This is a genomic window from Nocardiopsis sp. B62 (genome assembly GCF_018070675.1).
GTDB classification, from domain to species: domain Bacteria; phylum Actinomycetota; class Actinomycetes; order Streptosporangiales; family Streptosporangiaceae; genus Nocardiopsis; species Nocardiopsis prasina.
Genome location: NZ_JAGPXK010000007.1, coordinates 1 through 115,343 on the forward strand (window position 1 = coordinate 1; position 115,343 = coordinate 115,343).

Below are 115,343 nucleotides of genomic sequence, written 5' to 3' on the forward strand. Positions count from 1 at the left end.
CCTCCGGCGTTCACGGGATTCGTCAGGGGTGTCTCGGCGGCTGAGGTGCCCCCTGGGGCCCCTGCGGCTGCTCGGGTGGGGGCGAGTGGGGGTGCGCGGGAGTGCGCGGGTCCTGGGGAGGCTGGGAGCCCTGGGGCGTGTCGGGCAGCAGCTCACGCGCGAGGATGGTGCCGCCAGCCGTCGCCGCGGGGAACACCGCCACGGCGACGAAGGGGATCGCCAGCAGGAAGTACGTGGGGACCGCGAAGCCCAGCACGCGCCAGCGCCGGGTGCCCATGAAGTGGCGGCGGTCGCGGACCAGGAGCAGGCCACGGCGGTCGAAGGCGCTCGCGGTGAGCTCCACGCCCAGCAGCCACCCGCCCATCACGGCGGTCAGCACCGGTCCGACCATCCAGCCCACCAGCGGGATGAGTCCCAGCAGGAACGCGCCCACGGTCACCAGGAGGGAGACCAGCACGATCCCCACGGACTGGCGGATCGAGCGGACCAGCCCGGCGGCCAGGGACTCCTCCGGGGCCTCCGGCGCCCCGCCCAACTCCTGTTCGACCAGCTCGGCGATCTTGTCGTAGATCGGCGCGCCCAAGCCCAGGGTGACCGTCGTGAACGCCACCACCATGACCAGGACCGCCCCGGCCAGCAGACCCACGGACAGGGCGCCGCGCAGCAGTCCCTGCCAGACGGTGTCCCACTCCCGGGCGAAGGGCGTCGCCCACGCCACCAGGTCCGTCAGGTTCACCGCCAACGTGACCAGCGCCGCCAGGAACAGCAGCGACGTGATCAGGGCGGGCAGCGCGCCCAACAGGAACAGGCGTGGTCTGCGCAGCACGATCGCCAGACCGCGCAGCAGAACGCCGAAACCACCGAAGACCTCACGTACGGGATTCACGGGCGAACACTAGCGCTCCCAGACCGACCGGTACCACCCAGGCCGTTCGAGCAGCTCCTCGTGGGTTCCCGACTGGAGCACCCGGCCGTCGCGGACCACGTAGACGCGGTCCACCCGGTCCAGGCCGGTGAGGTCGTGGGTGATGAGCAGGGTGGAGAACCCCTCGGCGGCGTCGAGCAGGTCGGCCACCACCGCGTCGCGGGTGTCCGGGTCCAGATGAGCGGTCGGCTCGTCCAACACGAGCACGCGCGGTGCGGCGAGCACGGCCCGCGCCAGCGCCAGCCGCTGCCGCATCCCGCCGCTCAGCCCCATACCGTGCGAACCCACCTGGGTGTCCAGCCCCTTGGGCATCGCCTCGACCTCACCGGCCAGGCGGGCCCCGCGCAGCGCCGCCCACAGCTCGTCGTCCCCGGCCTCCGGCCTGGCCAGACGCAGGTTCTCCCGGAGCGTGGAGGCGAACACGTGCGGGTCCTGCGGGACCCCGGACACCACCCTGCGGACCTCGTCGGCCGGGTAGTCGGTGATGTCCACGCCGCCGATCTCCACGCGGCCGCCGTTCGGGTCCATGAAGCGCAACAGCACCGAGGCGAGCGTGCTCTTGCCCGCGCCGCTCGGACCCACCACCGCCACGGTCGCCCCGGCGGGGATCTCCAGGTCCACCCCGTCCAGCGCCCACGGTTCCTCCGGGCCGTACCGCACGCGCAGGTCACGCACCCGCACGGTGGCGTCGGCCGCCGGGTCGATCTCCAGCCCCTCCCGTGCAGGAGGCGCGACCCCGGGCGGAGTGTCGAGGACACCGAACAGACGCTCGCCACTGGCCCGGATCGAGCCCAGCCGTGCCGCGACGGCGGGCAGCGGGGCCACGATCTCGAAGGCGGCCAGCGTGGTGAGCACCAGCACCGCCAACGCCGTCGGGCCGATCATCCCGTCGTCCACGGCCAGCACGCCCAGGAACAGGGCGCCCCACACGGTCAGCCCGGTGATCAGGGCGTTGGCCCCGGCGCTCAGGCCGAGGGTCGCGGCGTCGCGCCGGGCCACCCGCGTGAGCTCGGCGTCGGCCTCGTTCACCCTGGCCACCTGACGCTCCATCGCCCCGTAGGCGATCAGGTCCGGGGCGCCCTGGAGGGTGTCCACCAGGGTCGTGGAGAGGCCGCCGCGCGCCCGGGCCTCCCGCAGACCCGGCGCCCGGCCCAGCGCGGCGGCGGCCAGCGGAACCGCGAGCCCGGCGAGCAGCAGCCCCGCCGCCAACAGCAGGCCCCCGGGGACGTACACCATGGTCAGGACCAGCACCGTGGCACCACCGGTGACCACCGACACCAAGGGCGGCGTGAGCCCGCGCACCAGCAGGTCGAGGGTGGCCTCGGTGTCGTTGACCAGGCGCGACACGAGGTCGCCGGAGCGGAAGCGCCCGAACGGCTCGGTCCGGGCCAGCCGCTCGTACACCCGGACCCGCACCTCGGCCAGGGTCCGGAACGCCGCGTCGTGGGTGACCAGGCGCTCCAGGTAGCGGGTCACGCCCTTGCTCACACCCAGCGCCCGGGTGGCGACCACGGCCACGCTCAGCGCGGTGATGGAGGGGTGGTTGGCCGCGGTGGCCAGCATCCAGGCGGCCACGCCCAGCAGGGCCACGCCCGAACCGGTGGCGGCGGCGCCGAGCAGCACGCCCAGTGCGAACCGCGCGCTCCGGGGCCGGGCCAGCCCGATCATCCGGCGCAGGGGGTCCCGGCGCCGTTCCCGCTCTCCGACCTCCGACGGGTGGGTGGCGGCGGCCGTCTCGGCGCTCATCGGTGGGCCTCCCGGGTCAGCAGCGGAAGCGCGGTGGTCCTGAGGTTCGCGCCGAGCGCGGACTCGGCCCACCCGGTGTCGTGGGCGACGATCACGGCGGTACGCCCCTCCAACAGGCGGGCCACCGCGGTGCGCACGGCCCCGGCGTTCTCGGGGTCCAGGTGCGCGGTGGGCTCGTCCAGCAGCACCAGCGGCGCGTCCCGGCACATAGCCCGGGCCAGGGCGATCCGCTGCCGCTGCCCGGCGGACAGGCGCGCGCCCCGCTCGCCCAGCCGGGTCCCGTACCCCTCAGGGAGGGCGGACACGAACGCGTCGGCCTCGGCCATCCGCGCCGCCTCCCGTACCCGGTCCATGTCGGCGTCGGGCGCGCCCAGCCGGATGTTGTCGGCGACGGACACGTCGAACAGATAGGGGTGCTGGGGCACCCAGGCGACGCCCAGACGCCAGTCGTCGGCGGGCACCTCGTCCATCGGGGTCCACTGCCCGCCGGGAGCCCGCACGCTGATCCGTCCCTGCGTGGGTTCGCCGAGCCGCAGCAGGAGGGACAGCAGGGTGGTCTTGCCCGAGCCGCTGGGCCCGGTGAGCAGCAGGTGCTCGCCGGAGCGGACGGTCAGGTCCAGTCCGGACAGGGCGGGCACCTCGCGGCCGGGGTAGAGCAGCCCCACCCCCTCGAAGCGGATGTCACCCGAGGCGGCGGGTGCGGGGACCCCGGTCGGTGCCGTGGCCCGCCGCTCCTCGCCGTGCCCGTCCCGACCACTCGTCCCGCGCTCGCGGTCGAGTTCGGTGAAGACCTGGTCGGCGGCGGCCACGCCCTCCATGCTCGCGTGGAACCGGGCTCCCACCTCGCGCAGCGGCAGGTAGGCCTCGGGCGCGAGGATCAGGACCAGGAGGGCGGTCTGGTAGTCCATGTGCCCGCCCAGCAGGCGCAGCCCCACCTCCACCGCGACCAGCGCGACCGCGAGGGTGGCCAGCAGCTCCAGGGCGAAGGCGGACAGGAACGCGATCCGCAGCGTCCCCATGGTCGCGGCCCGGTGGTCGTCGCCGACCCTCCGGATGATGGCGGCCTGGGCCTTGGCGCGGCGGAAGACCGCCAGGGTCGGCAGCCCCTCCACCACATCGAGGAAGTGCCCGCCCAACCGGCTCAGCAGCCGCCACTGGCGCTCGGTGCGCTGTTGGGTGTGCATACCGATCAGCGCCATGAAGATCGGGATGAGCGGCAGGGTCACCAGGATGACGATCCCGGAGATCCAGTCCGCCCAGAACACGACCGCCAGCACCGCGAACGGCACGATGCAGGCCAGGACGAGTTGGGGCAGGTACCGGGAGAAGTACTCGTCGAGGGCGTCCAGGCCCCGTGTGGCGAGGGTGACGAGTTCCCCTGCCCGGGGCGAGCCGTTCTCCCGGTCACCGCCCTCGGCCAGCCACACCCTGCCCGAACCGGTCACGTGGGAGACCAGTTGGCGCCGCAGCTGCGACTTCGTACGGGCGGCGCTGTGCAGGGCGGACGCCTCGGCGAGGTAGGAGAGCAGGGCGCGGACGATCGCGACCACGGCCACGGCGGCGATCATCCAGCCCAGCGCGTCCATGCCCTCACCGGCCCACACCCCGGTGATGACCCGGGCCAACAGCCAGGCCTGGGCGAGGATGAGGCCGGTGATCAGCACGCCGCTGACCACGGTGACGGCCAGATGCGTCCGGACCGCGCCCGCGGTGCGCACCAGACGTGGGTCGAGCGGTTTCATGTGCGTGGAACCTCGTGGCGTCGGGGCCCGGCCGGAGCGGTGAGGCCGATGGGGCGGATGAGTCGGGGACGCGGGAACACTGTGTGCTCCGGACCAGTATCCGGGGAGGTCGCCGATCGCGCCGTACCCCGCCCTCCGGGGCGATGCGGAGGACGGAGGGTACGGCGCGGGGGAACGCGGCCGGTCAGGCGGCCCGTTCCGGCTCGTTCCCGGTCGGTGTGGTGGTGGGGCCGCCGATCTGCTCGCCGGTGACCCGCTTGCGGAAGACCCAGTAGCTCCAGGACTGGTAGCCGATCACCAGCGGCAGGAACACCAGGGCCACCCACGACATCACGGTGAGCGTGTAGTCGGCTGACGAGGCGTTCTCGACGGTGAGGCTGAAGGCCGCGTCGGTGGTGGACGGGAGCACGTCCGGGAACAGCGACCCGAACAGCGCGGTCACGGCGGTCAGGATGGTCACCGCGGTGGCCAGGAACGACCAGCCCTCACGGCGGTACCAGGCCGCCACCACTCCGGCCACCAGGGCCAGGGCGGCGATCAGCACGAGCGGCAGCGTCCACGGCTTGCCGTAGGCGAACTGGGTCCACAGCAGGAACGCGGCTCCCGCGGGCACGGCCACGCAGGCGGTGACCAGGGTGGCGCGGCGGGCGCGGACCCGGACCGGCCCGTCGGTCTTGAGGGTCAGGAACACGGCGCCGTGCAGGGTGAACAGCGAGAGCGTCGTCAGCCCGCCGAGCAGGGCGTACGGGTTGAGTAGGTCCAGCAGGGACGCGGTGACGATGTGGTCGGAGTCCATCGCCACGCCCCGGACGATGTTGGCGAAGGCCACGCCCCACAGGAAGGCGGGGACGGAGCTGCCGAAGAAGATGGCCCGGTCCCACCAGTCCTGCCAGCGAGGGTCGTCGCGCTTGCCCCGGTACTCGAAGGCCACGCCGCGCAGGATGAGCGCGATGAGGATCAGGAACAGCGGCACGTAGAACCCGCTGAACAGGGACGCGTACCAGGCGGGGAAGGCGGCGAACATGGCGCCGCCCGCCGTGAGCAGCCACACCTCGTTGGCGTCCCAGACCGGGCCGATCGAGTTGATGGCGACCCGGCGGTCCACGGAGTTGCGCCTGCCCATGAAGGGCAGCAGGGTGCCCACCCCGAAGTCGAATCCCTCCAGGACGAAGTACCCGATCCACAGGACGGCGATGGCGACGAACCAGATGACGGCCAGTTCCATGGTCGTTGGCTCCTAGTAGCTGAAGTGGGGGATCTGGGACTCGTCCTCGTCGTTCTCCAGATCCGGGACGAGGTGTGCGGGGCCCTTCTTGACGTACTTCCACAGCAGGCCGACCTCGATGACGAACAGCAGCCCGTACACGGCGGTGAAGATCCCGAGGCTCATGGCCACCGTCCCGAGGCTGACTCCGGGGGAGACGCTGTTCGCGGTGAGGAGTTCACCGTGGACGGTCCACGGCTGGCGGCCCATCTCGGTGAGCACCCACCCGAAGATGTTGGCGAACAGGGCGGCGGGCAGGGCCGCGATCGCGGCGTAGTAGAACCACCTGGTCCTCGGCAGCCGCTTCCGTCCCCGGGTGAGCCACAGCCCCAGGGCGGCCACGGCCACGCCGAAGATCCCGAAGCCCATCATCAGCCGGAAGGCCCAGTACACGACGAACACGTTGGGGATGTAGTCCCCCGGGCCGTAGTACTCCTCGTACGCCTCCTGGAGGTTGTTCATCCCGTGCACCTCGCCGTCGAAGTGCCCGGTGGCCAGGAAGCTCAGGATGTTGGGGACACCGACGTCGATCGGGTTGTACCGCGCCTCGGTGTCGCCGACCGCGAACGTGGAGAAGGGCGCGCCCTCCTCGGTCTCCCACAGGGCCTCGGCGGCGGCGAGCTTCATGGGCTCGTACTCGGCGGCGAGCTTGGCCTGGTGGTCGCCGGAGACGAACGTGAGCGCCCCGGCCATGAGGGTGAAGACCAGGCCGACCTTCAGGGTGGAGCGGAAGAGCGCGAGGTCGCGCTTGGGCGGGGTGACGCCGACCTCTCCGGTGTCGTCGTGCCTGGTGTGGCGCCACAGCTTGAAGGCGCTGACGGCCACCACGAAGAGCCCGGCGGTGACGAAGGCGGCAGAGACGGTGTGCAGGTACGTGGACCAGGCCTGGTCGTTGCTGAGCACGGCCCAGATGTCGTTCAGCTCGGCGCGGCCGTTCTCCGGGTTGACCTCGTAGCCGACGGGGCGGCGCATCCAGGCGTTGGCGGCCAGGATGAAGTACGCGGAGAGGTTGGTGCCGACGGCGACCACCCAGATGCAGGCCAGGTGGATGCCGCGCGGGAGCCGGTGCCAGCCGAAGATCCACAGTCCGATGAAGGTGGACTCCAGGAAGAAGGCCAGCAGGGCCTCCATCGCCAGGGGCGCCCCGAAGACGTCCCCGACGAAGCGCGAGTACTCGCTCCAGTTCATTCCGAACTGGAACTCCTGCACGATCCCGGTGACCACGCCCATGGCGAAGTTGATCAGGAACAGCTTCCCGAAGAACTGGGTGGCCTGGAGGTACTCGTGTCTTCCGGTGCGGTACCAGAAGGTCTGGAGCACGGCCACGATGAACGAGAGCCCGATCGTCAGGGGGACGAAGAGGAAGTGGTAGATCGTGGTGACGCCGAACTGCCACCTCGCAAGGTCTAGAGCTTCCATGCCCGCCTCTCAGTTACCGACCGCCGGTAGTACTACGAACTGTAGTGCTACTGCCTGTCGTACGTGGGTGGACCCCCCTGAGAGACAGGACACGTTGGGTCGGCGAGTGGTGCCCTCCGGCAGCAGCCCCCGGGCAACACGACGGCGCGCCCCCGAACCGGGGGCGCGCCGTCGTGCTTCGTGTCTTCGTGGCCCTGGTGCCGAACCAGGCCGGGGCCGTCGTGTGGAGGAGGGAACCAGGTCGTGTTTTTTGGATCATTCCGCGCTCGCGACCACCAGGCTGCCTCTCGCTGCGCCGATGAAGCTCGGACAGCCAACCCCGGGCGGGCCCCCGCTGTGTGAGGCTGCGGAGCTTGCGTAGCAGCGCACAGTAGGGGCAGCTTCGCTCCACGGCTTGCGAGAGATTGCCTGGACGGCCGCTCGCATCGATGGCGGCTCCGCCGCCACCGGCGAAAGCATCCAAAAACCACGCCCTAGCCGCGCAGCTCCAGCAGGCGCTCCATGTTGTCCACCTCGGACTGCTGGGCGTCGACCATCCCCTGGGCGAAGGTGGTGACCAGCTCCTCGTTGCCGAGCTCCACCTCGGCCTCGGCCATCTCGATCCCGCCGAGGTGGTGGGCGATCATCAGCTCCAGGAAGAGGACCTCGGCCTCCTCGCCCTCGGCGTCGGCGAGCCGCACCAGCTGTTCCTCCGTGGCCCACCCGGGCATGGTCTCGGGGACCTCGCCCTCACCGCCGCCGTGGTCGTGGTCGGCCATCCAGGTCATCGGCGGCTCCGAGGCGCGGGCGTGGAGCCCCCAGGAACTCAGCCAGCCCTGCATGATCCCGATCTGCGCCTGCTGGGTCCGTGCCATGTCCGTGGCGATCGTGTGCAGCTCGACGTCGTCGGTGCGTTCCATGACGACCAGCGACATGTCCACGGCCTGGGCGTGGTGCGTGCTCATGTCACGGAGGAAGCCGGCGTCGGCGCTGGTGTCCAGCGGGTACGACGGACGGCCCATGAGGAACCCCCCGACCAGCGCGAGGGCGACCAACGTCACTGCCATCCAGAGCGGGACGGAGCGTCCGGGTGAGCTCGGGGGCGCGGAGCCGCCGCCCTCCTCCGAGTGGTCGTCGTGCTCGGCCGACCCGTCCTCGTACGACTCCTCGTCGGAACGGTCGGCGTCGCTCGCCGCCGCCCCGGTCACATGCCCCATCGGAACCACCCTGGTCAAATCGCACCACTCTGATGACAAAGTAGAGGATAGGAAAGTCCCATTCGACCACATCCAGCCCAGGAGACCCAGTGGCCAAGAAGACGAAGGCGGAGGAGCGTCGAGCTCGCGCCGCCGCCCTGCGGGAAGAGCAGCGTAAGAAGGAACGCCGCGCCAAGATCCTCAAGATCGCCGGGATCAGCGTAGCCTCCGCGGCGGTCCTGGGTCTGCTGGGAACCGCGGTCTTCATGGAGTTCCGCTCCCGCAACATCGCCGGTGTGCAGGAGTACGCCGTCGACGAGTACAACCACGTCCCGGACGGCCAGCGCGTGGACTACGAGCAGTCCCCGCCGGTCGGGGGCCAGCACTGGAACAGATGGCAGAACTGTGGTGTGTACACCGAACCGCTGATGCCGGAGTTCGCGGTCCACTCCCTGGAGCACGGCGCGGTCTGGATCACCTACGAAGCGGACATCGCCGAAGAGGAGATCGAGGCGCTCCAGGGCTTCTACAACCCCGGCGACTACCTCGTCATCAGCCCCTACGAGGGTGACATGCCCGCGCCGATCGTCGCCTCCAGCTGGGGCCGCCAGATCACCGCCGAGAGCGCGGACGACGAGGACCTCGCCCGCTACGTCCAGTTCTACGAGCGCGGCCAGGACGTCCCCGAGCCCGGCGCCGCGTGCTCCGGCTCCATCTCGTTCACCGCGGCCGAGATCGAGGCCGAGATCGCCGAGGACGGCGCGGACGCCGAGTCCCTGGAGGGCGCGGACAGCGACGAGTCCGGCTCGGACGCGGAGAACGAGGACACCGACACCGAGGGCACCGACGAGCCCAGCGCGGCCCCCGACGAGGGCGGGGAGTAGCGCCGAGAGCGCCCCACCCACCCCCCCGACACCTCCCCAAGACGCGAAAGTGGGGCCGAAGGCGATCCTCCCGCCTCCGGCCCCACACGTGTCTCGGGGGAACGGGCGCCGCTCGGGCGCGGTCACTGCCGGCTGTCGGCCCGCTCTTCCAGGTGCTCGGCGATCAGGTCACTCAGCTCGCTCAGAGCCGGGGCGGGCGGGCCGTAGGAGGGCGGCACGGAGAGTTCGACGTAGGCCTCGCGCTCGACCGCCGTGTACACGGTGGGAGCGTCCTCGGGCTGGGGGAGCCACGCGACACCGTTGACCTCCTCCAGGATCGAGTCCAGTTCCAGGGAGGAGGGCTGGGGAACGCCGCACCGAAGGCCGATGGGCGGGTCGCCCCAGGCCGCCATGATCTCCGACTCGGGCTGGACCGTCGCGCGGTCGGCGCCGAGAAGGGTGTCCGGGAGGTCCGAGACCAGCGCCGCGCAGGCCTCGGCGGTCTGACCGTCCGTCTCGGGGGGTTGCATCTGCACGGTCTGGCCGCAACCGGCCGTCACCAGGACGACGGCAAGGGCCGCTCCGAAGTAGCGCTTGGGCACGGGCAACCTCGCTCCGTCGACTCAGTCGACCTCAGATGTTGACGATGGGACAGGTAAGGGTACGGGCGATGCCGTCCAGACGCTGAATCCGGGCGACCACGAGGGAACCGAGGGCGTCCATGTCCTCCGCCCGCGCCTGCACGATCACATCGTAGGGACCGGTGACGTCGTTGGCCTGGTCGACCCCCGCGATCCCGCGCACACGCTCCGCGACCTCGGCGGCCTGGCCGACCTCGGTTTGGACCAGGATGTATGCCTGCACCATGTTGACTACTCCTTCATGCCGGGCCGGGTGGGGTGCCGAGCGACGCGGCCCCGGCCGGAGGGGCACAGCCGATGACGAACGGATGACGAAAGTGGGGGCCTGACCACGGGGTCTAGACCACTGCGCCGGAGCGTCACCGTACCCTGATCTGTGTGTTGAGCACCATTGGGGGTCTTGGCGAGTTCGCTCTGATCGAGCGCGTGACGGGCCAATTCCCCAGGACGGACGACGTAATCCTCGGACCCGGCGACGACGCCGCGGTCGTGGCCGCGCCTGACGGGCGCACGGTCGCGACCACGGACCTCCTCGTCGAGGGCCGCCACTTCCGGAGGGACTGGTCCACCGCCCGCGACGTCGGGCACCGCGCCGTGGCGCAGAACTACGCCGACGTCGTGGCCATGGGCGCGCGCCCCACCGGGCTGCTCATCGGCTTCGCCGCACCGGCCGAGCTCCCGCTGGCCTGGGCCGAGGAGTTCACCGCCGGGGTGCGCGACGAGTGCGCCCGGGCCGGGGGAGCGGTGGTCGGCGGGGACACGGTGGGCTCGCCGACCCTGACGATCGCCATCACCGCTCTCGGGGACCTGGAGGGCCGGGCCCCGGTCCGCCGCGACGGCGCCCGGCCGGGTGACGTGGTCGCCTACACCGGCCACCTCGGCCTGTCCGCCGCCGGTCTGGCGCTCCTGGAAGGGGGCGTCGACGGACCGGCGGAGTGCCTGGCCGAGCACCGCAGGCCGAGCCCGCCCTACGCCGCGGGCCCGGAGGCGGCCCGGCTCGGCGCGACCGCGATGCTCGACGTGAGCGACGGACTCGTCCAGGACCTCGGGCACGTGTGCCGTGGCAGCGGGGTGGGAATCCTTCTGGACTCGGAGGCGTTCCGGCCCGAATCCGCACTCCTCGAAGCCGTCCGTGTACTCGGGGCTCCCACGGGGAAGGCTGTGGACGCCGCCCGTCGCCTGATGGTGGCCGGCGGTGAGGACCACGCTCTCGCCGCGGTCTTCCCACCCGAGGTCGTGCTCCCGGAGCACTGGCACCGCGTGGGCACCGTGGGAGAGGCACCGCAGGAGGGCGGCCGGGCCGCCGTCACGGTGGACGGGAACGTGGTCGAACGCGGTGGGTGGGATCATTTCCGGCGGGACTGAGCCCGTTTGGATTTGTCCTGTTTGGTGATCGCGCTAGGCTTTGCCATCGCGGTCAGCGTTGGCCTACGGACAGTGGTATGACCTCGCGGGGCCCGAACCCGCGGCGATCCACCCGAGGTGAGACCCCTGGTCGGCACGGCCGACGGCCCAGGGTGAGCAAGGCCAGCGGAACAACGTCGGAGGGCGGCACATGGGGCGGCATGGCTAGGCGGCACGGCCACCGTCGTGGAGCCCACCGCAGCGAACCGGAGAACGCCGGAGCGCTGCGGCGGTTCGGAGGACTCCTCGAGAGCACGGTGCCCAAACGGGTCGAGCCGCCGAGGCTGCTCAACGTCCTCGTGGTCTCCGGGGTGATACTCGGACTGCTCCTGTTCGGCTACAGCACCACGCAGATCTACCTCCAGTTCGGCGGCCCTCCCGGCGCGACGGAGGCACCCGGACCCCAGGACGGCACCGAACCCACCCACGACGCCTCCCCGCGTCCGGACCGCGGCGGCGCCTCGTCAGGGGAGGGGAACACCGGGCCGCAGACCCAGGCGGGGTCGGAGCCCACGGCCGTCTCGTACCAGGTGCTGGAGGCGACGGCGGTCGGCTTCACCAGCAGGGTGACCGTCACGAACACCTCGCGGACCCGGCTCGACGCCTGGGAACTGGCCCTGGCCTTCGAGACCGCCGACGTCACCGAGGTGCACGACGCGGACTGGGAACCGTTGGACGACGGCATCCTCGCCCGCCAGTCCGGGACCGACGGTCACCTGGATCCGGGTGAGTCGGTGACCCTGACCTTCGACGCGATCGGTGTCTCCCAGAGCCCCGTCCGGTGCTCCCTCAACGGCCACGTGTGCGACCTGTAGAGCCGTGACCCTGGTCGTCCGGTCGTCACACGAGTCACTTCAGCACCGGCTCCGGACAGCACGAAGGCCCCCCGACCGAAGTCGGAGGGCCCTTCGAGAACCACGGGTGGCAGGGGACCCTAGCGGGTCACCTTGCCGGCCTTGATGCACGAGGTGCACGCGTTCACACGCTTGGGCGTGCCGCCCACGCGGGTGCGAACGGTCTGGATGTTGGGGTTCCAGCGGCGGCGGGTGCGACGGTGCGAGTGGGAAACACTGTTACCGAACCCTGGTCCCTTGCCGCAGACGTCGCAGACGGAAGCCACGGTAACTCCATTCAAGTGCTCGGGATCGCGCACGTCGCCGCACGCGAGAGGTCATCCGGCCAGAGGAGGCCGGGTGGGCAGGCTGGCGAGGACGCCAACCGGGGAAGAGTACACGAAGGACATGCCCGAAGGTGAAATCAGACCACTGGCGGGCGTCCGTACGCGCTACGGCGGGGAACGGCGCGACCGAGGCCTCACACACCCACCGGAGCATCGAGATCAGCCACGCGGGCATGGCGAAAACGCGATGAACTCTGACGAGTATACCCCGGTTGGAGGGGGCGGCTGCACCAGTGCCGCCGGTGCCACCAGTGCCGCTGCGTCGCCGACGCGACCGACACGGGCGGTCAGCGTACCGGCCGCCCCCGGTCGTCGCACCGGAGGTCTACGGTGACACTGACGGGCGACCCCACGAGGCAGGACGGGAACCACAGTGAGCACCTGGGACGAGCCGCTGCGCAAAGGACCCCTCGGCGGCAGGACGGCGAAGGCACTCGCCGACAAACTCGACCTCCACACCCTCGGCGACCTGCTGCGCTACTACCCGCGCCGCTACGACCGCCGGGGCGAACTCACCGACCTCGCGCTCCTGCGGGAGGGGGAGGACGTCACCGTGCAGGCCAAGGTCCTGGACGCCCGGCGGCGCACCATCCCCGCCCGCCAGGGCCGCCGCCGCATGGACATGATGGAGGCCACCGTCACGGACGGCACCGGGCGCCTCCACCTGACCTTCTTCAACCGCGGCTCCCACCACCAGAACACCCTCGTCCCCGGGCGGCTGGCCATGTTCTCCGGCCGGGTGTCCACCTTCAAGGGCCGCCGCCAGCTCGACCACCCCGAGTACGTGCTCCTGGACGACGAAGGCCTCGAGGGCGAGGCCGCCCGGGCCTACGCCAACGAGCTGATCCCCGTCTACCCGGCGGTCAAGGGGCTGGACTCCGCCACCATCGCCCGGTCCGTCGGGGTCGCGCTGGACTACGCCACCGACATCCCCGACCCCCTCCCGCCCGAACTGCGGTCCCGCAAGGGGCTCCTGGGTGTCCACAAGGCGCTGGAGCGGATCCACCGGCCCACCGAGTGGTCCGAGGTCGGGGCCGCCAGGCGCCGCCTGAAGTGGGACGAGGCCTTCGTGCTCCAGCTGGCCCTGGCCCAGCGCCGCCAACAGGCCGAGGAACTGCCCGCCAAACCGCGCCCCGGAGTGGACGGCGGCCTCCTCGACGCCTTCGACGCCCAGCTCCCGTTCACGCTCACCGACGGCCAGAAGGAGGTCGGTGAACGCCTGGCCGAGCGGCTCGACGCCACCCACCCGATGCACTGCCTCCTCCAGGGCGACGTCGGAGCGGGCAAGACCCTGGTGGCCCTGCGCGCGATGCTGCGGGTGGTGGACTCCGGCGGCCAGGCCGTCATGCTCGCCCCCACCGAGGTCCTGGCCCAGCAGCACCACCGCTCCATCGGCGCCATGCTCGGGGCGCTCGGCAGGGCCGGGCAGATCGACGGCGCCGACACCGCCACCCGCGTCGCCCTGCTCACCGGTTCCATGAACACCGCCGCGCGGCGCGAGGCCCTGCTGGAGGCCGCCTCGGGTCAGGCGGGAATCGTCGTGGGCACCCACGCCCTCCTCCAGGAGCACGTCTCCTTCGCCGACCTCGGTCTGGTGGTCGTGGACGAGCAGCACCGGTTCGGGGTGGAGCAGCGCGACGCCCTGCGGGAGAAGGCCAGGGACGGCCGCCCGCACGTGCTGGTGATGACCGCCACACCGATCCCGAGGACCGTCGCGATGACGGTCTACGGCGACCTCGACGTGGTGGCCCTCACCCAGCTGCCCCAGGGGCGCGCGCCGATCTCCACCCACGTCGTCCCCGCCCACGAGAAGCCGCACTTCCTCACCCGAGCCTGGGAACGCGTCCGCGAGGAGGTCGGCCAGGGCCGCCAGGCCTTCGTGGTCTGCCCCCGGATCGGGGACGGCACGGACGGCTCCGGTGACGAGGTCGAGCCCCCGCCCGAGGACGCGCCCCCGGGCGCCCGGCCACCGCTCGCGGTGCTGGACGTGCTCGCCCGCCTCAAGGAGGGTCCGCTGGCGGACGTACGGGTGGAGGCCCTGCACGGACGGATGGCCCCGGACGACAAGGACGCGGTGATGCGCCGCCTGACCTCGGGCCAGACCGACGTGGTCGTGTCCACCACCGTCATCGAGGTCGGTGTGGACGTGCCCAACGCCACCGTCATGGCGATCATGGACGCCGACCGGTTCGGGATCTCGCAGCTGCACCAGCTGCGCGGCCGGGTCGGTCGCGGACAGTTGCCCGGGCTCTGCCTGCTGGTCACCGAGGCGGAGGAGGGCAGCCCCGCCCGCGAACGGCTGGCCGCCGTCGCCGCCACCACGGACGGGTTCGAGCTGTCCCGCGCCGACCTGGAGATGCGCCGTGAGGGCGACGTGCTCGGCGACGCCCAGTCCGGGGCGCGTTCGAGCCTTCGCATGCTCACGCTGGTCAAGGACGAGGAGCTGATCGGCGAGGCCCGCGAGGAGGCCACCCGCCTGGTGGCCGAGGATCCGGGCCTGACCGCCCACGAACCGCTGGCCGACGCCCTGGCGGCGTTGCTCCCCGAGGAACGCGCGGAGTACCTGGACAAGACCTGAGCGCTTCCGAGGCACGAGGCGGCCCCTGGCCGGTCGTACCCGGGGGGACACAGGGGGAGGGGCGCCGCCTCCGGGAAGCGGCCTTCCTCCTCAGCGGACACGCAGCCGCAGCGCGCGGGTTCCCGTTGTGTGTGCACGCTCAGACTCGGGCTCCCGTGGGCGTGTGCACCCTCCAGCGGGCGTGCACCTCAGCACGAGTGCGCCCGCGGCGCGCTTCCGTGGTGCGCGTACCTGCTCAGTGCGGCGTGCAGCCGGAGTGAGCGGATTCCCGTAGTGCGTGTGCACGCTCAGACTCCGGCTTCCGTGGTGCGTGTGTGCCCGTAGCGCGCGGGCTCCCGCAGTGCGCGGGCCCACGACGGCGTGTGTTCTGGTGGCGCGAGCGCTCCAGTGGTGCGTGTGCACCCTCGGCACGCGGGCTCCCGCAGTAGGCGTGCAGGCTCAGTGGGCTTGAACCCCCGGTGCGCGTGCACCGTAGCGCGCGGGTCCCCGTGGTTGCGCGTGCACCGCAGTGCGAGGGCTTCCGTGGTGCGCGTACTCCCGCAGTGCGCGGGGTCCCGTAGTGCGTGTGCATTCTCAGCGCGTGTGCCATGAGGGCCCCAACGCGCGTACACGCTCAGTGGGCGTGAAACCTCAGCACGCCAGTTCCCGTTGTGTGTGCTCCCGCAGTGCGCGGGTCCCAGGGCGCGTGTGCACCCTCGGCACGCGGGCTCCCGCAATGCGCGGGCCCACGACGCGTGTGTTCCGGTGGCGCGAGCGCTCCAGTGGTGCGTGTGCACACAGCGCGCGTGTGTACCCGCTTGTCCACAGGCGGCGGGGTTCCCACTGGCGGAGTGCGCCCGCCCGGTGTTGACTCGATATCGGGGGAGCCTCCGGCTCCGCCAGCCTCAGCGTGCCCGGGGGCGCACTACCGTGGGGGCCATGACCCGCATCATCGCCGGGGCGGCGGGCGGACGACGCATCTCCGCCCCCGACGGCCGCACCACCCGACCCACCAGCGACCGGGCCCGCGAGGCCCTGTTCGCCTCCGTCCAGTCCGACCTCGGCTCCCTCGACGGGCTCCGGGTGATGGACCTCTACGCGGGGTCCGGGGCGATCGGCCTGGAGGCCCTGTCCCGGGGGGCCGCGCACGCGCTCCTCGTTGAGGCCGACCGCAAGGCGGCCCGCGTGGTGAAGGAGAACATCACCACACTGCGGCTTCCCGGCGCTGAGCTGGCCGCGGACCGGGTCGAGCGGGTTCTGGCGCGCGGCAACCAGGCCGCTCCCTACGACCTCGTCGTGGCTGACCCGCCGTACGCGGTCACTGACGAGGAGGTCGCCTCGGTGCTGTCCGCCCTGGTCGAGCACGGTTGGCTGGCCCCCTCCGCGATGCTCGTGGTGGAGCGCTCCAAGCGCGGCGCCGAACCCGAGTGGCCGCGTGGGATCGAGCGGGACCGCAGCCGCAAGTACGGCGAGGCGATCCTCTGGTACGCCCGCACCACCGAGTAGATATCGGGCATACGCCACGTTTTCTGGCGCCGCACCAGGGAAGGTTCAGACGACCCGGTGGGGTGACTTCCGTGATGCTCGGGCCGGGTGTGAAAGCGGACACTGAGGACCGCTAAGTGGGAGTTGCCCGAAATGGGGCGGGGGTGAGCCCCTACGATCGCTGTACCCGTGAGTAGTACCTGAGAGGGGCGATCCACCGTGCGCCGAGCCGTCTGTCCGGGCTCCTTCGACCCGGTCACCCACGGACACATCGACATCATCGGGCGAGCCGCCAAGCAGTACGACGAGGTCATCGCCGCCGTACTCAACAACGTCAACAAGCGGGGGCTCTTCACCGTCCCCGAGAAGCTCGACATGCTCACCGAGGGCACCGCCGAGTTCGACAACGTCCGGGTCAGCGAGTTCGACGGACTCCTCGTCGACTTCTGTCGCGAGAACGGCATCGAGACCATCGTGCGCAGCCTGCGCTCGGTCAGCGACTTCGACTACGAACTCCAGATCGCGCAGATGAACTACCGGCTCTCCGGCGTCGAGACCGTCTTCATGACGGCCAACCCGCAGTATTCGTACCTGTCGTCCAGTCTGGTCCGCGAGATCGCCATGCACCGCGGCGACGTCTCCAGCCTGGTCACGCCGTACGTCCAGGGGCGCCTCAAGGAGAAGTACGCCGAACGCGCCCAGGGATAACCCCCTCCGCGAGCCCGATCCCGCCCTCTCCGCAGGTGCCTTCGGGGGGCTGATTTGGGTGGTCGGCGACATGGTAGGTAGAATCTGGGTTTGACCATGGGCGTCGCCGGTCCTCGGCGTGCGCTCAGGCCGGTCAGCACCACCGCGACAGCACGACATGCACCACGTCGGCGGCCGCGTGCCCGGCACCCGGAACTCTCCTGAAAGCGCGATCACTCTGTCTCGTCTAGATGCCCGTGACCCGTACGTGGTCGACACCCGCCAGCTGGGTCGCCAGCCGGGGTCGATGCGTACCGTCAACCGAATCGTGACCGTCCCCGAGGCGCTCGAGACGGCGATGGCCAGCGTGCCCAAGGGCCAGGAGATCGAGCTGGACCTGCGCCTTGAGGCGGTGATGGAGGGTGTCCTCGTCACCGGGACCGTCAACGGTCGCCTCACCGCGGAGTGCTCCCGCTGCCTCGACCCCCTCTCCGAGGAGTTGGAGGCCGGGTTCCAGGAGATGTACCGCTACCCCGCCGACGACGACGTGAGCGTCCGAAGCGACGAGGACGCGGACGACGATGATGAGGACTACTATCTAGAGGGCGATCTGCTCGACCTCGAACCGGTGATCCGAGACGCCGTCGTGCTCGCGCTCCCGCTCTCACCGCTGTGCGGCCCGGACTGCCCCGGCCTGTGCGCCGAGTGCGGTGTCAAGCTCGCCGACGCCGGGCCGGACCACGGTCACGGCGACGGTGTCGACCCGCGTTGGGAGGCGCTCCGCGACATCGCGGAGAAGCCCGACCAGCAGTGAGTCCAGTGACCCGGTCGAGTGCGGTACCCAATGGGAACCGCCGACGACTGGGGCACACCCTCCCCGCCACAGCGCGCGGGGTGACCAGATAAGCGACCTCCCGCGACCGCGGGGGTGACCCAGGAGGATTGAAGTGGCCGTCCCGAAGCGGAAGATGTCGCGGAGCAACACCCGGACCCGCCGTTCCCAGTGGAAGGCGTCGCGCCCGGTGCTGGTCAACTGCCCGCGCTGCCGTGACCCGAAGCAGCCCCACATCGCGTGCCCGTCCTGCGGCACCTACAACAACCGCCAGGTCATCAACCCGGCCTAACCCGGACGTGCCAGGCTTCGGGCCGTGCGCCCGATCCCGTACTCCCGGACATCATCGGGGCGGAACCCTCTGAGGGCTCCGCCCCGAAGTGCTGTCCGGAAAGGGCCGTCCCGGGGGTCAGTGTCCCCAGGGCTTTGTAGAGTGATCTCGACGGACCGTGGGAAGACCATGATCCGTGGTGTCCGACACCGATCCCGGTCCCACAGGGGCTCCCGAGATCGTGGTGGCCGCCGGGGGAGTTCGCGCTCCCGCGACGATCACCTCGTTTTCGAGCGTCCCGGACGGGTCGGGGGACACCCCCACCTCCGCGCGCCGTCCTCGGCGCGCCCAACAGGGAAGCGAACTCGCGTGGCTAGCCAACTCTCCGTCTCCGAGGCCAGGTCGTTCCACCGTGCGATCGGGGTCGAGGTGGACCCCAAGATCCTGCTCCGGGCCCTGACCCACCGCTCCTACGCGTACGAGAAGGGCGGCCTGCCCACCAACGAGCGCCTGGAGTTCCTCGGTGACTCCGTGCTCGGCCTGGTGGTCACCGACACCCTCTTCCGAAAGCACCCGGACCTCCCGGAGGGCCAGCTCGCCAAGCTGCGCGCCGCCGTCGTCAACATGAGGGCGCTGGCCGACGTCGCGCGCGGGCTGGGCATCGGCGAGTACATCCGGCTGGGCCGTGGCGAGGAGGGCACCGGGGGGCGCGACAAGTCGTCGATCCTCGCAGACACCCTGGAGGCCATCATCGGCGCGGTCTACCTGGACCGCGGCCTGGACACCGCCTCGGAGTTCGTGCACCGCCTCTTCGACCCGCTGATCGCCACCGCCTCCGGGCTGGGCGCCGGACTGGACTGGAAGACCTCCCTCCAGGAGCTCACCGCCGCCGAGATGCTCGGCGTGCCCGAGTACCACGTGGACGAGAGCGGCCCCGACCACCAGAAGACGTTCCGCGCCACCGTGCGGGTCGCCGGGGAGAGCTACGGCCTGGGTGAGGGCCGCAGCAAGAAGGAGGCCGAGCAGCAGGCCGCGGAGTCCGCGTGGAAGGCCATCCGGGCCCGCGCGGACCGCGCCGCCGAGCAGGCCAGGGGCGGATCCAGCGGCAACGGGCAGGGCTGAGCGGTGCCCGAACTCCCCGAGGTCGAGGTGGTCCGGCGCGGCCTGGCCGAACACGCGGTGGGGCGCCGGATCGGCGCCGTCGAGGTGCTGCACACGCGCTCGGTCCGCCGCCACGTGACCGGCCCCGCCGACTTCGCGGCTCGGCTCGGAGGGCAGACCCCCACGGCTGTGCGCCGCCGTGGCAAGTACATGTGGCTCGTGCTGGACAGCGGCGACATGCTCCTGGCCCACCTGGGCATGAGCGGGCAGATGCTGGTGCAGCCGCAGGGCAAGCCGGACGAGAAGCATCTGCGGGTGCGGATTCCTCTGGACGACGGCAACGAGCTGCGCTTCGTCGACCAGCGCACCTTCGGTCACCTGCTGCTGGACCGCGAGGGTGAGCGCGCGCAGGTGCCGTCCTCGGTGGACCACATCGCCCTGGACCCGCTGGACGCCGAGTTCGTGCCGGAGGCGTTCGTCAGGGCGCTGCGGGCCAAGCGGACCGAGGTGAAGCGGGCGCTGCTGGACCAGTCGCTGATCAGCGGTGTGGGAAACATCTACGCCGACGAGGCACTGTGGCGGGCCCGGCTGCACTGGTCCCGTTCCACGCGGGGGCTGTCCAACGCCCAGGCGCTGGAGCTGCTCGGCCACGTCACCGAGGTGATGACCGAGGCCCTGGACGTCGGCGGGACCACGTTCGACGGCCTGTACGTGAACGTCAACGGTGAGAGCGGCTACTTCGAGCGGGGGCTCAACGCCTACGGGCGGCAGGACCGTCCGTGCGGCCGCTGCGGCACGCTGATCGTGCGCGAGGCGTTCATGAACCGCTCCTCGTTCAGCTGTCCGAGCTGCCAGCGGGTACCTCGCGCCCGTGTCTGAGTCCGACGGACACCGGTTTCAGTAGCCCGAAATGAAGTATTTCGTTCAAATTTCGGTGCTTTTGTGGTCTCGAGTGGCGTGTCGGTGAGCAAAGTGTCGCCGTGAGGTAAGGGAGAGTTCGGGGCCGTGGGGAAAGAGGGAGAGCCGGTCCGCCTGACCGCGTGGGTGCGCGGTCGGGTCCAGGGAGTGGGTTTTCGCTGGTGGACGCGGGCTCGCGGGTTGGAGCTCGGATTGAGCGGCGCCGCCACGAACCTGGACGACGGCCGGGTGGAGGTCGTCGCGGAGGGGTCACGGGAGTGCTGCGAGAGGCTTCTGGGGCACCTGAGAAGCGGCGAAACCCCGGGAAGAGTGGACTCCGTGGTGGAACGCTGGGCTTCGCCCGGGGGTTCCTTCGACGGTTTCGTCGAGCGTTGAGTATGCTGGAACGGTAACGCGGTTCGAGCATCGACCGTGGGGCGGCGCGACCGGGTCTCAGAGGACGGGCGCCGCGACTCACGGGGACCACCGCGCAAGCCCTTGGAGGCCGTGCGTGCCGGCGTCACCGCCGGGGGTGGATCACGTTCTGACCGTGCGGTGCCACATGCCCAGGTGGTTTCGGCCTGGTGTGTGGTCGTTACGGACTGTTGTAATCCAATCTTGACCAGCGGCGCGCGGAGTGAGACTCTGGAAGGCACACCGCGCAACTTCCGCCCGTGGCGTCGGACCTGGGCAAACCGGGTCGACAGGTACACACGGGGACACGTATGCGCGCATCCAACTGGTCACTCAGTGTGGAGGACCCACATCATGGCGAAGGCTCTGTTTGGCCACGTCGGCGGCTCCGACCCTCGGATGGTCTCGGAGATGCGACGGCTTCAGAAGCGGGTACGCGACCTCGAGGACGAGATCAGCCGTCTTCAGGCGAAGAACGACCAGCTCAGCATGGCCGTCACCGACGTCGCCTCCAGCGCGACCGACCGCGAGCCCGCGCTCGCCTGACACCGTGACGTCGTGAGGGCCGTCCGCGACGGCTCGGAGACGACACGCGGAGGATGATCCACTGACGGGGACGCCGAAGCCACTTACTGGCGTCCCTGGCCGGATCACCCCGGACAGTCGAAGACTCGACACCCGGTCGACCCGTACCGGATGCGCTCCGGCGCCGAACGGGAACCCCGAAACCGCACTCACTTTCCCTTCCCTTGCGGTTTCCTTTACCGTTGTACCCGGCGGGACATCACGCAACCCTCCGTGTTCACGGGACATCCCCCCTTTCCGACACCCCGTGGGCTCCAGCACCCGCCCGGGGTCACGGTGTCGCAGCTCATCGCCCCCGGGTGCCCCCAACACCGCACTTCAGGCCCGGCTTCATGGCACCCTTGGTGTCGGCCCCGTGGCGACCGCCCGTGGCGAGAACGGTGACCGTCGTGGGAGGCGCGGGTGTACCTGAAGAATCTGACGCTGCGCGGCTTCAAGTCGTTCGCGTCGGCCACCACCCTGCGCTTCGAGCCCGGCATCACCTGTGTGGTGGGGCCCAACGGGTCCGGCAAGTCCAACGTCGTCGACGCCCTGTCCTGGGTGATGGGCGAGCAGGGTGCCAAGTCCCTGCGCGGCGGCAAGATGGAGGACGTCATCTTCGCGGGCACCTCCACCCGCCAGGCGCTGGGCCGCGCCGAGGTCAGCCTCACCATCGACAACAACGACGGCGCCCTGCCGATCGACTACACCGAGGTCACCATCAAGCGGACCATGTTCCGCAACGGTGGTTCGGAGTACGCGATCAACGGCGACACCTGCCGTCTTCTCGACATCCAGGACCTGCTCAGCGACTCCGGTATCGGCCGTGAGATGCACGTCATCGTCGGCCAGGGGCAGCTGGACACCGTCCTGCACGCCGGGCCCGAGGAACGCCGCGCCCTCATCGAGGAGGCGGCGGGCATCCTCAAGCACCGCAAGCGCAAAGAGAAGGCGATCCGCAAGCTCAACGCGATGCAGGGCAACCTGGACCGCGTCACCGACCTCACCGCCGAGCTCCGCCGTCAGCTCAAGCCCCTGGGCCGCCAGGCCGAACTCGCGCGCAGGGCCGCCGTCATCCAGGCCGACCTCCGTGACGCCCGCCTGCGCCTGCTCGCGGACGACATCGTCACCCTCACTGACCAGCTGGCCAAGGAGGAGGCGGACGAGAAGGAGGTCCTCACGCGTCGCGGGGCCGCCGAGACCGCCCTCAACCAGGCCCAGGAGCGCGAGGCCGAGCTGGAGGAGCGGGCCACCGCCGCCGCCCCCGCCCTGGCCCGGGCCTCCGAGACCTATCACGCGCTGTCCCGCCTCACCGAACGCCTCGACGCCGTCCGCGGGCTGGCCACCGAACGTCACCAGAACCTGGTCGCCGTCCAGGGCGAGGTGATCCAGCGCCGCGACCCCGAGGAACTGGAGATGGAGGCCGAGGAGGCCGCCGCCCAGGAGGAGGAGCTCCAGACCCGTCTGGAGGAGGCCCGCGAGGTCCTGGAGACCAGCGTCACGGAGAGATCCGCCGCCGAGGACGCCCTGCACCGTGAGGAACGGCGCCTGGAGGCCGCCTCCCGTGCCGCGGCCGAACGCCGCGAGGGCATCGTCCGGCTGGCCGCCCGGGTGGAGGGGCTGCGCGGACGGCTGGCCTCCAACGAGGCCGAGATCACCCGTCTGGAGGAGGCCGCCCAGCAGGCCGCCGAGCGAGCCGCCACCGCCCAGTCCGAGTACGAGATGGCCGCCGAGGAGTCCGCCGGGCTCGACGAGGGTGACGCCGAACTCGACGAGACTCAGGAGCGCTTCGCCCGCCAGCTGTCCGCAGTGGACGCCGAGCTCAACCAGCTGCGCGACACCGAACGCTCCGCCGAGGGCGAGCGCGCCGCACTGGCCGCACGCAAGGAGGCCCTCGAACTGGGCCTGGCGCACAAGGACGGCGCCGGAACCCTCCTGGACGCGGAGCTGCCCGGCATGCTCGGCAGCCTCGCCGCTCTCGTCCAGGTCGAACCGGGCCACGAGACAGCCGTCGCCGCCGCCTTCGGAGTGGCCGCGGGCGGGGTCGCCGTCAGCGACGAGGCCAGCGCCGCCGCGGCCCTGGAACTGCTCAAGTCCGAGGACGCCGGCCGGGCCGGGATCGTTGTGGCCCGCGCCGTCCCCTCCGCCGACCGCGCCAGCTGGCCGCCCCTGCCCGGGGGCGTCCGCTACGCCGCCGACGCCGTCACCGCACCGGAGCACCTGTCCGACGCGGTCGCCGCGCTCCTGGACCGGGTGGCGCTGGCCGCCGACACCCAGGGAGCCCGCGACCTGGTCTCCGCCCTTCCACAGGTACGCGCGGTCACCCCCGACGGCGACGTGTTCGCGGCCGCCATGGTGCACGGCGGGACCGCCGCCGCGCCCAGCCTCCTGGAGGTCCAGGCCGCGGTGGACGAGGCCGCCGAGAGCCTGGAGGCCGCCACCGAGGCGGCCAAGCGCGTCGCCGTGGAGCTGGACGAGAAGAAGCGCGAGCGCGCCGGGATCGCGGAGGCCGCCGAGGAGGTCACCGCCCGGCGCCGCCAGGGCGACCGCAGGCGCAACGAGTCCGCCCAGCGGCTAGGCAAGCTGGGCGGGCAGGCCCGTTCCGCCGAGGCCGAGTCCGAGCGCTACGCTGCAGCCGCCGCCAAGGCCGCAGCCTCACGCGGTGAGGACGCCCAGAAGCTGGAGCGCCTGGAGGAGGAGCTGGCGGAGGCCGAGGAGATCTCCGCCGCCGTCGAGGAGGAGGCGCCCGACGCCGACCACCGCGACGAGCTCTCCGCGCTGGCCTCCCGCGCCCGCGCCACCGAGATGGAGCGGCGGCTGGCCGTGCGCACCGCCGAGGAACGGGCGCGTTCCATCGCGGGCCGCGCCGACGCGCTGCTGGCCCAGGCCGCCGAGGAGCGCCGTGCCGTGGAGCGCGAGGCCGAGCGGCGCCGCAACCGAGCCGCGCAGGCCACCGTCGCCCAGGCCGTGCTGGAGAGCGCCCGGCTGAGCCTGGAACGGATCGCCGTCTCCCTGGCCACCGCCGAGACCGAACGCGTGGCCGCCGAGGCCGAGCGCGAGGCCCGTGACGGCGAGCTGAAGACGGTGCGCGCCCGCGTCCGTGAGCTCTCCGTCGAGCTGGAGAAGCTGACCAGCTCCGCGCACAGCGGCGAGGTGGCCCGCGCGGAGCGCCGGATGCGTCTGGAGCAGCTGGAGACCAAGGCGCTGGAGGAGCTGGGCGTGGACGTGCCCACCCTCATCGCGGAGTACGGTCCCCGGGTGCCGGTCCCCCCGGCGACCGACGCCGACGAGCACGCGGTACCGCTGCCCTTCGTCCGCGAGGTACAGGCCAAGCGACTCAAGGTGGCCGAGCGCCAGCTCAACCAGCTCGGGAAGGTCAACCCGCTGGCGCTGGAGGAGTTCGCGGCCCTGGAGGAGCGGCACGCGTTCCTCAACGCCCAGCTGGAGGACCTCAAGAAGACCCGGCGGGACCTCATGGACATCGTCGCCGAGGTGGACGCCCGGGTGCAGGAGGTGTTCTCGTCCGCCTACCTGGACGTGGAGCGGGAGTTCGCGGCGATCTTCGGCCGCCTGTTCCCCGGCGGCGAGGGCCGTCTGGTGCTGACCACCCCGGAGGACATGCTCACCACGGGTATCGAGGTGGAGGCCCGCCCGCCCGGCAAGAAGGTCAAGCGGCTGTCCCTGCTGTCCGGTGGCGAGCGCTCCCTGACCGCCGTGGCCTTCCTTGCCGCCATCTTCAAGGCCCGCCCGTCGCCCTTCTACGTGATGGACGAGGTCGAGGCGGCCCTGGACGACACCAACCTCCAGCGTCTGCTGGTGATCTTCGAGGAGCTGCGGGAGTCCTCGCAGCTGATCGTGATCACCCACCAGAAGCGCACCATGGAGGCAGCCGACGCACTGTACGGCGTCACCATGCAGGGTGACGGGATCTCCCAGGTGATCAGCCAGAAGCTCGACCGCCCCGCCTAGCGGCCGGACGCACTCCGACGGTGTCCCGGGGTACGCTCACGGTCGGCCGGCCTCCCCGCGTTGGCGGGCGGCCGATCCCCTGCCCCCATCCCCTGTGAAGGTCTTTCCTTGGACACCGCCGCTTCCGTTTTTCTGTTCGTCTTCGTCGCGCTGATCCTCGTTGCCATGGTCTACGCGGGCTATCGGAGCCGGGTCACGGCCACGGCCCGGGAGCGGGAGAGCACGGTGGTCCCGGAGGCGATCGCCGCCGAGAGCGGGAAGGAGGAGACCGGAGAACAGGGGAGCGAGGGCGGGGAAGGGGTGCCCCACAAGGACGATCCCCTGTTGCGGCTGGTCGTGTGGGTGGGTTACGGCCTGGCCGTCGCACTGCTGGTGACCGATCCCGCCCTCCTCCTCATGATCGCGGGGGGAGACGAGGCCAGGTCTCCGGGGTGCATGCCGGTGATCGGTGCCTCCCTCTGGCAGGAGCGCCCCTCTCTCACCGAAGGGACCTGCTCCCAGCTGGCCATCTCCCGACTGGGGTGGGCCCTGGTGCTGTCGGTGGCGGCGACGGTCAGCCTGTTCAGGCTCTCCCGGGACGCCGACCGCGGGAACTGATGGTGGCGTAGGTCACTGTTCCCCCGCTGCCCCGATGCGGGCTCCGGGCCGGGCGGAGCCCTAGCCTGGCGGTTGGAGTGCAAGCACCAACCCCAACGATCAGGTCGAAACGGACGCCGTGTTCTTCATCCCCCTCGTGCTGTGGGCCCGACAGCGCATGCGCCACTTCCCCGGCGCGGTCCGCGCCAGCGTGGCCCTCGGGGGCTCCGGCGTGTTCACCATGATGCTGCTCCTGGGCACCTCCTACGGTGTGCAGTCGCCACCGGGCGAGGACGGACGGGTGCGCTGCTCCCCGGTCGTGTGGGTGGGGCCCGCCCTGTGGGACGACCACCGCGACTGGGGCGAGGACCTCGAGCAGATGATCCGTCAGGAGTGGGTGGACTCCTCCTGCTCGGAGCAGCAGAAGCGCCGCGCCGCCCTGTCGTTGGCGCTGGCCCTGCCCTCCACGCTGTGCTTCGCCTACGCGGTCGTGAAGCTTCCCCGCGTCAAGGACGGGGACTCCTAACCGGGCCTACAGACTTCTGGTTGGGGTTGGGGGGTTGGGGTTGGGGCGGTTTGGGCTCCGGCTGGGGCTGGGCGCCGTGGGCTGCTCCACGGGTTGTGGTTGCTGTTGGCTGTGTGTTCTGGGGTTGTGGTTGCTGTTCGCTGTGCGCTCTACGGTTGGGGTTGCTGTTCCGGGAGGGTTCTACGGCCAACCCGTTTTTCCCATTAGCTAAAGGCGGTCGGGTGCCGCTTACTGCGTACCCCTTGGGGTTGCTCGCTCTGGTCAGGGCGGGGTTGGTGGATGGTGCTGTGCCCGCACCGCACTTGGCGGTCGTGCTGTTGAGTGGCACGTCTGGTAGTTCAGGGCCAAGTACGGCGACGGGCCACCCCCCAGGACAACCGACGTGTTCTAGAGATGCGTGTCCCCAGCACTGGCGAAAACCCCCGCCGTCTGAGCGCCGACCACCGCACTCCCGCCAACCCGCACCACCGAGCGAAGCGCGTACCTGCACCTCTGTACCCCGCTGTGTCTGAGGGGGTTTGCGCCGTACGGGTTCAACCAGCGGGGACGAGGCTTCAAACAAACCCTCGGGGGCTGAGGCGGCTGCACACCTGCACGCGCACACCCCCTGTGGCCTGAGGGGGTTGGTGCCGTGCGGGCTACTACAGCGCACGGTTGCGCTTCAAACCCCGCACGGGCCGGGGCAGCGCACAAGTACACGTTCACACCCCCTGTGGCCCGCGCGGGCTACTACCGCCCCCGCCCCGGGTGGTTGAACGTGCGCGGTGCGCAGATCCCCCAGCGCCAAGGGGTTTGCTTGAACCTCATCACGCGCTGTAGTGACCCGCACGGCGCAACGCACCTCGGACACAGCGGGGTACAAACGTGCAGGTACGCACTGCGCTGAGTGGTGCGGGTTGGCCGTAGGGCGGCAAACCGTGCTTAGACGGCGGGGGTTTTTACCAGTCCGGGGGACACGCATCTCTGGAACACACCAGTAGTCCTGGGGGGTGGCCCGTCGCCGTACTTGGCCCTGAACTACCAGTCCTGTCACTCAACAGCACGACCGCCAAGTGCGGTGCGGGCACAGCACCATCCACCCACCCCGCCCTGATTGGAAAGTTCGGCCCCAAGGGGTACGCAGTAACCGGCACCCGACCGCCTTTAGCTAATGGGAAAAACGGGTTGGCCGTAGAACCCTCCCGCTACAGCACCACAACCCCAGAACCCACAGCGAACAGCAACCACAACCCCAGAACCCTCCCGCTACAGCAACCCCAACCCCAGAACCCACAGCGAACGGCAACCACAATCCGTAGAGCGGTCTGGACGCGGCCCTCGCCGCTCGTGGAGTACTTCTCGGAGCTTGGGATGCTGCTTTCGGTGACGGCGGGACCAGCGCCTACTTCCGAGAGGTTGCTGAGTCAGAGCACACCGCGACAGAGATCCGCTAGGGCTGGTCGAGGCCGTCGATGAACCGGGACGCCTCGTCCTCGGTCATCCCGGTCTCCTGGGCGACCATCCGGACGGCGTCGGTGGCGCGGTCCTGCGACAGCAGGGCCCTGACCCGGTCGGCCAGGCTCTGGCCCGGGGCGGGGAACGGCGCCCAGCGGCCCTCCTCGATGGCGTCGGCGAGGTCCTTGGCCTGGACCAGCCCCAACCCGGTGAGTTCCCGGATCCGCTTGACGGCGGGGACCTTGTGGTCGGCGCGGATGAGGTCGAGGACCTCCTCGTACCCGGCCTGGTCGAGCTCCGCGCGTACGGGCTCCGGCTCGGGCTTGCGGAAGCGGTCGAAGAATCCTGCCATGGGTCGGTGGGTCCTTTCGGAGCGGGAGGAACGGGGTGATCCGTTCGGGGCCCGCAGTGTACGCCCGCCCCATACCCGCACACACACGCGGGCGGGGCCGCCTCCCAAGGGGAGACGGCCCCGCCACGTTCACCGGGCCGGGTCAGCCCCGGTCGATGGTGATGACCGGGGAGGTCCAGTCCTCCCAGTGGTCGGGGTTGGTCGGGTCGCCCAGCGCCTTGAGGGCTCGGGCCTTCAGGCGGTAGTCACCGTCGCGGACGTCGGTCACCCGGTTGCGCGAGTCCACCACGGTGCCGTCCCACACGTAGCTGAAGAAGGCGGTGCTGCTGGCGCTGCGGTTGACGTGGTCGACACTGACGGCGACGTTGCGGTCCGGGTGGACCGGGCGGCCGGTGCGCTCGTCGACGACCGTCATCTCCAGCAGGGTGACGTGGTGGTCGAAGTGCGCGATCACGTACGGCACGTCCGGAAGGCCGTCCACCCAGTCCATCGTGTAGGTGGCGCCCTCGGGCTGGTTCTGGAAGGTGCCGCCGTTGGTGTCGGCGCACTCCAGGCCGGAGAAGACCTCGCACTGGGTGATGCGGGTCAGCCACGGCAGCTCGTGCACGTTGCCGTTGGCGTCGGTGATCGGGGTCATCGCCTCGATCTCCTGGTAGTCGCCGTTGTAGGCCGCGTAGGGGACGCGGACCGTGCCGGTCGTGTCCTCGCCGCCGATCTCGGTGACCTCCACGTAGCCGCCGTAGACCATCTGCGCGTACCCGCGGGCGGGCGGCGTGACGGTCACCTCGACCTCGGCGGACTCGCCGGGGCCGAGGGTCACCTTGTCCTCGCTGAAGGAGGCCTGGGCGTAGGCGTCGTTGAAGGACGGCGCGAAGGTGTTGCCGTGCGTGCCCAGCGCGGGAGCGTGGGCGATCTCGTAGGTGGCCTGCTCGTCCCCGCCGTTGGTGATGGTGACGGTCTCGGTCACGGGTCCCTCGGTGGCGCCCAGGGGCAGTTTCGCGGGGGACAGGCCCGTGGTGGTCAGGATCGAACCGGGGACGTCGAGCATGCCCGCGCCCTGGCGGTGGACGTTGTCCAGGACACCCAGGTCCGGGTTGCCCCACCAGGCGGTGGGGTCCGCGGTGTTCTGGAGGACGTCGCGCACGTCGTGCGCGGCCAGGTCCGGACGGGCCTCCAGCAGCAGGGCGACGCCGCCCGCGACGTGCGGGGAGGACATCGAGGTGCCGCTGATGGTCGCGTAGCCGCCCTTGGCCATCGGGTACGTGGAGTTGATCAGACCGCCGGGGGCGCCCAGGTCCGGCTTGATGTCCAGGTCGGCCGACATGCCGTAGGAGCTGAAGCTGCTGATCAGGCCGCCGGTCGGGTTGGGGATCGTGGTCTCCTCGCCGGTCCAGGACAGGGTGACGGGGTCGTCGCCCTCCAGGAGTTCGCGCAGGTGCGCCCCGGCCTCGTCGGAGACGCCGACGGCGAACGCGCCCTGGTCGACGATGCCGCCGCCCGCGAACATGCCGGGCAGGTTGTTGTGGATCACGACGCCGGTGGCACCGGCGGCCAGCGCGGCGTCGTACTTCTCACCGAAGGTGCACTCGCCGCGCACCATGAGCGCGGTACGCCCCTCGGGGTCGCCCTCGAGTTGGTCGCCCGCCGCCAGACAGCCCCGCCCGACGTACACGAGTTCGTCCGTCTCGCCGGAGGTGGGCGGCAGCACGGCGTCGTCCATCTCCATGTAGGCGATGGTCTCGCCGCTCTGGGTGACCTCTGCGGCGCTGGCGCGGATGTGCGTGTTGTCGTAGGCGGCGACGCCGATGACGTCGGCCCCCAGGCCCGGGGCACCGGCGGAGTACAGGCCGGAGGCGCCCTCGTTGCCGATGGAGGCCACGACCACCATGCCCTCGTCGACCAGGTTGTCCGAGGCGACGGCGGTCGGGTACTGCGGCCACGAGTGGGCCGAGCCCACGCTCATGTTGAGCACGTCCATGTCGTCGGCCAGCGCCTGTTCCATGGCCGCGATCATGATGTCGGAGGTGGTGGAGCCGGTGCAGCCGAACACCTTGTAGGCGCCGAAGACGACGTCGGGCGCGACGCCGGTGACCTGGCCCTGGGCGCCGATGATGCCCGCGACGTGGGTGCCGTGGCCGTTGCAGTCCTGCGGGTCGTCGTCGGGGACGGGGTCGTTCTTCGCCGGGACACTCGCGTTGAAGTCGTCGCCGACGAAGTCGTGTCCGGCGACCACGCGCTCGGACGGGAAGCCGCCCGGGCCGCCGAGGTCGGGGTGGGTGTAGTCGACGCCGGTGTCCATGACGGCCACGCGCAGGCCCTCACCGGACAGTCCGAGTTCGCTCTGGACGATGTCCGCGCCGGTCATGCCGAGGGCGGTGTCCATCTCCGGTGAGCTGTCGTCGAAGTCCGGGATCTCGTGGCGGACGACCGGGTGGATGGCGGCGACGCCGGGGATCTCCCGGGCCGTGCTCACCTGGGCGTCGTCCATCTCCACGGAGAGGCCGTTCCACAGTTCGCCGAAGGACAGCCGCTCGGTGTACTGGAGGCCGAATTCCTCGGCCTCGGAGCGGAACTCGGCCTGTTCGTCCTCGACGATCGCCGAGGCCGTTCCCTCGGCGGTGGGCGGGCTCTCCAGTTCGATGAACCACAGGTCCTGGACCTGGTGGGTCAGTTCGCCGTTCTCCGCGGTGGGTGCCGGGTGGAGTGGGGCGAGTTCCGAGCCCTCGTCGGCGTTGGCCGGTGTGACCGCGACGAGTCCCGCGATCAGTGTCAGCCCGGCGATCGGTGCCAGGCGTGACAGGTTGCGTGCCACCTTGTCAACACATCCCTTCTCGTGCGCGCCTCAGGACACCGGGGGAACGGCACACCCCGGGTGCGGAGGAACGCGCACGGGGGGATACGCCGCAGGTCGTCCGTGATCGGATAATCGGCGCGCATGGCAACGAGATCATTGCCGTGTGCGATAGAGGTGTCAATGTGCTGTGAGGATCAATATGGCCACGCAATGGATTCAAGTGGGACAGGTTCCCCTTGCGTCACAAGAGATTATAAAGTGGACATAAAGCGCTTGTGGTGTGAAAGGCGGAGGAAATTCGGTTCGTGAAACCCGGTGCCGCCTTTCCCCGGTTCCCGCCGAACTCGTGTCGTCCCCCGAAAACCACAGGTGAGAGTGGTGCGTCCGCGCCCGTGTGGGTCGTCGAGGGGCCACCGGGCCACGGGGGTACCGCCGAGTAGAGTGGTGGAGTTGTGCCGCCCTCCGGCGGTGCGACGGGTGTCGAACGAGCGAAGTCCGGTACCGCGGCCACCACGGTCCGCGCAATCCGGCGCTGCCCCGCAACTGTGATGCCCTGCGCGCGTGCGCGGGGACGAGCCAGGTCGCCTCCTCGGCACCGACGAACCCCGTCCTCGTGGGAAGGACCGGCCGTCCCCGACCGGGCCGTGCTCTTCCCCTGCTCACCGAAGGAGCACCGCACCGTGCGGATCGCCCGCCAACTCCCCATCGCACTCCTGGGCGCCACTCTCGCCCTCACCGCCTGCGGCACCACCGACCCCGAGTCCGAGTCCGAGCCGACACAGGAGACGGGGACCGCCTCCGCCGAGTGCGGGGCCCCCGAGCCCGCGGCCGACCGCGCGCCCGTCGGTGACGGCACCTTCCCCGTCACCGTGACCGACGTGGTCGGAGAGGTCACCGTCGACGCCGCGCCCGAGCGCATCGTCTCGCTCTCGCCGAGCAACACCGAGATGCTCTTCGCCATCGGTGCCGGTGACCAGGTCGAAGCGGTCGACGACTACTCCAACCACCCGGACGAGGCTCCCACCACGGACCTCAGCGGCTTCACCCCCAACGTCGAGGCGATCAGCGAGTACGACCCCGACCTGGTGATCCTCGCGGACAGCGCCGTCGACACCGCCGACCAGCTCGACGCCGTCGACATCCCCGTCCTGGTCCTGCCCGGCGCCGCCGACCTGGAGGACGTCTACGCCCAGGTCCGCCTGCTCGGCGAGGTCACCGGCCAGACCGAGGAGGCCGACACCGAGGCCGACCGGATCGAGGGCGAGTTCAACGAGATCGTCGAGTCCACCTGCGCCGAGATCGGCGACACCCAGCTCACCTTCTACCAGGAGCTCGACGACACCCTGTTCTCCGCCACCTCCGGCACCTTCGTCGGCCAGATCCACGACGCCTTCGGTCTCGTGAACATCGCCGACCAGGCCGACGACGGCGAGAGCGGCGGCTACCCGCAGCTGTCCTCCGAGTTCGTGGTCGAGGAGAACCCCGACCTCATCTTCCTCTCCTACGGTGACGAGTCCGACGTCGAGGCCGTCGCCGAACGCCCGGCCTTCGCCACCGTCTCGGCGGTCGAGACCGACTCGGTCCACCTCCTCGACACCGACATCGCCTCCCGCTGGGGACCGCGCGTGGTCGACTTCGCCCAGTCCGTGAGCGACGCGGTCGTCGAGACCGCCAACCAGTAGGCCCGGTACCGCCCACCGGGGCCGCGGGTCACCGGTGCGGACAGACGGGGGCGAGAGCGATGGGAGCGGCACGTGAAGGGCTTCGGGGTTCCCCTGGGCTGGATGCTGGGCGGTGCGGTCGCGCTGTTCGCGGCCGGGGTCCTCGGCGTCGCGGCGGGGGCCGCCTCGATCTCCGCCGGTGACATCCTCCGCCACCTGCTCAGCCTCCTGCCGTTCGGGGTGGAGACACCGCTCACCGAACGGCAGGAGGCGCTCCTCATGGAACTGCGCCTGCCCCGCGTGGTGATGGGCGCCATCGTCGGCGCCCTGCTGGCCACCGCGGGCGGCGCCTACCAGGGTGTCTTCCGCAACCCGCTGGCCGACCCCTTCCTCCTCGGCGCCGCGGCCGGGGCCGGGCTGGGCGCCACCTTGGTCATGGTCTTCGGCCACGAGGTGCTCGCCGACCCGCGCGCCCTGGTCCCGGTGGCCGCCTTCGTCGGCGCGCTGGCCGGAGTGGCCGCCGCCTACATGCTCGGCGCCACCGCCGGGGGAGGAGGCACCGCGGCCCTGGTCCTGGCCGGGGTGGCGGTCTCCTCGTTCCTCTCCGCCGCCCAGACCCTCGTCCAGCAGATGGGCGTGGACCAGCTCCAACGCATCTACGCGTGGCTGCTGGGCGGACTCGGCAGGGGCGGCTGGGACGACGTCCGCCTCATCGCCCCGTACGCGATCGTCGGCCTGCTCGTCCTGCTGCTCTCCGGCTACCTGCTGGACATGCTCGCCCTGGGCGACGACAAGGCGGTCAGCCTCGGCCTCAACCCCGCGGCCGTGCGGATGGTCGTGATCGCCGCCGCCTCCCTGGCCACCGCCGCCGCCGTCTCCGTGAGCGGGCTGATCGGGTTCGTCGGCATCGTGGTCCCGCACATCGTGCGCCGCCTCGTGGGCTCCAACTACCGGGCGATCCTGCCCGTCACCGTGCTGATGGGCGGCGCCTTCCTCGTCCTGGTGGACATCGTGGCGCGCACCATCGTCGCCCCCGCCGAACTCCCCATCGGGGTGGTCACCGCCTTCCTCGGCGCCCCGTTCTTCGTCATCATCCTGCGCACCACCCGCCACCGGGGCACCTGAGGCCGTGCACCCCCCGCCAGCATCGTTCCCGGCACGCCACCGGGGCGTGACGCGAACGCGTCGGACACTCTGGGAGACTGGTGAGCGCTATGGACATCACCTTGCTCGTAAGCATCATCGTCGTCGTCGCCCTCCTGGCGGTTGGTGGGTTCTTCCTGGTCAGGGCCGGACGCTCGGTCAAGCCGGGTAAGGAAGAAGCCAAGCCCGAGGTCACCGGGGAATCCGGGGCCACCGTCCTCGAAGAGGACCGTGAGAAGGACGGGGGAGCGGCCCAGACGCCCCCCGCCCACGCGCCTCCCGCCGAGGAGGCGGCCGCCCCGGCCCCGGCCGAACCCACCGCCCCCGAGATCGAGACCCCGCCCCCGTCCGCCGGGCGGATGGTCCGCCTGCGCGCCCGCCTGGCCCGCTCGCAGGGCTCCTTCGGCCAGGGTCTGCTCAGCCTCCTGTCCGCCAAGAACCTGGACGAGGACACCTGGGAGGAGATCGAGGACACCCTCATCACCGCCGACATCGGTGTCACCGCCGCCAGCCAGATCGTGGAGAACCTGCGCACGCGGGTCAGGGTGCTCGGCACCCGGGAGACCGACGAGGTCCGCGCCCTGCTGCGCGAGGAACTCCTCAAGCAGATCGGCACCGACACCGACCGCGTCGTGCGCACCGAACCCCACGGCGACCGACCGGCGGTCATCATGATCGTGGGCGTCAACGGCACCGGAAAGACCACCACCACCGGCAAGCTCGCCCGCGTCCTGGTCGGTGACGGCCGCAGCGTGGTGCTCGGCGCCGCCGACACCTTCCGCGCCGCCGCCAGCGAACAGCTCCAGACCTGGGGCAGCCGGGTCGGTGCCCCGGTTGTGCGCAAGGACGAGGGCGCCGACCCCGCCAGCGTGGCCTTCGACGCCGTCGCCCGCGGCATCGACGACGGCGTCGACACCGTGATCATCGACACCGCCGGACGCCTGCACACCAAGACCGGCCTGATGGACGAGCTGGGCAAGGTCAAGCGCGTGGTGGAGAAGAAGTCCCAGGTCGACGAGGTCCTGCTCGTCCTGGACGCCACCACCGGCCAGAACGGACTGCGCCAGGCGCGCGTGTTCGCCGAGGTCGTCAACGTCACCGGCATCGCCCTGACCAAGCTCGACGGCACCGCGAAGGGCGGCATCATCGTCCAGGTCCAGCGGGAGCTGGGCGTACCCGTCAAGCTCGTCGGACTCGGCGAGGGTCCCGACGACCTCGCTCCCTTCGACCCCGAGGTCTTCGTGGACGCCATCCTCGGCTGACCCGGGGGCACCACGAGCACCAGACGGCCGGACACCCGTGACACGGGGGTCCGGCCGTTCGTCGTTCGTCCTCCGAGCACGGCTTGTTCATGACGGCTTAACACTCCGAGCCGCCCTTTTACGCCTGCGCAACACGTCGGGTCCGGCCGGGAAACACCCGGGCCGGAAGGTGGTCGCCGTGGCCAGCGCATCGGGCCCGAAGACGCGCTCGCTGACCGCCGCATCTCACGACCATCCCCCGTCCGTGCAACGGAGGCGACGAAATGATTGACTCAGGCAACACCGCGTGGCTGCTGATGAGCGCCGCGCTGGTGATGCTCATGACCCCGGGCCTGGCCTTCTTCTACGGAGGCATGTCGCGGGCCAAGAGCGTCCTCAACATGATGCTGATGAGCTTCGGCAGCATCGCCATCATCAGCGTCCTGTGGGTCCTGGTGGGCCACTCACTGACCTACGCGCCCGGCCACGGCGCCCTGGAGATGTTCATCGGAGGCTTCGACTACGTCGGCCTCAGCAGCATCATGACCGAGGTCGAGCCGATGGACGGCACCGACGGCGGCTACCCGCTGCTCGTCGACGCGGGCTTCCAGCTGATGTTCGCGGTCATCACCGTGGCCCTGATCAGCGGCGCCATCGCCGACCGCGCCAAGTTCGGCGCCTGGCTCCTGTTCGCCCCGATCTGGGCGCTCCTCGTGTACTTCCCGGTGGCCCACTGGGTCTGGGGCGGCGGCTGGATCGCCAGCATGCACGAGTTCACCGGCCTGCCCGAGGTCATCGACTTCGCGGGCGGCACCGCGGTGCACATCAACGCCGGGGCCGCGGCCCTGGCCCTGGTCCTCGTCCTCGGCCGCCGCAAGGGCTTCGGCTCCGAGTCGATGCGCCCGCACAACCTGCCGTTCGTCCTGCTCGGCGCGGCCCTGCTGTGGTTCGGCTGGTTCGGCTTCAACGGCGGCTCCGCCTACGCGGCCAACGAGCAGGCCGCCCTGGCCCTGGTCAACACCCAGGTCGCCACCGCCGCCGCGACCGCCGCCTGGATGCTGGTCGAGCGCCTCCGCTACGGCAAGGTCAGCGCCCTGGGCTTCGCCTCCGGCGCCATCGCCGGGCTCGTCGCCATCACGCCCTCGGCCGCCAACGTCACCCCGGTCGGCGCGATCATCGTCGGCGCCCTGTCCGGCGCGATCTGCGCCTACGCCATCAGCTGGAAGTTCCGCTTCAAGTACGACGACGCCCTGGACGTCGTGGGCATCCACATGGTCGGCGGCATCGTCGGCTGCCTCGCCCTCGGTTTCATCGCCTCCGCCGCCGTGCCCGGCGGCGGCGACGCGGGCCTGTTCTTCGGCGGCGGCCTCGGCCTCCTCGCCGCCCAGGCGATCTCGGTGATCGGCGTCATGGTCTACACCTTCATCGTCACGTGGGTCATCGCCAAGGTCATCGACCTGCTCATCGGCTTCCGTATCGCCGAGGAGGTCGAGACCAACGGCCTGGACCACGAGCTCCACGCGGAGTCGGCCTACGCCTTCGACGAGCTCGACGAGATGGAGGAAACGACGGCCTCCTCGCCGACGCCTCCGGGCGAGGAGGCTGCCTCACCGCGGGTCGGGTCCTAGCTCTCAACGTCGAGGCGACCGGTCCCCGACCACCGAAACGGTGGGGCGGACAGAGGGGTCGACGGGGGATTTCTCCCCGTCGGCCCCGTTCGCGTTGTGGCTGTTCCGGCCGCCCACCAGCCGCGGATTCCACTGATTTGTGCGTGTTCATGGAGTGGTGTTGGCAGTGGCGCGTGCTCGCGTTCGATACCCTTTCTGGGCGGTGCGGCGGCCAACCCGGTCTCGGGGGACGGCGAAGGGCGCCGGGATGGGCCGACCCACGGGGGCCCACCGGACGCGACCGGCTGGGCCCGCGCCCGCGTCACCACGTCGCGGAGAGGCAGGGCGGTGAAGACGCCCGGGACCCTCCCACGACCTTTTTCTTCACGCGCATTCGGATCAGCACCCCACAGGTCGGGGTCAGGAGGCAAGATGGCGCCGGTTACGCACAACAGGGGTCGCGGACGCGGACGGCTCGCCCTCGCCGCGGTGGGCACGATCACCGCGCTGGGACTGGCCGGATGCGGCTTCGGCGGCGACGACGACGAGCCAGCTCCCACCGAGGAGACTGCCGAGCCGGTCGACGCCGCACCCCTGCTGGAGCAGGCCCTGGCGGACCTGGCCGACTACCCTGCGCTCACCGCGGACGGGCAGGTCGCCCACACCGTGGGCGGGGACATCCAGGAGACCACCGTGACTGTCGCCGACGGCGGCGCGACCAGCGGCACCGTCCGCGCCAACGGGGTCGAGGCGGAGATGATCGCCGCCGACAGCAAGATCTTCCTGCGCGCCGGTGAGGAGTTCTGGCTCGACAAGAACGTCTTCGGGCCCGACAGCGACCAGTTCGACGGCGCCTGGGTGCGCTCCTCCACCGCGCAGGCGGGCATCAACCCGCAGAACACGCTGGCCCCGCCCGCGCTCGCGGCGATCCTGGAGGAGATCGGTCTGGAGGGCGACGAGGCCGTCGAGGAGACCCTCGACGACACCCGCGCCTACAAGGTCGACCTCAACGGCGAGCGCAACCAGCTGTGGATCGACGCCGAGACCAACCAGGTGCTGCGCGTCGAGGTCGAGGAGCTCGTCCCCGAGGGCGGCGAGAACGGGCCGCAGGTCCGCCTGGACATCGCCCAGGCCGACGAGGCCGCCGCCGAGGAGCTCTACGACAACCTGACCACCGTCACCGAGGACGAGCTCACCGGCTCCCGTGACGCGCGCATCGAGGTGAGCTGGGACGGCCAGCCCGAGATGGAGTGCGTCGACGGTCCGCACTGCACCTGGTCCGGCACCGTCCGCGACGCCGGCGCCTCGGGCAGCGGCACGGTCCTGGTCCGCATGGACGTCACCTTCACCCAGGACCAGATCGGCGACGAGGAGTGCTCCGACAGCGGCTCCCTGGAGGCGGGTGGCTCGCTCGCCCTCTCCTGTGACGCCAACTACAACATCGTCACCTCCGAGCCCAAGACCTACGAGGACATCCAGGGCGAGGCCCGCCTGTCCACCCGTGGGCTGGGCGGCGGACAGCAGGAGGAGATGCTCGCCGCCCTGGCCGAGCAGCGCGAGGCCACCCTGGCGGGCGACACCGAGGAGTCCGAGGGCGCCGAGGAGAGCGAGGGCGCCGAGGCGCAGGAGACCGAGGGCGAGTAGCCCCGGACGACACAGACCCGGACCCCACGGACCCGGACCGCACTTGCGTGCGGGTCCGGGTGCCCGCGAGGCGGGAACCGGGCGGGGCGCTCCCCCCGCCCCTTCCGTGCCGGGGGTCGTCCCGGCCGGACCTGGGCTTCGTGCCCGGTGACGGCGGGGCGGTAGGCTAGGAAGTCAAACCCGACGACGAAGGACTGGCCAAACTCGTGTTCGAGACGCTTTCCGACCGGCTGACATCGGTCTTCTCCTCGCTGCGCGGCAAGGGGCGGCTGTCCGAGGAGGACATCAACGCGACCGCGCGCGAGATCCGTCTCGCGCTGCTCGAGGCGGACGTGGCGCTGCCCGTGGTCCGCGAGTTCATCTCGCGGATCAAGGAACGCGCCCGCGGTGAGGAGGTCTCCAAGGCCCTCAACCCCGCCCAGCAGGTCATCAGGATCGTCAACGAGGAACTGGTCGAGATCCTCGGTGGCGAGACCCGGCAGATCCGCTTCGGCAAGACGCCGCCCACCGTGATCATGCTCGCCGGTCTCCAGGGCGCCGGTAAGACCACCCTCGCGGGCAAGCTCGCCAAGTGGCTCGCCGCCGACCGCAACACCCCGCTGCTGGTCGCCGCCGACCTCCAGCGCCCCAACGCCGTCACCCAGCTCCAGGTGGTCGGTGAGCGCGCGGGCACCCCCGTGTTCGCTCCCGAGCCCGGCAACGGCGTGGGGAACCCCGTCGACGTGGCCCGCGAGTCCATCGAGCACGCGCGGCGCAACAACCACAACGTCGTCATCATCGACACCGCGGGCCGCCTCGGTGTGGACACCGAGATGATGCAGCAGGCCGCGGACATCCGCGACGCGGTCAACCCCGACGAGATCCTCTTCGTCGTCGACGCCATGATCGGTCAGGACGCGGTCAACACCGCCCAGGCCTTCCTGGACGGCGTCGGCTACGACGCGGTCGCGCTCACCAAGCTCGACGGTGACGCCCGCGGCGGTGCGGCCCTGTCCATCCGGCACCTCACCGGCCGCCCGATCATGTTCGCCTCCACCGGCGAGAAGCTCGAGGACTTCGACCTCTTCCACCCGGACCGGATGGCCTCGCGCATCCTGGACATGGGTGACGTCCTCACCCTCATCGAACAGGCCCAGCGCACGTTCGACGAGGCCGAGGTCGAGAAGATGGCCTCGACCATGGCCTCGGACGACGACTTCACGCTGGACGACTTCCTCCAGCAGATGGCGATGGTCCGCAAGCTCGGCCCGATCGGCAACCTGCTCGGCATGATGCCCGGCATGGGGCAGATGCGCGAGCAGATCGACGGCATCGACGACAAGGACCTGGACCGCATCCAGGCGATCATCCAGTCGATGACCCCCGGTGAGCGCGCCAACCCGAAGATGATCAACGGCTCCCGTCGTCTGCGCATCGCCAACGGCTCCGGCACGCAGGTCAGCGACGTCAACGGCCTGGTCACCCGCTTCTTCGAGGCGCAGAAGATGATGCGCAAGATGAAGAGCGGCGGCGGCGTCCCGGGGATGCCCGGCATGCCCGGGATGGGCGGCGCCAACAAGAAGAAGGCCAAGGCCCAGTCCAAGAAGGCGAAGAAGGGCAAGCAGCGCAGCGGCAACCCCATGAAGGCCCGCCAGCAGGAGGCCGACCGCGCGGCCGAGCGCAAGCGGCGCCAGGAGGAGGGCGGCCAGGAGATGCCGCAGCTGCCTCCGGGCCTCGGCGGAGGCGGCGGCGACCAGCCCACCCTCCCGCCCGGTTTCGGCGGCCCGAACATGCCGGACCTGTCCAACTTCAAGCTGCCGAAGAAGTAGCAGGCAGGGCACGGCGACAGTGACACCCACCACGGCCCGCCCGGGACATCCCGGGCGGGCCGCGGTCGTTCTCGAACCGGGCCGCGCGCACGGTGGTGTCCTGTCCAAGGAACACGTCCGCGTCTGGCACAATGAGTAGTCGACTAACGGTGGCCGGGTCAGCCCTCTAACTAACCCGCCGCCCACGTCCTGCCTCGACGGGTTCCACAACCCCACGTGGGTCGCCCATCAGGCGCTAACACCGTTATACGGGAGAAGACCACTCCAGTGGCTGTCAAACTGAAGCTCAAGCGTATGGGCAAGATCCGTACGCCCCAGTACCGTGTCATCGTCGCCGACGCCCGCAACAAGCGTGACGGCAAGGCGATCGAGGAGATCGGCAAGTACCACCCCAAGGAGCACCCGAGCCTCATCGAGGTCGACTCCGAGCGGGCCCAGTACTGGCTGTCCGTCGGCGCCCAGCCGACCGACGCGGTGAAGGTCCTCCTGCGCAAGACCGGTGACTGGCAGAAGTTCAAGGGCCTGGCCGCTCCGGCGCCGCTCCAGGTCGCCGAGGCCAAGGACCCCGAGGCCAAGGACGCCGCCTTCCAGGCCGCGCTGAAGGAGCTCGTCCTTCCCGGTCAGGAGAAGAAGACCAAGAAGGCCGAGAAGAAGACGGACAAGGCGGCCGACAAGCCCGCCGAGGCCGCCGAGGCTGAGAAGAAGTCCGAGGGCGAGGCCTAATCGTGCTGGAAGAGGCGCTTGAGCACCTCGTGAAGGGGATCGTCACGAACTCCGACGACGTCCAGGTGAGAGCCAAGCGGCTCCGCAAGGGCAAGGTTCTGGAGGTCCGGGTCCACCCGGACGACCTCGGCAAGGTCATCGGCCGCAACGGCCGGACCGCCAAGGCACTGCGGACCGTCGTCGGCTCCCTCGCTGGCGGCCGGTACGTCCGCGTGGACCTGTTGGACCTGAACGAAGTGCGCTGACGCGCCTCTGGGGGCGCCGACCGCTGACGGTCGGCGCCCCGCACTCGTGCCCGGGGACCGTGTGAACGGCCCCGGGCACGCTTTTCCCCGGGGCGGCTCCCCGCCCGGGGACACCGAGGGGGACCCGGGCGCCGGGACACCTCGTGTGACGTCCGGGGATCGAGGATCGACCAAAGGAAAGCACTGCTCATGCGACTCGTGGTGGGCCGGATCGGCCGCGCGCACGGTATCCGCGGCGACGTCGCCGTCGACGTGCGCACCGACGACCCCGACGCCCGGTTCACCGTCGGCGCCGTCCTCCAGACGGATCCGGTCTCGACCGGTCCGCTCAAGGTGGCCTCGACGCGCCGCCACAGCGGCAGGCTACTCATCCGCTTCGAGGGCATGGCCGACCGCGACGCCGCCGAGACGCTGCGCGGCACCCTCCTCACCGTGGACTCCGAGGACATCGCCCCCCTGGACGACCCCGACGAGTTCCACGACCACGAACTGATCGGCCTGACCGCCGTCACGACCGAGGGCGAGACCGTGGGTGAGGTCGAGGACGTCCTCCACCACGCGCAGGACGTGCTGGTCATCGCCGCCGAGACCGGCGGTCACGAGATCCTGGTGCCGTTCGTCGCCGCCCTGGTCCCCGAGGTCGACGTCGCTGGCGGTCGGATCGTGCTCGACCCGCCGCCCGGCCTGCTCGACCTCCAGAACACCGACTGAACGAGTACGCAGTGCGCATCGACATCATCAGCATCTTCCCCGACTACTTCGCTCCCCTCGACCTCTCGCTGATCGGCAAGGCACGCGAGGCGGGCCTGCTCGACGTGCGCGTCCACGACCTGCGCGACTGGACCCACGACCGGCACAACACCGTCGACGACACCCCCTACGGCGGCGGTCCCGGCATGGTCATGAAGCCCGAGCCGTGGGGCGAGGCCCTCGACGAGGTCGTGGCGGGTCGGCCGACGCGGCTGGTCCTGCCGACCCCGAGCGGACGACCCTTCACCCAGGCCGACGCCGAGCGGCTCGCGGGGGAGGAGAACCTGGTGTTCGGCTGCGGCCGGTACGAGGGCATCGACTCCAGGGTCGCTGCGGACGCCGCCGAGCGGATGCCCGTCGAGGAGATCAGCATCGGTGACTACGTCCTCAACGGGGGTGAGTCGGCCACCCTGGTGATGGTGGAGGCCATCACCCGGCTGCTGCCCGGCGTGCTCGGCAACCGGGAGTCGCACGTCCAGGACTCCTTCGCCTCCGGTGGCATGGAGCACCTGGTGGAGGGGCCGGTGTACACCAAGCCCGGCACGTGGCGGGGCCAGGAGGTGCCACCGGTGCTGCTCTCCGGGAACCACGGTGCGGTGGACCGCTGGCGCCGTGACCAGGCGCTGCGCAAGACCGCCCGCAACCGGCCCGACCTGGTGGCGGCCACCCCGGCCGAGGCCCTTGACAAGCGGGACCGTGAGGTCCTCGCCGAGGAACGGACCGCACCGACCTCGTAGAGTGTGGTGAACGGCCGGTTCGGGACGGCCGGGATCATGTGGCAAACTGGGTGAGTTCCCCTCTGGTGACCCCAAGGCATCCGCATGCCGGCGGTACGACGTCGGCCTCTGTGTCGGTCACCGGGTGGTTCCACAGTTCAGACCCAACAGGGCCTCGCCCGCGCACCCCCTCCCCGGAGCAGCCGGGGGGCAGGACGCGGCGCGCTATTGATGAGGATTCGCGAGATGCACACCGCCATTCAGGAGCTTGAGAAGGCTCAGCTTCGCACCGACATTCCGGACTTCCGTCCCGGTGACACCCTCAACGTCCACGTCCGCGTGACCGAGGGCACCCGTACCCGTGTCCAGGTCTTCAAGGGCGTCGTCATCCGCCGTCAGGGCGCGGGCAACCGCGAGACCTTCACCATCCGCAAGGTGAGCTACGGCGTGGGCGTGGAGCGTACGTTCCCCATCCACACGCCGGCCGTCGAGAAGTACGAGGTCGTCGCCCGCGGTCGCGTGCGTCGCGCCAAGCTGTACTACCTGCGCGACCTGCGCGGCAAGGCCGCCCGCATCCGCGAGCGCCGCGAGCCCGTCAACAAGTAGGCTCTGGCTGATCCGGCCGGAACCATGCCGCCCCGCCGGGCGGCAGGATAGGCTTTCGGCCGATGAGCAAAGACGAGAGGGACCTCGGCTCGGACGCGGTCCCGGACGAGGATTCCGCCCGGCCCGGCCCGGAGGAGCACAGCTCCGCCACTGGCTCCCAGACGCATGAGCGCCTGGGAGCCAGTGGTGTATCCGACGCCGCTGGTCAGGGGCCGGAGGAGAGAGCTGACGCCGACATGAGCCAGTCCCAGAGCAGTGCGAAGAAGGGGTCGTTCTGGAAGGAACTCCCCATCCTGATCGTGATCGCCCTCGTGCTGGCGTTCGTGATCAGGACCTGGGTGATGCAGGCGTTCTACATCCCCTCTTCGTCCATGGAGAACACCCTGCTCGTGGGTGACCGGGTCCTGGTGAACAAGGTCGTGTACCAGATCCGCGACATCGAGCGCGGAGAGGTGATCGTGTTCAACGGCGACGGGTCGTGGGACGATCCGACCGTCGTGCAGCCGCCGGAGTCGACCAACCCGGTCAGTCGCGGCTTCACCTGGGTGCAGCAGCAGCTCGGTGCGGCGCCCACGGGCAAGGAGTACATCAAGCGGGTCATCGGTCTGCCCGGTGACACCGTGGAGTGCTGCGACGAGCAGAACCGGATCCTGGTCAACGGCGTTCCCCTGGAGGAGGACGACTACCTGTATCCGGGCAGCGTGGGGAGCCACACCGAGTTCGGTCCCATCGAGGTGCAGGAGGGGTACCTGTGGCTGATGGGCGACCACCGGGCCATCTCCTACGACTCCCGCATGAACCAGAACAACCCCGGGGGCGGGGCCGTACCGATCGACCACGTCGTCGGACGGGCCTTCGTCATCATCTGGCCGTTCAGCCAGGCCGGCGGGCTCGGCGTCCCGCAGACCTTCGACGAGCTGAGCGGGTCCGAGGACTGAGCCGGTGGCCGAACCGGGCCGAACGATTTCCGGGCATCGTCGCAGGTCATGGCCTTACTTTCGGGTTAAGTGACCGATCCGTCGAAGGAATTCCGCTCGACGGGGCACAAAAGCCCGTTGCGTGACGCATGATGGAACTCGGATCGTATCGGCGTTCCCCGAACGCGTGGAGCCGTCTCCGGTGGGTACCAGCCGGGTGGCGGAGGTGTTGCCACGCCAGGGGGACCGGCACATCATGACCGGAGAGTGCTGACGAAAGCGAGCGCGCACATGAGTTCTGAGGACCTGGAGAAGTACGAGGCCGAGATGGAGCTTCAGCTCTATCGCGAGTACCGCGACGTCGTCGGCCTGTTCGGCTACGTGGTGGAGACCGAACGGCGTTTCTACCTCACCAACCACGTGGACCTCCAGCCCCGCTCGACGGAGAACGGGGAGATGTACTTCGAGGTCGTGATGGAGGACGCCTGGGTCTGGGACATGTACCGCCCGGCCCGGTTCGTGCGCAACGTGCGCGTGGTGACGTTCAAGGACGTGAACGTCGAGGAGATCACCAAGTCCGACCTGGAGATGCCCCCGGCGGACGGCGGCGGACCCGCGGAGTAGCGGTCCGGCGGCGCCCCCTCCCTCCTTCTTCGTGGAGCGGGTTATCCACAGGAGAAACTGACCCCTGGCGCGCCCGGCCCCGATCACCGACCGTGGTTACGGGAGGTGGTCGCCGGTGGATCGGTGGGCCGAGTACCGAAGGAAACTGGGACGCCGCGGTGAGGAGCTCGCCGCGGCCTACCTCGAACGGGCCGGGATGCGGGTGCTCGCCCGCAACTGGCGGGCCCCGGGCGGCGCCGGGGAGATCGACATCGTGGCCCGGGACGGGCCCTTCCTGGTGGTCGCCGAGGTCAAGACCCGTGGTTCGCTGCGGCACGGCCATCCGGTGGAGGCCATCACCGAGAGCAAACGGCGCCGACTGCGGGTCCTGGGCCGGTCCTGGGCCCTTCTGCACCGCTGCCCGCCCCGGCCGCTGCGGATCGACGGGGTCTGCCTGCTGGTCGCGGGCGGACGCGTGTTCGTCTCCCACGAACGGGGGATGGGCTGATGTCGCTCGCCCTCACACACTGCGTGACGCTGCTGGGCGTCCAGGGCCACATCGTCGAGGTGGAGGTGCACCTGGGCGGCGGAGAGCCCGGGGTCACCCTGGTGGGGTTGCCGGACGCCGCCCTGCGGGAGGCCCGGGACCGGATCCGCGCCGCGGTGGCCAACAGCTCCGAGGCCTGGCCCAGCGGACAGATCACCATCAGTCTGTCCCCCGCCAGCCTGCCCAAGTCCGGCAGCCTCTTCGACCTCGCCATCGCCGGTGCGGTGCTGGCCGCCGCCGGTGAGGTGCCGCCGGACCGCCTGGCCGGGACCGTGCTCATCGCCGAACTGGGCCTGGACGGTCGTGCGCGTCCGGTGCGCGGGGTGCTGCCCGCCATGGTGTCCGCCGCCGAACAGGGCTTCACCCGGTTCGTGGTGGCCGCGGGCAACCTGGCGGAGGCCCGTCTGGTACCGGACGTGACGGTCGTGCCCGTGACCGACCTCGCCGAACTGTGCGGCTGGCTGCGCGGGGAGGAGGAACCGGAACCGCCCACGGAGGCGCCCGCGCCGGCCGTCGTCCCGGACCAGGGGAGCCCCGACCTCGCCGACGTGCTGGGGCAACCGGTGGCCCGGCGGGCCGTGGAGATCGCCGCCGCCGGAGGGCACAACCTGATGATGTTGGGCCCACCCGGGACGGGTAAGAGCCTCCTCGCGGAACGTCTGCCCACGGTGCTGCCCACGCTCTCCTCCACCGAGGCCCTGGAGGCCACGGCGATCCACTCGGTGGCCGGGCTGCTACCGCCCGGCGCGCCACTGGTCACCGTGCCCCCCTTCGCCGCGCCGCACCACACCTCCAGCCGCGCCTCGATCATCGGGGGAGGTCACGGCAACCCCCAGCCCGGCTGGGTGTCCAAGGCGCACCACGGCATCCTGTTCGTGGACGAGGCCCCGCAGTTCGGCCGGGGTGTCCTGGACTCGCTCCGCGAACCCCTGGAACGCGGTGAGGTGGTGATCGCCCGCTCCGCATCCACGGTGGCCTTCCCCGCCCGTTTCCAGTTGGTGCTGGCAGCCAACCCGTGTCCCTGCGCCAAGCCCGGCAGCCTCTGCACGTGTCCGTCCGGTGAGCGGCGGCGGTACTTCTCCCGGCTGTCCGGCCCGCTGCTGGACCGGATCGACCTCAAGGTGGAACTCCAACCGGTTTCGCGGGCCGAACTCCTGGCGGACCGGGCCTTCGCCGAGTCCTCCGCGACCGTGGCCGCCCGGGTGGCGCAGGCCCGTTCCCGGGCCAGGGAGCGGCTGGCGGACACCCCCTGGAGCACCAACGCGGCCATCCCCGGAGCCAGGCTGCGGCGGGACTTCCCGGTGGAGCCAGCGGCCCTGCGGGTCCTCGGACGGGCGATGGACGCCGGACAGATCAGTGCCCGAGGGGTCGACCGCGCCCTGAGGGTGGCCTGGACCCTGGCCGACCTCGCGGGCCGCGAGCGCCCCACCGAGGAGGAGACCTCCTACGCCTACGCCCTCTGGGCGGGAAGGGCGTGGTGACGGTGACCGACGAGGCACGCGCACGCGTCGGTCTGACGGCGGTGGCGCCACCCAGCCACCGCTGGCTGGGGCCGCTGGTGAACGAGCACGGGGCCGCCACAGTCTGGGCGGCCCTGCTCTCGGGGGAGCCGCCCCCGGGGCGCCCACCGCCGTCGGAGCAGGCGGTGCGGAGTTGGCGGGGCTGGTCGGAGCGGGCGCGGCGGGTGGACCCGGACCGGCTGCTGGACGCCTCGGCGGAGGCCGGGGTCCGGTTCGTCGCCCCGGGAGACCCCGAGTGGCCGGGGCGGCTCGACGAGCTGCCCGTCTGCTACGGGCTCTGGGTGCGGGGCATGGGCGACCTGCGCAACCTCTGCCTGCGGTCGGTGTCGGTCGTGGGCGCGCGCTCCGCGACCTCCTACGGGCTGCACGTGGCCGCCGAGCTCTCCTGTGAACTGGCCGACCGCTCCTTCTCGGTGGTCTCCGGAGGCGCCTACGGAGTGGACGGCGCCGCGCACCGGGCGGCGCTCACCACGGGGAGCACCGTGGTGGTCCTGGCCTGTGGTCTGGACACGGACTACCCGCGCGGTCACGCGGGGCTGTTCGCGGACGTGGCTCGCACGGGGGTGCTGGTCAGCGAGTGGCCGGTGGGCCGGACCCCGCGAACCCCGGACTTCCTCGTGCGCAACCGGCTGATCGCCGCGCTCACCCCCGGCACGGTGGTGGTGGAGGCAGGGGCCCGGAGCGGGGCGCTGAACACCGCCTCCCACGCGACCGACCTCCACCGGGTGCTGATGGCCGTCCCCACGCCTGTTTCCGGTGCATCCGCTCTGGGTCCGGCTGGAGTCGTGCCCTTCGTCCTGAACGTCGTGTAGCAGCCTCATAACGGCGGGGAGGTTGGGGATAATCGGTTCCACACGAGCGACGCCCCCAGACGCCATGGACGGATGACTGTGACTGAACCTCCCCGCCCCGGACGCCCTCTGCACCCAGTCCCGCACAGCAACAGTCCGCTGGGACGCTTCGCGCTTGAACTGCGCCAGCTGCGGGAGGATGCGGGGCCCCTTAGCTTCCGTGAGATGTCCCAACGGACGCGGGAACTGGGCACGCCGGTGGCAGCCACCTCGCTGCGCAATGCCCTCTCGGGAGAGCGAGTCCCCAGCCTCGAAGTTGTCATGGCTTTTGTTCGTGTGTGCCTGTCGCTGGGCCCCAACGATGAGCACGAAGCTCTTGAGACTTGGAAGGAACGCTGGGAACGCGTAACTGCTGAGGGCGTCAGCAACCAGTCTGTGGTTGTCACCGGGGGCGGCAACGTCCACGTCAATAACTTCTTCCGAGATGGGGAGACTGCTGCCGGAGGGGACAGAGAGCCTCAGACGCCTGAGACTCTGGCCTCGAAGCGGGAGAACATCTACCTCAGTGTCCTCCAGCAGAAGGCCCGGCACTCCGAGGTGAACCAGTGGCTCAGTGTCGTGTTCATTGTGGTCGGTGTCGGCATCGTCGTGGCTGGACCTGTCGTGGCGCTGGTGAGAGCCGATGCCATGCCTCTGCTTGTGAGCTTGTTCGGTGTCCCGTTCGCAGCGCTTGGAGCATGGCTGAGGTGGCATGTACGCCGGACCGACGCCGCTCTTGACTCCCGAATCGATCGCATTGAGCAGAAGATCGAGGAGGACGACACCTTCGACAAGGTGCTCAAGGTCGCCAACACTATTGACGATCCTCAGCAGCGCGACGAGGCCCGCAGGGACGCCGTGAGGTGGCTAACGACCCTGAAGCCGGTCGACCCTTCGGTCTCTACTCAGGCTTTGCCGGAGGGCGAGGCCGACCCCAAGGGCGCAATCGATCAGGGTGACTCGAAGTCCTGACGCCCTTCGCTAAGCGTGGGTCTGAGTTTGGCTCACCCGTGCCGCTACCGGGCTACCCTGAGTTCACCGGTACAGCTCCAGCGGCAGCAGGGGACCCCCCATGGCGGTAACGACAGGCGCACCCGATGAAGAACCCGAAGAGGGAAGTTCGACTGAGTCGACCGGGTTCACCATCAACAGGACGGGTCTTGAAAACTTTCAAAGGCATCTAGAGTCCTTGGTGGGCAGGGCCCAGGTTCACAACGTTGTTCACGGCGATTTTGTCGTTGGGACGGGTGTCCAGTCGCGGAAGGTCTTGCAGGAGCAGGCCGACAACAGCTTGGCCAGGCAGCGGCAGAAGTTCTACCTCGACTTCCTGAAGCAGTCACTCAAGCAGGCCGAGGTCACCTTCTGGCTCAGCATCGCGTTTATGGCCGCTGGCGCGATTGTCATCTTGGTGGGGGCTGTGCTCGCCCTGGTGTACGCCCAAAGCGCGGACCTGAGTTACGTGCCCCTGGTCACCGCCCTCACTGGTGCCTTGATCACCGTTGGAGGCGGGGCGCTCGCACTTCACGCGCGCCGGGCCAAGGCGCACGTGACAGAGCAGGCCGAACGCATTGGAGACAAGGCCGACAAGGACGACGGCCTGCGGACCACCCTCAGGCTGATCAACCAGGTCAGTGACAAGGACCTGCGCGACCGTATCCGCACGGCGGTGGCGTTGCAGGCCCTGGGCGTAACAGCCGATCCCGAGACGATCGCCAGCAGCCTCCTAGCCGACCCCAAGGGCGAGATCGAGTCGGGCGACTCCAAGCCCTGACGGCCCGGAGCGCGCGCAGGGTCGAAAGCCCCGCGTTCGCCGGTTGGCCTGTTGCGCCGCACCGCCCGCGCGTACGCTGATGGAAGTCAATGCTTCTTAGGCGGTGTCCATGAGTGAAGATCTGCCCCCCGAGCTGACCACGGGCGAACGAATCCGAATCCTGCGCGAGCGCCGGGGCCTGACCCGCAAGGTGCTGGCCGGACTGGTGGGCCGGTCGGAGGACTGGCTAAAGAAGATCGAAAACGGAGACCGAGAGCTTCGGTCGATCACCCACTTCGTGCGGCTGGCCCATGCCCTGCACGTCTCCAACGTGGCCACCCTGACCGGCGACGCCCTGTCCATCCCGACCAACCCCGTCGGCAAACTGTCCCACGGCTCGGTGCCCACCATCCGGGCCGCCATGCACTCGGTGTCGTTCGGCGGAACCCCCACCATCGGGGCCGTGTCCCCCGACGCCCTGCGCGGCCGGGTCGACGGAGCGTGGAAGTTGTGGCACTCCAGCGCCCACCAGCGCACCGAGGTCGGGGCCCTGCTCCCGGACCTTCTGCGCGACGCCCACGCCTGCGTGCGCACCAGCCGGGGCAACGACCGCCGAGCGGCGCACGCGGCGACGGCCGACCTGTACCGCCTGGTCCAGCGGATGCTTGCCCACATCAGCGAACCCGAACTGTACTGGCTGGCCGTCGACCGGGGCCGGGCCCATTCAGAGGAGGCCGACAACCCCGTGTCGCTGGCGCTGGCCGCCTGGTCCATGGCGATCGGGCAGCGCGCGGCCGGGTACCCCGAGGAGGCCGTCCACACCGACGAGGCCGGGATGGACCTGCTGCGCGACCAGATGGACGAGGGCGAGGCCGAGACGCTGGCGGTGTACGGCGCGCTCAACCTGCAAGCGGCCACCTCGTGCGGCCTGGACGGGCGAGGCGGGGACGCTGGCCGGTACCTGGACGAGGCCGGGCGCGTGGCCGACCGCCTGCCCGCCGGGTACACGCACCTAATGTCCGCGTTCGATGCGTCCAACGTGCGCATCCACAGCGTCAGTGTCGGGGTCGGGCTGATGACTCCGGGCGAGGCGCTGCGCAGCGCCGAGAGCATCGCACCGGAGACCATCCCGTCGCTGGAGCGGCGCAGCCGCCTGTTCCTGGACATCGCGGCCGGGTACCGCCAGCGGAACGAGGAGGCAGCGGCCGTCCACTACCTGTCTGCGGCGCACCGGACCAGCCCCGAGGCGGTGCGGTACGTGCCCATGGCACGGTCGGTCGCGCGCGACCTGGCCCTGTCGGCAACCGGCCCGTTGAAGGCGGACGCCGTCGCACTCGCCGACGAGATCGGTGTCCGGGCCGCATAGTCCCGACGCCGTTGATTCGAGGGGCGTCTAGAGCCCATAAGGCGAATATCGCCGCAGGTCAAAGGAGGGGCACAGTGAGAGCGGAAAGGGTGAAGCGAACCCCGGCAGGGATCGCTCAGGTGCTGCCCATGCGGATGCGTGAGGCGTTTCAGAGCCAGGTTGAGGAGGCGGCGGGCGAAGAGGAGTTCGCTGAGGTGATCCGACACTGGGCTCCGATCGCCGACGAGTTCGCCGACACCAGCATCCAGACGCGAAAGCGGCGCGCACTGGCCCGCCAGCGGATGCGAGACAGGGTCGCGTATGGGTACTTCAAGGACGATGCCAAGTGAACGGCTACCTTGACGCCTACTTGCTGGACACCTGCGCGTGGTCACTGATGCAGCAGGACGCGGACCTGTGGGAACGGTGGGATCACGCGATCGAGGATGGTCTTGTGCGGGTCTGCGACCCGGTACGGCTGGAAATGCTGACCAGCGCCCGGAACGGGGACGAACGGGACCTGCTCGCCGATGACCTCTTCGACCTGTTCGGCACTCCGATCTCGGCGGACCGGGGCGTGTGGCAGCTGGCCGACACCATCCACGCCGCCCTTACAGAGAAGGGCCAGCATCGGGGCCCCGGCGTGGTTGACATCCTGCTGTGCGCTACGGCGATTCGCCACGGCATGGTCGTGGTCAGTGCGGACGGTGACATCAACACGGTGGCCGGTGTGGCGCCGGACTTGCGCCAGGTAGATGTCCGGAACGGTCCGCTAGTCGAGCCTTTGCGTCCGGGCTAGTCCCGCTCCGGTAGGGGGACAGTTTGGGACCCCTACCGGAGGCCGGGCCCCCTACAGTCCCGGCATGGCTGATGCGAACCACCCCCAAGCGCAGGTCGAACCCGTCTTGCGCCGTCTTCGCCACGCCCTGGACCGCGCGGGCGTCGTGCTGCCGTCGCTGGACGCCGACCCGTCGCCCGTGCTGAACAGCCGCCTGATCGAGCTGGGCCGGGTCAACGTGGCCACCGCCGACCGCTTGGCCGAGGTGATCGAGCGGGGGGTCGGCCAGTGAGCCCGACCGCGCCCGCGCCCCCACTGGAGCTGCGAGAGCCCGACTGCCGCCGCGTTGAGCTGGCCGCCCCCCGCTGGCGCTGCGTGTGGTTGCCCCAACACGGCTCGTTCCTGGCGTTCTTGGACGCCGACATGCGCGCCCCCGGCATGCCGACCCCCGCCGTGGCCGAGCCGACCGCAGACGCCACCATCGACGCCATCCACCAGCTCCAGGAGCTGGAGGGGCTGGTCCGGGAGTGGATCGAGACGAGGGTCGCCACGTGACCCCGGCGGCTGACCTCGTGGACTTCCTTCGCACCGCGCACGCCGTGCACGCACAGGACGGGCCGGAGCCGGGACGGGTGGTGGCGCGCCAGGGTGGGCGGGCGGTGTCGGTGGTGCTGGTGGGGCGTCAGTGGTTCAGGTCGGTGCCCAGAGGGAGGGGCACCGACCTGCTGCCGCTGCACTGGCGCGGCATGGAGTGGTCCGTTGTCCGCGTGGTCGCCAAGGAGTTGGGCGCGCCGAGCGCCGACAACGACGAGCAGGAGGACCAGGAGTGACAGACAACCCCGAGGACCACGCGGACGAGCTGTTCGACGCGCTGTCCGAAGCCCTGCGCGAGCACCACGACACCCGCGCCACCAAGGCCACGCTGCGGGCGGCGCTGGCCAAGGCGGACCGAGCGTTCGACCAGTTGCACCTGTGGCTCACCGCTGGCAACCCCCTGCCCGAGCCCTGGCGCAAGGCCCAGCGGGTTCTGAGCGAGCGCCGGGCCCGTCCGGTCGACACCGACGCGCGGGAGGGGTGACCGTGGACACGACGACGCTGGCCAGGGTGTGCGCGTGCGGCCTCTACTCCTACTTGGTGCCGCAGCACACCGGCCCGAACGGGGACCAGGTGTGGCGCCGGGTCACTACCGACTGCCTGGCGACCACGCGGGCCACCTACGCCCAGGGCCACGACATGAAACTTCGATCGTTGCTCGTGGAGGCCGGGGCCGAGGGGCACCAGGTGCTGATGACCGATGGGGAGACGGTTGTCGGCAAGACGGCCGAGCGGTGGGCGGCTGACCTTGGGTGGCTGGACGCGGTCCGGGAGGGGATCAAGCGGGCCGCCCGCTGACCGGGGGATGGGCCCCGGAAGCTCTCGGATGGGCTTCCGGGGCTTTCTCGTGTACGGGGCGGGTGCTGGGCCGGGGCGGGGTGTCTCGTGCGCTCGGAGACGCCACGAAAGCGCGCGGAGAGGCCACCCCGGGGGCATGGCCATACGCCCCCAGGTGGTGTAGCTTCACGAACGCACTGCGCCCCCGAGCAGTGACCGAGCCGAGCCCGAAGGACGCCCGTGATAGCGACAGTCCACTACTTCAACAACCGCCAGCGCGCCATTGAGGTCTACGAGGCCCGGAACGCGGAGGCGCTGAAGAAGCTGTTGATCGAGTGCCTCGCGCTCGACGACTACGACACGGGGATCGTCAACAGGGCGTTTGCGCGGATGGGCCGGACCGGGGAGACCTTCGATCTTGGCAGAGAGCGTGGCACCCGGGATAAGAAGCGCAAGATCACCGCGAGCGTGTCCGTTGCGTCGGGGAAGCTGACGCACCTGGTCAGCGGCACCTACTCCATCAACGTGCCTGGAGGTGCGTCGTGATAGCAGTCGTCCGCTCTTTTGATGAAACGCAGGGCGTCAAGGTCTACGAGGCCCAGGACGCCAAGGAGCTAAAGAAGCTGCTGCTCTGGTTCGTCGCGTCCGACAAGGACGAGAAGAAGACCATCGAAAACGAGATGCCTGACACCGATGACTTCTACACAGTCAGGCCGATCGGTGTGGGGGAGAAGATGGTGACGGTCGAGCAGGGTTTTGTGACACGCATCGTCAGCGCCACCCACAACATCGACGCCCGTGTTGAGGACCTGGACGAGCGGACCGAGTAGGACCCCGCCCGGTTAGAGAGCGAACTCAGGCCAACGATGCCCCCGGTTGTCGTCGGCCAGCTCTTACGGGTCGCCTCGGAAGCTCTCGAATGGGCTTCCGGGGCTCTCTCGCACGCGGGGCGGGGTTCAGACCTGGGTGCGGGTGAAGTGGTCAGGGCAGTAGATCCGCAGATGCCCTTCCGGCTGTAGGGCGTGGTGGCGCTTGATGACCATCAGTTGGTCAGCAGGCAGGACGACCCTGCACGTGGATACGGAGCACCTTCGGAGTTCGGGGCCAGCGGTGTTCCGATCAGGGAATACCTCGCCCAGGACGCGGGGCTCGTCGTACTCGATCAGGTCTCGCTCATCGGTCACGCCTGCGCTCCTCGTCGTCAAAGGCCGCCCTCGGCGTCGTCGGCTGCGCTGGGACGGGAAGCCCATTCGACACGCGGATCGATCACGAGCTGATTACGGGGCTGCGTCGGCCTGAACACGCCTGCCATCACCTCCGGTGGCGCTGGCACGGACGACGAGTAACGAGCCCCGGCGGGACGGGGACTCTCGGTGCCGTACTGGGGGTACCGGGGGAGGGCGGTAGCAGGGGCACCCCTACCGATTGCGGGAGCGACGCCCGGGTGATGGGGTGGAGTCACCGCAGGAGCACTGAACTCGTAGATCTTGGCTACCCGAAAGGGCAAGTGGGGGTCGGGACGAGGTCGGAGCCGTACCGACCTTCGTTCCGGGAGACCCACCCGTGCACACGCTGAGATTCAACCATCGGGCCATGCAGCTCGTTCGCGAGCAGCGCGGCCTGTCCAAGATCCGGCTCGCCAAGACCAGCGGGCTCGACCGCAGGAGCCTGGCCCGCTGGGAGGCTGGCCAGCAGACCCCTGACCTGCGCACCATCGGCCGTCTCGCCGATGCCCTGGGCTGCCACCCCACCGCCCTCATCGAGTGGGCGGAGGACGACCAGTGAGCGCCCCCGCCGATGCCGTGCCGAACGAAGAGGGCACCGTCGACGTTCAGTGGACCACCGCACCCATGAGCGACCGGGCGTACAAGCGCCTGGCGGCTCTGTTGTTCGGAGCGCGCCCCGCCGACGACCAGAGCGGGGGCGATGACCAGTGACCACCGCGAACACGCAGCAGCCCTCCGCTGACCAGGCGGAGGGCCACCAGAGCCCAGCACAACCCCAAAACTCTGACCCCATCGAAGCAGGTCCGGTGACCAGCGAACAAGTGGACCCCAGCGTGGCTCTGCGGCTGCTGGACTGGCTGTGGGACGAGCGGCCAGGGCTGGTCTGCCTGGCAACCGACCACCGTCTCCGCGACATAAAGTCGGAGCGCAAGCCGTCCGACTTTCGCAACGCGGCCTGGTACTCGTGGCCGCAGGACCGCGACAAGGTCCCGGCGTACGCCGAGATGGTCATGGGCAGCCGCGAGGTGTGGTTTACGCCTGCGCTCCTCAACACGGAGCACCGTAGGGCGAACAACGCCACCGACAACGGCCGTGTGTGCCAGGTTGACGCCGACCACACCGACGAATGGACCGACGAGGACAGGGCCACCCGCTTGGCGCTGCTCGACAAGCTGAACGCGGCTGTCGTCAGGTCCGGTACGAGCGGCAACTTCCACGCGTATGTGAAGCTCGACCGAGACACACCGCGCGGTGTGATCGACCGTCTGAACGCCCAGCTCACCGCCGCGTTTGCTGGTGACCCCACCAAGGAGAACGCCAGCTCGGTCCTGCGGCTGCCGGGCACACTCAACCACAAGACCGACCCCGCCAACCCCGTCGTACTGGAGTACGTCGACCCCGAGTTCGAGGGCTGGGACCCCGACGAGCTGAGCGCCATGTTGCCTGAGCCCGCACCCAAGGGCGGAGCCCACGCGGGCGCGGGTTCCAGCCCCGCCCAGTACGAGGGCAGCGTCGAACAGCGGCTGGAAGCGGCCGTGGCCGAGCTGCTGCCGATGAAGCCGAGCGAGGGTATCGGGCGCGACAACCAGATGGCCAAGGTGGCCGGGTACGCCGCCCGGGTCATCGACTCCGAGGCGGTGTTCGAGTGGTTCCTGCGGTGGGTCAACAGCCGCATGGCGTACCAGCTCACAGACGCCGAGGTCGCTAAGAAGGTCGGCATCTGGCGGCGCGAGAAGGCCAAGCGCGACGAAGAGTCGACAGAGGACAAGCTCGGTGCCCAGCTGCTCCGGGGCGACGTCGACCCCGCCGAGGTCGTGCGGTCGTGGGACGGCTACCGCGAGAAGGTGTTCAACGACGTCGCCGGGTGGGTCATCCGGGACGACGCGTTTGACCTGTACTACGGCCACCTCGCCGCGCTCGCTGAACGCGACCCGGAAGCGTTCGACCAGACCCCGTATGCCCGCGCCGAGCTGGTTCGGCAGATCGCCCGTGTCCGAGGTGAGGAGCGCGCCAAGATCCTGGCGGCCGGTGGCAACACCGAGCTTGGCGAGCCAGACGACTGGGACGAGACCGAGACGGTTGAACGCGACTTCACCGGCCCGGGCCTGTTCGTCCAGCCCGGGTGGCTGTCGCTGGTGATCGGCGACTACGAGTCGGCCAAGACGATGGTGCTGCTATGGGCGGCTGCCGAGCGGCTGCGCCGGGGTGAGACCGTCATCCTCATCGACGAGGAGTCACCCAAGGACCAGACCTTCGACAAACTGTCAGCGTTCCAGCTCACACCCGAGCAGCGCGCCGGGTTCAAGCGGTACGGCCACCGTGGGTGGAACCTGGCCGCGCACCCGGAGATGCTCGACAAGCTGATCGAGAAACACCCGGACGCCACCCTGGTCATCGCGGACTCGGTCTCACGACTGATGAGCAACTCGGGCTTGGAGGACGATAACGCGGGCGCGATGAGGCTGTGGACCAACATCGAGCAGTTCGTGTCCCGGCGCCCGGGCGTGGCCTTCTGCCTTATCGACCACCAGGGCATGGGGGGCGGTCTGCACGCCCGGGGCGCGTCGGTGAAGGTCCAGCAGAGCAGCATCGCCGTCCGACTGTCCATGAAGCGCAAGTTCACCAAGACCGAGGACGGCCAGCTCACAGCCACGGTGCTCAAGCACCGGAACGGCCTCAGCACCGGCCACGAGTTCCAGGTGGACGTGACGACCACCGGGCACGGGCCGCTCGAAATGCATTGGACCGACCTGGGCACCGACCCCGATAGCGGCAACGCGAAACAGGGCCAACGGGGGGCGGACGACTTGGGGCCGGTTGAGATGGGGATCTTGAAGACTGCCAAGCCCACCTTGGGCGTTGCCGACAAGTGGGTGTCCAAGAACGAGCTGGACAGGGCAGCGGATCGGCACTCCAGCACGGTCACGCGCGCGGTGAAGAAGCTGATCGATGGCGGCTACCTGATCGAGAAGCCCGGTTGGACGAGTGGTGACGGACCCAAGCAGTACCGGCGCGTGAAGTGACCCGAGAGGGGTGTGCACGAGACCTGTCTCGGAGGGGTGTGCATGCACACCCTCGTGCACACCCCCCGCAGAGCCCCAAGTGTCCGACGGGACGGGACTGTGCAGGTGTGCGCACAGTATGCGCACAGACGGGTGTGCGAGTGTTCGTCTCCCCTCTGGGGAGGGGGAGACGCACACTCTCGGCACACCACCCCCCCCGGCGCACACTCCGGTCACGTACGTCCCGTCCCCCAGCGGCCTTTGCACGGAGCCGGTTGGACTGACTGCCGACCATGAGGAGGAACCAGACATGACAGAACCCGAACCCACCCCGACCCTGCGGTTCGACCGGAAGGCGTTCAAGCGGCTGCGTACCGAGCGCAACCTGAGCCGCGAAGCCCTGGCCCGCCTGATCGACACACGCCCGACCAGCCCCCTGGTCGCCGACTGGGAGGCCGGGTGGTCCGCGCCCCAGCTGCGCAACATCGGGCGCCTGGCCCGCGCGCTGGAGTGCGACCCTGCCGACCTACTGGAGTGGTCCACCGACGAGGTGACCCCGCGCGAGCGCCGCGAGGCCGCCGCCGAGCGGGACGCGGCGGGCTGAGCCCGGCGCGGTGGCCTCTCTCTGACGCTCGGGGGCGTCTCCGAGCGCCTGGCGTGGGCGGGGGCGGGTGTCGGGCCCACCCGACCTCGCCAGGTCAAGGAAGAGCCATCGAGAGCCGCGCCGGCCGCCGGTGGCTCGTGTTGCAGACGGCAACACCATGGGTGCGTTTAGTAGTTTTGCCAACACCGAGCGTTGCGAAGAGATAGATTTGTCGCACCCCAGGGGTACAGAAATAGATGCGAATCGGACATACGATTGAGTTGGGATCTCTGACGTGCCCACCCCCCTCGCGCACGACCCGCAGTCGACAGCAAACTGCACAGCGCGACCGACAGGAAGGGAGACCGCCGTGGCTAGCGCACATGACGTAGCCGCTTACGTCCTGTCCAAGGTCGGCCCCGTGTCCACCATGAAGCTTCAGAAGCTCGTCTACTACTCGCAGGCGTGGTCTCTTGTCTGGGACGAGGACCCCCTGTTCCAGGAGCGCATCGAGGCATGGGCCAATGGTCCTGTCGTACGCGAACTGTTCGCCGAGCACCGCGGCCAGTTCTCCGTTGGGGAGTGGCCGCGTGGTGATGTCGACCACCTGACCCCTGACCAGCGCAAGAGCATCGACGTTGTGGTCGACACCTACGGGAAGCTGACGGGGAAGCAGCTCAGCGAGATGACCCACAACGAAGACCCCTGGAGGAAGGCCCGGGCGGGCCTTCCCGCCCATGTCGGCAGCAACGCTGAGATCTCGCCGGACGCGATGAAGGAGTTCTACAGCTCGCTGCTCGACAGGGACGACGCCGAGACTGTATGAGCAAGGGCGGCAAGAGGCCGAAGCGACTTCCCGCTTCGGCCGTACCCGAGCAGCCGAACCGCGTGCCACGTCGGCTTCCCGCCAGTCACGACGTTGATGGCCAAAGTCCTCTGTGGCGTCTCTCGTTGCTCGACCGTGATCACCAGGGGAGTTGGTCGTGGGGGATCGATGAAGCCACGCTCCTTAAGATCGTCACCCTCCTCCGTGAGATGGAGTCCCTGACCTGGACGGAAATCTTCAACCAGCAGACCGGGGGCAAGAAGCGTCGCGGCCCTAGAAACAAGCCCATCCCTGTCGAAAATCTGTGCAAGGAAGCCCAGAACCGACTGCGTGAACTGAAGCTGGAAGAGTGGGACGAACTCTTTCGGTTTCGTGAGGGCAACATGGGTCGGCTGTGGGGAGTCCTGACGCCTGAACATCCCCGTGTCTTCTACCCGATCTGGTGGGATGCCGATCACCGGGTGTGCCCAGGGAAGGACCGAGACTAACGAACGCCCTGGCCCTCACCTGGAGGGCCAGGGCGTCGAAGCGTGGAGCATGGTGTCAGCCGCTGATGTCGGGCTCTTCGCCCCAAATGGCGGACCCAGCTACGGGGGCGCTGGCCGTTCCGGCTCCGGCGCTAGGCGCGAAAGACCCCCCGGTGGTTGCTGAGTCGGTTGACCGGTAGACCAGCCGATCACCGTCGATCGTGCCGACGTAGCGGCCGTTGGACCCGAACACCTTCGACCCGCTGATCCGACCGATCGACCGGCCTGACTGGTTGAACACCTCGTTGCCCCGCACGTTCAGTGGTACGCCGTTCTTCGTGTAGAGGTTGGCCATGTCGATCCCCTCCGCGAGTTGGTGACTGCATCTCCTTGGCTACGAACCGTACGCCTCAGCGCTGACAATGTGCTGCTGAGCGGCCAAGACGCTGGTCGCTGCGGCGCCTGCGCTTAACGGATGCGCTTCACTTTCCGGCCTTGTGGAGCAGCCCCGGCCCGATCTGCGCCAAGATGGCCACCATGGCATGGAAGCGGATTAAGAAGCGACAAGAGACTTACCCACTGGGACGGCTCAAGCTCTATCGCGATGAGCTTGAGGACATCGCGCGCGTGCTGGCAGAGTTTGGGACACTGTCCTTTTTGGTGAATGAGGATGAGGTGTCGGGAAACGAGCCCGAGGACTTCGCCAGGATGGCGGATGAGCTACCGGATCGGCTGGGCCTTGTGCAGATGTCGGCTACGAAGGAAGAGACTCGGGTCGTGGTCGAGATCGGGTCAGATTCCAGAGTTGTGCTAATCGAACCGAACAATGACGCCTACGGTTCGCTGACTCGAATAAAGAAGATCTGTGCTCCCTGTCGCATGAACGCCCCCTTGTGGGTTATTCTCTCCTTCGTGCCAGCGGGTATCGCACTTGCGCTGTACAACTTCGTTTCTTTCATGGGAGGGGAGTCAAAGGAGCTGGAAACCGCCACATCTTTTCTGCTCGCAGTCTCGTTGGTCGTTATGCTAGTAACCATTGTGACGTACGCGATCAGAGGGATCTTTGACTTCACTCTCGAATCCGCATCGAGAGACATCATCTTGAATGTAAACCGAGCAGAACGGCCCACGTTCAAGGAGCGGCTTATCGCTGACCGTGGAGTGGCCCTGTTCTGGGCCGTGTTCGGGGCCATCCTTGGCTACCTCGGGAACCAGCTTCCGGGGCTGTGAGGTCACCGACCAGGTGCTGATATGTCTGTTGCGGTCGATGACCCAACGGGCTTTACGCGGGAGCGGTTGACCTGACTAGGGTGGCTGGATGGACGAGCCGAACGTGTACGTGCGCCCCCACCAGGACAACCCCGGGTGGTTCGTGGTCGAGATCGAGGGCGAGTGGCTGGCCGCCAGCCTCAACCCCCGGGGCGACAACCTCTACCTGACCCTGGCCCCGCCCGCCGAACAGGACTGAACAAAGCCCTCCATGTCGGACCGTTGGCCTGCTACCGTCCCGACATGGACCAACCTTCCTCCCTCGTCGCCTGCCAGCAGGGGCACACCGTCGAGTACCCGGCGGCGCTCGACGCCGTCGCCAACGCCGGAACCGACCTAGCGTTCTGCCTCGCCTGCGACTGCCAGCAGGTCCACATGGTCGTCCTGTTCGCGGGGGACACCCCCCGCGTGGTCGCGTCGGGGGACCTCGACCTGTACGCCCGGTTCGAGGCCACCGACTGGCCTGAGCAGGTCTACACCGGCGGGCCTGCGTCGTTCTCCTACCGGGAGATGGGAACTCTTGACCTCGCACTGTTCATGAAGGAGTAGCGCGGAGCCGTACCTAACGGATACGCCCCAGTTTCCGGCGGTGCGGGGCGCTTCGGACGGGCCTGCGCCAAGATGTCGGCATGGCGGTTGAGAGAATCAAAGAGCGGAGCGAGTCCCACAAGCTCGGGCAGCTCCGGTTGTATCGGGATGAGCTATAGGCCATTGCCGAAGCGCTGGCCGAGTTTGGCGAGCTAATGTTCCGAGTCGATGAGGAGATGCAGGGGACAAAACCCCAAGACTTCGCCAAGTTGCGCGATGAGTTGCCCGAGCGGCTCAGCCTGGTGCGCATGGCAGCTGTTAATGGAGATTCGATCGTTAGTGTAGAACTCGGACTGGGTGCCAAAGTCGACCTTGTCGAGCCGGGTCCGGCTGCTCGGGGCGTGCTGGCCAGTGTCAAGGAAATCTGTGGTCCGCACAGAATCCGGCGAACCTGGGGCTTGTGGGCTTCAATCGCTGTGGTCGCCGCATTGATTAGTTCCTTCCTCCTGTTTGATGCCTTGCGTGGCGGGGCAACAGCGGTGGCGGCGCTCCCGGCTTTTCTCTCCGGCGTGACCGCAATAGCGGCACTGGCCACGGTGTCAATATCGGGACTCCTTGCCATCTCGGCTAACCGAAGGCCCGGTGACTTTGGGGACATCATCCTGAACGTGCCCAGGGCGGAGCGGCCGACGTTCGGGCAGCGGCTGTTTGCCGATGGCGGGGTGTCCGCGTTCTGGACCGTGGTGGGGTTGGTCTGTGGCGGGGCCATCGGCTACCTGGTGAACCAGCTGCCGGGGCTGTAGCTGCCCTGCCGGGTCACCAACGGCAACCGCGCATTGTCAGTGCTCAGTTGACCCGGTGTCGTTGATGACGCTTCTCGTGAGCAAATCGAATCGCAGTTCGCTGGAGCGAACACGAACTACATGAGGCTCAAGAAGGAAGGTCCAAATTGGGGACAACAACCGGCGCCGACGCCCCCCAAGCCGTGCGAGGTGAAGCCCACGGCACCTTGCTCGAAAGCAGCGTCCCCGACGTCAGGAGACTGCTGGAGTTTCACGCTAAGGAGACTGGAGAGGGGCGCGGTCGCAGGCGCCCTGAGATCCAGGTGGTCAGTCGTTCCGCCGTAGTGCTTACGTGCGCCTACTGGGAAGCCTTCTGCGAGGACTTGGCGGCTGAGGCGTTGCGTCACCTTGCTGACTACGCCGCGTGCGGCACCGATCTCCCTAAGGAACTCAAGAAGAGTCTCGTGAAGGATTTGGCTGATGACAGGAATGAGTTGGCGGCTTGGCGGCTGGCAGACGAGGGGTGGAAGAAGGTGCTGCGTGACCGGGCCGCCGTGCTGGTCTCCGAGGACGATCGCTCTCTGAACACCCCAAAGTCTAAGCAGGTCAAAGAGTTCTTCAAGAAGCACGTAGGCATACCCGACATCACCAAGCACTGGCAGTGGCACAAGAACTCGACTAGCCAAACCACCCAGCGCTTGGATGACTTCGTCACTCTACGTGGCTCAATCGCTCACCGTGGCTCACCCGAGGGGGGAGTGCACAAGAGAGACGCCACGAACGGGCTTGACCTCGTCCAACGCTTGGCGGACAAGAGCGCTACCGCTGTCAGCGACTTCCTTGAGGAGCACACGGGAACTAGGTTGATGGAGCTGGCGCTGGAGTAGAGCGTTTCCGCCGCTCTCCCGCGAATCGGTGCGCCGCCCCGGGCCCAGCGCCCGCCCGGGGCGCTCCTGTGTCCAGGGAGACCCCACGGAGGGCCGGAGAGCCACACTCGGGGGCGGCGGGGTGGCCAGCCGGACCAGCGGCGCACTACCCACGGTTACCATGCGGGCCACGCAATGCGATTGTTCGCGTGAACCGTGCCATCGTGTCGCCATGACCGAGGAGAACACGGCAGCTTGGATGCTGCTGAACTGGATGTGGACGGGCCAATGCGGGTGGGCGCGGCTGGTGCTGCCCGCCCCCATCGACCTGTGCCCCCTGGCCCGCGACGCCGAACCGCTCGGCGAGTCCCGCTACTACCGCTGGCCCGACCAGGCAGCCGAGCTGCTGGCCGAGGGCGCGGGCGACCCGGGCATCAGGTTCGACCCGCAGCTGTGCGTGGCCCCGCCGTCCGACTCCGGGTGGGCCGGGGCGCGTGACCTGTTGCCCGAGGACTTCGACCCGATGGTGTTCGGGTACGACCTGCCCGCCCCCGAAGCCGAGCCCGACCACGTGCCCTCGGCTGTGGTGTGGGTCGAGGCGGACCGGCTCAACGCCGACCAGTGGCGCCTGGTCAAGGAGCTGGACGCCATCGTGACCGCCCCCGAGCGCGGCGACCCCTTCCAGGTGTGGGCGCGCGCCGACCGGTGGGCCCAGGTCGACACCACCGCCCTGGCCACTGACTGGCACGACCTGGACGCCCTCGTCATCGAGGAGCCGCCCCACATGTGGTGGCCCGCCCGGGTGCTGCACGGCTTTTCTTGAACGCCCGCGACCTGGCGAGGGCGCATCCGGCCCCCAAGCCTTGGGCACGCCCTCGTGCGCTCGGAGACGCCGCAGAACGTCCGGGAGACACACCCGCGCGGCGCCCCGGCGCCCAGAACCGGCCGCGGAGTCACCCGTCGCTGTGGTCCTGAAACTCGTCGCTGTCGCCGGCCCCGGGTGTGGTGTGGCAGAGGCCACGCGCCGTAGGGCGGGGTAACGCCCTTGTGGCAAATCCACCTGATCGTGGTCCGGTTGATCCAACGATCACGACGACCGGAGAGCAGGTGGAACGGTGCTCGACCCAAACGCGATGCGCGCCGCACGGAAGCGGCTCGGGATGTCCAGGGATGAGCTGGCGACCAAGCTGAACCGGACGCCGCTCACCGTCCGGCGTTGGGAGACCGGAAAGGTCACCCCGAACGACCACAGCGTGACCGCCCTGGCGGTGGCCCTGGACGTGGAAGTGCGGGAGCTGGTGACCGATGGTGGCCGGTAAGCGCGAGCAGTGGCGCCCTGTGGTCGGATTCGAGGGGCTCTATCAGGTCAGCGACCGGGGCCGGGTCCGCAGCTTCCACCGCGACCCTGAGGGCGAGCTGCTCAACCCCATGCTGAACAGGGGTGGGTACCCGTACGTCAGCTTGTACCGGGACGGCGAGCAGTACACGCGCACGGTCCATCGGACCGTCCTGGAAGCTTGGCGCGGGCCGCGTCCCGAGGGCCACCACGCCGCCCATTGGGACGGCAATAAGACCAATAACCGGGTTAGCAATCTGAGATGGGCCACCCTCGCTGACAACGTGGCGGACCAAGTGCGCCACGGAGTGCACCGGGAGGCGCGCAAGACGGCGTGCCCCCGAGGTCACAAGTATTCGGGCAGCAACCTGCGCATCACCTTCGACGGGCGGCGCGCCTGTCGGGCGTGCCACCGCGAGTACGCGCGCCGACGCCGCGCCGAGCTGGCCGACGCGTAGAGCGGCCGAGCGGCCACCCAGACCGGAGGGTGGCCGCCCCCGGGAACCATGGCATCCCGCTTCCGATCAAAACACAGCACGAGGAGAACCGACATGGCAGATCCACAGGACCCGCGCAAGACCGCCGAGGGGCGCGTTCGCAACGCGCTTCTCGGGGCGCGCACCGTAGGCGGGGCCGAGCGCGCTCGGGCGGTACTGGACCAGACCCCCGGCCTGGACGAGCGCGCCCGCCAGCTTGCCGCAGACGCCGCGCAGCGCGTGGCCGACCTGGCCGCAGAGGGTGATTGGCGCCGAGCGACCGACACCGCGTACGGCACCGCCGAGCAGCTGGCCGAGCAGATGGCCGACCCCGAGCCGCCCGCGCAGTCGCGCGCCGAGATCCTGGCCAGGGTCCAGCACCAGCCCGGGACGGCCAGGGCTCGCGCGGCGATGGCCGAGCGCGGGGCCGCCCGAACCGTCTACGCCCACGGCCAGAAGCGGCGCCCCACCCTGCCCCGTAAGCAGTAACCCCCGAGTACAGGTCAGCCCCGGGCCGATGGCGGTCGGCACGGGGCTGTTTTCGATCAACGGAAGAGACCAGCGTGACCGACACAGACCAGTCAAGCACGCCGACGTGCCGACGAGGGCACGCGCTGACCGACGGCAACACTTGGCGCCGGTCGAATGGGCGTACCGCGTGCCGAACGTGCAAGCGGGAGTACAACTCGGCGTACTACGCGGCCAACCGAGGGCGCGTACTGCGGCAGAAGTCCGAGTACCACGCGCGCAACCGCGACCGTAAGCGGGAGTACAACGCGGCCTACCAGCGGGACGCCCGACAGGGCGCGCTCGACGCGTACGGTCGCTCCTGTGCGTGCTGCGGCGAGTCGACCGAGCGGTTTCTGACTATCGACCACACCAACGGGGATGGGGCCGAGCACCGCAACGAACTACGCGGGAGCGGTGGCGCCGTCTATCTGTGGCTGAGGCGGGAGGGTTACCCGACCGGTTTCCAGACGCTGTGCACCTCCTGCAATGCCGGGCGCCACATCAACGGCGGGGCGTGCCCTCACACAGCTCCGGTTACGCCACCCCAAAGCGCCAACCAGAGGTGGAAGCGCGCCCTCAAGGCCGAGGCCGTTGGGCAATACGGGGGCGCGTGTGCGTGCTGCGGGGAAGCCGAATTGACCTTCCTGTGCATCGACCACATCGAGGGCGGGGGCAACCAGCACCGGGCCGAGCTGTTCGGCGATCGCAGGATCGCCAGCCACAGGTTCCGCAGCTGGCTCAGGGCCCAGGGCTGGCCTCCTGGCCACCAGGTGCTGTGCTTCAACTGCAACGACGGCAAGCACTTCAACGGAGGCACCTGCCCGCACGAGGAGGAGGGTCGATGAGCGGCCCTCGCCCGGTGCGCCGCCTGGGCCGCTGGCCAGGGTTGGCGCTGTACGGCCTGTGCTGGGTGTTCGCCGGGGCGCTGTTCCTGGAGATCGCCCGGGGCTGGCACTGGCTCGCCGAGACGGCCAACTTCGCCCACCCCTGGGTCATGGTGTTCGGCGCGGAGGCGTCGGCGCTGCTGGCCGTGGCCACCGCCGTGCACCGATGGGTCGGTGGCCTGAGCTACTGGTTCGCCTGGGCCTGGACCACGGCCATGTTCGGTGTGGCCGTGTCGGCTCAGGTCGGGTCGCACTACCTGATGGGTGCTCCGACCGGCCGCGCCGAGATGGTGATCTCGACGGCCGTTCCGGCGCTGCTGGTCCTGCTGTTCTTCGGGTCGGTGCTGCTGGTGCACCGGGTCATGGAGTGGCAGGCGACCCTCACTGACCCCCCGGTTGAGCCCGACCCGGGCCAGGTCGAGGCCACCCCGGCCCGTGACCTGGACCCTGGACCTGACCCGGTGGCCCTCAAGGCCCAGAGGGTGGCCCGGGTGGCTGAGCTGCTGGACCAGCGGCCGGACCTGACAGCCCAGCAGGTGGCCCATGAGCTGGGGGTCAGCCTGACCAGTGGCAAGCGGTACCTGCGCGAGGTCCGGCGAACGCCCGCCCCCGTGGCCTGACAAAGCCCCGAAGCCCCGGGCGCCATTCGACAGCGCTCGGGGCTCTTTTATGCGCGCGGTTATGAGCGCATAGTCCCTCTGGGTAATTGTGGGAGAGGGGTAATGGCTGCTTTTATTGGGAATTCCGGCGGGCTCGTCCCGCCGTTTTTTGAGCCCAATAAAGCGCCCGAGAGCGGACCCTACCCGCCCCCGGGCTGCCGACAGGAAAGGCTGTCAGCTAATGCGCAACTCTACCTGGACCCGCCCCCGACGAGCCGCACGGCCCCGCCCCTTCGTGCGGCTGCTGCCCCCGCGCCCCGCCCTGACCTCCGCCCACGACATGGCCGACCTGGCCGGAGCCGTGCGGACGTGGCTGGAGGTGTGCGCCCGATGAGCGAGTGGCAGAGCAGCATGAACCTGCTGATCCGGCTCAACAACGAGCTGCGCATCCTCGGCCCCGGGGGCGTCATCGACTCGGGCATCCACGGCGTGGACGCGCCCCTGCTGGTCATCGGGGACGCGGTGGTCCAGGTGCGCGGGGGCGCCTTCGTGGTCGACCACACCGACCAGTCCGGCGACCTGGTGAGCCGCTCGGTGCACCCCACGGCCGACGTGCGCGCCCTGGCCCGCACCCTCACCGACTAGCACCCCTTTTGAACGGCAGACACCAATCACAACCTGATAACGCCTGCCGTTCTAAAACTTATGGCGGTAATTATCGAAATGATTTAATTGAATTAACAAGGCGGGGCGCTCCGGTCCCGCTCCTCCGCTCGAAAGGAAGCCCGAAATGAACGAGTTCGCCGCCGCCCTCCCCGCGTTCGACACGGCCACGCTCGAATTCGCTCTCAAGCTGGCGCTGGACAACGGCGACACCGCCCACGCCGAGGCGATCATCGCCGAACTCGCCACCCGATAGCCGACCCCCTGGGGCGCCCGCTCGGGCGCCCCGCCCAGCCCCGAACGGAGGACACCGTGCGCAGCAACACCGACACCAGCCGGACCCTGGCCCACCTGCTCGGCGCCATGGACGCCCAGCGCGCGGTGACCCTCCGGTACGTGGACCGCGACGGCCAGGTCTCGCGCCGCGCCGTCGAGCTGCACAGCGTCGAGGTCACCGCCAACGGCGACGTGGTGGTGCGGGGCTGGTGCCGACGCCGGGGCGAGGTCCGCACGTTCCGTCTCGACCGGATCAGCGCGTATCGCCTCCACCGCGTGGCCCACCTGGCCGACTACCGGTGCCCGGTGACCCCCGTTGCCGACCAGGTGGCCACCGACGAGCTGGGCGACGTGGTCGCCGTTCGGGGCTGGACCACCGCTTACACCCTCGCCGCCTGAACACCCCAACCGAAAGGAAGCTGACATGACGAACACCGCTAACACCCCCGCCGAGACCAAGGCCGCCCCCAAGGCCAAGGCCGAGAACCCCTGCCAGTGCGCCCGGTTCTCCAACGCCGAGACCGGCGAGGCCACCGGCTGCACCAAGACCACCACGCGCGAGTTCTCCCCCGGGCACGACGCGAAACTCAAGTCGCTCGCCCTGCGGGCGGGCGCTGCTGGCCAGCAGGTCACCCGCATGGACGACGGAATCGCCGTCACCACCGACGCCGTTAAGGCCGTCGAGGGCTACGGGTTCGCCCACATGGTTGCCAGCGGCATCGAGCGCGCCCAGGCCAAGGCGCGCGCCAAGGCCGAGCGCGCAGCCGCCCGCGCCGCTGCCAAGGAGAAGGGCACCGACTCCAGCGACACCGTTCGCGCCAAGGTCGGGCGCGTGACGTACGAGGGCCGCCTCGAATCGTCCGAGTTCGTCTATACGGTCAATGGCGCCGAGCGGCGCACCACCAAGCACCAGTTGGTCTGACCATCCCCCGGCCCCCGCCCACCCAGCGGGGGCCGCTCCGTATCAATCGACAGAAGGGAAACCAGGTGAGGGCGGCAGTTCTCGAACGGGTCAGTACTGAGGAGCAGACCCTCGGCTACGGCCTGGATGTTCAAGACGAGGCTTGCAAGGGCTACGTCGACGCCCGGGGTTGGTCGCTGGTGGACGTCTATGCCGATGAAGGCGTGTCCGGGTCGCTGACCTCGCGCCCCGAATTCGATCGGCTGATGGCAGACGCCGAGGCGGGCCACATCGATACCGTGGTCGTTCACAAGTTCGACCGGGTCGGACGGACAGGGCGCGCGTTCTGGCGCTGGATCTGGCGGCTGGAAGACCTCGACATCGCGATCGTGTCAGTCACGCAGGACATCGACACCACCACCACGCACGGCAAGCTGATGCTCCAGCAGTACGCCGCGTTCTCCGAGCTTGAATACAACCTGATCCGGGAGCGCACACAGGGCGGGTTGCAGGCGAAGGCCGCCAGGGGTGGCTGGGTGGGCGGGGCACCTCCGTACGGGTGGCGCATCGAGGGCCAGGGCAAGAGGGGCTCGTACCTGGTCGTCGACGAACACGAGGCCACCGTCCTGCGCACCGCCCGCGCGTACCTGGTCGAGCGGAGTCTGGACGTGGGCGACACTGCCGCCCGGCTCAACGCCATGGGCCTGCTGACCAGGTCCGGGCGCCCCTGGTCGGCGGTGAACCTGCGGGCTCGGCTGCTGAGCGACTCGACTACCAAGGCACAGGTCCTGTTCCGCAACCCCGCCCGGGCCAGCGCTGGGCGCGGGGCCAAGATCAACCGCGACGGCACTCCCAAGTACGGCGCGACGGTGGTCATCCCGCTTGACCCGATCTTCACCCCCGGCGAGGTGGCCGAGCTGCGCGAGGCGCTGCGCCCGACCAGGCCGGGCACGGGCCCCGAGCGCAGGGCGTACCCGTTGTCGAAGAGGCTGTTCGGCCAGTGCGGGGCGCACTACGTGGGCGGCAAGGGCGGGCGGAAGGACCGGCCGAACGGCGCGGGGGTCGGCCCGACCTACCGGTGCAAGGGGCGGGTGGCCCACCACCGGGGCGCGCAGGTGTGCGACGACTCGGCCATTCCCGCCCCCGAGATGGAACAGCGCGTATGGGACGAGGTGGTGGCGCTGCTGGGCGACGCCGACCGGTTGCGCGCCATGGCTGCCGAGTGGGTGAAGTCGGTCGCCTCTGGGTCGGCCGACGACCACGCCGAGCGCATCGCCGACCTTGACCGTCAGATCGCCGAGCGCTCCCGGGCCATCACCCAGACCGTCACCGACTACGCCAAGGCGGGGCTGCCTGCTGTGGCTGTGGAGGCCGCGACGCGCACGCTGACCAGCGAGCTGGAGCAGCTGGAGGCGATGCGCGCCGAGGCCATCGCGTGGCAGGCCGAGACCGAGGCCGCGCGCAGCCGTGCCGACGATCTTGCAGACCTGGCCGACATGGCGCGCGAGCGGCTGGCCGACCTGGGGCCGGACGAGCGCGCCGAGGTGCTGGAGCTGCTGGACGTGCGAGTGACGGTCACGGGGCCGGTGCCGATGCCGCAGATCGGCAAGCCGTGTTCGCTGTCGCAGTGGTTCATCGACAACGACCGGATGGTGCCGCCCGAGCTGGACGAAGAGGCGTGGGCGCTGGTGGCGCCGATCGTGGACGAGTGGGAGGACGGGCGCCGCACGCACTCGGGCACGATGCTGGACGGGCGGGCGGTGCTGAACGCGGTGTTCCACAAGGCCAGGACCCGGTGCACGTGGCGCGAGATCCCCGAGCGGTACGGCAACGGCAACAGCATCCACACCCGCTGGAAGAGGTGGCAGGCGGACGGGGTGTGGGCGCGGATCATGGAGGCGCTGCCGAACGTGGGCACGCCCCACCTGGGCATGGTCGGACTGCCCCCAGCCCGAATCGAAGGGCGTGTAGACCCCCGCCTGGTCGCCGACGCTGGAGCCGGACCCGAAACGGCACCCCAGGAAACAGGCTCGCCGGGGCCGGTGACCTCGCCGATGTCGGTGGGCTGTCACCGTTTGCTCCGCGAGGGCCGGGCCAGCTGCGTGACCCGCGCGGACGACGTGCTGGAGCTGGTCGTTCCCCTGGGCGAGGCCGTCCCCGAGGGAGCGGGTCCCCTGGTGCCCGCCGCAGAACTGGACCGGGAGACCGCACGGGTGCTCTCGGCCGTGACCCGTCGTGGCGTGGGCACCGCCGTGGTCGCCTCGAACAGCACCGGGAACCTGGAGCAGACGATCCGGGCACTGGGCATGCTGGCGGCGGCGGGCCTGGTGGAACGCTGCGAGGCGGGCTGGCGTCTCCCGGAGCGCCGTCGCTCCCGGCCTCGGTGACAGGACCGAAGAGGGCCGGTCGGAGGTCTCGGGTGCGGCCGGGACCCGTCGGTCCGAGGCGAGGCGCGCGGACACGGCGGTCCGGAGCCCGGCGGCGTTCGGTATACCCATTCGAGTAAAGCCCGCAGTAGTCAGTCTGTAACTGCGATTGGTCAGAGTGGTAGGCGTCGATTACTCGACGCGTTGTCAAACCTTGGACGAAGAAAGGAGTGAGATCGTATGTCTATCGAGTCCGGTCACCTCTCGGCAAGCCTCGGAGACCTTCCGGTCGAGGAATTCAGTTCGAGTGGCGAGGGTGTCGTCGGCTTCGGCTCCAACCAGCCCGGTGGTATCGAGTCGCTCGGTTCCACGCTGGCCATGATGGAGATCGGCGCCTCCGGCGGCGGCGAGTGCTGCAGCTGCTGTAGCTGCTGCCCCTGCTGCTGCTGCAGCTGACCCAGTGACCTGGTCGGCCGCCCCGTGCTGCGGCTGGCGGTCGGCCGGGTCGTCGGGGACCTTGGTCATGAATGCATTCAGGTGCAAACCCGCTGTAGGTGCGCTGTAAGCAGCGGCGGGGATGATGGTGCATCACCGGGGCAGAAGGGCCTCGGTGTTCCTACGTAGAAAGGGAGGAGGTTCCATGTCGATGAAGGCTGACCAGATCTCCGCTGGTCTCGGAGACCTTCCGGTCGAGGAATTCAGCACCAGCAGTGAGGGTGTTCTCGGCTTCGGTTCGGACCAGCCCGGTGGTATCGAGTCGCTCGGTTCCACGCTGGCCATGATGGAGATCGGCGCGTCTGGCAGTGGCGGCGGCTGCTGCAGCTGCTGTAGCTGCTGCCCCTGCTGCTGCTGCAGCTGATCCGGCGGGGCGGTCCCGGTGCGGGCTTTTCCGTGCCGGGGTCGTCCCCTCGCAACAGTGAGAGAGAAGAGAAGGGCGCGGATGCGACCGAAACTCCGGCCAGATGTCTACTACGTCCCGACCGCGGACGGGGCCTTCATCATCGACAGCGCACGGTCAGTGACACTGCGTGGTGGGGCGATCTATCAGTGGGTGGAACTGCTCGCGCCGAGCCTGGACGGTTCCGTTCCGCTCGAGGACCTGACCTCTGGGTTGTCGCCCGCCCACCAGAAGATGGCCCTCGACCTGGTGGGGCTGCTCGAACGCAACGGATTCGTCCGCGACGTCAGCGATGACCTGCCGCACACGCTGACCGAGACGGAGCTCAAGCGCTACCAGGCGGAGATCGCCTACGTCGACTTCCGGTGCGACTCCGGCCCGGCGCGGTTCCAGACCTGGCGTGGCACCCGCATGGTCGTCGTGGGCAACGCCCCGCTCGCCGACTCCGCCGCCCGCGCCGCCTGGCACCTGGGCTGTAGCCGTGTTGAGGTCGTCGACCCCAGCGACGACGCCGACGCCCGGGCCGCGCGCGCCGCAGACCTCGCCGCGCTGCGGGAGGAGGACCCCACCCTCGAACTCGTCGAGACCCCGGCGTCCGACCTCGCCGCGAGCGTGTCCGCCGCGGACTTCGTGGTCGTGCTGACCGAGGACCCGGCGCTCATCGACACCGTGGCGGAGGCCTGTACGGCTCCGCTCCTGCCGGTCCTTGTGACCCGCGACTCGGCGTGGGTGGGCCCGATCCCGGGCGGTGCGGCCGGTTGGGCCGACGCCAAGGCGCGCCTGACCGACACCGGCACCCTTCCCGCCGGACCCTCGACCTGGTTGCGCGGACCCGCCGTGGGCGTGCCCGCCAACACCGCGCTGTTCGCGGCCTTCCGCGCCGTGACGGGCGCCTACCCCGCGCCGGTCTCCGGGGAGGTGGAGCGCATCGACCTGGAGACCCTGGAGTCCCAGACCGGGCGCGTGCTGCCGGTGGGCGCGGCGACGGCCCCCGTCAGCGAGGACCCGCGGGTGACGATCGACAGCGAGGCGTTCTCCCACGCCGCCGCCGAACTGTTCGACCCGCTCACCGGACCGCTCCTGGAGATCGAGGAGCACCCGGAGCAGCTGCCGCTGCGCGTCGCCGTGGCCCGCCTGGTGAAGGGCGGTCAGACCACCGACGTCCTCGGCGTGGCCGACGCCTTCGTGGAGGCCCGGCACGGTGCCACCCTGGCCGCCCTCGGCCGCCTGGCCGCCGCCCATCCGGCGAGCGGACCGGCCCGGGACCTCGTCAGCGGTGAGACCGGCCCCGTGGTCAAGCCGGTGGAAATCACCGACTCCCACGTCCCCGGTATCGGAGCGGCGCTCGACCGTGAGTCCGCGCTCTCCCAGGCGGTGCTCGACTACGCGGCGGAGCGGGTCGTGCCCGTCCCCGAGCGGGCTCCGCTGATCGGCCGGGACGACCTCCCCGAACTCGTCGGTGAACAGCTGCGCCGACTGGAACTGCTCGCGCAGTCGAGCGTCCGCCTCTTCCAGCTGGACGCCGAGCTGCCGACGGTCCTCGCCGCCTCCGACGCCGGGCCGCTGACGCGCGCCTCAGGCCCGGACCTGGCGTCCGCCGCCTCGCTGGCCGTCATCCGCGCCACGACCTCCGTGCAGTGCGGTGAGAACCCCGTCACGACGCCTCCACGACCGGAACGCGTGCCCGAACCCGAGGGTTCGGCTGCCCCGCTGACCGGCCACCTGCTGACGTCCGAGGGCGCGGTCAAGCTGTTGGCCGCGCGCGGGCACCGGCTCGGGGTCGTGGAACTGGACGGCGAGCCCGCTCTGCGGACGGCGACGCCGCACCTGGTGAGGGTGGTGGAGCTGTGACCGAGTCGTTGACGGCCGCCCCCACCGTGGTGGGAACCGGTGTCCTGGCCGAGGCGCTCAGGGCCGTGGTCCCGCCGGAGTACACGGTGGTGGTCGGTGAGGACGGTGTCCTGCCGGAGATCCCCGCCGGGAGCGGGCCGGTGCTGCCGGTGCTCGCGCGTCGGGACCGGCTCTACGTCGGGCCGGTGGTGCGTGAGGACCGCCCCGGGTGCCCCGAGTGCCTGGAGTCGCGTCTGCTGTTGGCCCGGGAGTTCCCGGAGCCGATGGCCGAGATCGACCGCCGGGACCCGGAGCGGCTCCGAAGGTGGGCGCCGCCCGCGCTGACCCACCTGCACGCGGAGTTCGCTGCCGAGGTCGCTGGCAGGCTGGTCGAGCTGGACCGGGACCAGGACACCTCCGAGCGGCGGTCGGTCATGGTGGTCCGGCTGATCGGCCTCGGCGTGCGTCGTGCGGTGCTCCTGCCGGACCCGCTGTGCGCCGTGTGCGGTGCGCTGCCCGAGGACAGCCCCGAGGACACCGGGACACTCGTTCCGAGCCCCTCGCTGTCCCACAAACCGGGTTCCATGCGGACCAAGTCCCTCGTGGACGACGCGTCCTTCCTCCCCACCTACGTGGACCGGGACGTCGGCCTCGTACGCACCCTCTTCAAGTACGGCGGCGGCGTGTTCCCGAACATGACCGCGCCGCTGGGCCTGCGGAACTCGACCGACATCGAGCAGGGCATCGGCCGTACCCCCTCCTACCGGGAGTCGGGCACCGCCGCCGTGGCCGAGGCGGTCGAGCGCTGGGGCGGGATGAGCCCGTCGGGTCACCGCAGTGTGGTCACGGGTGCCTACAAGGACCTCCCTGAGGCCCTCGACCTGCGACGGCTCGGCCTGCACGACGAGCACCGCTACGACGAGGAGGGCTTCCCGTGCCAACGGTGGACCGAGGAGTCTGAGCTGGACTGGGTCTGGGGCAGGTCCCTCACCCATGACAGGCCCGTCCTCGTGCCCGAGACCTACGCCTACTACCGCACCCGGCTGGTGCGCCCGGACCGTCCCCGGTTCCTGTACGAGGTGTCCAACGGCTGCGCCGTCGGCGGTTCCATGCCGGAGACGATCCTGCACGGGCTGATGGAGGTCATCGAGCGCGACGCGTTCCTGATGACCTGGTACTCGCGCCGCACCCCGGCCGAGATCGACCTCAGCACGGCCAAGGGGACCACCGTCCCGCTCCTGCTTGAGCGCATCGAGCGGCTGACCGGGTACACGGCGCACGCCTGGGACACCACCACCGAGCACGGCATCCCCAGCGTGTGGGTGGGCGTCGTCGACGAGCAGGAGCGCGACGGTCACGCCCGCTTCCTGTGCGCGGCGGCCTCGCACTTCGACATGGAGGACGCGGTGGCGGCCGGGCTCCTGGAGCTGGCCCCGATCATCGCCCAGCACCAGGACGAGCCCGACGACGTGCAGGACCTCGCCCGGCGCATGGTCGACGACCCCGACCTGTGCACCTCGATGCTGCACCACAGCCAGCTCAACGGCAGGCCGGAGGCGCAGGACCGGTTGGCGTTCCTGTTCGACGGGCCCAAGCGGGAGATGGCCGAGCCCGACCCGAGGCTGCACACCGACGGGCCCACCGACCTGGAGGCGCTGCTCAACGACACCGTCGAGCGTCTGCGGCAGCACGGCCTGGAGGTGCTGGTGGTGGACCAGACCACTCCCGAGCACCGGGCGGGCGGTCTGTTCTGCGTGAAGGTGATCGTTCCGGGGATGCTGCCGATGACCTTCGGCAACAGGTTCCGCCGTGTGCGCGGACTCGACCGGGTGTTCGCGGCGGCGGCGAAGGAGGGCTTCGACGACGTGAACCCCGACCCGCACCCGTTCCCATGACGGACACGCACCCGAACCCGACGGCGGTACCCGTGACCGACGACGATGACGCGACCCTGGTGCGGGAGTACCTGTACGACGTGCACTACCGGTGGCAGGCGATCCACGCGGAGGGGCAGGGCGGGCTCGACGACCCCGCCCGCCCCCCGCTGTTCACCCTCCCCGCCGAGCCACGGCGCAGGTTCCCGCTTCCCACCGGGCCGCGGCACCGGATCGGTCCGCTCGGGGCCGCGCTCCGGGACGAGCACACGCGTCCCGGAGCCGGCCCCGGCGGGTCCGGCCCCGACCACGGTTCGGACCTGGAACGACTGGGCGAGCTGCTGTTCTACGGCTACGGCTTCTCCCGCATGGACATCGGCCCGCAGGTGGAGTGGCCGTGGCACCGTACGGTGGCCTCGGCGCGCTGCTTCTACCCGGTCGAGCTGTCGGTGTGGTCGGACGCCGCGCCGGGCGGCGTCCACCGCTACGACCCGGCCCACCACGAACTCTCCGAGCTGCGCGACGACGTCGGACTGTCCGACCTGGCCGCAGCCGCAGCGGCGGAGCTCGACGGCGCCCGGACCGTGCTGATCGTCACGGCCAGGCTGGGCAAGACCGCCTTCCGGTACCGGAACTACGCCTACCGGCTGGTCACCCAAGAGGCGGGGCTCGTCCTCGGCAACCTCCAGGTGGTGGCCTCGGCTCTCGGCCTGGGCGGTCACGCACGGCTCCGGTTCCTCGACGAGGCCGTCGCCCGGCTGCTCGCGCTGCCGGACGACGACTCCGAGTCGGTCCTGGCGGTCCTGCCCCTGTGGGACGGCGCGCAGGCTCCGACCGAACCCGGTCACCGCACGGCCGCTCCGGTGCCGCCGAGACGGACCGTGGTCCCGGTCGCGGGCGGCAACGGAATCGAACCGGCGCTCAGCTACCGGACCCTCGCCGCGGAACGGGCCTCGCGACTGAACGACCCGGCGGAACTGGAGCCGGTGAAGGCGCCCGTCAGCACCCCGCTGGTCGGAGCCGAAGCCGCGGCGCCGGGTTCGGACCCCGACCTGCCGCTGGCACCGCTGCGGCGGGAGAGCGGCACGGACACCGGGGCGGCGGTGGTCCGCCGCGACTCCGGGCCCGACGTGTTCCTGCCCGCCGCGAAGCCGGTGCCGTTGGGGGTCGTGGCCGACCTCCTCCTCGACGCGGTCCGACCGACCGCCGACGACCTCTGGCACGAGACGGCCCCGCCCGAGGTGGGGGTGCACGTGATCGCCGGTGCGGTCACCGACCTGCCGCAGGGCCACTACCGGCTCGTGGACGGCGCCCTGCGCACCGTGAGCCACGGCGACCTGCGTCCCCCCTTCCAGGCCATGGACGTGTGGCGGACGGAGATCAACGCGCGGACCGCGCCGCTGATGGTGGCCGTCACCGCCGACACCGAGCGCCTGCTCGAACACCACCCGAGGCGTGCCTTCCGCGCGACCCAGCTGCTCACCGGAGTGGTGGCGCAGCGGGTCTCCCTGGCCGCGGCCGCGCACGGTCTGTCCGCCCGGGTGACCAACAGCTACGACGCCGACGAGTGCGCCCGCCTGCTGGGGCTCGACGGCGAACGGGAGATTCCGGTGTTTCTTCTGGTACTGGGCGAGCCCAACGCGCCCTGGCACCTGGGGACGAGGGTGCGGCCTTGATCGTTGCACGCGTAGCGGGGCTGCCCAGTGGCAGCGCGCGGGTCGGCGAACTGCCCGACACCGCCCGCCGCCTCGGCGAACTCGACGCCCTCCGGGGCGACCTGACCCGCAGGGGCGAGGAACTGGCGGACCTGATCCACGCGGCGGTGGGCGGCTGTGAGGACCGCGCCGTCCGCCGCGCGCTGCTGGCCTGCCGCCGGGCCGTCCACAACGGTCGGGCACCCAAGGCGTTGTCGGAGGCGGCGATGGCCCGGTTGTCCGGACCGGCGCGCGGACTCCACGCGCGGTTGGTCTCCGACCACGAGGCGCTGGACCGGGGCTGGGAGGAGGCCCGCGAGGCCTACCGCACCGAGACGTCGGCGGCCGAACAACGGCTGGCCGACCTCGTCCGGGACGAGGACTTCCGCCGCGCCCTGGCGATGGCCAGCGACGCCCTGTACCCCGACGTCGAGGCCTGGCTCTCCGGCCCTGCGAGTGCCTCCGAACACCTCAACACCCGCCGACGGGTGGTCAACTACGTCCTGCGGACCGCGCTGAAGACCAGCCCCTTCTCCACCCTGACCACCGCCGGACCGCTGCCCGACGGCGACGGTGCCGGGCTGGAGGGCGGGGCCACGGAGGCCGTCCAGGTCCCGGCGCCGGACCGGCTCTCCCGGCACCTGGAACTCAACGCCGAGGTCGAGTTCCAGCTGGAGCGCCTGCTGGTCACCGGGCGCGGGCCGCTGTTCCTGCGGACCAACCCGACCCTGACCGTCATGGGCGAGCGCGCCATGGTCGTGCACGCTGACGGGCGCTGCGTGGGCGTGCCCGCCCGCCCGTGGTTGCTCGCGCTCGCCCGGCGGGCCGAGGACGGCGCCTCCCCGGCCGACCTCGCCGGGTTCCTCACCTCCGAGTTCGGCGCGGCCGCAGCCGAGGCCGAGTCGATGCTCGGCCAACTGGTCAGAGCCGGTCTCCTCCAGAGCGACCTCGGCGTGCCCGACCAGACCCGGGACCGTCTGACCGACGTGGCCGACCGCCTCGGTCTGCCGGAGGCCTCCCCGGTGAGACGGGTCGGCGGGGCCGCGGGCGAGGTCGAGTCCGCCGATACACCCGCTGACCGGTGGCTCTCCCTGGGACGTCTGCGCTCGACGGTCGGCGAGGCGCTGACCGAGGCCGGGGGCGACCCCTCCCTGATCCCGGGCAAGTACCTCTGTTACGAGGACGTGCTGCCCGGCTGGACCACCGCGCCCCGAACCCCGGACTGGTCGGCGTTCGACCGCGACCTGCACCGGGTCCGGCGCCTGGTGTCGGTGTTCGACGGGGCCCTGCCCGGCCGACTGGCCATCGCGGAGCTGCTCGGACGCCGCTTCGGGACCACCGCCCGTGTGGGCCTGATGGAGGCCTGGCTGGCCTGGAACGAGGCCGCTCCGGCGAACGCCTCGGAGGGTGCCCCCGACACGGTCCTCCACGCGCTGCGTGACAACCCCTTCCACCTGGCCGACACCGGGGTGCCCCGTGTCGAGGAGCTGCGCCGGTTCCAGACCGGACTGCTCGGGCTCCTCTCCCCGCCGGACGGCGGCGATCCCGCCTTCGACGCGGACACCGGAGCCCTGGACCAGCTGTTGGACGCCGGTCCCGACTGGCTGCCCCAGGACCACCCCACCACCCTGTTCCTCCAGCCCCTGGCTGACGGGTCCCTCGCGTTCAACGCGTCCGCTCCGGGGCACGAGACCGCGGGCTCCCGGGTGCGCCGCTGGTCGGAGCCGCCCGGCCCGTACGAGGACCGGGGCGGTGACGGGCCACTCCTGGTCGAGGTGGCGGGCCTGTTCCGCAGCTCCCTCAATCGGGTGGCGCCTCACGCCTCCCACGAACTGGTCTGGCCCGGGTGCGTCCCCTCCCGGCCTCCGGAGCGGCGGGTCCGCCCGGCGGACCTGGAGATCCGGCTGGACCCGGCCGGTGTCCCGACGCTGTGGTGGCGACCGGGCGACCGCCCGGTGGAGCTCGTCCACCGGGGGACCATGGGCCGGTTCTGGTTCCCACCCGTGTTGCGCTTCCTCCTCGACCTGACCACCCCCATGTCCGAGGCGTGGGCGCTGGTGGGGCGGGCCCGCGCGCTGTACGTCAACCCGAAACCGTCCGAGGTGTCGGTCCTGCCGCGCCTGCGGGTCGGCGGGGTCCTCATGGAACGCCGGAGCTGGATCGTGCCCCGAGCGGAGCTGGACCTGGGCGAGGGGGACGACTTCGACCGCTTCACCCGCGTGCGCCGCCGGGTCCGGGACCTGGGGCTGCCCGACGTCGTCTTCGCGCGGGCCGCCGATGTCGTCGACACCACCGAGCGGGTCATGGAGAAGGCCAAGGACCGCAAGCCGCGCCCGCTGGACCTGTGCTCCTGGTGGGGGGTCGAGGAGCTGGCCCGGCTGTCCAAGGGACGGGACCTGCTGCTGTTCCAGGAGGCCGCGCCGGACGTGTTCGGCTCAGGCCGGGTCGTGGAGTACGCCGTCGAACTACCGGGGGAGCGCCGATGAGCTGGATCACGGCCCACTGCTACTACCACCAGGACCCGGCGGTGGTGATCACCTCCGTCGTGGCGCCGACCGTGCGGTCGCTGGGGGACAGGGCGCCGCACTGGTTCTACGTCCGCTACTGGACCGGTGGACCGCACGTCAGGTTCCGCCTGTGGGTGCCCGACCCCGACGACCGCGAGACCGCGCGCGAGGAGGTCCGGAGCCGGTTCGGGGACCTGGTCGCACAGCGGCCCTCACGCGTCGAGGCGGACCCGGCCGACTTCCAGCGGCTCGCCGACCTGATCGGCAACCCCGGCGACGAGGCCGGGGCCGACATCCTCCCGGACAACACCCTCACCTGGGAGTCGTACCGGCCCGAGACGGAGCTGTACGGCGGCCCCGCGGCCATGGAACACGTTGAGGAGTTCTTCACCGCGTCCAGCCGCGACGCCCTGGCCTACGTCGGCACCCCCACCGACCCGGTGGCCCGCGCAGTGTGGTGCATGGCAAGCGGGCTGGCGACGGTCGGCGACGCGGACTGGGTCAACCGGTTCGTGGACCACATGGTTGGCCGCTGGATCGGTGAGCAGATCGGCGCCCAGTGGCAGCGGGTCGTCGACCAGTCCTGGCAGCGGTCCGGGGACCGCGTCCGCCATCTCGTCCGGCACGCCCTGACCGCCTCGCCCAGTGGCGGCGAGGGGGAGTGGCTCGGGGCCTGCCAGCGGCTCCAGGAGGGGTTGGCCGACGTGGAGGCGCGGGGCCTGCTGGAACCGGCCGAGGGGGCCGCGCCCGACGGACTCGCCCACCTGGACCGGGGGATGGCGACCCTGTCCGCGCTGCACATGCACAACAACCGCCTCGGGGTTCACATGGAACGGGAAGCACTGGTGATGGAACTGCTCAGGCTGGCCCTGGCCGACACCGTGACGGTGCGGTCGTGACCGCCGCCCGGCGACTCCGGGTCGCCTACCACGACGCCGACCCCGCGCCCCTGCTGAGGGCCGGGGTACGCCCCCTGCTCGCTGAACTGACGGCCGAGGGCCTGCCCGCGTACTGGGCGCGGCACTGGCGCCGAGGCCCGCACCTGCGGATCGTCGTGGACGCCGACGAGGCCGCATGGGAGGGGATCGTACGCCCCGCGGCACGACGCCATCTGGAGGCGGCCCTGGCCGCCCACCCCTCCACCACGGTGATCGACCCGGCAACCCTGCGTGAGACCTACCGGCTGCTCGCCGAACGCGAACGGGAGTACGGGCCGCTGGAGCCGCAGCAGCCCGACAACACGGTCGAGGAGGAGCCGCACGACCCCCGGCTGCACGTGCTCGGCACCCACGACGCCGTCGCGCTGTTCGAGGGGTTCCACCAGCGCACCAGTGACGCGGCGCTCACCATGGCCGTGGGCGAGGGCCCCTCGCTCAGCACCCACGTCGTCGACCTCATGCTGATCATGGCCCAGGAGGTGGGCGGCTACCTCGAACGCGGATTCGTCTCCTACCGCTCCCACGCCGAGGCGCACATCATGGGCAGCCCCGACCCCCGAGCCGTCCGCGCGCTGTTCGACGAACGTTCCGCCAGGCTGCGCGAGCCCCTCGTCCAGAGGGTGCGGGCGCACGCCGAAGGGGCCACCGCCCACCTGGACGAACTCACCGTCACCGTGGGCCGCGAACTCGTGCGGGCCGCCGACGACGCCCGCCCCCTGCTCGCCGACGGCCGACTCGACCTCGACGGGCCGATCGCGAACGGCGGGGGAGCCGAGGGGGGCGACGCCACGGAGGAACAGACCCGCCACAGCGACTTCCACCGGACCCTGCGCGGCTCCGGCGACTTCGAGCGGACCCTGCGCGAGGCACCCTGGTTCCTGCGCTACCGGGTGGCGCTCAATCTCCTGTACCTGCACCTGGCGCGCATCGGCGTCCGCCCGGTGGACCGTTTCCTGTACTGCCACGTCGTCGCCGACGCGGTGGAGCAGGCCTGTGGGGTCGACGCCGTGGCGATGGTGGCCTCGGGCGCGACCGAACTCGTAGAAGGGCACTCATGAGCACGGCCGAGCGCACGACCGCGACCGACGCCGACCGGGACACCGTCCTGGCGTACCTGGCCGACCGCGAACTGCCCCAGGTGTCGGGGGCGTACCAGCTGTACCCGACGAGGGCCGGGCGGCCCGGTGTGGCCGAGCACGCCCTGCCCCGCCCCGGTCACGGCCCCGACGGGCCCGTCGACCGCATCTCACGCATGCTGGCCACCGGCAACGGACTCGCCCGGCACCGGTTCCTGACCGTCTCGGGAGCGCGGGCGTTCCTGCCCACCGGCGCCCCCGGATGGGGGTTCGACGAGCAGCACGTGATGACCACCCTGCTGCGCCTGGTCGCCAGCGGCGGCGCGGCCTACCCGGTGGACCTGTGGCTGCTCTCTGGCGGGGAGTCCGGACTGCCGGTCGGCGCGCACCGCTACAACCCGGTCCACCACGGGCTGACCCAGGTCACCACCGAGGACCCCCGGCCGCGCCTGGCGCGGGCCCTGGGCGGCGCGGTCTCCGACCTCACCATCGTGCTGACGACCCGGCTGGAGCGCACCACGGGCCGGTACGGCAAGTTCGCGCACCGGCTGCACCTGCTGGACACCGGCCACACGCTGGCGCAGCTGCTGATCGCGGGGCGCAGCCTGGACTGGGAGTGCACGCCCCGGCTGGCGTTCGTCGACGACGAGATCGAGCACATCCTGGACCTGGGCGACGAGACCGAGATCGCCTTCGCGGTGGTCACGGTCGGCCCGACCAGCACGGTGACGCCCGCCAGCGACCCGGCGCCCGTCCGGATCCCGCCGGTCCCGGACCGCTACCCGCAGGACGTCCTGCGGGCGGCCCGCCGCTCCGAGCCCGGGCCGGAGCTGGAGTTCGGCGAGATCACCATGCCCCGCGACCCGGACCGGGCCATGCAGCGCCGTCGCAGCCCCGTCGGCGGGTTCGTGGCGCCCCCGCCCTCCGCCGAGGACCTGGCGCCCGTGGCTGAAGCGGTCGACTCCGTGCTGGGCCCGCTGGGCGGGCACGGCAGGCTGGTCCCGCCCAAGGACCCGAGAGTGGCCACCCGGATCGGGGCGCCGGGACACCGGCTCAACCTGTCACTGGCGGGCGTGGTCGTCCCGGTCCTGCAACTGCCCGAACTGGTGCGCGAACACGGCGCCGGTGCCCTCCGGGTGGGGGCGGTGGCGATCGGCGTCTCACTCCAGGCGGCGGCCCTGGTCGCGGCCGACCGCGGCTTCGGGACCTTCCCGCTGTGCGCCTACGACGGCCCGGGCATCGAGGCCAACCTCGAACTGCCCGAGGCCTCCACGATGTGCGTGGCGCCGATCGGTGTGGCCGCCCACGTCGGTGCCTCGCTGGAGGTGCCGCTGTAGGCGGTGCCGCGAACGGCCCGGTCCCGGTGGTGGGGGATGCCGACGGGACCGGGCGTACGTGGGGCCGGGCCGGTCGGGAACTCCCCGAACGGCCCGGCCCCTTGATCGTCGGCCCACCGCCGGGGGTCGTCCTCGTGGACGCCCACCGGCCGCGGCCGTCACTGACGCGGGGCCGCCCCGCCCTGGGCGCCCTCGAAGAGGGAACGCACCTGCTCCCGGGTCCTCGGCCGCAGCGGCTCGGACCAGGCCCGCCACGTCTGCTCGGTCAGCTCCTCGGCGGTGGTGTCCAGGCCCAGCTCCTCGAACTCCGTGGGGAAACCCCAACGGCGCAGGAGGTCGGCCAGCGCGTCCGCGACCTCGACCGGGGTCACGGACGTCCCCGTGAGGCCCAGCGCGCGGCCACCGAGATCGGCGAGCCGGTCCGCGTGCCCGGCCAGCTTGTCGCCGTCGACCACCATGCGCGCCCACCGGGTCAGCAGGACCCCCAGGGCCGGGCCCTTGCGCAGTCCCTGCGCGGTGAGCGTGTTGGTCGGGTACCAGATCCAGAACGAGTGCAGGTGGCGGCCGATCTGGTGCAGCGTGAACGTGCTGACGCTGGCGGCCAGCGCGATGGTGCCGCGCGCCTCCAGGTCGTCGCCGTCGGCCAGAGCCCGTTCAGCGGCCGGGATGACCGCCCTGATCTGACCGATCGCGACCTCGTCGGGCAGGGCCGTGGTCGGCGGGTCCGACACCATGGGGACCAGGAGGCGGGCGACCGTTTCGAGCGCGCCCTCGGCGGTCAGTGCGGGCGGCAGGGACGTGTGCAGCATCGGGTCGATCACCGCGACCCTGGGGAACAGGGACCAGTGGACCAGGAAGCGGCGGTCCGTGCCGTCGGCCAGGCTCGCCTTGGCGTTCACCTCGCTGCCGGTCGCCGCCGTGGTCGGCACCGCCACCACGGGCAGGCCGCCCCGCGTGACGGGCTCCGGCATGACGAACCCGCCGCCGGGCTTCCAACCGGTGAGCAGACCGGGCAGCGCCACCGCCGCGGCGGCCGCCTTGGCCAGGTCCATCACCGTTCCGCCGCCGATCGCGCAGACGGATCGCACACCCTCAGCGCGCAGGCGGTTGGCCAGGTCCTCGGCCTCCTGCCGGGTGGGCGTGGAGGCGGCGCGGCGAACGACCACCTCGGGGGCGAGCCGTTCCAGCAGCTGGGCGACGCCGGGGACGGCCGTCGCCGCGTGTTCGTCGACCACGACCGCGACCGGTCGGCCGGTCCGTTCGATCTCCAGCGGTACGTCACCCAGACGGCCGGCGCCGAAGTCGACCCTGGTGGGCACCCACCAGTGGGGGTTGATGGTGGAACCCGCTTCGGTCATCGTGACCTCACCGCCTTCAACGCGCCGGTCAGCCGGGCCGCGATCTCGTCCACTTCGGCGTCGGTGACGACGAGCGGGGGGAACAGGAGCAGGCAACGGCGGCTCAGGTGGACCAGGAGCCCGTTGCGCTGGCACAGGTGACTGATCATCGCCATGTCCATGGGGGACAGGGGCTCACGGCTCACCGGGTCCCGGACCAGTTCGACGGCCAGGGCCAGGCCCTCGCCGCGCACCTCACCGACGATGTCCAGTTCGAGGAGCGTGTCCAGGTGCTGTCGCAACCGGGCTCCGGCCTTCGCGGAGCGCTCCACCAGGTTCTCGTCCTCCATGACGTCGAGAGTGGCGAGGGCGGCGGCACAGGCGGCGGGGTTGCCGGACTGGGTCTCCCCATGGGTGAGGTAGGTCCCCGAGGCCTCGTAGGCCTCGTACACCTCGGCGGGGAAGAGCGTGGCGGCCAGCGGGAGGTAGCCGCTGTTGATGCCCTTGGACAGGGTGACCACGTCGGGGCGGACGCCGGTGTGCTCGCTCGCGAACATCCTCCCGGTGCGTCCGAACCCCGTGGCCACCTCGTCGACGATCAGGTGGGCACCCATGCGCCTGGTGGCGGCGGCGACCTCCTCAAGGAAGCCGTCCGGCGGCATGAGCACACCGCCCGAGCACAGGATGGGCTCGACGATGACGGCCGCCACCTGGTCGCCCTCGGTGCGCTCCAGTTCGGCCAGGGCCTCACGGCAGGTCCGCTCGTCGGGGCCCAGCCCGCGTTCGGCGGCGAAGGGGTCGGGGTAGGGGAGCAGCCGGTTCCACCGGCGGTCCACCCCGTACTCCTCCTGGTCCAGGTCCTCGCCGGTCAGGGCCATGGCGCCGATTCCGGTGCCGTGCCAGGAGTGGGCGTCGAAGGAGACCACCAGGCGGCGCTCTGGCTGTCCCACGAGGCTCCGGTAGCGGCGCAGCACCTTGACGGCCGTCTCGTTCGCGGAGGAACCCGAGGAGGAGAAGTAGACGCGCTCGAAGTCGCCCGGCGCGATCTCCAGCAGCCGGGCGGCGAGGTCCCGGGCCGTGTCGTGGCCGTAGCGGAACAGCGTCCCGTAGGAGAACCGGCGCAGCTGCTCGGTGACGGCGTCGACGATCCTGGGGTGGTTCCAACCGCAGGTCACGTTCCACAGGCCGGACGTGGCGGACAGGTAGCTGTTCCCGGCCTCGTCCCGGACCCGGACGCCCTCACCCTCCACGAGGGTGGTCCCGCCTCGCTCGAACATGGACATCGAAGTCATCGGCAGCCACAGGGGCGAGGCTCCCGAAGATCCCGGTGGAGCGGGGGGTCGCCCGTCAGAGTTCATCTCGCTCTTTCTTGGCAGGCTTCAGTCGACGCTGCACCCAGCATGCGGTAAGTCGCTTACAGCTCGATTACTGTCCGGTTGCGCCGAACAGGTCTTTCGACCTACTTTCATGACGTGCTGAAGGTAACCGCCGGCAATGATCTGCCACGTAAAGTAGTGATAAAGCTGGCCCGTTCCGGATGCGCGGAGATGGGTAGAGCACTTCCCGAACAGGAGGCGACGTGATTGAGTTCGGGATTCTGGGTCCACTGGTCATTTATCGGGACGGCGTTCCGATTGTGCTCAGGGCCCCCATGTTGCGCCGTCTGTTGGCCGTACTGCTGAGTCAGGGAGGGCACCGGCTCTCGCTGGACGAGCTGGCGGAAGCCCTCTGGGAAGGGACGCCACCGGACGGAGCCCGCAGCACCCTGCAGGTGTACGTTCACCGACTGCGGAAGGTACTGGACGACAGTGGCCGTCTGGTTCGGGACGGCCCGGGTTATCGCATGGAGTTGTGTAGCGCGGAGGTCGATGCGAAGAGGTTCGAGACGACCGTCGCCCTCGCCCGTAGGGCGCGCGGTCGGAGTGATCTCCAGCAGGCCTCCGAAATGTACTGCCACGCGATGGCGCTGTGGAGGGGAAGACCCTATTCGGATATTCCCAACGGCGGTGTGGTGGCGAACGAGATTCGGCGGCTGGAGGAACTCAGGCTGCTGACGAACCAGGAACGGATCGAGATCGATCTGGACCGAGGACACCACGCCCGTCTGGTCCCCGAGCTGACGGAGCTGACCACCTCCCACCCGTACCGGGAGAGGCTGCTCGCCCTGTTGATGCTCGCGCTGTACAGATCGGGCCGACAGGCCGAGGCGCTGGGGATCTATCGGGGAACCCGCCTCCGGCTCGCCCAGGAGCTCGGTGTGGAGCCCACCATGCCCCTGCGGCGACTCCACGAGGCGATCCTGCGGGCCGACGGCCAGCTCCTGCACATCACCGCCGACGAGCTGGACACGCAGTGGGAACCGAGCGCCGCGTAGGCGGGTCCCGTCGGAGGGGCGTCCCGGATCACCTCCGATTACGCACCTGAACGGCCACACACACGACGACGCGACGGGGCACGGGTCCGACTCCGCGAAGGACCCCGTGTCCCGGTCGCGGACGCGGTCCGGCCCGGGAACGCGCACCCCCGGGGTCCGAGGCCCCGAGGGGTACCGCCGTCCGGGCCTGGGTACGGTTCGACCATGGCCAGAACGTACAGTGACGCCCTGGTGGCCGACGGCCCGCTCCTCTTCGTCTCCGGACAGACCCCGGTTGCTCCCGACGGCGACGTCGCGGGAGACGCGGGCGGGCAGACCCGGCAGATCTTCCGCAACATGGAGGCCGTCCTGGCCCGGCACGGAGCCGACCTGACGCACGTGGTGAAGCTGACCTACTACCTCCGCCACATCACCGACCTCGACGAGTTCCGCTCCGCCCTCCTGGACTCCCTGCCCGGAGACCACCGGCCCGCGGCCACGCTGGTCGAGGTGAGCGGACTGGTGGACCCGCGCTTCCACGTGGAGATCGACGCCGTCGCCTGCCTGCCTCGGGAGCGCGCTTGAGCGCCCCCGAGCCCGCCGCCGTGCTCCTGGAGCGCTTCTCGGCGCACCTGTCCGGCGAACTGGGTCGCTCCCCGCACACCGTGCGCGGCTACCTCGCCGACCTCACCTCCCTCGTCGAGGCCCTCGACGCGCGCGGCCGCACACCGGCAGACCTCGACGTCCCCCTGGTCCGCGCCTGGCTCTCCAGCGCCCGCGCGGCCGGGGCCAGCCGGTCCACGATCGCCAGACGGGTGGCGGCGGTCCGCGCCCTGACCCGCTACCTGCACCGCGAGGGGGTCCTGGCCACCGACCCGGGCCCGCGCCTGTCCACCCCCCGCCAACAGCGCGGCCTACCCTCGGTGCTGGACGAGGAGCAGGCCGCGACCGCGTTGGAGGGCCCCACCCCGACGACCCCGGTGGAACTGCGCCGCCACGCGGTGGTGGAACTGCTGTACGCCACGGGCATCCGGGTCGCCGAACTCTGCGCCCTGGACACCGCCGACATCGACCGCTCCCGCGACACCGTCCGGGTCCTGGGCAAGGGCGACAAGGAGCGCACGGTACCGGTGGGTGCCCCGGCCCTGGACGCCTTGGACGCTTGGACCGCTCGGGGCCGACCGGAGTTCGTCTCCGCGACGCCCGTCGGGGCCCTCTTCCTCGGTGCCAGGGGCGGGCGCCTGGGCGTCCGCCAAGCACGCGAGGACGTCCACGCTCACCTGCGCGCCGCCGGAGTGGACTCCGGCCCGCACGGACTGCGGCACAGCGCCGCGACCCACCTCCTCAACGGCGGGGCCGACCTGCGCAGTGTCCAGGAGTTCCTCGGCCACTCCAGCCCGCGCAGCACGCAGATCTACACCCACGTCTCCGTGGAGCGCCTGCGCTCCGCCTACCAGCAGGCCCATCCCCGCGCCTGATGCCGTCCGGCACCGATCCGGCGCAGGGGCACGGGCCTGATGCCGTCGGGCACCGATCCGGGCACAGGCGCACGGGCCTGTCTCCGTGGAGCCTGCGCTTCGCCTACCAGCAGGCCCATCCCCGAGCCCGTCCGGCACCGATCCGGGCACAGGCCCACGGACCCCTCCCACAGCAGCCACCCCCAGCGGCCGAGCGGACGGGGACCCACCTCTGCCTGCCGCAGCCCCTGCCCGCTGAGGCCCGGACGGGGTCCGGGCCCGAGCCTCGTGACGGTCTCCGGGCACGCGGCGCCGGTGGCCGGTCCGTGACGACGGGGACCGGCGGTCCCTCGCCCGCCTGACCGGGGCGGCGGCCCGGACGCTCGTCGTGCACCACCCGGCCGGTGCCGTGTGGTGCAGGGGCAGGAGACGCACCTTCCCGCGGCCCAGGAGACTCAGCGGGTCCAGGTAGGCGGACCCGCGGAGCAGGCCCCAGTGGAGGCAGTGGCGGTCCTGGCAGTGCCGGGGCTCGGCGGACAGGGTGCCCAGGGGCTGGTCGCCCACCGGGTCGCCCCGGGAGACGGAGGCGTCCACGGGCTGGTAGGTGGTGCGCAGGTCCCCATGGGAGACGCTCACCACTCCCACGCCCGCGACCCGACCGGCGAAGTGGACGCGACCCGGGCCCGCGGGGTGGATCGACTGCCCCGGTTCGGCGGCCAGGTCCACACCCCGGTGGCCGGGCAACCAGGGTTGTTCGGGTGGGTCGAACCCACGCAGGACCTCGGCCGGGGGCTCCACCGGCCAACGCCACGAGGACACGGCGAAGGCGGCTGGAGACGTGGTGCGGTGGGGCAGGACCGGCAGGAGCAGGAGAGAGAGCGACAACAGCAGGTGCCAGACACGGCGAGGGCTCATGCCTCCAGCGTGCGCCCCGGGGCCGGACTTCGCCACCGCCGATCCGCATCTGTGGACAACCCGTTCCGCGACCCGTCGGCACTCCCCACCGGCCTCCCCGGAACCGCCCGTGGCGGAGCTGCGCTCACCCAGTGATCTGCCTGGGCACGGAGCTGTTCCGGGGTGTGTCCCGCGGAGGATAGAATCATCCGTGGTCCGCTGGACCAACCAACAATACGCACGCCCACACGCCTCCTCAGGGAGGGGCCGCACCCACGGTCCACACCGCTTCGGCGGGGTGGCGGTACGGCCGGGGCGTCAGGATCAACCGACGGCGGAGCACTCCTCCGCCACCGCAAGGAGGACCAGGTCATGGCCACAGTCGTGACGATTCGCCAGCTCCTGGAGAGCGGCGTCCACTTCGGGCACCAGACCCGTCGCTGGAACCCCAAGATGAAGCGCTTCATCTTCACTGAGCGCAACGGCATCTACATCATCGACCTCCAGAAGTCGCTGGCGTACATCGACCGCGCCTACGAGTTCGTCAAGCAGACGGTCGCCCACGGTGGCACCATCCTGTTCGTCGGCACGAAGAAGCAGGCGCAGGAGGCCATCGACGAGCAGGCTCGCCGCGTCGGCATGCCGTTCGTCAACCAGCGCTGGCTGGGCGGCATGCTCACCAACTTCTCCACCGTGCACAAGCGGCTCCAGCGCCTCAAGGAGCTGGAGGAGATCGACTTCGACGACGTCGCCGGCTCCGCCCTCACCAAGAAGGAGCTGCTCAACCTTCGCCGTGAGAAGGACAAGCTGGAGCGCACCCTCGGTGGTATCCGCGACATGTCCCGCGTGCCCAGCGCCGTGTGGATCGTGGACACCAAGAAGGAGCACATCGCGATCAGCGAGGCTCGCAAGCTGAACATCCCGGTCGTCGCCATCCTCGACACCAACTGCGACCCGGACGAGGTCGACTACCCGATCCCGGGTAACGACGACGCCATCCGCAGCGTCAGCCTCCTCACCCGCGTCGTCGCCGACGCCGTCGCCGACGGTCTCCTGGTCCGCTCCGGTGCCTCCGGCGCGACCGAGGAGAAGGCCGCCGAGGAGCCCCTGGCCGAGTGGGAGCGCGAGCTCCTCGAGGGCAAGAGCGAGACGGCTGCCGCCGAGGCCGCCGCCGAGCAGGCCCCCGACGAGACCCCGACCGTCGCTCCGGCCGACGAGGTCGCCGCCGAGGCTCCGGCCGAGGTCACCTCCGAGGACTCCCCGGTGGACGCCCCCGAGCAGGCCCCCGCCGAGGCTCCGGTCGAGACCCCCGCCGAGGACAAGACCGCCGAGTAGTCAGCGGCCCCTTCCGGGGACACCGTTTCCCGCGCGCCGCCTCGCCCTTTTCGGGCGGGGCGGCCCGCGCGGTGCTCACCCGGGTCGCTCCACTTCCAGATCAGACTTCACTCAAGGGAATCCGAGAACAGTCATGGCGAACTTCACCGCCGCGGACGTCAAGAAGCTGCGCGACGCGACCGGCGCCGGCATGATGGACTGCAAGAAGGCCCTGACCGAGGCCGACGGCGACTACGACAAGGCCGTCGAGGCCCTGCGCATCAAGGGTGCCAAGTCCGTCGACAAGCGCGCGGACCGCACCGCCGCCCAGGGCATGGTCGTCCTCAAGCAGGAGAGCGAGGGTAAGGCCACCCTCATCGAGCTCAACTGCGAGACCGACTTCGTCGCCAAGAACGCCGGCTTCATCGAGCTCGCCAACGAGGTCGCCGACTTCGTCGCCGCCCAGGACGGCGACGACATCGCCGCCATCGCCGCCGCCGAGATCGAGCCGGGCAAGAGCCTCCAGGCCTACATCGAGGGCAAGAGCGCGATCATCGGCGAGAAGCTCGAGTTCCGCCGCATCGCCAAGTTCGACGGCGCCTACGTCGCGAGCTACCTGCACAAGTCCGACCCGGACCTGCCCCCGAGCATGGGCGTCCTGGTCGAGCTGGACAAGCAGGACGAAGAGGTCGGCAAGGACCTCGCCCAGCAGATCGCCGCGCTGGCGCCGCAGTACGTCAGCAAGGACGAGGTCCCCGCCGATGTCGTCGCCAACGAGCGCCGCATCGCCGAGGAGACCACCCGCGAGGAGGGCAAGCCCGAGCAGGCGATCCCGAAGATCGTGGAGGGCCGCCTCAACGGTTACTTCAAGGACGTGACGCTGCTCGGCCAGCCGTTCGTCAAGGAGAACAAGAAGACGGTCCAGAAGGTCGTCGACGAGGCCGGTGTCACCGTCAAGCGTTTCGTGCGCTTCAAGGTCGGCCAGGCCTAGGGAGTTGTTCGGTGGATCGTTCCGAGAAGGCGTCCACCGCACACACCCTGGGGTTTTGACATGATGGAGGTGCCGGGGAGACTTCTCTCCCCGGCACCTTTTGGTGGATATGGGCGGATTTGGGGCGTCATGCGCACCCACCGCCCGCAGCAGGAGCACTCGGGGGACCCTGTGCCACTCGGGGAGAACAAGGGAGGCCGCAGGCCGTGTCGGAGAACGAAGCGATGACCACCGAACCCGCCATGCACGATTCCGGTTGGAAACGTGTGATGCTCAAGCTGTCGGGGGAGGCTTTCGCTGGCGGTGGCGGTCTCGGCATCGAGCCCGAGGTCGTCCAGTACGTGGCGGAGTCCATCGCCGAAGCCGTCTCCGAGGGCATCCAGGTCGCCGTCGTCGTCGGTGGCGGCAACATGTTCCGCGGCGCGCAGCTCACCGAGGGCGGGATCGAGCGCGGCCGTGCCGACTACATGGGGATGCTCGGCACCGTCATCAACTGCCTCGCCCTCCAGGACTTCCTGGAGCGCCTGGGCGTGGACACCCGCGTACAGACCGCGATCCACATGAGCCAGGTCGCGGAGGCCTACATTCCGCGTCGCGCCATCCGCCACCTGGAGAAGGGCCGCGTGGTCATCTTCGGTGCCGGTCTTGGAGCGCCGTTCTTCTCCACCGACACCACCGCCGCTCAGCGCGCGCTGGAGATCGGTGCCCAGGCGGTCCTCAAGGGCACCCAGGTCGACGGGGTCTACGACTCCGACCCGCAGCGCAACCCGGACGCGGTCAAGTTCGACAAGCTCAACTACAACGAGGTCCTCACCCGCGGCCTCAAGGTCATGGACGCCACGGCCGTCAGCCTCTGCATGGACAACGGGCTGCCCATCGTCGTGTTCGACCTCATGAGCCAGGGCAACATCCTGCGCGCCGTCCGCGGTGAGAAGATCGGCACCATCGTCGGCCCCGTCTCCGCCTAGAGAGCGGACGGTCCGGCCGCGACCCCAAGCCACGAACACCCAGCCGAGAACCCGGGAGCGCCACAATGACCGAAGAAACCCTCCTTGAGGCCGAGGAGAAGATGGAGAAGGCCGTGGTCGTCGCGAAGGAGGACTTCGCCACGATCCGGACCGGCCGCCCCACCCCGGCCACCTTCAACAAGATCACCGTCGACTACTACGGTGCCCGCACGCCGATCAACCAGCTGGCGTCCTTCTCGGTTCCCGAGCCGCGGATGGTCGTCATCTCCCCGTTCGACGTGAACTCGCGCACCGACATCATCAACGCGATCCGCAACAGCGACCTCGGCGTCAACCCCTCCGACGACGGCCAGGTCATCCGCGTGGTGTTCCCGGACCTGTCCGAGGAGCGCCGCAAGGAGTACGTGAAGGTCGCGCGCACCAAGGCCGAGGACAGCAAGATCTCGATCCGCAACGTGCGCCGTCGCGCCAAGGACAGCTTCGAGAAGGCCGTCAAGGCCGGTGACCTCGGTGAGGACGAGGCGCACCGCGCCCAGGCGGAGCTGGACGAGCTTTCCCAGAAGTACGTCGCCGCCATCGACGAGCTGTTGAAGCACAAGGAAACTGATCTTCTCGAGGTTTAGCCGGTGAGCACACCTTCCAAGGGTTCCGGCGGCGATGACCACTCACCGGAGCACAGACCCGACGACATTCCCCCGTCCGGGGCGGGCGACCCCGCCTCGGACACGGCCGCCGGGCAGCGCTTCGTGCTGCACAAACCGGGGGGCGGACCGGTCAGGACCGGTCGCAACCTCCCGGTGGCCATCGCCAGCGGGTGCGCCCTGGGCGCGCTCGTCTTCTTCTCGGTCTTCCCCTGGCCGCAGCTGTTCACGATCATCACCTCGCTCGGGGTGCTGATCGGCCTACGCGAGCTCAACCGGGCCTTCGGTGGCAAGGGCATGACCCTGGCCGTGGTCCCGTTGGCCGTGGGCGGCGTGGCCATGCAGGCCGGGGCCTACTTCGGCGGCGCGGACTGGTTGGTGGGTATCGCCGCCCTCACGGCGATCTCCTGCCTGGCCTGGCGGCTGAGAGGAGGAGCGGAGGGGTTCGTCGCCGACGCGTCGGCGAACCTGTTCGTTCTGGTGTACCTGCCGTTCCTGCTGGCCACGTGGATGCTGCTCATCGCGCATCCCGAGGACGGGCAGTACCGGCTCGTGGTGTTCATCCTGGTGACGATCTCCAGTGACATCGGCGGGTACTTCGCCGGGATCCTGCTCGGTCGGCACAAGATGGCCCCGGTGATCAGCCCGAACAAGACCTGGGAGGGGTTCGGCGGCTCCGTGGTGGGCTGTGCGGTGGCGGGCGCGCTGTGCGTGACCCTGCTGCTGGGCGGCCCCTGGTGGGTCGGCGTGGTCCTCGGCCTGGCCGTGGTGGCGGCAGCCACGGTCGGCGACCTCATCGAGTCGCTCTTCAAGCGCGACCTCGGTGTCAAGGACATGGGCCGGTTCATGCCGGGCCACGGCGGCCTGATGGACCGCATCGACTCGCTGCTCATCGCGGGTCCCGTGGTCTGGATCGTGCTGAGCCTGCTCCTGCCGTAGACGACGGGCCGGGCCCCCGGCCTCGTGGCACCCGGTGATGACTGGGCGCGACGAGACCGGGGGCCTTCGTCGTGCCCGGGGACGCCGGAGCGGGTCGGGGTGGATACGCTCGAAGGGTGGATGAACCTCTGATCGAACGCATGCGCCAGTACGGTGAGACGATCTTCGCCGAGATGACGCGCCTGGCCGTGGAGACCGAGTCCGTGAACCTCGGGCAGGGTTTCCCCGACACCGACGGGCCACGCTCCCTCCTGGAGGGGGCCTCCCGCAACATCATGGCGGGGGTGAACCAGTACCCGCCGGGGCCGGGCCGTCCGGAGCTGCGCCAGGCGGTGAGCCGCTACCGCTCCCGCCACTACGGCCTGGAGTTCGACCCGGACACCGAGGTGTACGTGACCGTCGGTGCGACCGCGGGGATCGCCGCGTCCATGCTGGCGCTGGTGGAGCCCGGGGACGAGGTGATCGTCTTCGAGCCGATGTACGACTCCTACGCGGCGACGATCTCACTCGCCGCGGGGGTGCGCCGACCGGTGACGCTGCGCTGCGACCCGGAGAGCGGACGCTTCACGTTCGACCCGGCCGAGCTCCGAGCGGCGGTGACCCCGCGGACCCGGCTGATCATGGTCAACTCCCCGCACAACCCCACCGGGACGGTCTTCACGCCCGCCGAACTGGAGGTGATCGCCGGGGTGTGCCGTGAGCACGACCTGATCGCGGTCACCGACGAGGTGTACGAGTTCCTCACCTTCGACGACCGCGAGCACGTGCCGCTGGCCACGCTTCCGGGCATGCGCGAGCGGACCCTGTCGATCTCCTCGGTGGGCAAGACGTTCGCCGTCACCGCGTGGAAGACCGGCTGGGTCACGGGCCCGGAACCCCTGGTGCGCGCGGTGCGCACGGTCAACCAGTTCCTCACCTTCTCCGCCAACGGCGCGCTCCAGCTGGCCATCGCCGACGCCCTGGACAACGAGGGGGAGTGGATCGAGCGGCAGCGGATCGCGCTCCAAGGCAAGCGGGACCGACTCGCGGAGGGTCTGACCCGGGCCGGGTTCGACGTGAACGTCTGCGAGGGCACCTACTTCCTGATGACGGACATCCGTCCGCTCGGGTTCCTGGACGGCGTGGACGTCGCCCGGGCCCTACCCCGTCAGGCGGGGGTGGCGGCGGTCCCCGCCAAGGTGTTCTACGACCGCGAGGACGAGGGGCGGCACCTGCTGCGTTTCGCCTTCTGCAAGAAGGACGAGGTGCTGGACGAGGCGGTCCGCCGCCTGGCCTCCTGGCACGGGTGGGTGAACTGAGTCCGGTCGGTCGGGCCCGCGTGAGACCGGGCTGGCCGGGGGCAGGCGGTCGCGGCCCCCGGCCAGCCGCGCGCTGAGGCGTTCGTCGGCGTCGGACAGGCCAGGGGCCCAGCACCCGGGCGAGTTCCCGGCAGGTCTCCACGAGTTCGCCCAGGTGGGGACGGCCCCGGACCGCTCGGCGCGGTCGAGGGCCCAGGGCTCGTGGTCGGCCCGCGTGCCGGTTGCCCGCGTCCGCCAGCGCAACGACGGCGCCCGTGGCCGCCTGCGGGTCGTGGGCGCACCGGCCGCAAGGACGGGTGGCGGCCCCAGGAACCGTGGCCCGCCCGGTCGGCTCAGGGTGTGGGGGTTCTCCGTCTCGCGTCCCGGGAGTCCATGAGGTCGATGAGGCGTTCCTCGGCGTCGGGGCCCGGGCTGACCCGGGGCAGGCGCCACATGAGCGCGGCTCCGCCGAGCCACCAGGCCAGGACCATGCCCCACTCGTTGGGCCAGCTCAGCGCCGCGGGCATGCCGGGCAGGTAGAGCAGGAACAGGCCGAACGCCAGGACGAAGGCGGTGACGCCCACCGGGGTGCCCGCGCGGACCCTGAACGGCCGCTCCATCTCCGGTTCACGGCGACGCAGCACCAGGAAGCACACGATCACCATCAGGTAGGCGATCACGATGTTGAGGCCGCCCGCGTTGACCAGCCACACCAGCATCGGGCGGCCGAAGAGCGGGGCCAGGACCGAGAGCGCGCCGATGAACAGCACCGCGTTGGCGGGGGTGCGGAAACGCGGGTGGAGCTCACCGAACCAGGAGGGGAGCATCCTCGAACGCGCCATCGCGTAGATGAGGCGGCTGCCACCGATGAGGAAGGCGTTCCAGCTGGTGAGCAGACCGGCCACTCCGCCCAGGACCAGGAGGTTGCCCATGGCGGCGCTGTCCCACATGGCGGCCATGGAGTCGGCCGAGGCGAGCTCGGAGCCCAGGAGGTCCGAGGAGGGCAACCCGGCGCCGGCGGTCAGCATCACCATCACGTACCAGGCGGTGGCGCAGAAGACCGAGACCACCAGGAGTGACCCGACCAGTCGGTAGGGCAGCCTGATCTCCGAGGCCGACTGCGGGATGACGTCGAAGCCCACGAACAGGAACGGGACCGCGACCAGCACCACGAACATCCCGGACGCCCCGCCGGTGAAGAGGGGTTCCATGTTCGCGGTGGACCCGCCCACGAAGGCGCCGGTGAGCATGGCCGCGCCCGCCGCCAGCAGGAAGAGGACGGTGACGCCCTGGAACACGCTGGCGGGGCGGATCCCGACGTAGTTGAGCGCCGTCATGGCCACGGCGCTCAGGACGCCGATGGCCACCAGACTGGCGTGGACGTCGTACCCGGCGACCGTCCACAGGTGGCCGACCTCGATGTTCGGGAACAGGTAGACGAGGGTCTGCGGGACGGCGACCGCCTCGAAGGCGACCACCGAGACGTAGCCCAGCACCATGGCCCAGGAGGCGACGAAGGCGCCCTTGGGGCCGATGGCGCGCATGGCGTAGTGGTGTTCTCCGCCCGCGTGCGGCATGGCGGAGACCAGCTCGGCGTAGGTGAGGCCGACGAAGGCCATCACGACGCCGCCGATGACGAAGGCCAGGGCGGCGCCACCGCTGCCAGCCGCGTCGACGAAGTCGCCGGTGAGGACGATCCAGCCGAAGCCGATCATCGCTCCGAAGGCCAGGGCCAGGACGTCCGTCCTACCCAGGACCTTGACGAAACCCGGACTTGTGTTGGACATGGAGGGGGCTCCCAACGGGTCGTGCCTGTGTCGGGGGACACACGTGTGGGGGACAAGAGAACACGTGTGAGTCCTGAGGAGAAGTGCCGTGCTGGCCAGGTGCGCTGCCGGGGTTGTACAGAGTGGTTGGTGATGGGTTGACGGGATCTTTGGTGCCCGTGGGTGTGGGGGAGGGGGCGGGTTCCCAGTAGAACCGGAATCCGGGGCGCGCGAAAGCCCCGGGGCGTCGCCTGTGGACAACTCCCCGGGGCCGTGGTCGGATCAGCGCTCGGGTTCGAACCAGACGGCGGCCAGCGGCGGCAGGGTGATCTCGGCGGAGAACGGCTGACCGTGCCACTCCTGTGCCTGCGCGTCGACGGACGCCGGCGCCTCGTGGCCGGAACCCCCGAAGCGCGGGTCGTCGGAGTTGAGCACCGACGTCCAGCGGCCCTCGGAGGGCAGGCCCACCCGCCAGTTCGGACGGGGCACCGGCGAGAAGTTCACCGCGCACGCGAGCACCGAGCCGTCCTCCCCGTGGCGCAGGTAGCTGAGCGTGTTGCCCTGGTGGTCACCACCGTCGAGCCAGCGGAACCCGGCCGGGTCGGTGTCCAGCGACCACAGCGCCGGACGCGGCCGGTAGGCGTTGTTGAGCGCCCTGACCAGCCTCTGGGCCCCCGCGTGGTGCTCGAACTGGAGCAGCCACCACGGCACGCCCTCCTCGTGCGACCACTCGTGCCCCTGGGCGATCTCGCCGCCCATGAACAGCAGCTGCTTGCCGGGGTGGGACCACATGAACGACAGCAGTGCCCGCAGCGTCGCGGCGCGCTGCCACTCGTCACCGGGCGGCTTGTTGAACAGCGCCTGCTTGCCGTGCACGACCTCGTCGTGGGACAACGGCAGCACGTAGTTCTCGCTGTACGCGTAGACCATCGAGAACGTGATGTCGTTGTGGTGGTACTCGCGGTGGATCGGCTCCTTCTTCACGTACTCCAGGGAGTCGTGCATCCAGCCCATGTTCCACTTCAGCCCGAACCCGAGACCGCCCATGTCCACCGGCTGGGTCACCCCCGTGTACGCGGTGGACTCCTCCGCGATCATCGCCACGTTCGGGTTGCGCCGGTAGACCGTGGTGTTGAGCTCCTTGAGGAAGTCGATCGCCTCCAGGTTCTCCCGGCCGCCGAAGGTGTTGGGCTCCCACTGTCCGGAGTCCCGCGAGTAGTCGAGGTAGATCATCGAGGCCACGGCGTCCACCCTGAGGCCGTCGACGTGGAACTCCTCCAGCCAGTACAGGGCGTTGGCGACGAGGAAGTTGCGCACCTCGGTGCGTCCGTAGTTGAAGATGAGCGTTCCCCAGTCGGGGTGCTCACCGCGCCGGGGGTCCGGGTGCTCGTACAGCGCCGTCCCGTCGAACCGGGCCAGCGCCCACTCGTCCTTGGGGAAGTGCGCGGGCACCCAGTCCAGGAACACCCCGACCCCGGCCCGGTGCAGGGAGTCCACCAGGTGCCGGAACTCGTCCGGGCTGCCGAATCGCGGCGTCGGCGCGTAGTACGACGTGACCTGGTAGCCCCATGAACCGTCGAAGGGGTGCCCCGCCACCGGCAGGAACTCCACGTGGGTGAAGCCGAGGTCGACGACGTACTCCACCAGCTGCTCCGCCAGCTCCCGGTAGCTCAAGCCGGGCCGCCAGGAACCGAGATGCACCTCGTAGACGCTCATCGGCGAGCGGTGCGGCTCCGCGCCCTTGCGCTCGGCCATCCACTGCTCGTCGGTCCACACGTGTTCGGAGGTGGTGACCACCGATGCCGTGGCCGGGGGCATCTGGGTGCGCCGCGCCATGGGGTCGGCCTTGTCCCGCCAGTGCCCGTCGGCCCCCAGGACCTGGAACTTGTACAGGTCACCGTCGCCCATGCCGGGCACGAACAGCTCCCACACTCCGTTGGCGCCCAGGCTGCGCATGGGGTGCGCGATCCCGCTCCAGTAGTTGAAGTCGCCGATCACCCGCACCCCGCGCGCGTCGGGCGCCCAGACGGCGAAGCGCGTGCCGCGGATCTCCCCCATGGGGCTCTCGACGGTGGTCGTGTGCGCTCCGAGCGCCCGCCACAGCTCCTCGTGCCGACCCTCACCGATCAGGTGCAGGTCCAGCTCGCCCAGGGTGGGTCCCACCCGGTGGGCGTCGGCCTCCACGAGCTCGGGCCCGCCCTCCTCGTAGCGCACGGCGACGCGGTAGTCGGCGGTGCGGGCGGGGAGCCGGGCGGAGAAGACACCCCGGTGGCGGTGGGTGAGCCCGACCCGGGAGCCGTCCGGCAGGACGGCGTCCACCTCGACCGCTCCGGGGCGCAGGACGCGCAGGTCGCGGCCGTGCAGGCCGAGAACCGAGTGCGGGTCGTGGTGCCAGCCGTCGACGACCCGGTCCAGCTCGGTGACCAGCTCGGCGGAGATCCCGGCGGGTGTCCGGGGCCGCTTGGCCGCGGGCTTCTTCGAGGTGGTAGCTGCCGCGGGCTTCGCGGTGGTCCCGGTGGCGGGCTTCCCCGCGGTGCCCTTCGCGGTGGTCTTCCTGGCTGCGGGCTTCTTCGCGGCGGTCTTCGCGGCGGTCTTCCCGGCCACGGCCCCGCTGGGGGCGGACTCCTTCTTCGCGGCCGGCGCCTTCGCCTTCGTGCCCTTGGACCCCGTACCCTTCGCCGCCGTGCTCCCGGCGGCGGCCATCTTCGGCGCCTCCTTTGGCTTCTCGTCGGCTGTCGCGGACTTCCTGGTCGTGCGCGGTGACAATTCGACTCCGTGGTGACTTGTAATGGTCGGATGGCGGGAGGCGGTGAAGCGATGGCTCGGACGAGGGACGACAGTGGGGGCGGCCGCGGTGCTCGACGGCGGCCGCCCCTGGGGATCAGCCGGGCACGCGTGGCGCTCCGGCGGCGGTGGCGATGGACTCCAGTGGGACCCGGAGCCAGTTGGGCCGGTTGCGGGCCTCGTACAACACCTCGTAGACCGCCTTGTCGAACTCGAAGGCCCGCAGCACGGTGAGGTGCTTGTCCGGATCGGCGCCGCCCCCCTCGGCGTAGCCCCGGCAGAACGCCTCCCGGTTGCGCCGCGCCCAGTCCCGCGCGGCCCACGCGAGGTCGGGGTCGTCGTCCTGTTCGACCAGCAGGTACCCGGCGGCGTAGTCGAAGGAGCGCAGCATCCCGGCCACGTCGCGCAGCGGACTGGACAACCGTTGGCGTTCGCGCACCGGCACGGTCGGCTCGCCCTCGAAGTCCAGCAGCACCCACCCGGACTCGGGCCGGATGACCTGCCCCAGGTGGTAGTCGCCGTGGACGCGCTGGATCGGCAGCGGCTGGTCCAACCGGGCGAGGTCGGCGTAGGCCTCCATCACCCGGGGAGCGTGCTCGGCCAGCTCGGGGACCTCCGCGCTGGCCATGGCCAGGCGTTCCACCATGGCGTCTGCCAGTTCGCTCGCCGCGCTGGGCGACAGCACGTCGGTGGGCAGCGCCGTGGCGAGGGAACTGTGCACCACGGCGGTGGTGCGCCCCAGTCGTGCGGACTCCTCGCTGAAGTCGGCGTCCGCACCGTCGAGCAGTGTGCGGACGTTGGCCGTGGCCATCACCCATCCATCCTGGGCGTCCGGGACGAAGGTCTGGAGCAGGGCGAGCGTGGTCGGTGACGAGTGACCGGACAGGTCCGCCTCGATCCACCCGCACGGGCGCGCCACGTACGGCGAGCCCGACAGCGCCACGTTCAGCTCCAGGTCCGGGTTGCGTCCCGGCCAGAGTCTGCGGAAGGTCTTGAGGACGTAGTCCCGCCCGTACACCAGGGAGGTGTTGGACTGCTCACCGGTGAGCAGACGCCCCGGACCAAGGGCCTCCACGGTCGTGCCGGGCAGGGTACGGAAGCGCACCCGGCCGCGTCGGTCCCCGTCCCCGCCACCGGTGAACCGTTCCAGCAGCAGAGCCGTGAGCTGCGGGTCGTGCGCGGCGTCGTACACCACGCGGGGACGGCTGCCGGAGACCTGGCACACGCCGATGGCGGCGCGGGCCAGGTCGGGCGGCAGCGACCGGGGCGGGCGGGAGCCGAGCAGCACCTGGTAGCGGGAGCTGAGGCCGCGCTGCCCCGCCTGCACAACGAGGACGTTCAGATCAGGTCCGCCGGGACCGGCCGAGACCAGGGTGTACCTGCTCTCGATCCGGACCCGCTGGATCGGTATCCCCTTGCCGGAGAACCATCGTTGCCGGGGAAGCCAGACCGCCAGGAGTTCTTCTAGCTGCGACATCTCAGTAAGGACCGTGTCCCTTCCCGCCACCGTCCCCGGGCCGGGAGCCGGACACTGTGGTGGACGTGCGGTGGCCGGTGTCGAGGGCGTCCCGGGCGCTGACCCCGGCTGAGGGCAGGCCGTAGGTGGGGGCGCCCTCGCGGGTCTGGGAGCCCGGCTCGGTGGTCCGCTCGGCCGGGAGCTGGAACCAGTAGAAGCCGTGGCCGGGGAGCGTGAGCAGGTACGGCAGCTCACCGATTTCCGGGAAGCTCACCCCGCCCACGCACTCCACTGGCCTGACCCCCGCGTAGCGGGACAGGTCCAGCTCCACGGGCTGCGGGTGCCGGGACAGGTTGTTCACGCACAGCATGCGGTCGTCGCCGTGCTCCCTGATGAACGCCAGCACGCTGGGGTTGGTGGCGTTGAGCTCGGTGAACTCCCCGGTACCGAACACGGGGTGGCGCTTGCGGATCTGGATCATCCGCCGCGTCCAGTTCAGCAGCGATCCCGGGTTCTCGCGCTGGGACTCCACGTTGATCGCCTGGTAGCCGTAGACCGGGTCCATGATCAGCGGGAGGTACAGGCGGGCGGGGTCGCCCCGGGAGAAACCGGCGTTGCGGTCGGAGTTCCACTGCATGGGCGTGCGGACGGCGTCGCGGTCGCCCAACCAGATGTTGTCGCCCATCCCGATCTCGTCGCCGTAGTACAGGACCGGCGAGCCGGGCAGGGACAGCAGCAGCGCCGTGAACAGCTCGATCTGGTTGCGGTCGTTGTCCAACAGGGGCGCGAGCCGCCGACGGATCCCCACGTTCGCGCGCATGCGGGGTTCCTTGGCGTACTCGGAGTACATGTAGTCGCGCTCCTCGTCGGTGACCATCTCCAGGGTCAGCTCGTCGTGGTTGCGCAGGAAGATCGCCCACTGGCAGTTGCGGGGGATCTCCGGGGTCTGGGCGAGGATCTCCGAGATCGGGAACCGCTGCTCCTGCCGCACCGCCATGAACATGCGCGGCATCAGCGGGAAGTGGAAGTTCATGTGGCACTCGTCGCCGCCGGACTCGAAGTCGCCGAAGTAGTCGACAACCTCCGACGGCCACTGGTTGGCCTCGCTCAGCAGCACCCGGTCCGGGTACAGGCGGTCCACCTCGGCGCGCACCCGCTTGAGGAACTCGTGGGTCTCCTTGAGGTTCTCGCAGTTGGTGCCCTCGCGCTCGTACAGGTACGGCACGGCGTCCAGGCGGAACCCGTCGATGCCCAGGTCGAGCCAGTAGCGCAGGACCTCCAGGATCGCCTCCTGCACCGCCGGGTTCTCGAAGTTGAGGTCCGGCTGGTGGGAGAAGAAGCGGTGCCAGTAGTACTGGCCGCGCACCTCGTCGTAGGTCCAATTGGAGGTCTCGGTGTCGACGAAGATGATCCGCGCCTCGTCGTAGAGGTCGTCGGTGTCCGACCACACGTAGAAGTCGCCGTAGGGGCCGTCCGGGTCCTCCCGGGAGGCCCTGAACCACGGGTGCTGGTCGCTGGTGTGGTTCATGACCAGGTCGGTGATGACCCTGATGCCACGGCGGTGCGCCTCGTCCAGGAGCTCCACGAAGTCGGCGGTGTTGCCGAACTCGGGGAGGATCTTGAAGTAGTCCGAGATGTCGTACCCGCCGTCGCGCAGCGGCGACTCGTACATCGGCAGCAGCCAGACGCAGTCGATGCCCAGCCACTGGAGGTAGTCCAGCTTCCGCACGAGCCCGGTGAGGTCACCGGTGCCGTCGCCGTTGGAGTCGAAGAACCCGCGAGCGAGTACCTCGTAGAAGACGGCGTGCTTGAACCAGTGGGGATCACTGGTGCCGCCGGTGGACATGAGCGGGCCGGTGGCGGCCCCGGTGGCCGGGGCGAGCGGACCGTGTTCGGCGTGCTCGTGGGCGACGGGTCCGGGCTCGTCGTTGCTCATCTACTGCTCCCCACCAAGAATGTTCGACGTCTGATCAACAGGCTTTTCGCACGATGGAGGGGGCGGCACCCGGTCGGGGTGGCCGCCCGCCTCGTCAGGGCCCGTCATCTGCCGTGGACGGTGAGCACGTGCGCGGGTCCGGTCGCGGGGTCGAGGCGGACGTAGTTGTCCGCCCGCCAGGTGTACGCGCGTCCGGTCAGCTCGTCGGTCACCCTGAGGTCCTCCTCCCACGTGCGGCCGATCGACGGCAGGTCCAGGTGCACCGTGGCCTCGCGGGCGTGGTGCGGGTCGAGGTTGACGACGGCGATCACGACGTCGTCGGGCTCACCGGGGGCGCCGGGCCGGTGCTTGGAGAAACACACCAGTTCGGGCCGGTCCACATGGTGGAAGCGCAGGTTGCGCAGCTCGCGCAGGGCGGGGTGGGTCCGGCGCAGCGCGTTCAGCCGGGTGATCAGCGGGGCGATGGTGTCCCCGGAGGCATCGGCGGCGGCCCAGTCCCGGGGCCTGTACTGGAACTTCTCCGAGTCCAGGTACTCCTCGCTGCCCGGGGCCGCGGGGGTGTTCTCGCACAGCTCGAAGCCCGAGTAGACGCCCCAGGTGGGGGAGAGCAGCGCGGCGAGCACCGCGCGGACCTCGAAGGCGGGGCGCCCGCCCTCCTGGAGGTAGGCGTTGAGGATGTCCGGGGTGTTGGTGAACAGGTTCGGGCGCAGGTAGTGCGCGGTCTCCCCGCTGAGCTCGGTGAGGTAGTCGGTGAGCTCGTCCTTGCCGTTGCGCCACGTGAAGTAGGTGTAGGACTGGTGGAAGCCCACCTTGGCCAGGGTGCGCATCATGGCGGGGCGGGTGAAGGCCTCGGCGAGGAAGAGCACGTCCGGGTCGCGCCTGGCGACGTCGGCGAGCAGCCGCTCCCAGAAGGCGACGGGCTTGGTGTGGGGGTTGTCGACGCGGAAGATCCGAACGCCGTGATCGATCCAGTGCCGGACCACACGCAGGCACTCCTTGTAGAGGCCCTCGAAGTCGTGATCGAAGCAGAGCGGGTAGATGTCCTGGTACTTCTTCGGCGGGTTCTCGGCGTAGGCGATGGACCCGTCCGCGCGTTTGCTGAACCACTCGGGGTGCTCGCTCACCCAGGGGTGGTCGGGCGAGCACTGCAGGGCCAGGTCAAGGGCGATCTCCAGGTCGTGCTCGCGGGCCTCGGCCACGAAGGCGTCGAAGTCGGCGAGGGTGCCGAGGTCGGGGTGGACGGCGTCGTGGCCGCCGTCAGCGGAGCCGATCGCCCACACCGAGCCGGGGTCGCCCGGTCCGGGCCGGAGGGTGTTGTTGCGGCCCTTGCGGTGGGCCTCGCCGACGGGGTGGATCGGCGGCAGGTAGACGACGTCGAACCCCATGCCGGCGATGGCGGGCAGGCGCTTGGCGGCGGTCGCGAAGGTGCCGGAGACCTCCCTGCCGGGCGCGGCGTCGACCTGTGCCCCCTCCGAACGGGGGAAGAACTCGTACCAGGAGCCGAAGAGGGCGCGTTCGCGGTGGACGGCCACCTTGGTGCGCCTGGAACGGGTGACGAGTTCGCGCAGGGGGTCGCGCTCCATCTTCGCGAGGACCTCGCCGGTGACAGCGGCCCCGAAGCGCTCCAGCGGGGAACGGGAGGTGTCGCGCAGCACCTTGGCGGCGGCGGTCAGGGCGGGAGTTCGAGGGGTGCGCCGAGCGGCCCGTGCCAGGAGGCGCGCGCCCTCTTCCAGAACCAGTTCGGTGTCGGTGTCCAGGGGGAGCTTCACGCGGGCCACGTGCAGCCAGGTGGTGAACGGGTCGGTCCACGACTCGACCGAGAACGACCAGTTCCCCTCGCTGGGAAGGCTGATCTCGGCCTCGTACCGGTCGGTCCCGCGGTCCCGTTCCCGCATGGGGACCAGCGCCTCCCGGCGGCCCTTGGGGGAGTGGAGGACCACGCCCGCGGCGAGGGAGTCGTGGCCCTCACGGATGACGGTGGCGGACACGGTGAAACGTTCACCGGGAACGGCTTTCACGGGGCCGAGTCCGTTGTGTGGAGAGATGTCGAGGATGGGCAGTCGTCCGATCACTGGCTACACCGTAATTGTCGTGGTTCGGGCGTTATGGGATGGCACGGGCAAGGGTTCGTGCGTGAATAACCGGGAGTTCATCCATGGAAATACGGAGTTAACGAAAGCTCGGATCGGGAACCTGTCCGGATTGCGGCTTCGGTGCCCTCCGCTGTCTATCGTCGGCCCTCTAGTGGGGTTTGGCAGAGTGGCGAGGCCGCAGTATTAATGTGATCCTCGCCACACTAGGCGGAGGCGCCAAGACCTGGTATTTGCCGCGTTTCACCTTGGCGAACCTCGCAATGCGGGCATAGGTCACCAAGCGATTCAGGCGCCTCTGTGGTTGTTTTCGTATTCCGCTTCATGAAAATTCGGAAAAATCAGGTCGCATGTTGGTGAGGAGGCTGGGATGGGTAGGGCTGTCAAATGCGCCAACGAGCGGGAGGGCTGGATTCCGGGCATCTTCGCGAGTCCGATCAGTCCCCTGGGAAACGTTCGCCCCATATTCGGGTGTCCTGTCACTCGCGGATCGGGTACCCGCCGCCGAACCGCCCTCAGGTCAAGGAAAGGTCCGGGGGTTTACAGGCGATCCATCCTGACTCGCGAAGCGTGCACGATCTGCACGGCTTTGCCGTGGATTGAGGAAGGTTTTCGCTAACACGCCTGATTTGACGGACTTCCCTTTGCGTACCGGCTGCGAGTGTGGGCGTCGCAGTGTTCGTGTCGCGTGGCGCGCGGACAGCACACGGCCGTAGGGGGGCGACGTGACGGAGTCGAACCGGGGTGGTCCGTTCCTGGATCCGTTCCTGGAGGCGTTCCGGGGGTTCCTGAAGCACGACCAGCCGCAGGACCGGCGTGAGGCGCTGCTCAGGCTGTCCGGGCTCGGGGTCGTCGCCGGGCTGTTGTCGGCGGCCCTGGTCATGCCCTGGGTGGGAGGTGCCGGACTGGTCGCCCGTGACGCGGCGGCCGGGTTCATGTCCCTGCCCGGTGACCTGGACGTACCCAGCCTGTCCTCCCGTGTCCTGCTCACCGCCGACGACGGGACGCCCTTCGCCGAGGTCTCCGAACGCGAACGCCGCGTGGTGGGCCTCGACGACATCAGCCCGTGGGTGGGCACGGCCCTCATGGCCATCGAGGACGACCGTTTCTACGAACACAAGGGCCTGGACCTGCGCGGCGTGATCCGTGCCGCCGCGCGCACCGCCCAGGGCGACACGCAGGGCGGTTCGACCATCACTCAGCAGTACGTGAAGAACCTCCTCATCGAGACCGCGGACACGGAGGAGGACGTCGAGGGCGCCAGCGCGCAGAACCTGGGCCGCAAGCTCACCGAACTGCGCTACGCGATCGACGTCGAGGACCGCCTCACCAAGGACGAGATCCTGGAGGGGTACCTGAACCTGTCCTACTTCGGCGGAGGCGCGCATGGTGTCGAGATCGCCGCGCAGCGGTACTTCTCCATCCCCGCCGCCGACCTCGACGCCGGCCAGGCGGCCATGCTGGCCGGTCTGGTGCGCGCCCCCTCGTTCTACGACCCGCTGAACAACCCCGAGGGCGCGCTCGAACGCCGCAACGTCGTACTGGACCGCATGGTGGCCACCGACGTGCTCGACGCCAAGGAGGCCGAGGCCCACAAGGAGCGGGGGCTGGGCATCGACTCCACGCCGCGCGGAGGCAGTTGCGCGGAGAGCGACTACCCGTTCTTCTGCGACTACACCATGCGCTGGCTGCGGAACTCGGACCTGATCGGCGGCACCGCCGAGGAGCGCGAACAGCGCATCGTCCAGGGCGGGCTGACCGTGCGGACGACACTCGACGCGGCCGCGCAGGACGCCGCGGAGAAGGCCATCGAAAAGCGCGTCCCGCACGAGGACTCCACGAAGTTCGCGGCCCAGGCGATGATCGAACCCGGCTCCGGCCGGGTGCGCGCCCTGGCCCAGAACCTGAAGTACGGGTTCGACGACGAGGCGGTGGGCACGACCTCCCTCAACCTCGCCGTGGACCAGGCCGACGGCGGCTCCTCCGGTTACCAGGCCGGGTCCACCTTCAAGACGTACACGCTGGCCGCGGCGCTGGAGAAGGGCCTGGGCTACGGGACCAGCTTCTCCTCACCCAAGAGCATGTCCGTCAGCGGGATGTCCGGCTGCGACGGCACCAGGATGTCCGCGTGGAACGTGCGCAACGCCGGTGAGAGCGACGACGGCAGCCACAACATGATCAGCGCGACCAAGGGGTCGGTGAACACCTACTTCGCCCAGCTCCAGAAGCGCGTGGGCCTGTGCGAGACCTCGGAGATGGCGGAGAAGGCCGGAGTGCACCGCGCGGACGGCGCAGACCTCGGGGTGTGGAGCTCCTTCACCCTGGGCGACCAGGAGGTGTCCCCGCTGAACGTGGCCGCCTCCTACGCGACCTTCGCCGCACGCGGTGAGTACTGCGAGCCCCGCCCGGTGCGCTCGGTGACCGAGGAGGGCACCGGCGAGCAGCTCAAGACCACCTCCGAGTGCGAGCGGACGGTCAAGCAGGACGCCGCCGACGGGGTGAACCACCTGCTCCAGCAGACCTTCGACGGGGGCACCGCCAAGGGACTGGACATCGGTCGGCCGGCCGCGGGCAAGACCGGCACCACGGACGGGGCCGCCTACGCCTGGTTCGCCGGGTACACCCCGAACCTCGCCTCCGCCGTGGTCGTGGGCGACGTGCGCGGCGGCGAGCAGAACCCGCTCCAGAGCGTGACGATCGGCGGCCGCTACTACGGGATCGTCTACGGCGGCACCCTGCCCGGTCCGATCTGGCAGGAGAGCATGCGCGGCGCCACCGATCACCTGCCCTCGGACAGTTTCGCGGGGTCGCCCGGAAGCTTCGGCGACCCGAAGACCGAACCGGCGGAGCAGAGGGGCGACGACGGCGACGACGACGGGGGCGGCGACGACGGCGACGAGGAGGCCTAGGGCGTCCGGGGGTCCGCGCCCCGGTCCGGTGGTCGTGCGGGAACGGCGATCACGCGACCGGGGCGCGGACCCGTGTGGCGGGCCTCGCCGTCATCGTGTTCTCACAATCCGTGGTTGGGGATCTTGACAGGTCTAGACCAGCCTTGCTTAGGTGACGTCACCCCCTGCGGCGCGCGGTCGGACGCAGCGCCGCACCCTAGGAGTGTGATCACGTGATCCGACGTCTCCTGAGTCAGCTCGCCGCGCTGGGCGCGATCGCGGCTGTGCTCGTTACCCTCCCCGCCACGGTCGCGCAGGCCGCCACCTGCGCGACCGCCTGGAGCTCCTCCGCCGTCTACACCGGCGGCGGCCAGGTCTCCTTCGAAGGCCGCAACTACACCGCCAAGTGGTGGACGCAGAACGAACGTCCCGGCACCTCGGACGTCTGGTCCGACCAGGGCGCGTGCGGCACCGACGGAGGCGGGGAGCAGCCGGGCCCCAGTGACTTCGTGGTCAGCGAGGCCCAGTTCAACCAGATGTTCCCGAACCGGAACTCCTTCTACACCTACGCCGGCCTCACCGCCGCCCTGAGCTCGTACCCGGGCTTCACCAACACGGGCAGTGTCGAGGTGCAGCGACGGGAGGCGGCCGCGTTCCTCGCCAACGTCAGCCACGAGACCGGTGGACTGGTGCACATCAAGGAGACCAACGAGGCGAACTACCCGCACTACTGCGACTGGGGCCAGCCCTTCGGCTGCCCGGCCGGACAGTCCGCCTACTACGGCAAGGGCCCGATCCAGCTGAGCTGGAACTACAACTACAAGGCCGCTGGTGACGCCCTCGGCATCGACCTTCTGAACAACCCCTACCTGGTCGAGCAGGACGCCGCGATCGCCTGGCGGACCGGACTCTGGTTCTGGAACACCCAGCCCGGCGCCGGAACGATGTCGGGGCACACCGCCATCGTCGGCGGTCACGGCTTCGGCGAGTCGATCCGCTCCATCAACGGCTCGATCGAGTGCAACGGCGGCAACCCGGGACAGGTGCAGAGCCGCATCAACACGTTCACGCACTTCACCCAGATCCTCGGCACCACGACGGGGTCGAACCTGAGCTGCTGACCCCCGGGTGCGTCAGGCACCCGTGACGGCACTCCGAGCGGGGGTGCGACCGGCGACCACCGTCGGGCGCGCCCCCGCTCCGGCGTTCCCGAAGCCGGTCCGAGCCCCTCCGAGACCCCTCCGGGGCCGGTGCGTTCGCGTCCCACAGGTGGGAAGGTCTTCACCAATCGTCACGTTTGCACCATAATGGAGGCAATCCGACAGGGGAGCGCGTGAGCGCTGAGAGTGCGGCACCCGGCCGCAGACCCTTACACACCTGATCTGGGTCATGCCAGCGAAGGAAGTCATAGGAAACCGCCATCGCGGCGTGCGCGTGCGCGCGCCCGGCTGGCGCTCTTGGCCACATGGGCCCTCGTCACCCCGACGAAGGGACATCAACCACCATGAGTACCGAAAGCGACCGTGAGACCGGTCCCGGAACCGCCGCCCGGCCCACGGGCACCGTCCAGGAGGTCCTGGCGAAGTTCCGGAGCTGGCGCACCGTCGACATCGTCGTGGCCGCCGTGATCGGCGTCGCGGTCGGCGTCGTCTTCTGGCTGTGGAACATCGTCTGGTCGGTCACCACACCGCTGTTCGTCGCCTTCCCGCCCGGGCAGGCCGTCGTCTACGGCATGTGGCTGATCTCCGGTGTGCTCGGCGGCCTCATCATCCGCAAGCCCGGAGCGGCCCTGCTGACCTCGATCGCGGCCGCCTCCGTCTCGGCCGTGCTGGGCACCCAGTGGGGGATCATGGTCGTCCTCGACGGCGCCCTCCAGGGGCTGCTGCCCGAGCTGGTCTTCCTCGCCTTCGCCTACCGGCGCTGGAACATGGGCGTGGCCGTGCTCGCAGCCGCCGTCGCCGGGCTCTCCCCGGCCATCCGGGACAACATCGCCTACAACGTCACCTGGCCGATCGAGTACCAGCTCACCTACGGGGTGATCGTGGTCCTCAGTGCGGCGGTCATCGCGGGTGTGGGCGCCCGACTGCTCACCACGGCGCTGGCCCGGGCCGGTGCGCTGGCCCCCTTCCCCTCGGCCAGGGGCTGACCCGTGACCCGACCCGACACAGGCGGTGCGCGCGTCGAACTCTCCGGCTGGGGATGGAAGCACGCGGGCCGCGACGACCACGCCCTGCGCGGGGTGGACCTGACCGTCGAACCGGGGGAGCGGGTCCTGCTGCTCGGCGCCTCGGGCGCGGGCAAGTCCACCCTGCTGCACTCCCTGGCCGGGCTCACCGGTGAGGACGGCGCCATCAGCGGCGAGCAGGAGGGGTCGTTGCTGGTGGACGGTGTCCCCGCCGACCGTGGCCGGGGCGGCGTTGGGCTGGTGAGCCAGGACCCCGAGACCCAGCTCGTGATGGCCCGCGCCGGGGACGACGTCGCCTTCGGGCTGGAGAACCTGGGGGTGGACCCCGGGCTCATCTGGCCGAGGGTCGAGCGCTCCCTGGCGGAGGTCGGCTTCCCCTACGGCCTCCGGCACTCCACGGGCGCGCTCTCCGGCGGCGAGAAGCAGCGTCTGGTGATCGCCGGAGCGCTGGCCATGCGGCCGCGCCTGCTGCTCCTGGACGAACCCACCGCCAACCTCGACCCGGCCGGTGCCTCGCTGGTCCGCGACCTGCTCTCCCGCCTGCTCGGCGAGACCCGGGCCACCCTCGTGCTGGTCGAACACCGGGTGGCCGACGTCGTGGACCTGGTGGACCGGGTGGTGGTGGTCGCACCCGGCGGGGGAGTGATCGCGGACGGCACCCCGGCACGGGTGTTCGCCGAACACGGTCGTTCCCTGGCCGAACAGGGCGTGTGGATCCCCGGCAACGAGCCCGCCCCCGAACTCACGCCCGGACCTGGCGGCGGACTGCTGGTGGAGACCGTGGACGTCACCGCCCGCACCCCCTTCCAGGTGGGCGTGCGCGCCGCGCCCCGGCGCACGGTGCTCGACGACGTGAACGTCACCGTGCGCGCGGGGACCGCGACCGCGCTGACCGGGCCCAACGGGGCTGGCAAGTCCACGCTCCTGACCATGCTGGCCGGGCTGTCCCGCCCACACCGGGGACAGGTGCTGCCGCGCGGTCCGCTGGCCGAGTCGGACCGGCGTCCGCTGGTTCGCTGGCCTGCACGCCGTCTGGCCCGCCACGTGGGCACGGTCTTCCAGCACGCCGAGGACCAGTTCGTCACCGCCACGGTCCGCGACGAACTCCGCTTCGCGCCGCTGCGGGCCGGGATGGGAGAGGCCGAGACCGACGCCTGGGTGGGCGAACTGATGGAGCGGCTGCGGCTCACCAGGTTGGCCGAGGTGCACCCCTACACGCTCTCCGGCGGCGAGAAGCGGCGCCTCTCGGTGGCGACCGCGCTCAGCTCCGGTCCCTCACACGCCCCGGACCTGCTGGTGCTGGACGAACCCACCTTCGGCCAGGACACCCGGACCTGGACGGAGCTGGTGGAGCTGCTCGGCGTCCTGCGCGCCGAGGGGCGGGCCGTGGTCATGGCCACCCACGACGAGCTCCTCCTGCGCCGTCTGACGGACGTGGAGGTGCGGGTGGCCGACGGGCGCGCGGCGCCCGTCGAGACGGCTGCCACGGCACGAGAGGGGGACGTGTGAGTTCCCAGGTCTCGCATCGCTCCATGGGAGGGGACACCCTCACCCTGGACGTGCCCGAGGGCGGCGGCGCCCGCTACTGGCTCACCAGCCTGAACCCGGCCGCCAAGCTCCTGGCCGCACTGGCGATCGGGATCGGACTGATCCCGGCGGTGGACGCCGTCACCGGCGGAGTCGTGCTGCTCGCGGTGCTGCTCACGGTGCCGTTCAGCGGAGTGGACCGGCGCACACTGCTGATCCTGGGCGGACCGTTCCTGCTCATGGGGCTCAGCAGCGGCGCGGTCAACTACCTGTACGGCGAGCACGGCCTGGAGGGAGCCGTGGGCGCGGCGGTGCGCCTGCTGGCCATCGCCCTGCCTGGCCTGCTCGCCGCGATCAGCAGCGACCCCACGGAGATGTCCGACGGCCTCGTGCAGCGCCTCCGGGTGCCGGAACGCCCCGCCATGGGCGTGCTCGCGGCGCTGCGGCTCATCCCGCTGCTCGCCGACCAGTGGCGGACCATCACACTGGCCCGCCGGGCACGGGGCCTGGAAGCCGGGCGCAACCCGCTGCGGGTCGTCTCGTTGTTCTTCGGGCGGCTCTTCGCGCTACTGGTGCGATCCATCCGGACCGGGATGCTGCTGGCCACCGCGATGGACGCGCGCGCCTTCGGCACGGGATCCCGCACGCACGCGCGGTACAGCCACTGGCGGGCGGCCGACACCCTCCTCCTGGTGGGCACCGCCCTGCTGCTGGTCGCCGCCTACATCCTGTCGGCCCGCCTGGGGACCCTGGTGCTGCTCTTCCGCTGACCCGGGTGGTTAGGTAAGCAGCGGACACTGACGTCGAAGCGAAGCAGGTGGAGAACGTGAGCGAGTTCGTGCGCGTCGAGGCCGACCCGGAGAACCCCGGAGTGGCCGTCATCCGGATCGACCGTCCCAAGGCGCTGAACGCGCTGAACGGCACGGTCACCCGGGAGATCGCGGAGGCGGCCGCCGCCGTGTCCGCCGACCCCTCCGTGCGCGCGGTGGTGCTCTACGGCGGTGAGCGGGCGTTCGTGGCCGGGGCCGACATCAAGGAGATGGCCGACCTCACCCACGCCCGCATGCTGGAGTACTCGCGGGCCCTCCAGAACGCCCTGACGGCGGTGGCCCGCATCCCCAAGCCCGTGGTCGCGGCGATCAGCGGCTACGCGCTGGGCGGCGGCTGTGAGCTGGCGCTGTGCGCCGACTTCCGGGTTGCGGGCACCAAGGCCAGGCTCGGCCAGCCCGAGATCCAGCTGGGCGTCATCCCGGGCGCGGGCGGCACCCAGCGCCTGCCGCGCCTGATCGGCCCGTCCCGGGCGAAGGACCTGGTGTTCAGCGGCCGCCACGTGCGAGCCGACGAGGCCAGGGAGATCGGTCTCGTGGACGAGGTCGTTCCCGACGAGGAGGTCTACTCGGCCGCCGTGGCCCTGGTCGCCAAGTACGTGGACGGGCCCGCCGTGGCCCTGGCCGCCGCCAAGGAGTCGATCGACCGGGGACTGGAGACCGACCTGGACACCGGCCTGGAGATCGAGCGCCTGCACTTCTCCGGCCTGTTCTCCACCGAGGACCAGAAGGCCGGGATGAAGAGCTTCGTCGAGCAGGGGCCGGGCAAGGCCACCTTCGTCGGCCGCTGAACCCCCGGTCGTGACCGGGCCCCGGCCGCCGTGGCGGTCGCTGGGGCGTTCGCGTGGTCCGAGGCGGGTAGTGTCGGGACGTCCACCTCGGTGTCCCGCCTCGGACCTGTGCGAGGTTCTGTAGGACTCCGCCGCCGCTCCGACTCCTTGTTCGCGTCGAGTGGCGACACGGGACCCAGGGAAGACGTCCGGAACCGGCCAGCCGGGACGGGGGACGGGGAACCGCTCGCGTGGTTTTTCCGTCATACTCGTCAATGGTCGTCCGAGGACGGACGGTTCGCTCGGAGTCCCCGGTGGCGCGTGTGGCGCCCACACCCTCCGGCGGGACCGATGAGACCGCAGGCCCCTCGGAGGGGCCACACAAGCCAATGTTGACCCATCCCCCCGGCCGATAAGCTGGACGTGGTGGTATGTGGTCTTTTGAGGGGATGAGTTCTCGATGGCAATGTCGGCAGGTTTCCCCACGGGTGAAGAGCTGCCGGAGCGCATCGGCCACTACGTCATCCGCCGCCGCATCGGCGCTGGCGGAATGGGTGTGGTGTACCAGGCCGAGGATCCCCGGACCGACCAGTTCGTCGCGGTGAAGGTCCTCAAGCCCGAGGTCGCCGGTGACCACATCGCACGCGCCCGGCTCGCCCGCGAGGTCGAGACGATGCGCCGCGTGCAGAGCCCCAACGTGGCCGAGGTCATCGACGCGGACACGCAGGCCGAGCTGCCCTGGGTGGTCACCGAGTACATCCCCGGGCCCACCCTGGACGCCACCGTCACCGACCACGGCCCCCTGCGCGGCCGCGCTCTGACCCGTTTCATCACCGGCATGGCCCGGGCGATCAAGGACATCCACGCGGTGGACGTGATCCACCGTGACCTCAAGCCCGGCAACGTGATCATCTCCAACGGCGAGCCGATCGTCATCGACTTCGGCATCGCGCACGCCGTGGACGGCGCCAAGCTGACCCAGACCGGCACGTTCGTCGGTACGCCCAGCTACCTGTCACCCGAGGTCATCGAGGGTACGGACCTGGGGCCCGCCACCGACGTGCACGCCTGGGGCGGCACCGTCGCCTTCGCCTCGACCGGCCGCCCGCCCTACGGTGCCGGTTCGTTCGAGGTCATCTTCTTCCGCATCCTCAACGGCGAGATCGACATGGACGGGATGCACGAGGCGCTGCGCCCGCTCGTCAACCGCGCGGTCTCGCGCGACATGTCGGCCCGCCCCACCGCCGCCGAGCTGATGGTCGAGACGGGTCGCCTCAACCTCGACCTGCCCTGGACCGAGCCGGGCGGAGGCATGCCGCCCACCGGGCAGACCGGCAGCCACACCATGCACGCCCCCACCCCGACGCAGAACCCGGCCGCCTCGGGCGGCCACGGAGGCGGTTCGGGCTTTGGAGGTGCGGCCGCGGCCGGTGCCGCGGGAGCGGCGCTCGGCGGCGCCGCCGGATACCTCGCGGGCCGGGCCACCGACGGCTGGGGCCCCGCGCACACCCGGGGCGCGAACCCCGCCAACACCGCCGGCGCGTGGGCCAACCCCTCCGCGCCGCAGACCAGCCACGCACGGTCCGGCGGGTGGAACGACGACGCCACGGACGACCTCAGCGGCGGTCGGCCCGCGAACACGGGTTCGGGCTGGAACACCGACGACGAGGCCACCAACGACCTCAACGCCGCGCGCTCCACGGGCTGGGGCTCGGACGCGGAGGCCACGGACGACCTCGGCGGCCGGCGTGCGGCCGCCACGGGCTGGGGCCAGCCGGACGAGGCCACCGACGACCTGTCCAACCTGCCCGGCACCGATCGGATCACCCCGGGGTCCTCGCACGACCTCGACGACCCGCAGGGCACGGAGCGCATGCAGCCCGGTCAGGGCGACATGCACGGCACCCAGCGCTTCGAGCCGGGCGAGCTGGCACGCAGGGACGACGCGCACGGCACCCAGCGCTTCGAGCCGGGCGAGCTGGCACGCAGGGACGACGCGCACGGCACCCAGCGCTTCGAGCCCGGAGAACTGGCGCGCAGGGACGACCCCGCCGGGACCATGATGATGGGCCAGGCGGAGATCGCCCGTCAGCAGGCCCAGCCGGACGCGGCTCCCCAGACCCAGTTCTTCAACTCCCCGCTGGACCCCAACGCCTTCCAGGACATCCTGACGCCGGTCGGCCAGCAGGGCCGGGCCAACAGCACCCAGGAGTTCGACGAGGAGGAGTTCGAGGAGCGCGGTGGCCTGCTCGGACGGTTCCGGCGCGGTCGCGGTGACAAGTTCGGCGACTACTTCCGGGGCGACGGCCACGGGGACGAGTACGACGAGCACGAGGACGACGAGTACTACGACGAGTACTGGCGGATGCACCCGCTGGTGCTCGTCCCGATCATGGTCTCGCTGGCAGGTGTGGCCCTGTGGTTCCCGTGGGTCGGCATCATCCTGGGCATCGTGGTGATCGCCGGTCTGGGCGCGTTGGACGTGGTCAAGTCCGAGCACGCGCGGCGACTCCAGACGCGCGGGCCGCGCAACTCCGACAGCATGGTGGTGGCGCTCAGCTTCCCGTGGGCGTTCGGCCGCATGGCGTTGCGCACGGTCGGGTTCG

Annotated in this window: 109 protein-coding genes, 4 pseudogenes and 1 riboswitch (1 of these 114 running past the window's edge); of the genes and pseudogenes, 92 read left to right on the forward strand and 21 right to left on the reverse strand. The window is 70.3% G+C overall.

What is annotated here, in order from left to right:
• Positions 1–22: 22 nt before the first annotated feature.
• The 6 genes from KBX21_RS09945 to KBX21_RS09970 form a co-directional block, all read right to left on the reverse strand.
• Positions 23–886, reverse strand: coding sequence for an EI24 domain-containing protein (locus KBX21_RS09945; protein ID WP_049568551.1), 864 nt, complete (start codon positions 884–886; stop codon positions 23–25).
• A 9-nt stretch (positions 887–895) separates the two neighbouring features.
• Positions 896–2,671 carry a thiol reductant ABC exporter subunit CydC gene (gene cydC / locus KBX21_RS09950; protein ID WP_210841716.1) on the reverse strand — a complete coding sequence of 592 codons (1,776 nt, stop codon included), beginning with the start codon at positions 2,669–2,671 and terminating at the stop codon, positions 896–898.
• The gene (gene cydD / locus KBX21_RS09955) at positions 2,668–4,413 is read right to left on the reverse strand and encodes a thiol reductant ABC exporter subunit CydD (RefSeq protein WP_210841717.1); all 1,746 of its coding nucleotides are present in this window, start codon (positions 4,411–4,413) and stop codon (positions 2,668–2,670) included. The genes cydC and cydD overlap by 4 nt, the downstream gene beginning before the upstream one ends.
• Before the next feature lie 184 nt (positions 4,414–4,597).
• A complete protein-coding gene (gene cydB, locus KBX21_RS09960; protein WP_017545932.1) occupies positions 4,598–5,638 on the reverse strand; it encodes a cytochrome d ubiquinol oxidase subunit II in 1,041 nt (346 codons plus the stop codon).
• 12 nt (positions 5,639–5,650) lie between these two features.
• The gene (locus KBX21_RS09965) at positions 5,651–7,096 is read right to left on the reverse strand and encodes a cytochrome ubiquinol oxidase subunit I (RefSeq protein ID WP_049568563.1); all 1,446 of its coding nucleotides are present in this window, start codon (positions 7,094–7,096) and stop codon (positions 5,651–5,653) included.
• Positions 7,097–7,569: 473 nt separating this feature from the next.
• A complete protein-coding gene (locus tag KBX21_RS09970) occupies positions 7,570–8,292 on the reverse strand; it encodes a DUF305 domain-containing protein (protein ID WP_210841718.1) in 723 nt (240 codons plus the stop codon).
• A gap of 89 nt (positions 8,293–8,381) precedes the next feature.
• Between KBX21_RS09970 and KBX21_RS09975 the strand changes: the two genes are divergently transcribed.
• Positions 8,382–9,155, forward strand: coding sequence for a DUF3105 domain-containing protein (locus KBX21_RS09975; protein ID WP_210841719.1), 774 nt, complete (start codon positions 8,382–8,384; stop codon positions 9,153–9,155).
• Positions 9,156–9,277: 122 nt separating this feature from the next.
• On the opposite strand, the gene KBX21_RS09980 is transcribed toward KBX21_RS09975, so the two are convergent.
• Both KBX21_RS09980 and KBX21_RS09985 read right to left on the reverse strand, forming a co-directional pair.
• Positions 9,278–9,736 carry a DUF3515 domain-containing protein gene (locus KBX21_RS09980; protein WP_049568571.1) on the reverse strand — a complete coding sequence of 153 codons (459 nt, stop codon included), beginning with the start codon at positions 9,734–9,736 and terminating at the stop codon, positions 9,278–9,280.
• Positions 9,737–9,767: 31 nt separating this feature from the next.
• Positions 9,768–10,001 (reverse strand): Lrp/AsnC family transcriptional regulator, encoded by a 234-nt coding sequence (locus KBX21_RS09985; protein ID WP_017545937.1) that lies wholly within the window; start codon positions 9,999–10,001, stop codon positions 9,768–9,770.
• A gap of 152 nt (positions 10,002–10,153) precedes the next feature.
• Between KBX21_RS09985 and KBX21_RS09990 the strand changes: the two genes are divergently transcribed.
• Together KBX21_RS09990 and KBX21_RS09995 are read left to right on the forward strand one after the other, a co-directional pair.
• The gene (locus KBX21_RS09990) at positions 10,154–11,140 is read left to right on the forward strand and encodes a thiamine-phosphate kinase (RefSeq protein WP_049568575.1); all 987 of its coding nucleotides are present in this window, start codon (positions 10,154–10,156) and stop codon (positions 11,138–11,140) included.
• A gap of 200 nt (positions 11,141–11,340) precedes the next feature.
• Positions 11,341–11,994: a cellulose binding domain-containing protein gene (locus tag KBX21_RS09995; protein ID WP_049568577.1), complete on the forward strand. Its 654-nt coding sequence runs from the start codon at positions 11,341–11,343 to the stop codon at positions 11,992–11,994.
• A gap of 119 nt (positions 11,995–12,113) precedes the next feature.
• On the opposite strand, the gene rpmB is transcribed toward KBX21_RS09995, so the two are convergent.
• Positions 12,114–12,299, reverse strand: a complete 186-nt coding sequence (gene rpmB / locus KBX21_RS10000) for a 50S ribosomal protein L28 (RefSeq protein ID WP_013151263.1) — start codon at positions 12,297–12,299, stop codon at positions 12,114–12,116.
• Positions 12,300–12,732: 433 nt separating this feature from the next.
• On the opposite strand from rpmB, the gene recG reads away from it, so the two are divergent.
• From recG to KBX21_RS10060, 12 genes are all read left to right on the forward strand, one after another.
• Positions 12,733–14,937 carry an ATP-dependent DNA helicase RecG gene (gene recG, locus KBX21_RS10005; RefSeq protein WP_210841720.1) on the forward strand — a complete coding sequence of 735 codons (2,205 nt, stop codon included), beginning with the start codon at positions 12,733–12,735 and terminating at the stop codon, positions 14,935–14,937.
• Between the two features lie 918 nt (positions 14,938–15,855).
• The gene (rsmD, locus tag KBX21_RS10010) at positions 15,856–16,422 is read left to right on the forward strand and encodes a 16S rRNA (guanine(966)-N(2))-methyltransferase RsmD (RefSeq protein ID WP_210841721.1); all 567 of its coding nucleotides are present in this window, start codon (positions 15,856–15,858) and stop codon (positions 16,420–16,422) included.
• A gap of 198 nt (positions 16,423–16,620) precedes the next feature.
• Positions 16,621–17,109 carry a pantetheine-phosphate adenylyltransferase gene (gene coaD, locus KBX21_RS10015; protein WP_210841722.1) on the forward strand — a complete coding sequence of 163 codons (489 nt, stop codon included), beginning with the start codon at positions 16,621–16,623 and terminating at the stop codon, positions 17,107–17,109.
• A gap of 247 nt (positions 17,110–17,356) precedes the next feature.
• Entirely contained in the window at positions 17,357–17,902 is a 546-nt protein-coding gene (locus KBX21_RS10020) for a DUF177 domain-containing protein (protein ID WP_017545943.1), read from the forward strand.
• Between the two features lie 133 nt (positions 17,903–18,035).
• Positions 18,036–18,212: a 50S ribosomal protein L32 gene (rpmF, locus tag KBX21_RS10025; RefSeq protein WP_017545944.1), complete on the forward strand. Its 177-nt coding sequence runs from the start codon at positions 18,036–18,038 to the stop codon at positions 18,210–18,212.
• A 348-nt stretch (positions 18,213–18,560) separates the two neighbouring features.
• Positions 18,561–19,313: a ribonuclease III gene (rnc, locus tag KBX21_RS10030; protein WP_017545945.1), complete on the forward strand. Its 753-nt coding sequence runs from the start codon at positions 18,561–18,563 to the stop codon at positions 19,311–19,313.
• Between the two features lie 3 nt (positions 19,314–19,316).
• Positions 19,317–20,171, forward strand: a complete 855-nt coding sequence (gene mutM, locus KBX21_RS10035) for a bifunctional DNA-formamidopyrimidine glycosylase/DNA-(apurinic or apyrimidinic site) lyase (protein ID WP_210841723.1) — start codon at positions 19,317–19,319, stop codon at positions 20,169–20,171.
• Positions 20,172–20,297: 126 nt separating this feature from the next.
• A complete protein-coding gene (locus KBX21_RS10040) occupies positions 20,298–20,585 on the forward strand; it encodes an acylphosphatase (RefSeq protein ID WP_049568593.1) in 288 nt (95 codons plus the stop codon).
• A 372-nt stretch (positions 20,586–20,957) separates the two neighbouring features.
• The gene (locus KBX21_RS10045; RefSeq protein ID WP_049568596.1) at positions 20,958–21,149 is read left to right on the forward strand and encodes a hypothetical protein; all 192 of its coding nucleotides are present in this window, start codon (positions 20,958–20,960) and stop codon (positions 21,147–21,149) included.
• Between the two features lie 441 nt (positions 21,150–21,590).
• Complete coding sequence (gene smc, locus KBX21_RS10050; RefSeq protein WP_210841724.1) at positions 21,591–25,136, forward strand: chromosome segregation protein SMC; 3,546 nt, start codon at positions 21,591–21,593, stop codon at positions 25,134–25,136.
• A 108-nt stretch (positions 25,137–25,244) separates the two neighbouring features.
• A complete protein-coding gene (locus KBX21_RS10055; protein WP_210841725.1) occupies positions 25,245–25,733 on the forward strand; it encodes a hypothetical protein in 489 nt (162 codons plus the stop codon).
• A 118-nt stretch (positions 25,734–25,851) separates the two neighbouring features.
• Positions 25,852–26,238 (forward strand): hypothetical protein, encoded by a 387-nt coding sequence (locus tag KBX21_RS10060; protein ID WP_049568605.1) that lies wholly within the window; start codon positions 25,852–25,854, stop codon positions 26,236–26,238.
• A gap of 1,429 nt (positions 26,239–27,667) precedes the next feature.
• Here KBX21_RS10060 and KBX21_RS10065 read toward each other — a convergent pair.
• Together KBX21_RS10065 and KBX21_RS10070 are read right to left on the reverse strand one after the other, a co-directional pair.
• Positions 27,668–28,024 carry a ribosomal protein L7/L12 gene (locus KBX21_RS10065; protein WP_210841726.1) on the reverse strand — a complete coding sequence of 119 codons (357 nt, stop codon included), beginning with the start codon at positions 28,022–28,024 and terminating at the stop codon, positions 27,668–27,670.
• A 142-nt stretch (positions 28,025–28,166) separates the two neighbouring features.
• Positions 28,167–30,836, reverse strand: coding sequence for a S8 family serine peptidase (locus KBX21_RS10070; protein ID WP_210841727.1), 2,670 nt, complete (start codon positions 30,834–30,836; stop codon positions 28,167–28,169).
• A gap of 662 nt (positions 30,837–31,498) precedes the next feature.
• Here KBX21_RS10070 and KBX21_RS10075 point away from each other — a divergent pair.
• The 28 genes and pseudogenes from KBX21_RS10075 to KBX21_RS10210 all read left to right on the forward strand — a co-directional run bounded on the left by KBX21_RS10075 (position 31,499) and on the right by KBX21_RS10210 (position 53,453).
• Positions 31,499–32,500, forward strand: coding sequence for an ABC transporter substrate-binding protein (locus tag KBX21_RS10075; RefSeq protein ID WP_210841728.1), 1,002 nt, complete (start codon positions 31,499–31,501; stop codon positions 32,498–32,500).
• Between the two features lie 72 nt (positions 32,501–32,572).
• Complete coding sequence (locus KBX21_RS10080) at positions 32,573–33,604, forward strand: iron ABC transporter permease (protein ID WP_049577234.1); 1,032 nt, start codon at positions 32,573–32,575, stop codon at positions 33,602–33,604.
• Between the two features lie 89 nt (positions 33,605–33,693).
• A complete protein-coding gene (gene ftsY / locus KBX21_RS10085) occupies positions 33,694–34,884 on the forward strand; it encodes a signal recognition particle-docking protein FtsY (RefSeq protein WP_210841729.1) in 1,191 nt (396 codons plus the stop codon).
• Between the two features lie 263 nt (positions 34,885–35,147).
• Positions 35,148–36,491, forward strand: a complete 1,344-nt coding sequence (locus KBX21_RS10090) for an ammonium transporter (RefSeq protein WP_049570642.1) — start codon at positions 35,148–35,150, stop codon at positions 36,489–36,491.
• A gap of 411 nt (positions 36,492–36,902) precedes the next feature.
• Entirely contained in the window at positions 36,903–38,114 is a 1,212-nt protein-coding gene (locus tag KBX21_RS10095; RefSeq protein ID WP_210841730.1) for a hypothetical protein, read from the forward strand.
• A 206-nt stretch (positions 38,115–38,320) separates the two neighbouring features.
• Positions 38,321–39,922 (forward strand): signal recognition particle protein, encoded by a 1,602-nt coding sequence (gene ffh / locus KBX21_RS10100; protein ID WP_210841731.1) that lies wholly within the window; start codon positions 38,321–38,323, stop codon positions 39,920–39,922.
• A 267-nt stretch (positions 39,923–40,189) separates the two neighbouring features.
• Positions 40,190–40,645 carry a 30S ribosomal protein S16 gene (gene rpsP, locus KBX21_RS10105; protein ID WP_049570653.1) on the forward strand — a complete coding sequence of 152 codons (456 nt, stop codon included), beginning with the start codon at positions 40,190–40,192 and terminating at the stop codon, positions 40,643–40,645.
• A 2-nt stretch (positions 40,646–40,647) separates the two neighbouring features.
• Positions 40,648–40,890: an RNA-binding protein gene (locus tag KBX21_RS10110; protein WP_026129499.1), complete on the forward strand. Its 243-nt coding sequence runs from the start codon at positions 40,648–40,650 to the stop codon at positions 40,888–40,890.
• 189 nt (positions 40,891–41,079) lie between these two features.
• The gene (rimM, locus tag KBX21_RS10115; protein ID WP_049570655.1) at positions 41,080–41,601 is read left to right on the forward strand and encodes a ribosome maturation factor RimM; all 522 of its coding nucleotides are present in this window, start codon (positions 41,080–41,082) and stop codon (positions 41,599–41,601) included.
• An 11-nt stretch (positions 41,602–41,612) separates the two neighbouring features.
• Complete coding sequence (trmD, locus tag KBX21_RS10120) at positions 41,613–42,377, forward strand: tRNA (guanosine(37)-N1)-methyltransferase TrmD (protein ID WP_049570660.1); 765 nt, start codon at positions 41,613–41,615, stop codon at positions 42,375–42,377.
• A 225-nt stretch (positions 42,378–42,602) separates the two neighbouring features.
• Positions 42,603–42,962 (forward strand): 50S ribosomal protein L19, encoded by a 360-nt coding sequence (gene rplS / locus KBX21_RS10125; protein WP_049570662.1) that lies wholly within the window; start codon positions 42,603–42,605, stop codon positions 42,960–42,962.
• 62 nt (positions 42,963–43,024) lie between these two features.
• Positions 43,025–43,900, forward strand: a complete 876-nt coding sequence (gene lepB, locus KBX21_RS10130; protein WP_049570664.1) for a signal peptidase I — start codon at positions 43,025–43,027, stop codon at positions 43,898–43,900.
• Between the two features lie 270 nt (positions 43,901–44,170).
• Complete coding sequence (locus KBX21_RS10135; protein WP_049570667.1) at positions 44,171–44,503, forward strand: DUF2469 domain-containing protein; 333 nt, start codon at positions 44,171–44,173, stop codon at positions 44,501–44,503.
• Between the two features lie 115 nt (positions 44,504–44,618).
• Positions 44,619–44,990 carry a YraN family protein gene (locus KBX21_RS10140; protein ID WP_210841732.1) on the forward strand — a complete coding sequence of 124 codons (372 nt, stop codon included), beginning with the start codon at positions 44,619–44,621 and terminating at the stop codon, positions 44,988–44,990.
• Complete coding sequence (locus KBX21_RS10145) at positions 44,990–46,510, forward strand: YifB family Mg chelatase-like AAA ATPase (protein WP_210841733.1); 1,521 nt, start codon at positions 44,990–44,992, stop codon at positions 46,508–46,510. Before KBX21_RS10140 ends, KBX21_RS10145 begins: the two co-directional genes overlap by 1 nt.
• Positions 46,504–47,322, forward strand: a pseudogene (locus tag KBX21_RS10150) (DNA-processing protein DprA); the annotation flags it as partial. The gene KBX21_RS10145 and the pseudogene KBX21_RS10150, both read left to right, overlap by 7 nt.
• Positions 47,323–47,433: 111 nt before the next feature.
• Positions 47,434–48,351 carry a helix-turn-helix domain-containing protein gene (locus tag KBX21_RS10155; RefSeq protein WP_374225714.1) on the forward strand — a complete coding sequence of 306 codons (918 nt, stop codon included), beginning with the start codon at positions 47,434–47,436 and terminating at the stop codon, positions 48,349–48,351.
• 100 nt (positions 48,352–48,451) lie between these two features.
• Positions 48,452–49,150 (forward strand): hypothetical protein, encoded by a 699-nt coding sequence (locus KBX21_RS10160; RefSeq protein ID WP_210841735.1) that lies wholly within the window; start codon positions 48,452–48,454, stop codon positions 49,148–49,150.
• A gap of 109 nt (positions 49,151–49,259) precedes the next feature.
• Positions 49,260–50,495: a helix-turn-helix transcriptional regulator gene (locus tag KBX21_RS10165; RefSeq protein WP_210841736.1), complete on the forward strand. Its 1,236-nt coding sequence runs from the start codon at positions 49,260–49,262 to the stop codon at positions 50,493–50,495.
• Between the two features lie 128 nt (positions 50,496–50,623).
• Entirely contained in the window at positions 50,624–50,824 is a 201-nt protein-coding gene (locus KBX21_RS10170; protein ID WP_210841737.1) for a hypothetical protein, read from the forward strand.
• Positions 50,821–51,273 carry a PIN domain-containing protein gene (locus KBX21_RS10175; RefSeq protein WP_210841738.1) on the forward strand — a complete coding sequence of 151 codons (453 nt, stop codon included), beginning with the start codon at positions 50,821–50,823 and terminating at the stop codon, positions 51,271–51,273. The genes KBX21_RS10170 and KBX21_RS10175 overlap by 4 nt, the downstream gene beginning before the upstream one ends.
• A 64-nt stretch (positions 51,274–51,337) precedes the next feature.
• Complete coding sequence (locus KBX21_RS10180; protein ID WP_210841739.1) at positions 51,338–51,544, forward strand: hypothetical protein; 207 nt, start codon at positions 51,338–51,340, stop codon at positions 51,542–51,544.
• A complete protein-coding gene (locus KBX21_RS10185; protein ID WP_210841740.1) occupies positions 51,541–51,807 on the forward strand; it encodes a hypothetical protein in 267 nt (88 codons plus the stop codon). Before KBX21_RS10180 ends, KBX21_RS10185 begins: the two co-directional genes overlap by 4 nt.
• The gene (locus KBX21_RS10190; RefSeq protein ID WP_210841741.1) at positions 51,804–52,082 is read left to right on the forward strand and encodes a hypothetical protein; all 279 of its coding nucleotides are present in this window, start codon (positions 51,804–51,806) and stop codon (positions 52,080–52,082) included. Before KBX21_RS10185 ends, KBX21_RS10190 begins: the two co-directional genes overlap by 4 nt.
• Positions 52,079–52,330, forward strand: coding sequence for a hypothetical protein (locus tag KBX21_RS10195; RefSeq protein WP_210841742.1), 252 nt, complete (start codon positions 52,079–52,081; stop codon positions 52,328–52,330). The genes KBX21_RS10190 and KBX21_RS10195 overlap by 4 nt, the downstream gene beginning before the upstream one ends.
• 2 nt (positions 52,331–52,332) lie before the next feature.
• Entirely contained in the window at positions 52,333–52,644 is a 312-nt protein-coding gene (locus KBX21_RS10200) for a hypothetical protein (protein ID WP_210841743.1), read from the forward strand.
• Positions 52,645–52,863: 219 nt separating this feature from the next.
• Positions 52,864–53,169 carry a hypothetical protein gene (locus KBX21_RS10205; RefSeq protein ID WP_210841744.1) on the forward strand — a complete coding sequence of 102 codons (306 nt, stop codon included), beginning with the start codon at positions 52,864–52,866 and terminating at the stop codon, positions 53,167–53,169.
• Complete coding sequence (locus KBX21_RS10210; protein ID WP_210841745.1) at positions 53,166–53,453, forward strand: hypothetical protein; 288 nt, start codon at positions 53,166–53,168, stop codon at positions 53,451–53,453. The genes KBX21_RS10205 and KBX21_RS10210 overlap by 4 nt, the downstream gene beginning before the upstream one ends.
• A 126-nt stretch (positions 53,454–53,579) precedes the next feature.
• Here the strand turns inward: KBX21_RS10210 and KBX21_RS10215 are convergent, their stop codons facing one another.
• Positions 53,580–53,807 carry a hypothetical protein gene (locus KBX21_RS10215; protein WP_210841746.1) on the reverse strand — a complete coding sequence of 76 codons (228 nt, stop codon included), beginning with the start codon at positions 53,805–53,807 and terminating at the stop codon, positions 53,580–53,582.
• Between the two features lie 409 nt (positions 53,808–54,216).
• On the opposite strand from KBX21_RS10215, the gene KBX21_RS10220 reads away from it, so the two are divergent.
• The 6 genes from KBX21_RS10220 (at position 54,217) to KBX21_RS10245 (ending at position 58,748) form a co-directional block, all read left to right on the forward strand.
• Positions 54,217–54,408 (forward strand): helix-turn-helix domain-containing protein, encoded by a 192-nt coding sequence (locus KBX21_RS10220; RefSeq protein WP_210841747.1) that lies wholly within the window; start codon positions 54,217–54,219, stop codon positions 54,406–54,408.
• Positions 54,405–54,560 (forward strand): hypothetical protein, encoded by a 156-nt coding sequence (locus KBX21_RS10225; RefSeq protein ID WP_210841748.1) that lies wholly within the window; start codon positions 54,405–54,407, stop codon positions 54,558–54,560. The genes KBX21_RS10220 and KBX21_RS10225 overlap by 4 nt, the downstream gene beginning before the upstream one ends.
• Positions 54,561–54,655: 95 nt before the next feature.
• A complete protein-coding gene (locus tag KBX21_RS10230) occupies positions 54,656–56,872 on the forward strand; it encodes an AAA family ATPase (protein WP_210841749.1) in 2,217 nt (738 codons plus the stop codon).
• A gap of 289 nt (positions 56,873–57,161) precedes the next feature.
• On the forward strand, positions 57,162–57,455 hold the full coding sequence (locus tag KBX21_RS10235; RefSeq protein WP_210841750.1) for a helix-turn-helix domain-containing protein: 294 nt from the start codon (positions 57,162–57,164) through the stop codon (positions 57,453–57,455).
• A 409-nt stretch (positions 57,456–57,864) separates the two neighbouring features.
• Complete coding sequence (locus tag KBX21_RS10240; protein ID WP_210841831.1) at positions 57,865–58,260, forward strand: Panacea domain-containing protein; 396 nt, start codon at positions 57,865–57,867, stop codon at positions 58,258–58,260.
• Positions 58,257–58,748 carry a hypothetical protein gene (locus KBX21_RS10245; RefSeq protein ID WP_210841751.1) on the forward strand — a complete coding sequence of 164 codons (492 nt, stop codon included), beginning with the start codon at positions 58,257–58,259 and terminating at the stop codon, positions 58,746–58,748. The genes KBX21_RS10240 and KBX21_RS10245 overlap by 4 nt, the downstream gene beginning before the upstream one ends.
• A 55-nt stretch (positions 58,749–58,803) precedes the next feature.
• Here the strand turns inward: KBX21_RS10245 and KBX21_RS10250 are convergent, their stop codons facing one another.
• On the reverse strand, positions 58,804–59,082 hold the full coding sequence (locus KBX21_RS10250; protein ID WP_210841752.1) for a hypothetical protein: 279 nt from the start codon (positions 59,080–59,082) through the stop codon (positions 58,804–58,806).
• 182 nt (positions 59,083–59,264) lie between these two features.
• On the opposite strand from KBX21_RS10250, the gene KBX21_RS10255 reads away from it, so the two are divergent.
• From KBX21_RS10255 to KBX21_RS10375, 27 genes and pseudogenes are all read left to right on the forward strand, one after another.
• On the forward strand, positions 59,265–59,957 hold the full coding sequence (locus KBX21_RS10255; RefSeq protein ID WP_073379882.1) for a hypothetical protein: 693 nt from the start codon (positions 59,265–59,267) through the stop codon (positions 59,955–59,957).
• A gap of 88 nt (positions 59,958–60,045) precedes the next feature.
• Positions 60,046–60,195, forward strand: coding sequence for a hypothetical protein (locus tag KBX21_RS10260; RefSeq protein WP_178378535.1), 150 nt, complete (start codon positions 60,046–60,048; stop codon positions 60,193–60,195).
• A gap of 44 nt (positions 60,196–60,239) precedes the next feature.
• Positions 60,240–60,545, forward strand: coding sequence for a hypothetical protein (locus KBX21_RS10265; RefSeq protein ID WP_210841753.1), 306 nt, complete (start codon positions 60,240–60,242; stop codon positions 60,543–60,545).
• Positions 60,546–60,739: 194 nt separating this feature from the next.
• On the forward strand, positions 60,740–61,327 hold the full coding sequence (locus KBX21_RS10270) for a hypothetical protein (RefSeq protein WP_247665524.1): 588 nt from the start codon (positions 60,740–60,742) through the stop codon (positions 61,325–61,327).
• 146 nt (positions 61,328–61,473) lie between these two features.
• Positions 61,474–62,193 carry a HEPN domain-containing protein gene (locus KBX21_RS10275; protein ID WP_210841754.1) on the forward strand — a complete coding sequence of 240 codons (720 nt, stop codon included), beginning with the start codon at positions 61,474–61,476 and terminating at the stop codon, positions 62,191–62,193.
• A gap of 211 nt (positions 62,194–62,404) precedes the next feature.
• Positions 62,405–62,995 (forward strand): hypothetical protein, encoded by a 591-nt coding sequence (locus KBX21_RS10280; RefSeq protein ID WP_210841755.1) that lies wholly within the window; start codon positions 62,405–62,407, stop codon positions 62,993–62,995.
• 292 nt (positions 62,996–63,287) lie between these two features.
• Positions 63,288–63,491, forward strand: coding sequence for a helix-turn-helix transcriptional regulator (locus tag KBX21_RS10285; protein ID WP_210841756.1), 204 nt, complete (start codon positions 63,288–63,290; stop codon positions 63,489–63,491).
• A complete protein-coding gene (locus KBX21_RS10290) occupies positions 63,478–63,966 on the forward strand; it encodes an NUMOD4 motif-containing HNH endonuclease (RefSeq protein WP_210841757.1) in 489 nt (162 codons plus the stop codon). The genes KBX21_RS10285 and KBX21_RS10290 overlap by 14 nt, the downstream gene beginning before the upstream one ends.
• A 93-nt stretch (positions 63,967–64,059) precedes the next feature.
• Entirely contained in the window at positions 64,060–64,473 is a 414-nt protein-coding gene (locus KBX21_RS10295) for a hypothetical protein (RefSeq protein ID WP_210841758.1), read from the forward strand.
• Between the two features lie 656 nt (positions 64,474–65,129).
• A complete protein-coding gene (locus tag KBX21_RS10300) occupies positions 65,130–65,339 on the forward strand; it encodes a hypothetical protein (RefSeq protein ID WP_210841759.1) in 210 nt (69 codons plus the stop codon).
• On the forward strand, positions 65,336–65,998 hold the full coding sequence (locus KBX21_RS10305) for a hypothetical protein (RefSeq protein WP_210841760.1): 663 nt from the start codon (positions 65,336–65,338) through the stop codon (positions 65,996–65,998). The genes KBX21_RS10300 and KBX21_RS10305 overlap by 4 nt, the downstream gene beginning before the upstream one ends.
• Before the next feature lie 220 nt (positions 65,999–66,218).
• On the forward strand, positions 66,219–66,371 hold the full coding sequence (locus tag KBX21_RS10310) for a hypothetical protein (protein WP_210841761.1): 153 nt from the start codon (positions 66,219–66,221) through the stop codon (positions 66,369–66,371).
• Complete coding sequence (locus KBX21_RS10315) at positions 66,368–66,622, forward strand: hypothetical protein (RefSeq protein ID WP_210841762.1); 255 nt, start codon at positions 66,368–66,370, stop codon at positions 66,620–66,622. Before KBX21_RS10310 ends, KBX21_RS10315 begins: the two co-directional genes overlap by 4 nt.
• A gap of 145 nt (positions 66,623–66,767) precedes the next feature.
• Positions 66,768–66,896, forward strand: a complete 129-nt coding sequence (locus KBX21_RS26915; protein WP_282104528.1) for a hypothetical protein — start codon at positions 66,768–66,770, stop codon at positions 66,894–66,896.
• Positions 66,897–66,952: 56 nt separating this feature from the next.
• Positions 66,953–67,315 (forward strand): WYL domain-containing protein, encoded by a 363-nt coding sequence (locus KBX21_RS10320; protein WP_210841763.1) that lies wholly within the window; start codon positions 66,953–66,955, stop codon positions 67,313–67,315.
• A gap of 25 nt (positions 67,316–67,340) precedes the next feature.
• Positions 67,341–67,838 carry a hypothetical protein gene (locus tag KBX21_RS10325; RefSeq protein ID WP_210841764.1) on the forward strand — a complete coding sequence of 166 codons (498 nt, stop codon included), beginning with the start codon at positions 67,341–67,343 and terminating at the stop codon, positions 67,836–67,838.
• A gap of 65 nt (positions 67,839–67,903) precedes the next feature.
• Positions 67,904–69,700, forward strand: a pseudogene (locus KBX21_RS10330) (recombinase family protein); the annotation flags it as partial.
• A 150-nt stretch (positions 69,701–69,850) separates the two neighbouring features.
• A pseudogene (locus KBX21_RS26595) lies at positions 69,851–70,204 on the forward strand (DNA processing protein DprA); the annotation flags it as partial.
• A 219-nt stretch (positions 70,205–70,423) separates the two neighbouring features.
• Positions 70,424–70,639, forward strand: a complete 216-nt coding sequence (locus tag KBX21_RS27110) for a hypothetical protein (protein WP_017545977.1) — start codon at positions 70,424–70,426, stop codon at positions 70,637–70,639.
• A gap of 184 nt (positions 70,640–70,823) precedes the next feature.
• Positions 70,824–71,042, forward strand: coding sequence for a hypothetical protein (locus KBX21_RS10340; protein WP_017545978.1), 219 nt, complete (start codon positions 70,824–70,826; stop codon positions 71,040–71,042).
• Between the two features lie 81 nt (positions 71,043–71,123).
• The gene (locus tag KBX21_RS10345; protein WP_210841767.1) at positions 71,124–72,932 is read left to right on the forward strand and encodes an NAD(P)-dependent oxidoreductase; all 1,809 of its coding nucleotides are present in this window, start codon (positions 71,124–71,126) and stop codon (positions 72,930–72,932) included.
• Positions 72,929–74,806: a TOMM precursor leader peptide-binding protein gene (locus KBX21_RS10350; protein ID WP_049570689.1), complete on the forward strand. Its 1,878-nt coding sequence runs from the start codon at positions 72,929–72,931 to the stop codon at positions 74,804–74,806. The genes KBX21_RS10345 and KBX21_RS10350 overlap by 4 nt, the downstream gene beginning before the upstream one ends.
• A 32-nt stretch (positions 74,807–74,838) precedes the next feature.
• Entirely contained in the window at positions 74,839–76,461 is a 1,623-nt protein-coding gene (locus KBX21_RS10355) for a SagB family peptide dehydrogenase (RefSeq protein ID WP_307869184.1), read from the forward strand.
• Entirely contained in the window at positions 76,458–78,965 is a 2,508-nt protein-coding gene (locus KBX21_RS10360; protein WP_210841769.1) for a lantibiotic dehydratase, read from the forward strand. Before KBX21_RS10355 ends, KBX21_RS10360 begins: the two co-directional genes overlap by 4 nt.
• A complete protein-coding gene (locus KBX21_RS10365) occupies positions 78,962–79,885 on the forward strand; it encodes a thiopeptide-type bacteriocin biosynthesis protein (RefSeq protein WP_210841770.1) in 924 nt (307 codons plus the stop codon). Before KBX21_RS10360 ends, KBX21_RS10365 begins: the two co-directional genes overlap by 4 nt.
• Positions 79,882–80,982 carry a thiopeptide maturation pyridine synthase gene (locus tag KBX21_RS10370; RefSeq protein ID WP_210841771.1) on the forward strand — a complete coding sequence of 367 codons (1,101 nt, stop codon included), beginning with the start codon at positions 79,882–79,884 and terminating at the stop codon, positions 80,980–80,982. The genes KBX21_RS10365 and KBX21_RS10370 overlap by 4 nt, the downstream gene beginning before the upstream one ends.
• Entirely contained in the window at positions 80,979–82,337 is a 1,359-nt protein-coding gene (locus KBX21_RS10375; RefSeq protein WP_210841772.1) for a SagB/ThcOx family dehydrogenase, read from the forward strand. Before KBX21_RS10370 ends, KBX21_RS10375 begins: the two co-directional genes overlap by 4 nt.
• A gap of 158 nt (positions 82,338–82,495) precedes the next feature.
• Here the strand turns inward: KBX21_RS10375 and KBX21_RS10380 are convergent, their stop codons facing one another.
• Both KBX21_RS10380 and KBX21_RS10385 read right to left on the reverse strand, forming a co-directional pair.
• On the reverse strand, positions 82,496–83,695 hold the full coding sequence (locus KBX21_RS10380; RefSeq protein ID WP_049570709.1) for an iron-containing alcohol dehydrogenase: 1,200 nt from the start codon (positions 83,693–83,695) through the stop codon (positions 82,496–82,498).
• Positions 83,692–84,957, reverse strand: a complete 1,266-nt coding sequence (locus KBX21_RS10385) for an aspartate aminotransferase family protein (RefSeq protein ID WP_247665525.1) — start codon at positions 84,955–84,957, stop codon at positions 83,692–83,694. Before KBX21_RS10385 ends, KBX21_RS10380 begins: the two co-directional genes overlap by 4 nt.
• A 368-nt stretch (positions 84,958–85,325) precedes the next feature.
• Here KBX21_RS10385 and KBX21_RS10390 point away from each other — a divergent pair, with 368 nt between their 5' ends.
• From KBX21_RS10390 to KBX21_RS10400, 3 genes are all read left to right on the forward strand, one after another.
• A complete protein-coding gene (locus tag KBX21_RS10390; protein WP_049570788.1) occupies positions 85,326–86,048 on the forward strand; it encodes an AfsR/SARP family transcriptional regulator in 723 nt (240 codons plus the stop codon).
• A gap of 204 nt (positions 86,049–86,252) precedes the next feature.
• Complete coding sequence (locus KBX21_RS10395; protein WP_049570716.1) at positions 86,253–86,612, forward strand: RidA family protein; 360 nt, start codon at positions 86,253–86,255, stop codon at positions 86,610–86,612.
• Positions 86,609–87,505: a tyrosine recombinase XerC gene (locus tag KBX21_RS10400; RefSeq protein WP_210841774.1), complete on the forward strand. Its 897-nt coding sequence runs from the start codon at positions 86,609–86,611 to the stop codon at positions 87,503–87,505. Before KBX21_RS10395 ends, KBX21_RS10400 begins: the two co-directional genes overlap by 4 nt.
• 450 nt (positions 87,506–87,955) lie before the next feature.
• On the opposite strand, the pseudogene KBX21_RS26600 reads toward KBX21_RS10400, so the two are convergent.
• Positions 87,956–88,399, reverse strand: a pseudogene (locus KBX21_RS26600) (peptidoglycan DD-metalloendopeptidase family protein); the annotation flags it as partial.
• 351 nt (positions 88,400–88,750) lie between these two features.
• Between KBX21_RS26600 and rpsB the strand changes: the two are divergent.
• From rpsB to KBX21_RS10435, 6 genes are all read left to right on the forward strand, one after another.
• A complete protein-coding gene (gene rpsB, locus KBX21_RS10410) occupies positions 88,751–89,713 on the forward strand; it encodes a 30S ribosomal protein S2 (protein WP_049570723.1) in 963 nt (320 codons plus the stop codon).
• A 133-nt stretch (positions 89,714–89,846) separates the two neighbouring features.
• Positions 89,847–90,683 carry a translation elongation factor Ts gene (gene tsf / locus KBX21_RS10415; protein ID WP_049570726.1) on the forward strand — a complete coding sequence of 279 codons (837 nt, stop codon included), beginning with the start codon at positions 89,847–89,849 and terminating at the stop codon, positions 90,681–90,683.
• 224 nt (positions 90,684–90,907) lie between these two features.
• Positions 90,908–91,651, forward strand: a complete 744-nt coding sequence (pyrH, locus tag KBX21_RS10420) for a UMP kinase (RefSeq protein WP_040694415.1) — start codon at positions 90,908–90,910, stop codon at positions 91,649–91,651.
• Positions 91,652–91,716: 65 nt separating this feature from the next.
• A complete protein-coding gene (gene frr, locus KBX21_RS10425) occupies positions 91,717–92,274 on the forward strand; it encodes a ribosome recycling factor (protein WP_049570728.1) in 558 nt (185 codons plus the stop codon).
• A 3-nt stretch (positions 92,275–92,277) separates the two neighbouring features.
• Positions 92,278–93,231, forward strand: coding sequence for a phosphatidate cytidylyltransferase (locus tag KBX21_RS10430; RefSeq protein WP_210841775.1), 954 nt, complete (start codon positions 92,278–92,280; stop codon positions 93,229–93,231).
• 116 nt (positions 93,232–93,347) lie between these two features.
• Positions 93,348–94,529 (forward strand): pyridoxal phosphate-dependent aminotransferase, encoded by a 1,182-nt coding sequence (locus KBX21_RS10435; protein ID WP_210841776.1) that lies wholly within the window; start codon positions 93,348–93,350, stop codon positions 94,527–94,529.
• Positions 94,530–94,861: 332 nt separating this feature from the next.
• On the opposite strand, the gene KBX21_RS10440 is transcribed toward KBX21_RS10435, so the two are convergent.
• The 5 genes from KBX21_RS10440 to KBX21_RS10460 all read right to left on the reverse strand — a co-directional run bounded on the left by KBX21_RS10440 (position 94,862) and on the right by KBX21_RS10460 (position 104,522).
• Positions 94,862–96,295 carry an APC family permease gene (locus tag KBX21_RS10440; protein WP_210841777.1) on the reverse strand — a complete coding sequence of 478 codons (1,434 nt, stop codon included), beginning with the start codon at positions 96,293–96,295 and terminating at the stop codon, positions 94,862–94,864.
• Between the two features lie 261 nt (positions 96,296–96,556).
• The gene (gene glgB, locus KBX21_RS10445) at positions 96,557–98,977 is read right to left on the reverse strand and encodes a 1,4-alpha-glucan branching protein GlgB (protein ID WP_234003893.1); all 2,421 of its coding nucleotides are present in this window, start codon (positions 98,975–98,977) and stop codon (positions 96,557–96,559) included.
• A gap of 178 nt (positions 98,978–99,155) precedes the next feature.
• On the reverse strand, positions 99,156–100,535 hold the full coding sequence (locus KBX21_RS10450) for a phosphotransferase (protein WP_210841778.1): 1,380 nt from the start codon (positions 100,533–100,535) through the stop codon (positions 99,156–99,158).
• Position 100,536: 1 nt separating this feature from the next.
• A complete protein-coding gene (treS, locus tag KBX21_RS10455; RefSeq protein ID WP_210841779.1) occupies positions 100,537–102,450 on the reverse strand; it encodes a maltose alpha-D-glucosyltransferase in 1,914 nt (637 codons plus the stop codon).
• Between the two features lie 104 nt (positions 102,451–102,554).
• Positions 102,555–104,522: an alpha-1,4-glucan--maltose-1-phosphate maltosyltransferase gene (locus KBX21_RS10460; RefSeq protein ID WP_049570748.1), complete on the reverse strand. Its 1,968-nt coding sequence runs from the start codon at positions 104,520–104,522 to the stop codon at positions 102,555–102,557.
• A 743-nt stretch (positions 104,523–105,265) separates the two neighbouring features.
• Here KBX21_RS10460 and KBX21_RS10465 point away from each other — a divergent pair.
• The 7 genes from KBX21_RS10465 to KBX21_RS10495 form a co-directional block, all read left to right on the forward strand.
• Positions 105,266–107,449 carry a transglycosylase domain-containing protein gene (locus KBX21_RS10465; RefSeq protein ID WP_210841780.1) on the forward strand — a complete coding sequence of 728 codons (2,184 nt, stop codon included), beginning with the start codon at positions 105,266–105,268 and terminating at the stop codon, positions 107,447–107,449.
• A gap of 212 nt (positions 107,450–107,661) precedes the next feature.
• The gene (locus KBX21_RS10470) at positions 107,662–108,549 is read left to right on the forward strand and encodes a glycoside hydrolase family 19 protein (protein ID WP_210841781.1); all 888 of its coding nucleotides are present in this window, start codon (positions 107,662–107,664) and stop codon (positions 108,547–108,549) included.
• 192 nt (positions 108,550–108,741) lie between these two features.
• Positions 108,742–108,849: riboswitch (TPP riboswitch) on the forward strand.
• 83 nt (positions 108,850–108,932) lie between these two features.
• A complete protein-coding gene (locus KBX21_RS10475; protein ID WP_049570754.1) occupies positions 108,933–109,574 on the forward strand; it encodes an ECF transporter S component in 642 nt (213 codons plus the stop codon).
• Positions 109,575–109,577: 3 nt separating this feature from the next.
• The gene (locus tag KBX21_RS10480; RefSeq protein WP_210841782.1) at positions 109,578–111,122 is read left to right on the forward strand and encodes an ABC transporter ATP-binding protein; all 1,545 of its coding nucleotides are present in this window, start codon (positions 109,578–109,580) and stop codon (positions 111,120–111,122) included.
• Between the two features lie 23 nt (positions 111,123–111,145).
• Positions 111,146–111,910 carry an energy-coupling factor transporter transmembrane protein EcfT gene (locus KBX21_RS10485; protein WP_210841783.1) on the forward strand — a complete coding sequence of 255 codons (765 nt, stop codon included), beginning with the start codon at positions 111,146–111,148 and terminating at the stop codon, positions 111,908–111,910.
• Between the two features lie 47 nt (positions 111,911–111,957).
• On the forward strand, positions 111,958–112,758 hold the full coding sequence (locus KBX21_RS10490; RefSeq protein WP_199776535.1) for an enoyl-CoA hydratase-related protein: 801 nt from the start codon (positions 111,958–111,960) through the stop codon (positions 112,756–112,758).
• Between the two features lie 439 nt (positions 112,759–113,197).
• Positions 113,198–115,343: the 5' portion of a protein kinase gene (locus KBX21_RS10495; protein WP_247665526.1), read on the forward strand. Its footprint extends 323 nt past the window's final position; 2,146 of the gene's 2,469 nt are visible here — the first part of the coding sequence; the start codon lies at positions 113,198–113,200; its stop codon lies beyond the right edge, outside the window.

What these genes read in the sequence shown, in the direction of transcription:
- cydC (WP_210841716.1), bottom strand. Translation starts at nt 2,671, where the DNA reads ATGAGCGCCGAGACGGCCGCCGCCACCCACCCGTCGGAGGTCGGAGAG.
- cydD (WP_210841717.1), bottom strand. Translation starts at nt 4,413, where the DNA reads ATGAAACCGCTCGACCCACGTCTGGTGCGCACCGCGGGCGCGGTCCGG.
- cydB (WP_017545932.1), bottom strand. Translation starts at nt 5,638, where the DNA reads ATGGAACTGGCCGTCATCTGGTTCGTCGCCATCGCCGTCCTGTGGATC.
- KBX21_RS09965 (WP_049568563.1), bottom strand. Translation starts at nt 7,096, where the DNA reads ATGGAAGCTCTAGACCTTGCGAGGTGGCAGTTCGGCGTCACCACGATC.
- KBX21_RS09970 (WP_210841718.1), bottom strand. Translation starts at nt 8,292, where the DNA reads ATGGGGCATGTGACCGGGGCGGCGGCGAGCGACGCCGACCGTTCCGAC.
- KBX21_RS09985 (WP_017545937.1), bottom strand. Translation starts at nt 10,001, where the DNA reads ATGGTGCAGGCATACATCCTGGTCCAAACCGAGGTCGGCCAGGCCGCC.
- KBX21_RS09995 (WP_049568577.1), top strand. Translation starts at nt 11,341, where the DNA reads ATGGCTAGGCGGCACGGCCACCGTCGTGGAGCCCACCGCAGCGAACCG.
- rsmD (WP_210841721.1), top strand. Translation starts at nt 15,856, where the DNA reads ATGACCCGCATCATCGCCGGGGCGGCGGGCGGACGACGCATCTCCGCC.
- KBX21_RS10045 (WP_049568596.1), top strand. Translation starts at nt 20,958, where the DNA reads ATGGCGAAGGCTCTGTTTGGCCACGTCGGCGGCTCCGACCCTCGGATG.
- KBX21_RS10065 (WP_210841726.1), bottom strand. Translation starts at nt 28,024, where the DNA reads ATGGCAGGATTCTTCGACCGCTTCCGCAAGCCCGAGCCGGAGCCCGTA.
- ftsY (WP_210841729.1), top strand. Translation starts at nt 33,694, where the DNA reads ATGGACATCACCTTGCTCGTAAGCATCATCGTCGTCGTCGCCCTCCTG.
- KBX21_RS10090 (WP_049570642.1), top strand. Translation starts at nt 35,148, where the DNA reads ATGATTGACTCAGGCAACACCGCGTGGCTGCTGATGAGCGCCGCGCTG.
- KBX21_RS10095 (WP_210841730.1), top strand. Translation starts at nt 36,903, where the DNA reads ATGGCGCCGGTTACGCACAACAGGGGTCGCGGACGCGGACGGCTCGCC.
- rimM (WP_049570655.1), top strand. Translation starts at nt 41,080, where the DNA reads ATGCGACTCGTGGTGGGCCGGATCGGCCGCGCGCACGGTATCCGCGGC.
- rplS (WP_049570662.1), top strand. Translation starts at nt 42,603, where the DNA reads ATGCACACCGCCATTCAGGAGCTTGAGAAGGCTCAGCTTCGCACCGAC.
- lepB (WP_049570664.1), top strand. Translation starts at nt 43,025, where the DNA reads ATGAGCAAAGACGAGAGGGACCTCGGCTCGGACGCGGTCCCGGACGAG.
- KBX21_RS10135 (WP_049570667.1), top strand. Translation starts at nt 44,171, where the DNA reads ATGAGTTCTGAGGACCTGGAGAAGTACGAGGCCGAGATGGAGCTTCAG.
- KBX21_RS10145 (WP_210841733.1), top strand. Translation starts at nt 44,990, where the DNA reads ATGTCGCTCGCCCTCACACACTGCGTGACGCTGCTGGGCGTCCAGGGC.
- KBX21_RS10155 (WP_374225714.1), top strand. Translation starts at nt 47,434, where the DNA reads ATGACTGTGACTGAACCTCCCCGCCCCGGACGCCCTCTGCACCCAGTC.
- KBX21_RS10160 (WP_210841735.1), top strand. Translation starts at nt 48,452, where the DNA reads ATGGCGGTAACGACAGGCGCACCCGATGAAGAACCCGAAGAGGGAAGT.
- KBX21_RS10165 (WP_210841736.1), top strand. Translation starts at nt 49,260, where the DNA reads ATGAGTGAAGATCTGCCCCCCGAGCTGACCACGGGCGAACGAATCCGA.
- KBX21_RS10170 (WP_210841737.1), top strand. Translation starts at nt 50,624, where the DNA reads ATGCGGATGCGTGAGGCGTTTCAGAGCCAGGTTGAGGAGGCGGCGGGC.
- KBX21_RS10180 (WP_210841739.1), top strand. Translation starts at nt 51,338, where the DNA reads ATGGCTGATGCGAACCACCCCCAAGCGCAGGTCGAACCCGTCTTGCGC.
- KBX21_RS10220 (WP_210841747.1), top strand. Translation starts at nt 54,217, where the DNA reads ATGCAGCTCGTTCGCGAGCAGCGCGGCCTGTCCAAGATCCGGCTCGCC.
- KBX21_RS10235 (WP_210841750.1), top strand. Translation starts at nt 57,162, where the DNA reads ATGACAGAACCCGAACCCACCCCGACCCTGCGGTTCGACCGGAAGGCG.
- KBX21_RS10240 (WP_210841831.1), top strand. Translation starts at nt 57,865, where the DNA reads ATGAAGCTTCAGAAGCTCGTCTACTACTCGCAGGCGTGGTCTCTTGTC.
- KBX21_RS10245 (WP_210841751.1), top strand. Translation starts at nt 58,257, where the DNA reads ATGAGCAAGGGCGGCAAGAGGCCGAAGCGACTTCCCGCTTCGGCCGTA.
- KBX21_RS10250 (WP_210841752.1), bottom strand. Translation starts at nt 59,082, where the DNA reads ATGGCCAACCTCTACACGAAGAACGGCGTACCACTGAACGTGCGGGGC.
- KBX21_RS10255 (WP_073379882.1), top strand. Translation starts at nt 59,265, where the DNA reads ATGGCATGGAAGCGGATTAAGAAGCGACAAGAGACTTACCCACTGGGA.
- KBX21_RS10260 (WP_178378535.1), top strand. Translation starts at nt 60,046, where the DNA reads ATGGACGAGCCGAACGTGTACGTGCGCCCCCACCAGGACAACCCCGGG.
- KBX21_RS10265 (WP_210841753.1), top strand. Translation starts at nt 60,240, where the DNA reads ATGGACCAACCTTCCTCCCTCGTCGCCTGCCAGCAGGGGCACACCGTC.
- KBX21_RS10270 (WP_247665524.1), top strand. Translation starts at nt 60,740, where the DNA reads ATGTTCCGAGTCGATGAGGAGATGCAGGGGACAAAACCCCAAGACTTC.
- KBX21_RS10280 (WP_210841755.1), top strand. Translation starts at nt 62,405, where the DNA reads ATGACCGAGGAGAACACGGCAGCTTGGATGCTGCTGAACTGGATGTGG.
- KBX21_RS10290 (WP_210841757.1), top strand. Translation starts at nt 63,478, where the DNA reads ATGGTGGCCGGTAAGCGCGAGCAGTGGCGCCCTGTGGTCGGATTCGAG.
- KBX21_RS10295 (WP_210841758.1), top strand. Translation starts at nt 64,060, where the DNA reads ATGGCAGATCCACAGGACCCGCGCAAGACCGCCGAGGGGCGCGTTCGC.
- KBX21_RS10305 (WP_210841760.1), top strand. Translation starts at nt 65,336, where the DNA reads ATGAGCGGCCCTCGCCCGGTGCGCCGCCTGGGCCGCTGGCCAGGGTTG.
- KBX21_RS10310 (WP_210841761.1), top strand. Translation starts at nt 66,219, where the DNA reads ATGCGCAACTCTACCTGGACCCGCCCCCGACGAGCCGCACGGCCCCGC.
- KBX21_RS10315 (WP_210841762.1), top strand. Translation starts at nt 66,368, where the DNA reads ATGAGCGAGTGGCAGAGCAGCATGAACCTGCTGATCCGGCTCAACAAC.
- KBX21_RS26915 (WP_282104528.1), top strand. Translation starts at nt 66,768, where the DNA reads ATGAACGAGTTCGCCGCCGCCCTCCCCGCGTTCGACACGGCCACGCTC.
- KBX21_RS10325 (WP_210841764.1), top strand. Translation starts at nt 67,341, where the DNA reads ATGACGAACACCGCTAACACCCCCGCCGAGACCAAGGCCGCCCCCAAG.
- KBX21_RS27110 (WP_017545977.1), top strand. Translation starts at nt 70,424, where the DNA reads ATGTCTATCGAGTCCGGTCACCTCTCGGCAAGCCTCGGAGACCTTCCG.
- KBX21_RS10340 (WP_017545978.1), top strand. Translation starts at nt 70,824, where the DNA reads ATGTCGATGAAGGCTGACCAGATCTCCGCTGGTCTCGGAGACCTTCCG.
- KBX21_RS10345 (WP_210841767.1), top strand. Translation starts at nt 71,124, where the DNA reads ATGCGACCGAAACTCCGGCCAGATGTCTACTACGTCCCGACCGCGGAC.
- KBX21_RS10365 (WP_210841770.1), top strand. Translation starts at nt 78,962, where the DNA reads ATGAGCTGGATCACGGCCCACTGCTACTACCACCAGGACCCGGCGGTG.
- KBX21_RS10375 (WP_210841772.1), top strand. Translation starts at nt 80,979, where the DNA reads ATGAGCACGGCCGAGCGCACGACCGCGACCGACGCCGACCGGGACACC.
- KBX21_RS10380 (WP_049570709.1), bottom strand. Translation starts at nt 83,695, where the DNA reads ATGACCGAAGCGGGTTCCACCATCAACCCCCACTGGTGGGTGCCCACC.
- KBX21_RS10385 (WP_247665525.1), bottom strand. Translation starts at nt 84,957, where the DNA reads ATGTCCATGTTCGAGCGAGGCGGGACCACCCTCGTGGAGGGTGAGGGC.
- KBX21_RS10390 (WP_049570788.1), top strand. Translation starts at nt 85,326, where the DNA reads ATGTTGCGCCGTCTGTTGGCCGTACTGCTGAGTCAGGGAGGGCACCGG.
- KBX21_RS10395 (WP_049570716.1), top strand. Translation starts at nt 86,253, where the DNA reads ATGGCCAGAACGTACAGTGACGCCCTGGTGGCCGACGGCCCGCTCCTC.
- rpsB (WP_049570723.1), top strand. Translation starts at nt 88,751, where the DNA reads ATGGCCACAGTCGTGACGATTCGCCAGCTCCTGGAGAGCGGCGTCCAC.
- tsf (WP_049570726.1), top strand. Translation starts at nt 89,847, where the DNA reads ATGGCGAACTTCACCGCCGCGGACGTCAAGAAGCTGCGCGACGCGACC.
- pyrH (WP_040694415.1), top strand. Translation starts at nt 90,908, where the DNA reads ATGACCACCGAACCCGCCATGCACGATTCCGGTTGGAAACGTGTGATG.
- frr (WP_049570728.1), top strand. Translation starts at nt 91,717, where the DNA reads ATGACCGAAGAAACCCTCCTTGAGGCCGAGGAGAAGATGGAGAAGGCC.
- KBX21_RS10440 (WP_210841777.1), bottom strand. Translation starts at nt 96,295, where the DNA reads ATGTCCAACACAAGTCCGGGTTTCGTCAAGGTCCTGGGTAGGACGGAC.
- glgB (WP_234003893.1), bottom strand. Translation starts at nt 98,977, where the DNA reads ATGGCCGCCGCCGGGAGCACGGCGGCGAAGGGTACGGGGTCCAAGGGC.
- KBX21_RS10450 (WP_210841778.1), bottom strand. Translation starts at nt 100,535, where the DNA reads ATGTCGCAGCTAGAAGAACTCCTGGCGGTCTGGCTTCCCCGGCAACGA.
- treS (WP_210841779.1), bottom strand. Translation starts at nt 102,450, where the DNA reads ATGAGCAACGACGAGCCCGGACCCGTCGCCCACGAGCACGCCGAACAC.
- KBX21_RS10475 (WP_049570754.1), top strand. Translation starts at nt 108,933, where the DNA reads ATGAGTACCGAAAGCGACCGTGAGACCGGTCCCGGAACCGCCGCCCGG.
- KBX21_RS10485 (WP_210841783.1), top strand. Translation starts at nt 111,146, where the DNA reads ATGGGAGGGGACACCCTCACCCTGGACGTGCCCGAGGGCGGCGGCGCC.